Here is a 112,768-nt window from a genome sequence, read left to right as displayed (position 1 = left end):
TCTGCAGCCACCCATTCAAGCCATAGCATCTCTGAGCTGAATCCGGGGCCAAGGGCAGTGAGCAATGCTTCTTCTCCTGGCTGCATCGGCTGTTCCATGAACTTTTTTAAGACATAGAGCACTGTGGGTGAAGACATATTGCCATATTCGGATAGCACGCTGCGGGAAATAGCTGTTTGTGAAGAAGGAAGCGCCAATGACCGTTCATATGCGCTCAAGACTTTTTTACCGCCTGGATGCGCAATGAAATGACGTATATCCGTTTGCGACTTTCCCAGTGTTTCCAAAAATTCGGTAACGCTCGGTTTAAGCCAATCCTCGATAATTCCAGGAATGCTTCGTGAAAAAACAACATGTAATCCGGAGTTTTGTATGTCCCACCCCATTACATCTTCTGATTGCGGCATTAACTGGGAGCGATTTGCATGAATTTTAAAGCCATTTCCGCAAGCAGCATGGTCACCTGTCACCAGTACACAGGCAGAGCCGTCCGCAAAAAGTGAAGTGCCAATCAAATTGCTTTTCGATTTATCTCCCCTAACAAAAGTGAGGCTGCACAATTCCAGACAAAGCACCAAGACCTTTGCGTTCGGGTAAGCCCGGCAATAGTCATCCGCCCTGCTGAGACCTGCCGCCCCGCCCGCGCATCCCAGCCCCCAAATCGGCAAACGTTTAATATTTGCAGGCATTTCCAGTTCATTCATGATCCGGGCATCGATTGTTGGTGTCGAGAGGCCAGAACTGGAGACAAAGATAATCGCTTCAATTTCAGCCGCTTCAACTCCGGACTGTTCCAGGCATTTCTTTACAGCTTCACTGCCCATCCGCACGGCTTCTTTAATGTAAAGCCTGTTTTTTTCTTCAAACGTCCTATCTTTTTCAAACCACTCCAAAGGCGCTGCAAAATAACGGCTCTCTATTTGCCCATTATTGAATACTTTGAGCAATCTTTCGATGTCTTGATAATCACTTCCAAATAAGTTTCTGACAACGCCGACGAGATCATGCTGGTTCACACGGTACGGCGCATTTTCAGTTACCACTGTTTGGATGAATGACATAACCTTCCCCCTTCCGTTTTTTCAACCCACTTTTCTTGCCGGTTGCGGTTGATGTCCTCAATCAGAGTAACGCTCTGCGAGTTTAAGCAATTCTCGCATCTTTTCTCCGACGCCGGATGCAGATGCCGGGTTTTGCCCGGTGATCAAACGACCCGATTCAATGACGCATGCTTCAAGCGGCAGTTGGGCGATTTGGACAAGTGCGCCACGCTCTTTGAGTTCATGCTGCAAGGAAAATGGAATCTCTTTATACAGGCCAAGCAGTTTTTCTTCAAGATCCGAAAAGCCGGTAGCGAGATGCCCAGCTAATAACGGACTGCCATCGGACAGGCGGACATTCAATAAACCGCTCGGGCCGTGGCAGACCGCTGCTACAATGCCGCCCTTTTCGTAAATGCTCGCTGTCATGCGCTGCAATTCCTTATCGTCCGGGAAATCCCACATGGTCCCGTGCCCGCCGGTAAAGTAAATGCCCGCATATTCGTCAGCTTTCACTTCGGCGGGTGTCAACGGCCGGTCCAATTGCTGCTGGATGTTTTTGTCCAAGTAGTAATGGCGCGTCCGGCCATTGATCACTGCCGCCGGAAGGCTTCTTGGGTCAATCGGTACTTTTTCACCTTTTGTGCTGATGATGTCCACTTCAAAATCATCTTTTACCTCGTGGTAGAAATCCGTCAATTCCCGCAACCATAATCCCGTCTTTTTCCCTCGACTCCCTAAGTCTTTATGATTTGTCACAATGACTGCTATTTTCTTCATCGTATCTTCCTCCCATCCGTTTGTTCATATTCCTATATATTCCCTGTAGTCCAGAAATTACTCGTAAGCTGTGTTTTTGATTTTGCCCGGCCACTACTATCCACTCTTTTAAAAAAAGATCCGCATGGCTGCGGATCTTTCACGTTTCCAATATATGCGTCAAGCTGTCACGAAACTTGTCGTTGTCGGCTTGCTGGCGTTTTTTCGGCCCTTTCATGCGCCCTCCGCTTTGGCGGATTTTCTTGGCGACGTGGCGGCCATGGAGCAATTGTTCGATATTGCCTTCATTATAGATGCGCCCGTTTTGGTCGATCGGGACGCCGCGTTTTGCGAGCACCATCGCGGCAAGCCCATAATCCTGTGTGATGACGATATCGCCCGGTTGCACACGGTTCACCAACACAAAATCGACCGCATCCGCTCCCTTCGATACCGTCAGCGTCTCCGCTCCTTCCCGGTGCATTTCATGGGACGTGTCGCAAATGAGCAGCACCGGCCAACTGAAACGCTTAGCGAGTTCGATCGTCAAATCGACCACCGGGCAGCCGTCTGCATCAATAAGGATTTTTGCCATCGGCTTCCTCCCTCACCAGTTCATCCGCCAGTTTTTCAGCGGCTCTCCGGTACAGATTGCTCTTATGGACAAGCGATGCAATGAACAGCACTTTTGAAAGCTCTCCGCCTTCCTCGCTTTGGGTGTGTGCTACGGCCTCCGCCTGCCGCTCCAGTTCTTCTTTGAAGGCGGCATGGTTGTCCTGTTGAAGCGCCAAGTAGGTTTCATAGAATTCGGATAGATCCAATTCCCGCTCCTGCGCTTTTTCATTCACCTTTTCCAGCACTTTCTTTACGTCGTTGATGGATAGCGTACTTTTCATTTGGTAAATCAAGCTGATGAGCATAATATGGTCGGGCGTATATTTTTTATGCTGCACCGGATAGAACAATTTCCCTTTAGCATAATTATTGATCATCGTTTTCGTCAATATTTTATCGTCCGGATACCTTTTCGTATCATGAAAGGCCGTCTCGAATAATTGGATGACTTGATCCACGTATAAATCGATTTTCGGGATATCGCTTGTTCGGATTTGGCTGTCGAGCGCCAATTGGCTAACGAGCCGATTGATATTTTCCATTCGCTTCACCTCAACTTCTATTCCTTCATTTTACCCTATGATGGAAAAGCCGACAAACTTGACCTGTAATATCAATACATATATTATTGTAAGTAGTTTCAATAACTACGTATCAGGAGGTAAAGATCCATGACTGCATTTATCCGAGAGCCTTTCAACGCTTTGTCCCATTTGGCCGGAGCTCTTTTGTCCTTTACCGCTTTGCTCGCCATGGCTATCAAAGCTGCCTATTCGCAAGCACCTGCGGCACATATTACAGCGGTTGTCATTTTCGGCATCAGCTTGATCCTGCTTTACACCGCTTCGACGGTTTACCATTCCGTAAAAGCACGCCCCGGGGTCATCGCCTTTTTCCGCAAACTGGACCATTCCATGATTTTCTTGCTGATTGCCGGTTCCTATGCGCCGTTTTGCTTGATTGCGCTTGAAGGCACGCTCGGCTGGTCAATTTTCGCTGTTGTGGCCGCGCTGGGCATCAGCGGCATCTTTTTCAAGATGATTTGGTTCCATTCCCCGCGCTGGCTGTCGACCGCTATCTATATCTTGATGGGTTGGATCATCATCTTCGCAGTGGGCCCGCTTGCCTCCAGCCTGCCCGCTGCCGGGTTATGGCTGCTCGTTGCCGGGGGCCTTTTGTATACGGTCGGCGGTGTCATCTATTGGCTCAAACCGGAGTTCCTGTCTTCTCGTTATTTAGGATTCCATGAGATCTTCCATATCTTCATCTTGCTCGGAAGCACATGCCACTTCCTGGCCGTTTACTTATACGTGCTGTAATGCAAAAAGAGCCGCTCTCAAAGAGAACGGCTCTTTCTTAATGTTCGAGTGCATCAAGCGCCTGCATCAGGTTGGCGTAAACTTTGATGTTCTTGAAATCGATGCCGAGGGTCACGGCGGTTTGTGCGATTTCAGGTCGGATGCCCGATAGGACCGATTCCACGCCGATGATTCTCAGCGAATCCATCAGCTGGAACAATTGATGCGCTACCATCGTATCGACGATCGGCACCGCCGACAGATCGATGTACAAGGTCGTCAATTGCTGCTTGGCGCTTTCTTCGAGCGCCGTCTCCAAAATCACTTTGGCGCGGTATGTATCAATTCCGCCGACCAATGGCAAGATGCCGACACCTTTACGGATTGGAATGACAGGACTGCTCAACTCGTCGATCACTTCCTGCTGGCTCGCAAGCAAGCGCTGGTGGGCTTCATGATGATGGCGCGCGAAGCTTTCGATAATGAAGTCAAACATATCGTTTAACATTTCGCTCCAGCGCAGCGCATCCCGGCTGTCCGCTCTTTCGACTTCCTCAAAAAACTTGCGGACACAATTCCAATAGATTCTGCGCAATTGCCCAAGATGCTCCATTACTTCATAAAGCGGAACGGATTGCTGGGCCCGTTCTTTTGCAATCGTCGATGACCAATCTTCAACGTAAGCAAGTGATTCTTCTTTGTCGTGGATAAAAATTGCCGTGACGGCCTCGATAAAGCCTAGCGATTCTTTTCTCAGTTTCTCTACCGTATCGTCGGATGCACGGGCGGAATATACGGTATTTGCATGATTGCTGCGTGTGGAAAGCCATTCATCGACCATGGCATTTTTGTTTTTTAGAATGAAATCATGTAGCTCTCTGCTAATTTCTCCCATGATATATGCCGCTCCTTTTTCTAACTTGTCCCTACCATCTTATAAGATATGCCAATCGAAAAGCAAATTTCCCTTCTCTGCCTGCCAACACCATATGTAAAATGATAAGATAAAACCAAGGAAAGGAGACTGAATAATGGCACCATTAAACTTAGAGAACCAGGAATACGCGACACGCCTTTACAGCGCATATGAAAACCGGCAAGCTTTCGGGAAAGACCGGATTCCACAATCGATCCATCCCCGCCTCGCCTATGAGGTGCAGCAGGCAGTGACAGCAAAAAAAGCACAGAACGGGGAACCGCTGGCAGGCTATAAAATCAGTTTGACAAGCCCCGAGACCCAGCAATTGTTCAGCTCCGAAAAGCCATTGTACGGCGCATTGACCGCTCCCTCCATTTCGGGCAACACCATTGAGCTCTCAAGCATGCTGTCACCATTGATCGAAATCGAATTGATGTTCCTCGTCCAAGAAGATATCGACGCCAATGATTCCACAACAGCGATTCTTGAAAAAACCTTGGTCGCCCCGGGCATCGAAGTTCCAGACTCGCGATTCACCGAGTGGTTCCCGAATATCACACTCGGACAAGTCATCGCAGACAGCGCAGTCGCTGGCCGCATCGTCGTCGGGGAACCCGCAAAAAGCCGTTCATACGATCAACTCGATCAAGTCCACGGCGAATTATTCCTCGACGGCGAACCGATTGCTTCCGGAAGCTCATCTGAAGTACTGGGGCACCCGGTGAACGCTATCAAATGGCTGGCCGCAGAACTTGAAGCGCATGGCCTAAAGCTAAAGCGCGGCCTGACCGTTTCATCCGGCACGTTCATCTTGCCAAAGCCGCTTGAAAAAGGGCGTTACGAAGCGAAATACGAAGGCATCGGCAGTGTCGAACTGACCGTCCATTAAAAAATCCCCGGCTGCTTTTGCAGCTGGGGATTTTGGTGTTCATATCAAACAACACATTTTACAGCAAGAAGCCGTTCTTTTTCGCATCAAACGTCAGCTCTTCACGGAACTTTGGATGCGCGATATTGATAAGGCGCTTTGCACGCTCGGCAAGAGACACGCCGTGCAGGCGCGCAATGCCGTATTCCGTGACGATGTTGTCGACATCGTTTTTGCCTGTCGTCACGACCGATTGAGGCGCCAAGTTCAGCTTGATGCGCGACAAGCTCTCGCTTTTGGCAGTCGACGGCATGCAGATATAGCCTTTGCCGTTTTCTGCGAAGCGGACGCCTCGCGCGAAATCGACTTGGCCGCCGCTGGATGAATAATATTTTCCGCCGACCGTTTCCGAAGCGCATTGGCCGTACAAATCAACTTCTGTCGTCGCATTGATGGAGACGATATTTTTCTCTTTGGCGATTTCCCGCGGATCGTTGACAACACTCACCGGCAGCATCTCCACGGCCGGGTTGCCATCAATGAAATCGTACAAATTCTTTGAACCGTAGGCGAACGTCGCGACAATCTTGCCAGGGTTCGTAAATTTGCGCGTGCCGTCGATTGCTCCCGAATTGACGAGGTCCGCCACGCCGTCCGGCAGCATTTCCGTATGGATCCCCAAATGGCGATGGTCTTTCAGCATGCTAATGACGGCGTTCGGCACAGAACCGATGCCGATCTGAAGCGTATCGCCGTTTTCGATGTCGCCGATGATCGATGAGGCAATCTGGATGTCCATCTCGCTGATTTCACCGGCCTTCTCTTCTGCAAGCGGCGCGTGATGCTCCACGTAGCCTGCAATTTGGCTAATGTGGATTTGGTTGCGGCCGAATGTACGCGGCATGTGTTCGTTCACTTCCAAGATAAACGGCACTTTTCCAACGAATTCAGCGACGTAATCGGCTTGTGTGCCGAATGTGAAGTAGCCGTGTTCGTCCATCGGCGAAGCGACTGTCATGATCATCGACATCTTCGTCGCTTTTTGCAACAGGCGCGGCATCTCGTGGAAATTATTCGGCACCAGGTCCATCTTCGCTTGCTGGTACACTTTGCGGGTCGCGCCGCTCAGGAAATACGACACATGGCGAAGCTGCTCGAGTTCTCCGCGGATGTAAGCACGTTCGCGCAAGGCGAGCATTTGGTGAATCTTGACCCCCTCCAGTTCCTGGGCGTGTTGTTCCAGGATATCGAGCAGCCGGACCGGCTCCCCATTCGCAATCGGCACGATGATATCCGCTTGCGCTTCGATTAAATCGACCACTTGCTTCGGGCTAAGTTGTTTGGACATCTGCATTCACTCCTGATTTCTAATATTGTTTCCACTTTATCATAGAATTTGCGCTTGATTGAGTTGCCAAACTTTCATCGCTATTCTGCCTTTTCAGTCAAAAGAGCCACCGCAGAACCAAGATGGGTTCTGCGGTGGCTCCCTCGCTATTTATTGCTGCGTTTTTTCACCGCAAAGCTCGCGATGATGCCGCCAATGCCGAATGCGGCCATTACACCCCATAAAATAAGCAAGATGATCGAGCCAATGCCGGTGCTACCGTCCATGACTGATGACAGCTGCAGGAGAAAGAAGCCAAGACTGAAAAGTACTATCGCTCCGAAATAAATCAGTCTGGCATTGAAACTGAAATTTTTCATCGTCAAAACCCCTTTGCCAATCTGCTTGCCTGCTGAAAAGACTCTTTTTGAAAACAAGCTTTGCTCTTATCATTCACGTTCCAGCCACATTGTAAACGTTTCGCATCACTTCAATTGGAAACGTGTCCGGCTGATGCCTTCTTTCGTCTTTTCCACTTCCAAAATCGCCGGAATCGCCGCTTTCAGTTCCTGCACATGGGAAATGACGCCGATCATCCGTCCCGATTTCTGTAAGTCCACCAATGTCTCGATCGCTTTGTTCAAGGATTCTTCATCCAGCGAGCCGAAGCCTTCATCGATAAACATGGTTTCAATCGATACATTTCCTTCAAAACTTTGGATGACATCGGCCATCCCGAGCGCCAGGCACAAAGAGGCATTGAACTTCTCTCCGCCTGACATCGTTTTGACGTCGCGCGTCTGTCCGGTATAGGCATCGTATACATCCAGGCCGAGGCCGCTTTGTTTCCCGCGCGCTTCCTGCCGGTCGCTTCTCGTCAAATGGAATTGCCCGTTCGATAAATGCTTCAGCCGTTCATTGGCCGCTTCCAAAATCTGTTCCAAATACTCGATCTGCAAATAGCGTTCAAAGGACAACTTCACATCGTTCTGGCCCCGGATGGTATCGTACAGGTCAACGATGCGCGCAAATTCCGCTTCAGCTGCCGCTTCTTTTGCCGACGCCTCAGAGACTTCGTCAAAGAACGCTTGGGCTTTTTTCTGATATTCTTTGAATCGATTCAATTCAGACAGCGCCTGTTCGTAATCGGCTTTCAATTCGGCAAGCGCTTGTTCCGCATCCGACACGTCAATACGGCCACGGCCATCAAGCGCGCTTTCAAGTTCCGCCGTTTGCCGCTCTGTCGTGTGGCGGTCTTGCTTGTACTGCTCAATTCGCGTTTTCAATTCTTCGTAACGGGATGCTTCCAGTTTGGCCTGTTGATAAGCTTCCTTCGTAGCGAACGCAGATTTCACGAGCGCTTCCTCGAAACGGCTTTCGGCATGGCCGCGCTTCTCTTGCAATTCTTGCACGGACTGCTTGCTGTGGCGAAGCGACACTGCCGCTTCCGACACTTGCCGTTCAGCTTTTTGCAAAGCCTCCTGCGCTTGTTGCCAAGCAGCATCCAAGCGGTCTTTTGATTCTTGCGCTTTTGCGGTCTCCGCTTGAAGCGCCCCCAGATCACGCAGCGCTTCCGGAATCGCCGTCAGTTTGCTTTCCAATACCGCTTGTGCCGATTCATATGCGCTGCGTTTTTCTTGTGCGCTGCGCTGGGCTTCCGCCTGTTGTTTTTTTAAGCTCGATAACTGCTCTTCCATCTCCCCAAACGCCAACTTGCGCTTGCGCAGCTGCTCCTTATCGGACTGCAATTGTTCGAGTTCTCCAGTTAATGAATGTTGCTCAGCCCGCGACGCCTCCAATTGTTCGCCAGCTTGTTCCGCAATGAGCGACATGGCGTCCAGTTCCTCCCGCTTCACTGCCGCCTGTTCACGAACTGCGGATTGTTCCGCTTCCGTTTTCCGGAATTTCTGCTCGCTTTGCGCCAACACTTGTTTGGCCTGTTCTATTGCGTGCTGGTTCACTGCTGCAGAACTGCCTGGCTGTTTTGCAGGGTGGTCGAGGCTGCCGCAAACGGGGCACGCTTCCCCGTCGTGCAGATTCGATGCGAGCAGCGCTGCCTGGTTGGCGAACCAATCCTGTTCCATCAATTGATAGGTTTTTTGCGCTTGTTCAAACTCTGCCTGATTTCCCGCTGATTGTTCGGCCAAACCTTCAAGCTTTTGTGCCAAGCGCAGGTATTCCGCCAAGACGCGTTGTTGTTCCATCAACCGGTTCTGGCGGTCCCGCTTATCGTCGAAATGCTCGAGTCTTTCTTCCAGTTGTTGTATCAATGATTTCGTTTGTGCCAACTTTTGCTCGGCACTTATTATTTGTTCATCGGTCCTTTGCAATGCCGTGCTGGCGTGGATAGCCGCTTTCTCCAATTGCCGGACAGCTGTACGCTGTCGCTCCAGTTCCTTTACGCCTGCTTCCATATCAACCAAGCGGATCAGCGCTTGCTGTGCAGTTTGACGCTGTTCATGACGGTTTTCTTCTTCATCTTTCACTTGCTGCGCCTGTTGCTTCATTTCTTGGGCTTTCTGTTCAGCCGTCTCCGCACGAAGCAATTCTTCTTGTTTTTGGTGTTCATCGGCCACCAGTTCCAGCAGTTGTTCTTCCAAGCCCGTAATCATGCCCGCTTGATCGGCTGCCGTGACTTGCCGCTCCCATTCCTTGACCGCCGGAAGTTGCTGTTCGAGTTCTTGCAAATGACGCTGTTTCGTCTCCAATTCGTCGAAGCGCCCGTTCCAGCCTTTTGCTTCGTGGAACTCGGCCATCTTTTTATTGTGGAAATCATAGGATTTCTGATAGCGCTCTTGCAAGCCGATGCTTTCCGATTCATAATGGCGGATCTCCCCTTCAAGCCCTGTGAGCAGTTGGCTGCGCTGGAAATCGCCTTGTGCGAACACTTCAAAAAGAGCCGATTCCCGTTGCGGCAAAGAACCCGCGATCGCCTGCACTTGCTCTTTGTAAAGCAGCTGCTGCGCTTTGAATCGTTCCTGCGCCTCGTCTTTTTTCTGTTTGAGCCGTTCGGCCACCAAACGGTATGGTTCGGTACGGAAAATCTTCCTTAAAATCGCTTCCTTATTATCGGTTTCAGACGTCAAGAGCTTGCGGAATTCCCCTTGCGGCAGCATGACGATCTGGTTGAATTGGGGAAAAGTCAGCCCGAGGATTTCTTCGATGCGGCGATTGAGTTCCGAGACGATTTGCCGCTCGACGCAAGGCTTTTCACCCGCATCGGTCACTTCGAAAAATTCATAGCGTTCACCGGTCGCGCTTTTATTGCCTGTTTTCACATGGCTCATCTGCCGCAGGATGCGGTAAGTCGTGCCGTGCACTTCAAAGGTCAATTCAGCTGAAGTATGGACCGAATCCTTGGCAAAATCGCTGCGCAGGTTTTTCGGTTCGCTGCGGTCCGAGCCGCTTGCAGATCCGTAAAGCGCGAAACAAATACCGTCGAAAATGCTCGTTTTGCCAGAACCGGTGCTGCCGGAAATGACAAATAAACGATTGCCTTCCAAGTCTTCAAAATTGATTTCCTCACTGTCGCGGTACGGGCCGAATGCCGTCAGTTTCAATTTCACCGGTCTCATGATTTCACCTCTTCCCGTTCAGAATCTGCCTGCAGGAATTCCTGCAGCACGTCACCGAACAGTTCAGCTGTTTCCGCAGATGGTACATCGCCTTTTACTTCTTCATAAAACGCGTTGAATAATTGCATCGGGTCCATTTTCCGGCGGTTGCCGAGAGTCGATTCGCCGGCTTCTTTTGCGAAAGTTTTGCGCTGCACATGCATCGCATTCGGATACACGGAGCGCACTTTTTCCATCGGATACAAAACGGGCGTCTCGTCGAGCAAGGTGACGAAAACATAATCCTCGCTTCTCTCATGCCCCATGATGTCCGCGATGGTCCCTTCGACTGAACGCATATCGCGCTTCGCTTCGAACAAACGCTTTTCGACCGTGACGGCACCGTCCGCCGCCAAGTCGACAATATGGAAGCCTTTTTGATGATGCTCTTCTGAAATCGAATACTTTAACGGCGACCCTGAATAGCGGATCGTTTCATTCAATACATAATGTGCTTTATGCAAATGGCCGAGCGCTGTGTAATGGAACGGCTGGAAATGCTGCGCGCTGACATGTTCCGCCCCGCCGATCGCAAGCGGCCGTTCGGAATCGCTTGTGTTGTCTTCCTGTTCCCCCCGCGGCGTCACAAATGCATGGCCGACGAACACATGGCGTACAGACGGATTCATTTCCGCGGAAATGCGCGCAGAGATTGCTTTCATCGCATCGTCATGGGTTTTGATGTCCGGATCTTCAAAAACATGGCGCACCATCGACGGGTCCGTGTACGGCACTAGATGGAAATGCACTTCTCCCGCTTCATCGTTCAAAACGACCGGCTCGAATTCAGGACGGATCGGTCCCGCGATATGGAGGCCGTTGCTTTTCAATGCGCGGCTTCCAAAATCCAAGCGGCTTGGACTGTCATGGTTGCCCGCCACAGCAATCACCGGCACTTTCATGTCCAACACGATTCTTGCGAGTAGATCATCCAGCAAACGCACCGCTTCTGTCGGCGGCACGGCACGGTCATATAAATCGCCCGCAATAACCAGTGCATCGGGGCGCTCCTGTTCAATCGCTTCGATTAATTGATCCAGCACAAATCGCTGGTCTTCTGTCATATGTACGCCCTGCACCAATTTTCCGAGATGCCAGTCAGCGGTATGGATGAATTTCATAAAAAGATCCCCTTTCTTCTATATAAAAGAATATACGTTCGTTCCATTATACACGATTCATTTCACTTGTTTCATTCCCCCGGCCCGTATATAATGAGAACAAACGTTCTTATCCGAGGAGGGTTATCATGAAAGCGCAACTTCTGAAAGCATTCAAATACCGGCAATTGATCGACATGATGTACATTGCAAACGACGGCACCATCAGCAAACGCCGCGTGAAAATCCTGAAAGTCAGCGGGGATTCGTTCCAAGCTTATTGTTTTTTACGCCGCGAGAAGCGCCATTTTAAAATCAGCCATGTGCTTTCATGCATGCCCGTCCGAACAAGAGAACGCCAAATTGTCTGAATCCTTTTCCCGCCCCTCTTTCTTTATGCTACACTAAGAGGAAATGGAAAATGGAGGTTGAGAATTATGAGATTAACCGTTTATCTTGCAGGCGAAATTCACAGTTCGTGGCGCGAAGAAATCAAAAAGAAAGCCTTGGCGCTTAATTTGCCGGTCGATTTCGTCGGCCCGATGGAAGACCACGACCGCTCCGATAATATTGGCGAAGAAATCCTCGGCGAACAGCCGAACGCCATCTTCAAGGACGCTGCGGCATCCAGCTTCAATAATTTGCGCACGAGCGTCTTGATGGAAAAGTCGGACCTTGTCATCGCCTTGTTCGGCGAGCAGTACAAGCAGTGGAATACCGCGATGGACGCAAGCGCCGCTTTGGCGAGCCATAAACCGCTCATCGTCATCCGCCCTGAAAAACTCCATCACCCGCTAAAAGAACTTTCCCAAAAAGCGAACGCCACCGTCGAAACGTGCGACCAGGCGATCAAAGCTTTGTCTTATATTTTTGAATAACAAAAAGTGCAGCGGCTGAGTCGCTGCACTTTTTTATTGGTGAATTTGAATGATGGAAAATTAAAAGATGTGTCATTCATTGTTGGGTGCTTCTCTGAATAGTAGCTTCCCGGATCGAGCATTAACAAAGATAGCTAGAGTTTTTGTGTGTAAATGTTTGGGTGTTTGATTTAAGCTTCATCTTACTATTCGCCGCCCGGCTTTGGGTTGGCCTTTGGCAATAAGCCAGAAAGAGCGCCTGTCTTATTGCGTCGGCTCACCCTTGACGCTCGGCAGCTTGGAGATTCCTTTATGTGAAGAATATTTAATCAGATCTGCTTCTGTATTCAGTTGCCGGCTAGCGGGGGAATCGCTTCCTGAGATGGTGCGTCTGACAAGCCGCTGTTTGAACAGATCAAATTTGCTAGTATTTTTAATGGATGGAGACATGTGACACTTCATTCTTCGACCTGCCTGAAGCAAGCTATATAATAAGCTGATTTTCTACATTTCATTTTAAAGGAGCTGAAGAAATGATTTTCCCCTTTAAAGCTAGAGACGGAGTGGAAGGGGGATGACTCCTGAGGGACCGCGCGGGCTGGCGAGACAAATGTGCCGCGCTCTTCGGCACATTGGCTCAACACCCGCCCCTCGGAAAGCAGCCCCCTGTAACGCAGTCGAAAAGCGGAAGCTTTTCTACTCACTTTCCTATACTATACTCTCCACGTAGTCCGAGCTATATGGAGTGTTCGATTGGAGCGCAATCCCCCCATATAAAAATTACTACTTCCCTCTCTTGTACTTCACATACTTGATTCCATACAAAAACCGGCCGAAAAATATTCTCGGCCGGTTTTGCAAAGCTGATTTCATTCCATTATTGGTACCATGCTCCAACGACCGGGTAATCGTACGGCTCGTTGTTCAAGGCTTTGATGATTGCGATGATCGGCACGATGATACCAATGGCGCCGAACAACAGCAAGAGCGGGAATCCGATTAAAACCACTGTCAGTAAGCTTGATACAAAAATCAATGCACTCATGACCAATTGGAACAATAAAGCTTGAATCGATAGTTTCTTCACTTCCTGATCGGCCGAAAGAATAAAGACAATCACCGGGACAAGAAACGGAAGGAAAAACGCACTGGCGTGGACGAGTATTTTCATTCCTGTGTTCTCCATTAGGTTGACCTCCAGTCAAATTGCTTTCTTACCCTTATATACGGCCGATGATCAAAAAAGTTTCATTTTTTTACTCGGAAGCACGCAAAACCACTTTGCCGAACTGCTTGCCTTCCGCCAAATAATCAAACGCTTCTTGCGCTTCGTCCAAAGAGAAGACGCGGTCGACGACAGGATGGGTACCGTGTTGTTCGATATGCTGGAGCATGTCGCGCAATTCCTCGCGGCTGCCCATCGTCGAACCGAACAATTGGTATTGCCCATAGAAGAAGCTGCGCAAATTGAAATCGACATTATCAGCGGTCGTCGCACCGAAAATGACGATGCGCCCGCCTTTTTTCAATACGTCGAGTGAACGGTTGAATGTCGCGCCGCCAACGCTGTCGATGACGAGGTCAATCGTCTGGCCTTCGAGTTCCTTGACCCAATCGCTGTCGGTCGGGATGGCGATATCCGCGCCGATTTCTTTTGCGCGGGCCAGTTTCTCTTCACTTCTTGAGGTGACGATTACCGTCGCGCCGGCATTTTTCGCGAACTGGATCAAAAACGTCGCAACGCCGCTTCCTGCGCCTGGAATGAACAAGGTATCGCCTTTTTTCACTTGCCCTTTCGTAAACAAGGCACGGTAGCCAGTCAAAGCAGGAAGCGCGAGCCCGCCTGCTTCTTCCCATGACAGGTGCACTGGCTTTTTCTCCAGTTGCTGGGCGGAAATGGAAATTTTCTCGGCGAACGTCCCGTGGTCCGGCATGCCGAGAATATCAAAGCCTTCCGGCGGCGCGTCGCTGTTTTGTTCCCAGCGCAGCCCCGGATTAATGATGACTTCATCGCCTACTTCAAAATCGGTCACGCCTTCGCCGAGCGATTCGACAACGCCTGCCCCGTCCGACCCGATGATCAGTGCTTCCGGATTATCCCCGTAGCGTTTCAATAGGCCGAGGTCGCGGCGGTTGACGCCTGCGTCGCGAATTTTCACGACCACTTCTCCTTGTTGCGCTGTTGGTTCCGGCATGTCTTTTAATTTATATTGTCCTGCTTCCATTACAAATGCTTTCAAACTGCGTCACCCTCCTGAAAATGTTGGCTGAATTGTTCGAGCTGCTGCTTGCTGATGATGTCTTGCGAAAACAGCGGAATGTACAATAGCTGCTGTTTCGGGAATGTTTCTTTGATCATGTCCATATATTTCGTTTCGTGCTTTTTGCGTTCCTGGAAAAATGCGCCTTCCACTTGTTTCGGAAGCACTTTATTGATGATCAAGGTTTTCACATGGAGATGGTATTTATCCAATAGCTCCAATGCTTTTTTCGTCTCCAAGATCGGCAGGCGCTCCGGGTTCAAGACGAAAACAAAACCGGTTTGCTTGGCGTCGAGTAAAATATCACGCGCTTTCGAGAAGCGTTCCTGGCGCTCGCGCAAGACATCGTAGATCGGATCTTCGCGTGGTTCGCCGTCGTTCAACAGCGCCGTATAGTTCTCATTGGTTTTCCGGCGCTTATCAAGCAAGCCTTCAATCCACACCCCCATCAGTTCCGGCAGCGACAACAGCCGGATCGTGTGCCCGGTCGGTGCCGTGTCGAACACGAGCTTGTCGAAATGCTGGCGCTCTTCCAAGATAATGTGGATCAGTTTGTCAAAAAGCGCTGCCTCATCCGCGCCTGGAGAGGCTTTTGCCGTATCGAGCTGGCGGTTCACTTCTTCCATCATGCTCGTGTGGACCGTTCCGCGAATATTGTTTTTGACGCCTTTGATGTAATTTTCGGTCTCGATTTCAGGGTCGATTTCAAGCGCGTATAAATTGTCGGCGATTTCTTTTGTGCGGCCGCCGATTTGTTCGTTGAAAATGTCCCCGACATTATGCGCGGGGTCTGTAGAGACCAGCAACGTCCTGTAGCCCGCTTTAGCGGATTGCCAGGCGATCGCTGCAGCGGATGTCGATTTGCCGACACCGCCTTTGCCTCCGACAAAAATAATGCTTTTCGATAATACATCCATGATAGTCCCTCGTTTCGTTAAATGTCAGCAGCAACGGATTCCAGACAGCGGCGATTTCTCCATGCCCATGCGCAAATGCCAGTCGTGGAATTCCTCGATCATGTACGGGTAAAGCTCGAGCGTATAGTAATAGACCGGATTCGGGATGCCGAGCATTTCCGAATACAGCATCAGCAGGAACAAATCATCTTCACTGCGGAGCTCCCGGGCGATTTCCGTTCGGTGCGGATGTTCCAAGACAGCCTCATACCAGTCAATTAGTTTTTTCAGTTTTTCGCTGATCGGCATAGCGCACCTCTTCCTGAAAAAAGTACAAGGGATCACATGAATATGATCCCTTGGCATTTCTTCCTATAATAGTGAACAGCCTTCTGGCAGCAGTTCTATTTCCCGTTGCATTCTTTACCGCTATTATTTCAAATCTTCATCTGAAAAGCCAGGATTTGATTTGCTCATGAGTGCCTGTGCGGCAGTCAAGATGATCCACAGGGTAAAGACGAAAATGATGGCCCCGAAGACAAACAGCAATGTATTCGACCCTTCATTGTACCAAGCCCATTGCAGGAACACTTGCTGGAACATCGCCCACAGCGTCATGAACATCAAGAACGCCATCGGAATAATGGTGATCATGTAATTTCTTCCGAGCTTGCGAAGCCAGATCGAAATCAACAGCAAGCTGATACCGGCAAGCAACTGGTTGGATGTGCCAAACAACGGCCATAATAAGTAGCCGCCTGAACCGAATCCATTTGGCCCTTCCGGCAAGATGACGAGCGCCGCGCTCGAAAGCACCGCAATCGAAGTCGCGACATGCTTTTTCTCAAGCTGAGGCACTTTGTATTCAACACCCAGCTCAGAGATGATATAGCGCATGAGGCGGACAGATGTATCAAGTGTGGTGGCAGCGAACGAAACGACGATGATCGAAACGATCGTCGAAGCGACTGATCCCGGAATCATCAATCCGGAAGCAAGAATTGTCGCGCCTTCGATGAAGTTTCCAAGGCCGGCACCGCTTGCTTCAGCGAAGCTGCTGTAAGAAGCGCTGAATGCTTCCCGATTAGGAAATAGCGTGATGACGGCAATAATCGAGATCAACGCGAGTACGCCTTCACCGACAGCTCCCAAGTATCCGACAAAGCGGGCATCTGTTTCTTTATCCAGCTGCTTCGATGAAGTGCCTGAGGAAACGAGCCCGTGGAAGCCGGAAATCGCCCCACAAGCGATGGTGATGAAGAGCAGTGGGAACCAAGAAACATCGGCACCCGGATTTGTGGCAGGAGCCGTGATTTCAGGATTCGTGAACAATAGGCCAAGATACAAAATCGCAAGGCCCACAATCAATTGATGGGAGTTAATGAAATCACGCGGCTGGAGCAGTTTCCAGACCGGCAGTGTGGATGCGATATAGACGTAAACCATCAACACGACAATCCAGATGAAGAATGCGCTGGAAATCGCGCCAAGGCCGAACAATCCGGCGCCTTCTTCCCCGCCCATATAGCGAACAAGGTCGATTTGCAGGAATTCCACTTGGCTGGAAATAACCGCCACACCGTACATGACAGCCAGTGCGATTAAGGAAGGAACAAGCATCTTCATATTGCGTTTGTAAGCAGCATAACCGATCCAAATCGCGAGCGGAATCTGGATGAACACCGGAATGACGCTGGCCGGATACGAGATGAATAAATTCGCGATGACCCAGGCGAATACCGCATTGACCATGAGCACCAAAATCAAGATGATGAACAAGAACAAGATTTTTCCACGCTGCCCGATCAAACGGTGAGCGAGCGTCCCGACGGATTGCCCTTTGTTGCGGACCGAAAGCGCGAGTGTTCCAAAATCATGGACACCGGCTGCAAAAACCGTACCCAAAACGACCCAAAGGACCGCTGGCAGCCAGCCCCAATAGACGGCAATGGCCGGCCCGAGAATCGGCGCTGCCCCCGCAACGGAAGTGAAATGATGTCCCCATAAGACGAATTTATTGGTCGGGACAAAGTCGACGCCATCTTTATAACGGTGGGCCGGTGTTACGTAATTCGGATCAAGCTTGAAGATCTTTTCTGCTACGAACTTGGAATAAAACCGGTATCCGAGAACGAATATAAACAGTCCAATAGCAGCTAAAACAATTGCATTCACATTCCCCAACTCCCTTTTGTCATTTTTGAAATTTCTGCATATCTTGTTTAATCATAGAGGAGTATTTTAATATTGTAAATGTTCTGTTTTTTTATTTCTCTTTAATGTTGTTTTCTTCGTATAATTTCAGCTTCGTATAGACGGTCTCAAGCACCGGAACCGGAACTTCGGCTTGCTGGGCTTTTTCGATGAGATGCCCTTGCAGATGATCGGCTTCGATGCCTTGGCCTTTTTCCATATCCCGCTGCATCGATGATTTCATGCTGTCGTCCATGCTGTTGACTTTGTCGAGCTGGATGGCGGCGATCCCTTTTTTGATTGGCGCATCGATCGCCGTCATGACTGCTTCTAGTTCTTCGAGCAGCGATTGGATGGCAGATTGGCCGGACGGCAGCTTGCGGATCGGGCCGATGGGGGATTCCATGAGGGAAGTGATGCCGGACATCGCCGTGATGAACATATATTTATGCCACATGTCCTGATCGATATCCTCACTCAACACGAATTCCGCCTTCGTCCCATCGAAATGCGCTTTCAATTTGTCGATGCGCGCTGTCCGCTCGCCGCCCCGTTCCCCGTAAACCAATTGATGGATCGGGCTCGTCTGGACAATCGACCCGTCTTCGCCGATGGTCGTCTCGATAAAGCATAAGCCGCCGATCACCGCTTCTTCTCCGAACGCAGATACGAGTTGGTCGACATGTGCAATGCCGTTCAGCAGCGGCAAGACCATTGTCTGCTCGCCAACGAACGGACGGATGTCTTCGATAGCTTGTTCAAGCTGATACGCTTTTGTCGATAGGAGAATAACATCGAACGGCTCGGCTTTCATCGTTTTCGTCAAAAGAGCCGGCTGGAGATGGAGATCTCCGTGCCGGCTATTGACGCGCAAGCCTTCTTCTTCAATCTTTTTTTTGCGCCCTTCCCTGACTAGAAATGTTACGTCTTCGCCTTTTTCCAGCAAACGCGCACCGAAGTATCCCCCGATGCCGCCTGCACCTACCATCAACATTCTCATCGTGACACATCCTTTTTTAATTTTGTTTATAGATCCAGCGCTCCGCTTCCATGACCCGTTCGCATCTGCCCTCAGCGCGCAAATATTCAAGGTGGGCCAAAGTTTCCCCAACCGCAAAACGCATTTCGTGGACTGTCAACGGCCGGTCGAACAGGCGCTCGCGCACTTCAAAAATCGTTAGCGGCTGTTCAAGCATCTGCCACGTCGCCTCCAAGCGTTCTTCGTGATGGGCAAGCAATTCATCGATCCGTTTGTTTGCGCCTTGGAACGGCTGGCCATGCGATGGGATGACCCAGTCCACATCCAGTTTGCGGATTTTCCCCAAAGAATCCATATACGTCAGAAGCGGATTCGGGTCGCCGTGAAACCAATAGGAAATATTCGGCGTGATGCGCGGCAAAATATGGTCTGCCGCTAATAACGCATCGTGCTCCCGTTGGTAAAAACACACCATGCCATCCGAATGCCCTGGCACGAACAGCACTTCATAGTCAAAGCGGCCGATGCGGATTTTCTCCCCTTCTTCGAAATGATGATCCACTTCCGGAAGCGGGGACACGAGCGGCTGAAAGGCTCTCGTGTTGTCCGCCATTTCCTGGGCTGCCTCTTCCGGGATGCCTGCCGCTTTGTAATGGCCGGGTAAGGCATCCAAAAACGCATCATCCCAGGAGTTCATTCCTGCATCCGCGTCGATTTTGCTCATCGACAGCCGCGCTCCGGTCTTCTGCTGCAAGCCGCCCGAATAGCCGAAATGATCGGGATGGTAGTGGGTCAAGAGAATTTGCTCTACGTTTTTGTCCCCGATTTCCCACTCCCACAACTCTCTAGATGCGTCATTGTTCAATCCGGCATCGATAATTGTCCAGCCTTCCCCCCCCTTTGCCATAAAGCAATTGACATGGTTCAGTCTAAACGGCAAAGGATGCCTTACTAGTTTCAATCCAAGTTCGTCCAGCACTTCTTGGGAATTGGTTTGCCGGGTTTTATTCATGGCTTCAGCACCAGCTTGCCGATTGTTTTGCGGCTTTGCAGTAGTTCGTGCACATCAGCTGCTTGTTCGAGGGGATACGTGCCGCCGATCGTTAATTTCAATTGTCCGCTATCCATATATCCGAGCAATTCCTGAAAGCTTTTTTGGAACAACTCAGGTTTACGCATGATCTGTGGCAGGAAAAAACCGATGACCGATTGATTGCGCTTCATCAATTGACCTGGTGCGAATGTGGATTGCTCTCCGCTTGCCGCACCGAAGATGACCAATCGCCCAAACGGCGCCAAGGTTTTCAGCGTATCGTTGAAGACGCTCCCCCCGACCATTTCAAGCGCCAGGTCGACCCCTTTCCCTTCAGTGATTTCTTTGACGCGCTGCACCCAATCATCTTCGCTGTAGTTCACCAAATGAGTCGCACCCATTTTCTCGGCATGGAACAGTTTTTCTTCCGTGCTCGCTGTAGCGATGATTTTACCTGCCCCGAAAAGTTTCGCAAGCTGCACGGCAATCGTCCCGACACCTCCTGCGGCAGCATGGATCAACACCGTTTCACCGGGTTCCAAACGGCCCATCGTTTTTAGAATATGGTAAGCGCTCAAGCCTTGCAGCGGCAACGCGACGGCTTCTTCGAAACTGACGCCTTCCGGTACCGGCGTCAAGACCTGTTCTGGAATCGCCGCATATTCAGCGTAGCCAGATGACTCGATCAAGGCGACAACACGGTCACCGGATTTGAAACGCGTGACGCCTTCTCCTGTTTCAACGACCACGCCCGCCACTTCGGAACCTGGGATATAAGGCAATTCGGTCGGCACCACGTATTTCCCTTCACGTCTTGCCGTATCTGCGTAATTGACACCAGCCGCTTTCACTTCCATCAGCACTTCATGATTTTTCGGCTTTGGCCGCTCCAAATCTGTATATTGAAGCACTTCCGGCCCGCCGTATTCCTCGAATTTCACCACTTTCATCTCTTTTCCCCCTTAGCCGATATACTGCCCTGCCTGGTAAACCGTTTGTGCCAATTGACGTTTCGCTGCAACTGTGCCCCCGCGCTGCAGGCGGCTCAGTTCGGCTGTCGCCATCGCCGTCAAGCGCGCCAGTTCTTCTCCTTCTGTGATGCCCTGGATTAGTTGACGCACCGTCATCTCGGTTTCAAGCAAAGCATCATCGATGAACACTTGTGTCATTTCCACTTTACGCTGTGCTTTTTTCTCGTCCTGTTCGAGCGCTTGTACCGTCCGTGCGACCGCAGATTCAGCGGCATACAAGGTGATGGCGATATCTGCAAGCTTTAACAGCGCTTCTTGCTGCTCGCCGATTCCAGTGTCGTAGGATTTTGCAGCAAGACCGAGCGCGCTGAGGAACACGCGGCGCATCGCCCGAACAGCTTCCGTTTCACGGGCAAGCGTTCCGATATATGGCACTTCCGGCGTCTGCATTTCCTCAACAGCTTGGATCGCTGCCGCTTCCAGATCGAATGCGCCTTTTGCGGCAGCTTTTAATACATTGCCTGGAATGAGCAGGCGGTTGACTTCATTCGTGCCTTCGAAAATCCGGTTGATGCGTGAATCCCTGTATACTTGCTCGATTTTGTATTCTTGGATATAGCCGTAGCCGCCGAATAGCTGCAGGCTCTCATCCGCAACAACATCCAAGGTTTCAGAGCCGTATACTTTGCAGATGGCGCATTCGGCAGCATATTCCATCATTCGTTTGGCGATCAATCCGTGATCTTGCGACTCGTATAATCCGCCAAGGGCTTCTTCGAGATAGCCGGCGGTCCGGTATTGCAGCGATTCCAAAGCAAAAATGCGCACAGCCATCGCCGCCACTTTCTCTTTTGTCGCCGCAAACTCCGAAATCGCACGATTAAACTGCTTGCGCTCCTGCGTGTAGCCAAGTGCCAGCGACAAGCTAAACTTGGCAGCGCCCATGCAAGCGGAGCCCAAATTAAAGCGCCCGAGGTTCAGGACGTTCAATGCCACAAGATGGCCTTTTCCGACCTCGCCAAGCACATTTTCTATCGGCACTTCACAATCTTCGAAAATGACCGGGCGCGTCGATGATCCTTTGATGCCCATTTTCTTCTCTTCAGGCCCAAGCGATAAGCCGGGATGTTTCTTTTCGACGATAAATGCCGTGAACGCTTTGCCGTCGACTTTTGCATAGGTAATGAAAGTATCGGAAAACGCGGCGTTGGTGATGTACATCTTGCTGCCATTCAATATATAATGCGTCCCTTGTTCATTGAGCACCGCAGTCGTTTGGGCGGCTAGGGCATCCGAGCCCGCTTCCGGTTCCGTCAGGCAATACGCGCCGATAAATTCGCCACTTGCGAGTTTCGGCAAATAATATGCTTTCTGCTCCGGCGTCCCGAAGTACGTAATCGGCAAGGTCGCGATGCATGTATGGTTGGAATGCGCCACGCCGTAGCCGCCTGCCGGGCCCAGCGATTCACCGACCAACCCTTTGCTGATTTTATCGAGCCCGAGGCCGCCATATGCTTCCGGAATGCTGTGTGCAAGCAAGCCGAGTTCTCCCGCTTTGTGAAAGAGCTCCTGAACGAGTTCAAAATCCTGCCCTTCCAACCGTTCATTGTGGGGATGCACTTCTTTCTCCAAAAATTGCTTCGCTGTTTTCGCAATCATTTTATGTTCATCGGTAAACTGTTCAGGTGTAAAGATCGGACCCGCGGCTTTCATCAGGAAGTCAGCGCCCCGGTATACATTCGCCTCAGCTTTCATTGTCTCCGTCCCCTTTTTTGTTCAAATATGCACTGGATCGCGCAGCTTTTCTTCACTTACATGGCGTGCATGCCGCCGTCGACCATCACGACATCGCCTGTCACATAATCCGATGCTTTCGCTGCCAGGAATAAAGCAGCGCCTTTCAGGTCTTCGTCTGTACCGAAACGGTTCAACGGTGTTCTCGCAAGTAAGCCTTCCTCGCCATGCTTCATCACGTCTTTCGACATCTTCGTCGGGAAGAAGCCAGGCGCGATGGCGTTAACATTGATATTATGGTGCCCCCATTTCGCTGCCAAGTCTTTCGTGAAAGTGATGACCGCGCCTTTGCTTGTATTGTAGCCGATCGCATCCATCAATTTCGGGTCGATCCCTCCAAGGCCCGCGACCGAAGCGATGTTGATGACTTTGCCGCTGTTTTGAGGAATCATCACTTCTCCCACGGCTTGGCTCATGAGAAATGTTCCCGTGACATTAACCGCCATCACTTTATTCCATGCTTCAAGCGGCATCTCAGTTACCGGCGCTCCCCAGGAAGCCCCTGAATTGTTTACGAGAATGTCAATCGTCCCGAATGTCTCGACGGTCTTCTCGACAACGTTTTTGACGTCTTGCGGATTGGTGACATCGCATGCCAGTGCCAAGGTTTTCACGCCCTTCGCCTCGAGCTTCTCAGCGACTTCTTCGCACGCTTCCACTTTGCGCGAACACAACACGATATTTGCGCCGGCTTCTGCGAATCCTTCCGCGATCTGTGCGCCAAGCCCTCGGCCACCTCCCGTCACAATTGCTGTCTTGCCTGATAAATCGAATAAATCCATCACTGGCATATTGCTTCCCCCTTCATTATAAATACCGACTAGTCGGTATGTTCAGAATACTTAAACTTTATGTTACCGTTTTCACCAATAATATGCAATCGCCTTGCAATCCAAAAAAAGAGCCCAATCATGAATGTGGGCTCGGCTCAAAGCAACTCGATCTATTCATTTCCTGTAGCGCTCAGCAACGCGGCGAAACGCGGGAGGTCGACATTGCCGCCCGAGATCACCGCAACGATCGTTTGATCCGGCGCGCCTGCTTTACCCGACATGACGGCCGCTGCAGCAACTGCTCCGGAAGGCTCCACCAGCTGCTTTGTACGTACGGCGATATCACGCATCGCTTCGATGATTTCCTCTTCCTCCACCAGCACCAGTCCATCGAGCAGCTCGCTCAAAATCGGGAATGTCAGGTCTCCCGGCTGCGAGGTCCGCAAGCCGTCAGCAATTGTTGCGGTCGGGCCGATCGCTGTAATCTTCCCCCGCCCCAAAGATAAGGCCGTGTCACTCGCAAGCGCCGGTTCCGCCCCGATCACCAACACATCCGGACGTTTTGCTTTTACAGCCGTCAAGATGCCCGAAATCAACCCCCCGCCCCCGACAGGCACGACAATCGCATCAACATCCGTCATTTGTTCGATGATTTCCAAGCCGGCCGTCCCTTGCCCGGCGATGATGTCGCGATGGTCATACGGAGGGATATAGACGCCGCCCTGTTGTTTGGCGAGCGCCTTTGCGTGCGGTATCCGTTCCGCGGAAGTCGTGCCGCAATATTCTACTTGCCCGCCATACGCTTTGATCGCTGCGACTTTTGCCGGGCTAGCATCCGTCGGCACGACGATGACAGAAGAGATGCCGAGCTCGGCAGCCACATAAGCGACTGCTTGCCCGTGATTGCCGGACGAGGCGGCTGTCACGAGCGTTGCCCCGTCCGACGCTGCATTCGTCACCGCATTCGCCGCCCCGCGAATCTTGAACGACCCTGTCTTCTGCAAATGCTCCGCCTTAAAGAACACGCGGCGCCCCCATTTTTCCTGTAGCGACTGTGAATGTATGATCGGCGTTTTATGGATGATGTCTTGAATGCTATTTCTCGCCTGTTCCACCTCTTCAATTTTGGCCACTGGCCTCACTCCTTTTTTCGTCTAGCTTAACATAAGAGTGAATATTCAGTTACCTAAAAACGGGCGAAGCAAACGATCCGCGCATTCTCCATAATGTAAGAAAATGCGTTAAACTGGTAACACCGATTTGTATAAAGGAGGAGACGATATGCTCAAACGCTTAGTCATCACCGGCTATAAACCGCACGAGCTTGGCATATTCGACGATAAGCACGAAGGCGTCCGCTTTATCAAGAAAGCGCTCGAAAATCGACTGCGCACATTGGTCGACGAAGGGCTTGAATGGGTGATCCTGAGCGGCCAGCTCGGCGTCGAAACTTGGGCTGCTGAAGTGGTGATCGAACTGCAGGAGGAATTTCCGCAACTGCATTTTGCCATTCTCACGCCTTTCGAAGACCAGGAGAAAAACTGGAATGAAGCCAAACAGGAAAAATACGAATTTCTGTTATCCCAAGCCGATTTCCACCGCAGCCTGACGAATAAGCCTTATGAGGCACCGTGGCAATTTGTCGAAAAAAATAAGTTCTTTCTCAGAAATTCCGATGGCATCCTGCTCATTTACGACGAGGAAACGGAAGGTTCACCGAAGTTCATCAAACAAGAAGCCGAGCGCTATGCTGAGAAGAACGACTACGACATCCTCATCATCTCCGCCGACGACTTGCGCATCGTCGCGGAAGAGGAACAACAAAACGAATGGAACGGCTGGTAAACCGATGCCCCGCATATTTTGTGCAGGGCATTATTTCATATACCGTTCAGATAGAAACAATGAATTTCCCAAAATATATAATTATAGAATTTTTTATAAGCCAAGGGATGCGTTTGACTATTTATCCACCTTCCTATAACCTTAATAGTTATGTTAAAAAAACATCATAGGAGGAAACATGAACAAAGCAACCAAAGTTTTCTATATTGCATTCGCACTCGTCATTTTGACTGTCGGTTTTGGGGTTATCGCACCTGAAGTTTTCGAACAGGCGACAGGCACAATCCGCACTTATATCAATACAGCTTTCGGCTGGTATTACTTGATGATCATGGCGCTTCTTTTGATTTTCGTCATCGTCATCATTGTCAGCCCTTACGGCAAAATCCGCCTCGGCCGCGACTCGGATCGTCCGGAATTTTCCACCTTCACGTGGCTCGCCATGCTGTTCTCGGCCGGCATGGGCATCGGGCTCGTCTTTTACGGCGCTTCCGAACCGCTTTCGCATTTTGCCATACAGCCAGCGACGGCCGAAATCGGCACGGATGAAGCTTTTAAGGAAGCTTTGCAACGCACTTATTACCATTGGGGCATCCATGTATGGGCCATGTACGGAATGGTCGCGCTGTCCTTGGCGTTCTTCCAATTCCGCAAAGGGCAGCCGGCTCTGATCTCGACTACTTTGAAGCCATTGTTCGGCGACCGCATGGACGGACCGCTCGGCACCTTGGTGGATGTATTGGCGGTATTCGCAACCGTATTCGGCGTGGCCACATCGCTCGGTTTCGGCGCAGCGCAGATCAACGGCGGTATCGCTTATCTGTTCGGCGCCCCGCAGGAATATTGGGTACAGATGGTCATCATCGGTGTCGTTACTTTGCTGTTCATCATCTCGGCTTGGTCGGGACTGAACAAAGGGATCAAGTATCTGTCGAATACCAATATGGTGCTCGCCATTACTTTACTTGTCTTGATCCTCATTCTCGGGCCGACGATTTTGATCCTTAATCTCTTCACGGAAACTTTCGGGGCTTATGTCCAGAATTTGATTAGCTTAAGTTTCCAATCTGCGCCGCTGGATGCGGAAAATCGCAGCTGGCTTGATGGTTGGACGATCTTCTACTGGGCATGGTGGATTTCCTGGGCGCCATTCGTCAGTATGTTCATCGCTCGCGTTTCCAAAGGCCGGACGATCCGCGAGTTTTTGATCGGTGTTGTCCTGGCACCAACCATCTTCGGTTCGTTATGGTTCGGCGCTTTCGGAACCACTGCGATCGACATCCAAAAAAGCGGTGTCGACTTGACCGCCTTCCCGACCGAACAAACCTTGTTTGCGACATTCAGCCAATTGCCGCTCGGGATCATCATGTCGATTATCGCGATCTTGCTCGTCAGCACATTCTTCATCACATCTGCAGACTCGGCGACTTTCGTCCTCGGCATGCAATCGACAAAAGGCTCGTTGCTTCCGAGTAACCAGATCAAGATCCTCTGGGGCATCGCCCAGTCGCTCGTCGCTGCGATCCTGCTTTCTGTCGGCGGCTTGACAGCGGTGCAAAACACCATCATCATTGCGGCTTTGCCGTTTTCGTTCGTCATGATCCTGATGGTCATCGCGCTGTTCAAAGCTTTAAACACGGAACATCAATTGATGCAGCGCAAAAAATAAATTCCCGGCCGCCGTTAAAATAACGGCGGTTTTTTTTTAGCTTACCGCCGCACCCAAGGGGTATAGGGAAGTATGAATATCTTGGAGGTGCTCGCATTGGAAGAAGAAACGAAGAAAATTATCCAGGAGTCACTCGATGCTTTATACGAGAAACAGGAATTTCTTCCCGACCTGACAAATGGCGAACGGGCGCAAGCGTTCAAGTCCTTGAGCGCAATCATTTCCACGCCGAATAATATCCATAAATCGTTCTTGCGCGTCCCGCGGGAAGACGGCACAATCGAACGGATTCCCGCTTACCGGGTTCAGCATAACGATAGCCTCGGGCCCTATAAAGGCGGCATCCGCTTTTATGAAGGGGTCAACGAAGAAGAAGTCGTCAACTTGGCCTTTTTGATGACTTTGAAAAACGCTTTGCACCAAGTGCCTTTCGGGGGCGGCAAGGGCGGCATCGTCATCAACCCGCGCGATTACAGCGAAAAGGAATTGAATATCGTCTCGCGCAAATATGTCCGCTATTTTGCCGAGGTCATCGGCCCGGATAAAGATATCCCAGCACCCGATATGGGATCTGGTGAACGCGAAATGGACTGGATGATGGCGGAGTATAAAAAGATCCACCACGGCCAACCCTATCTCGGCAGTTTCACCGGGAAAAGTGTCGTCAACGGTGGTTCGCTCGGACGCCGGGAAGCGACCGGCAAAGGGGTCTATTTCACTTTCCGCTATTTGATCCATGATTATGTACTGGCGCATAAAGACCAACTGAAGAATTCAGGGAATCTATTTGCCCAGACCGCATTGGAGCATGCAGAACGCCCCTTGAAGATGGCCGTCCAAGGATTCGGAAACGTCGGTTCTGTCGCTGCGCTTGAAGCTTATCAATGCCGCTCCTTGAACAATCAAGTAATCGCCGTCAGCGACCGCAACGTCACGCTCTATAACGAAGATGGCCTCGATATCCCAAGTTTGATCGCTTACACTTCACGCAACCGGGGAGATTTGCCGAAAGATGCAACTCAACTTAGCCAGTCGGGCATAAAAGCAGAAATCCGGGGGCGCGATGAATTATTGACTTTGCCTGTCGATGTACTCTTTTTGGCTGCGCTCGAAGACCAGATCCACAAAGACAATATGGAACACATCCAAGCCAAGATCATCGTAGAAGGGGCAAACGCACCGACGACGCGTGTTGCCGATGAGTATTTGGACAATCAAGGGGTTATCATCATCCCGGACATCTTGGCCAATGCCGGCGGCGTCATCGTCTCGTATCTCGAATGGCTGCAAGGCCGCGAGACTCAATACCACGAAGAATCGGAAGTGTTCCGCCTGCTATTGGAGAAAATGCAGGAAACGATGGATACGATCCTCCCCCAATATTTCGGAGACCCATACCCACTCCGTGAAAATTGCTTTATCCATGCCGTGCAGCGCCTATCGACCGTGCTTCACAAACAAGGAAAGCTCTATTAAAAAGACAGCCCGCTAAAAAATCAGCGGGCTGTCTTTTTATTTTGGAAGGCGAATTTCCAGCAACTTTTTGCATGTCTGCGCCTCGTTCATTCATTTTCGGCTATGCGTTTTTCGTAGGAATGCCGGTAGGCCCCCCTGCGGAACTGAAGAATCGGGTCGTCCGTACAGCTGATGCCTGCCGTCATTACGGTCGGATCGTACAGCGCTTGTTCGGCTTTATCGTCGGGCGCTTCGATCACCAATTGCCCGAGGCAGATGCGTTCGCGGTCTTTCGGCCAATCGCGCGTCGGGTCGTCCGTCGGGTCGCCTGCTTCACCGATGATGGCATACAGCTTGAAAGACACTGGGCTTCGTGCGGTTCGCTCAGCCAACTCCTGTTCGTAATAGCCGAAAGGCACGTCTTTCATATCCTTTAAGGAACGTTTGTCTTGTCCAGCATCCGGCTCGAATAGGTATTTGACCGCTTGCCTTTTCCCTTTCTTCTCAAAATAGAAAGCATGGATGGAATGATACCTGCCCGTCGCGAAACTTTCCGGCACGGTCATTTTCTTCACGCTCGAGAACATCGCCCTCACTTCCGGAAAATCCGTCAGCAGCTCTGCCAGCTCCCCCAATTTTGGGCGGCCCTTTTGGAAAGACCTGGATACTTCGAGCATCTCCATGAAACGCTCCGGCGAGCGGGTGAAGAATACTGGTGATGTTACCGACACGATGTTCGTCACCTCCTCAGGCCCGATTTCGAATTGGACGGCCATTCCTTTGACCGGCGACATGGCGTCTGCCCAAGTGGGATCCGGCGAGAAATGGGAAAAGCGCACGAGCACCGGAACCGTTGCTTGTTGAAAATGCGCGGCATCGGTCAATTCGGCGGCTTCCCCGCTTCCTTCAAATACCCCTTTATACCCTGCCCCTCTTGCGTGCGCACGCCGGTAGCCTTTATGCTCGCCAAAAATCTCTTCGATTTGGCCGACTGCCTGTTGTTCTTTTCGATTGGCTTCCATGCCATCCCTCCTTCACTCTTTCATACCCCTTATGCATATAATTGAACAGAACGGGAATACCTTTTAAGTAGAATGCTTTTCAAAAAGGAGGAAATTGGAATGGACTTTCAACATCAAGACAACCGGATCGCCATGTTCGACGGCTCTGAGGAAGTCGGCTTTGTCAGCTACATCGAAAACGGCGACGTGCTGACGGTTGACCATACCGAAGTGGCGCCCAAGCTTAGCGGTCAGGGCATGGGCAAAGAACTGGTCGGCAAAATGGTCGAGCATGCAAGAAACGAAGGCAAATCAGTGGACCCGCAATGCCCATACGCAAAAAAAGTGATCGACCGCACCGAAGAATTCCAGGATGTCCTGGTGAAATAAAATAATAAGCAAATAAAAAAGACAACCATATGGCTGTCTTTTTTATTTGCGAGAAGCTTGGTTTTTCATTAACGGAAATCGCCGTCGGCTACGTTGTAGAGGTAGCTCCAGTTGTCCGCTTTGTGCAAGTCGTGGAACGTCAGCTTATCGCCTGTGCCGAGTGTCACTTCTTCGCCCATGATGGCGACGACCATGGCCGTTCCGGTGTTGTCCAGGTTCAAATAGACATCGCCGATTGACGGGCGGATCGAGCTTCTGTCGCGCAGATCGTCAGCAAGCTGTTTGTCCTGCTGCTGCTGTTCTTCCGACACTTTTCCTTTGTCGAAATACGCAATGTCGTTGCTGCCTTGCTCTTCTCCTGGAACCATCACGAAGAATTCTCTCGACTTGACCGTGTTTTGTCTTGTCGTAATGACGTTCTTGCCTTCGACCGTCTCGACTTTCTCGAACTCGTTCAAGGAATAATGATCCATATAGTCCGGATCCGGTTTGGCGATCAGGATATAGCCGCCTTCTTCTGCCGATACGTCTTCGCGCAATGTGTAGCGCTCCCCGAAGAACATGAACGAATCCATATGTTTCGGCTTGTAGAGCGATACTTCGTCAGCGCGGCTTGCTACTTGCTCCATGTCCTTGACACGGAACATCAAGACTGATTTTTTAGCGAGCGGCTTGACGGAATAAACTTTGTGCAATTCGTTGTTGTAGTAGACGAATTGGCCTTTACGTACTTGAAGTAATTTCATTCTTTCCCCTCCGATACTATCAGTGCTATGGACCATTTTAGAGCAAACAATGCAGGAAGTCCATGCAACTGAATGATTTATCTGCTATTGTGAAAACATCCCAAGATTCTGTAAAAGGAGTGACCCGCATGGAATACGAAAGCCGTGAAGAGTTCATCATCAAGAAATACCAGCAAGACGAAGAAACGATGGTGCGCGTGTTTGTCCAGTGGTGCGTCAACCATAAAATCGACCCGCTCGCACTTTATACAGCAGCATATCCCGGACAGGCTGAAAACCAGCTGCTGAAGACTGCAATGGAAGAAACCGAAGCGTTCGAATACGACATCGGCGGCGACGTCCTGCTCGAAGTGCTTCAATCATTCGGCAATGACGACCTGGCGTTTGAAGTCGCAAATGCCATGGAGAAATTGCCGCGCGAGGAATAGTTTAGCGGTGTCTTTTGCGCGCCAATTCTTTCGCCTTGTTTTCGATATGGGTCGTACGCAAGTTTTCCAGGCGGTTCGACGAGACACGGCTATAGACGCCGTCGAATTTCGACGCCGTTTTTAATTCCTTGCTTTCCACATCCGCCACATCTTCCGGTTCCGAAGGCGTCCGCTCTTCCACTTCCTTAGTTTCTTTATCCATCGCGAGTTCACTCCTTTCCGCAAACAAATCCCTTTTTTCAACCGTTCCCTTGAATGGCGGGAGGTAAACGTCCAGCTTCGGGCACGAAAAAAGAACGGCCGGATCTGCATCCGGCCGTTCTTTTGCTTGTTTATCTCCATTACTTCGCGAAAGTCGTGAGGGTTTGCCGCTGATGTTCCAAATACTTCGCCAGTTCCAGCATGCCGTGTTTGCCAGCCATAGCCTCCGCATCGGCATTGTAATTTGTGTTGGTGTTGACGTCGTAAGTGAACAACTCGCCATCCGCATCTTGGATAAATTCGATGCCTGCCACTTCGATGGCGTTCTCTTTCAGAAAGCGTTCGTACTTGGCGATAATTGGATTTTCAAAACCTTCGATGACCTGGAATTTCGGGCGTGTTTCCGATGCGCCGTCTGCCGGGCAGGAAATGTCTTCAAGACGGCAGGCATCGGCTGGGCATAATTCAAACCCTTCCGATGTATCCACGCGCACCGCGTAGAGGAATTTGCCGCCGACGAATTCACAGCGCGTGATGAACGGCTCGGGCGCTTGGATGTATTGCTGCAATAAAGTGATGCCGTCGACGGATTCGTCGAATTCGCCGCCGTCCACATATTCCTCCAGCGCTTCTAATGAATGAAACAACCGGACACCGAGTCCTTTCCCAGCGCGGTTATGTTTCGTGATAAACGATTCGCCTTCAAAAGCGGACGCCGCAGCAAGAAGCTGTTCTTTGCCGCTCACCGCAACTGTTTTCGGCGTCTTTATGCCCGCTGCATCAAGCGCCATGTACTGGTTCACTTTGCTCACTTCAAGCCGGAGTGCGCGGCTGCCATTGACGACGCGCCGGTTGTGGCGTTCGAGCCAGGCAATTTTCGCTTCGGCCATTTCAGGAGCAAACCGGTGCCCTCTCGTATGCGATGAAGCGCTCATCCGATTATAAAACACCCCTTGCGGAGGCTCATTCGTCAAATCGACCGATCCTGCATCGGTAAACCAATCTTCATAGGGCACCCCAAGTTCTTCCAAGCGCCGGAATAAATGGATCGTCCATTCTTCGTTTTCATGAATTACATAAACTTTCTCCGTCATTTGGGTTCCTCCTCAGAAATAGAGCTTTGAATACATTGAGCATACAGTATCCTTTTAATCCCTACAAGCCTTATAGACTTTAAAGAATAAACCGCATAAAAAAACGCCGGATGCCCCGGCGCCCATTTCAAGAAGTAAACGTCGAGGGCATCAAGACGGCAACCACTTCGCCGTTTGCGACTTTCACATCCCCCGCAAACACTTCCACGTCCACTTTGAATTTTTTAGGATGGAGCTTTTCCACTTTCCCTACCGCTTTTAAAGTCTTTCCTTGCGGTGTCGGTTTCAGGAAATCGACATGCAAGGAGCCGGTCACAAAACGGGGCGGTTCTTCCCCACTGCCAAGCTCATGCCCATTTTCGCGGTGAAGGGCGAGCGACGCTGAACCTGTGCCGTGGCAATCCACAAGCGACGCCAATAAGCCTCCGTAAACAAAACCTGGAATCGCCGTATGTTCTTTTCGCGGTTCATAGAAAGTCACGGTTTCCGCACCGTCCCATCCCGTGCGGAGATGAAGCCCATCTTCGTTTAGCCGGCCGCACCCGTAGCACCAGGCGAAATCTTTTCCATACTCATCTTGGATTGCATGTTTTACCGTTTCACTCAATCTCATCCACTCCTTTTGCTAAAGTCATCCTATGCTCTATTCCACATCATTTCGAAAGATGCCTGCCAAAAAACTTCCTGAATGCCAGAAGACATAGAAAAAGCATGACCCGATAAACTCAGGCCATGCTCTTCCTTACCTTATCCTCCGATTCGTCCTTGGAGGATTTTCGCACGCGGAAAATTTTATTCAATTCTTCTACAAACTTACATGTTGGCGAATCAAACTCCCGCCTATGCAGTTTAATGGCGCTGGCCGTCTTTGGATTTCTCACATGTACCTCTCAGTGATCAATAGACTTTGCAGCCAGGCGTTCAGTTGCACTTACACAAAAAACCTACCTGTTACTGTTGAAACTTCTTAGGCTGAACCATTTTCATCTGGTTCCCGACAAGAGCTATATCGCCAGTAAAGCAAATTTTCCGCCAAGGCTGTGCATATTCTCGTCAAAAGGCGATTCCGGTAAAAACCGCTCGTGTCTTCTGACGGTCATTCCGCCTTGTACTGATCTATACCCGCACTATTTATCGCTTAAACCTATTTTTCGTAATTTTCTTATTAATTTTAAAACTTTTTTACTTTTCTCGATTTGCACATTATACTTAGAATTAGTTCGAAATCCGGAATATAAGGGAGAGAAAATCATTGGTTAAAAGTTTACCGCCACGTTCAGAAATATCTATAGAAGAAACATGGAATTTAGAAAGTTTGATGGCAAGTCCCGAAGCGTTCGACGCCGCTTTAGAAGAACTTGACCAGGAAACAGCAGCCTATGCCGAGGAGTTCCAAGGCCAGATTACCGATGCCGAATCGGCTCTTGAAGCACTCAAGTCGTATCTGGCAATTGCCGAAAAACTGGTCGCTCCGGGCACTTATGCAAGCCTGTCCTACAGCACAGACCAAACCGATACGAAAGCCCAGATGCGCGCCGGAAAATACAGCGCCTTTTCCGCAAAGATCGGCAGCCGTCTCGCTTTTGTGACGAGCGAACTGCTGGAATTGCCGGAAGACACCCTCAAACAGGCGATGTCGCAGTCCAAAGAGTTTGAAGGCTATTTGAAGAAATTGCTGCGCAAAAAACCGCATCAATTGCATCCAGCTGCCGAAAAAGCATTGGCTTCCTACTCCTCTGTCTTCCAAGCGCCTTACGAGCTGTACAATACGACGAAAATGGTCGACATGGATTTTCCGGATTTTGAAGCCGGCGGCAAATCCCACCCACTCAGCTACGTATCGTTCGAAGGCGACTGGGAAGCGGAGACCGATACCGAACTGCGGCGCGCTGCGTTCAAGGCGTTTTCCGATAAGCTGCGCGATTACCAGCACACGACCGCTAAAACCTACGATATGCAATTGCAGACCGAGAAAACGACTGCCGATTTGCGCGGCTATGGGGACATTTTTGAGTACCTGCTGTTCAACCAGGAAGTCGACCGTGCGCTTTATGACCGCCAAATCGATTTGATTCAGACGGAACTGGCGCCGCATATGCGCAAATACGCACGATTGCTTCAAAAAGCGCACGGTTTGGACAAAATGACCTTTGCCGATTTGAAGATTTCCCTGGATCCCGAATACGACCCGGAAATCACGGTCGAGGAATCAAAACAGTATATCAATGATGCACTCGGCATCATGGGAACGGATTATTTGCATATGGTGGAACGGTCGTACGATGAACGTTGGATCGATTTTGCACAGAACAAAGGCAAGTCGACCGGAGCGTTCTGTGCAAGCCCCTACGGCGATCATCCGTATATCCTGATTTCCTGGACCGGCCGCATGAACGAAGTCTTTGTCCTCGCGCACGAACTGGGCCATGCAGGGCATTTCTATCACGCGAACCGCGAACAAAACCTGTTCAACGCGCGCCCTTCGCTGTACTTTATCGAAGCGCCTTCGACGATGAACGAGATGCTTGTGGCAAATCATTTGCTGAAGAATTCCGAAGACCCGAAGTTCAAGCGCTGGGTCATTTCATCGATTGTTGCGAGAACCTATTACCATAACTTTGTCACTCACTTGCTCGAAGCGGCCTACCAGCGCGAAGTGTACAAAAGAGTCGACGCCGGAGAAAATGTCAACGCCGGCACGCTTAATGCACTAAAACGCGGTGTGCTCGAAGATTTCTGGGGAGACGATGTGGAAGTCACCGAAGGCGCGGAATTGACGTGGATGCGCCAGCCGCATTATTATATGGGCCTTTACCCATACACTTACAGCGCCGGGCTGACCATCTCCACACAAGTGTCGAAGCGCATCTTGTCGGAAGGCCAGCCAGCCGTCGATGAATGGATTGGCGTATTGAACGCAGGCGGAACGAAAACCCCGGTGGAATTGTCCAAAATGGCCGGCGTCGACATTACGACCGAACAGCCACTCCGTGACACGATCGCCTATATCGGCGAATTGATCGACGAGCTCGAACGCTTGACCGAAGAAATCGAACAGCAAAATTGATACAAAACAGGCGGCATAAAGGATTTCCCTTTATGCCGCCTGTTTTTATTTCACGCGCATGAACCGAGTCATTACTTGTTCGATAATGATGGCGATGATGGTGCCTGAAATCAAGCCATTGGATAGAATGGCCGCGACAGCTGACGGCAGCCCGGCCATGCTTTCTGTCGGGATGAACATCAAACCGACACCTGTCATCAAGCCAAACGCCGCCACTTTATAAGATCGTTTGCGGTTCGGTTCCGCTTCAAGCTCGTTGAACGCCATCTCTACCATTTTGGAGAAAATCGCAAAGATAACAGCGTACGCGACCGGAGCCGGCAAGGAAGCGAGCACGGCCATCACTTGCGGAAACAAGCTGATTCCCGCAACAATGACCCCTCCGACGATGAACGGCCGGAGCCCTGGCGTCTTGGTCGCGCTGACAAACCCCGCTGCACCGGAGATCGGCACAGGGCCGACGGAAGAAAACAAGCCTGCAAGCAAGTGGTTCAAACCGGATGCAACAGAAGCTTGTTTCATGCGGTCTTCTGACTGGATGGAAAAAGCGTTTTTCAATAAACTCTCCATGACACGGACCGAAGCCATCATATTGGCGATGAGCAAGACGGTCAAAAAAAGCGTTGTGACAAGCATGCCCCCGTCAAAGACGAGCGGGCCAAAGACCAGCATGTCCGGAAATGTCATCCATGCCCCGTCAGTTTTGGGGATGCTCGGCGCTTTGCCGACCGCCCAAAACAGCAGCCAGCCAAAAGCAATCGACAGCAGCACGGAATAACGGCTGATGAACGCTGATCGGTGGACCATGAAATAAAAAGTAACCAGGATGACGGCAATTGCTGCCAGCAGCACCCGCACATCCAATAAATCCCCTTCCGACGCAATGCCGAACAAACCTTTCATGATCGATTCGCTGATCTGCAGCACGAGCAGCAGCAAATAGACAAAGGTGACCGTTGGGGTGAAAAACTGTTTCAGCTTATCGACCACTCCCGTCACTGCGAACACAATGAATAAAATACCGCTATAGAACAAGCCGCTTTGCAGCACTTGCAAGGATTCCTCGGCAGTTGAATATAAGACGCCGACAAGTCCGGCGTAGACGATAAACACGCCCCACCATAAGCCAGCCGGCCCTTCATTGATCGGCAAACGGTGGCCGATAAAGGCCTGGATCAGGCAGGCGATGCCGAGGACGAAAATAGTGCGCTGCAAGAACAGCGCGGTGTCGGCAGTGTCCATACCGAAAATGCTTGCGATGGCGATGGGAGCCGCAATGGATGACGCGATGAGAAAAATCGCCCATTGCAAGCCGCCCGCTAAATTTTTTGTCATGATGGCAACTCTTTTCATTTAAAGTATTGTTTCAGTATACACGCCCCACTAACTAGAAAAAGCCCTGAAGCGTCAGGGCTTTTTGGTCGGCGGGCCGTTTGTGTCTTTCGGCTCTTCCGGTGTATTCGGATTTGCTGACTTTTCTGTTGGGGCTTGTTCATCAGAATCTTTCCGCATCTCGCCGCGATCGTAAATGACTGGATAGCCTTGCTCGTTCAATTTTTTGACTTGCTTCCGTGATGCTTTCATCAAAAGGCGGACGATCAGGATCGATAGGATGAAAATAATGACGACCGAGATGATTCCCGGAATATATTCTGATTTATCTTCAGGAAAATAGAGAAAGTCCATAAAATTACTACCACCTTTAAACTTCAAGTTTCCCTAGTATTATACATGAAGCCGAGCGGCTGCTGTGGCCGGTCAGGTGAACATTTCATGGCAATCGGACAGCATTCGACACCGCTTGTTTCAGGATTTCGTAAGAACGCACCCGCTTGTCCTGGTCATAAACATAGGAAACGGCCATCAATTCATCGATTGGCAATTCACCGGCGAAACGGCCGATTTGTTCTCCCAACTGCTCGGCATTCCCCTTGAATGTATAACGCGCCATCGATTTGACCATCGCTTCTTCTGCATAGCTCCAGCGACCATCCAACGTCTCGACGGGCGGCATCAACGGGTTTTTCGTGCCGCGGACGACGTTCAAGTAAAACTGGTCACTCGATGTCGAAAGCTGCTCTGCTTCTTCCGCACTGTCCGCGCCAACCACATTGACGCAAGCAATGACGTACGGCTCTGCCAATTTATCGGAAGGCTCAAAGCGGCTGCGGTAAATGGCGACTGCCGACTCCAGCTGTTGAGGGGCGAAATGCGCCGCAAACGCATACGGCAATCCGAGTTTCGCCGCGAGCACCGCACTCGATGTGCTCGAGCCAAGAATGAATAACGGCACTTCCGTCTCCACACCCGGATAGGCTTTCACGGATTCCTGCGCCTCAAGCGGCCCCAGGTAGCGCTGCAATTCTTCCACATCTTCAGGAAATTGGAACGCGGTTTCCTGCGTTGTACGGCGAAGTGCGCGGGCGGTCTGCATATCCGTGCCTGGGGCGCGGCCAAGGCCGAGATTCACGCGTCCGGGATGCATCGTCTCGAGTGTGCCGAATTGTTCGGCAACGACGAGCGGCGTGTGGTTCGGCAGCATGATGCCCCCGGAGCCGACTTCGATCGTGTCGGTCGCTTCAAGCACTTTGGAAATGAGAATCGACGTCGCGGAACTCGCGAGCGTCGGTGTATTGTGATGCTCGGACAGCCAGAACCGTTTATAGTTTAACTTTTCGGCATGGCGCGCTAGGTTTTTCATATCTTCGAACGCTTGCGCCATCGGATAGCCTTGACGCACCGGCACCAGGTCCAAGATGGATACTGCAAGCTCTTTTGTTTGTTGTGTCATGTGTCAACTTCCTTTCATCCACTTCGGATGATATAAGGATAGGAGGAAATTCCTTCAAATTCAAACTATCTGCTCTGCCTATAATTGATAGCTTTTGCCAATTTCTGCGAAAGATACATCGCCGCTATAAGTTTTCTTCGCTTCCGTGAGGATTTCCGATAATTCCCCGTACTGCGGCAAATGGGTCAGCAGCAGCTGTTTGGCCGAAGCTTCTGAGGCGAGTTTCCCTGCCTGGCTGCCGCTCATATGCCCTTGGATAATGCCGAGGTATTTCTCGTATAAATTCGATTCTGCGATGAGCAGGTCAGCTGATTCGGCGAATGGCACAAGTCCATCTTTCCATGCCGTGTCTGCAGTGAAGACCGCTGTCCGCTTCCCATTCGTAAAGCGCATCGCCAGGCAGTAGACAGGATGATCCGTCTCGCAGAAGGTCACTCGAAATGGCCCGAGTTCAAGCGTGTCGCCTACCTCTATCGCACGCCCTTCCGTCACGCCTTTATAGGACAACGCAGCGAATCCCTCTTGGTCTTTGTCATGCGCATAGATCGGCAAAGGCACATCCCATTCCTTCAATTGCATCCCGACCATCGCGGCATGCTGCAAGACGCCGATATCCGCCACATGGTCTGGGTGGTAATGGCTGATGACGACCGCATCGATGTCTTTCAGCTTCGTATAGTTCTGCACCGCTGCGACCACCCCGCTGCCGCAGTCGAGCAGGCAGCGGTAGCCGTCCTGTTCGATCAAGTAAGCGCAGGTCGCTTCGTTTTTATTCGGGTAGCCGCCCCAAATCCCGATTGGCGTAATCTTCATTGTCCCCACTCCTCCAGTTTTTCCCCAGTATATCATTTCAATAGACGCCACGTAGTTTAAGAGTTTTGGCACGTGGTATATAGGAAGCAAGAAGAAAATATTGGAGGGATTCGTTTTGGTAATTAAACTATCAGTCGAAAACGCAGTACAAGCAAAAGCAGAAATTGAAAAGCTTGAGACGCAAGGGTTTACGCATGACGACATCTACATTTTCGCCCATGACCCGAAACGCACAAAAGACATCACAAAAGCGCTTGATACAGAGTCAGTCGGCATGAAAGAACAAGGCTTTCTCGACAGCATGAAAAACATGACTTCTTCCCGCGGCGATGAATTGCGCGCGAAACTGGAAGCGGCCGGTCTCACAAAACAAGAAGCAGACGAGTACGAAGAAGTGCTCGACACAGGCAAATTGGTCATTGTGGCCAATAAAGACCATTCATAATTGACCAAACCCCACGCGGCCTTATGCCACGTGGGGTTTTATCTTTTCGGCCTTCCCTTTCCAAAAAATGTTATACCACAAATATTAATTAGCTACCTAATCCTCCTTGAACAACTAGTAAAATACTCTTGTTTTCCCGAATAAGTTTGTGAAAACGTTTTAATTTTGCTATATTTGAAAAAGGTTAATTTTCAAATAAGTAAATTCGCACGCTTAACGAGGGGGAGCAAGATGTTTAAAAGTATTAAAATGGGAAGCGCCTTCATTGGGATCATTGTCGGTGCCGGTTTCGCTTCGGGACAGGAAATCCTGCAGTATTTTACCAGTTTTGGAATTATGGGGACCGTGGCGGCGGTAATCGCCACCGCATTTTTCGCTTATCTCGGGATGAGCTTGACGCGCCTTGGCAGCCGCATGCGCACCACCTCCCATAAAGAGGCCATTTTCGGCATCAGCGGCCGATTAATCGGCACCATCGTCGATTACATCATCATACTAACCTTGTTCGGCGTAGGCGTCGTCATGATTGCCGGAGCTGGATCGATTTTCTCACAGCAGTTTGGGTGGTCGGCCGTTCTTGGCAGCACCATCATGGCTGCTTTGATCATCTTGACGATCATGCTGAATGTCCAAAAAGTCATCAATATCATCGGGAGCATCACGCCGTTTCTGATTCTTTCAGTCATCGCGCTTGCTGCCTACAGCTTGGTGACGATGGACGGTTCGTTTTCGGCACTTGAATCCATAGCCAAAGAACAGGAATCCGCTGTTGGAAACTGGTGGCTGTCTGCCATCAACTACGTCTCCTTCAACATCGCGGTCGGCGCTTCGATGGCCATCGTTATGGGCGGTACCGAAAAAGATGAAAAAATCGCAGCACGCGGCGGGTTGATCGGCGGGCTTGGACTCGGTATCCTGATCATCTTGAGCCATTTGGCGATTTTCTCGAAAGTCGACGTCGTCGGCACGGCAGAAATGCCGATGCTGCAAATTGCGGATGATTTGTCGCCTGCACTTGGCGTCTTCATGTCGGTTATTTTGTTCGGCATGATCTACAACACCGGTGTCAGTATGCTGTTCTCCTTCTCCGCACGCTTCGTCGAAATGGGGACAGCGAAATTCCGCATCTTCGTCATCATCGTCGGAGTCGTTGCATACATCTTAAGCTTTGTCGGGTTCACGAAACTCGTCAGCATGTTCTATCCGATTGTCGGATACTTAGGTTTGTTCCTCGTCGGCGCATTGATCTACGCCGACATCAAAAAGCCGAAACGACAAGAAACACGCGCAGAAAAAATCAGACACCAAAGCACATGATTGTGCTTTGGTGTTTTTTTCATGGTACCGTTACTATAATGTTTTTCAGCAAACGGAACGGAGGAATAAATAATGAGCGAAACCATTCAATTGAACGGCCGCCAAATCGAAACGGACCAGCTTGAACTCCATCAATTAGAGGATGGCCGCAGACAACTTTTGTGCGATTTCAAGGTAACAAGCGAGGCTTACCATGACATCGCCGTACTGCTGTATGAAATGAATTTCCGCGTCGCCTTGCCGGCTAAAGGCTTGGAATTCGACGCTGCCATTTCCAATTACTTCACCGATACGACCAATCTCTATAAAGGCAATGAAGTCGCGGATTATCATTTGGAATTGACCGAACTTCCGTTCACTCAAAAATAAGCGCAAAAAAAAACGTATGGAGAAAAAGTCTCCATACGTTTTTTCATTTGCGTTTGAACCGGCTGCCTGCGCTTTTGCTGCGCAAACGCGCCATCAGCTCTTCAGCTTTTTCAGTGCGCTCATTCGTCTGCGCGAGATCCGCTTCGACGTCCACGACGAGCCCCGATTCGATGCTCAGCTTAAACCACATGCCCTGCCTGCTGCCCTCCGGCAAATAACGCAGCGGCACATGGAACTCGCGCCCGGCTTGTTCTGCGATGATGACGGCCACGCCGCCGTCTTCAAAACGATCCAATACCCCTCTCATCTGCTCACTCCCCTACACAGGCTAATCCCTGTTCTTTTAATCCAGCCAGTTTTCCTTTGCCGATGCCGTTGACGCGCGTTAAATCATCTAAGGTTTCAAACGGACGCTCATCGATGATCGCTTTTGCCAATGCTTCACCGATTCCCTTCAGCTCCGTCAGCTCCGCAGTAGAGGCTCCGTTGATGTCCACACAGCGATTGCTGCCTTCTTTCGCGACGCCTTCCCGTTCGGTTTCGACGCTGTATTCCTGGCCGTCCGTCTCGACAACGATGGTGCCATTGACATCAGTGCCGTACACTTCCGCCCCTTCGTTTTCTACAGACGCCAGCACTTCAGCATAAGGATGGCCATAAGGGTTATCAAGGCCTGCACTGTAAATCGCCACGTCAGGCTCGACTGCCTGCAAAAATTCCCGGCTCGTGGATGTATTGGAGCCATGATGGCCCATCAGTAAAATATCCGCTTCGAGCGGCAAGCCGCTAGAAACCATTTCCTGCTCTGCCTGGATATCGGCGTCACCCGTAAAGATGAATGCGGTCTCCCCGTAGCTGATCCGGAATGACAGCGAATCGCTATTTGTATCGCCGCTCAATTCTTCGGGGTGGAGCACTTCAACTTCCAGCGAACCGATCTCGTATTCGCCCCCGCGCCGCGGTTCTTCATATGGAATTTCGGCTTCATCGACCGCTTCCAGCGTCCGGATAAATGTATTGGAAGAACTCGTGTTGCCTGACATCCACACCTCCCCGACTTCATAAGTTTCGATGACGCGCGCCAATTGGCCGATGTGGTCGGCATCCGGATGGGTGCCGACAGCGATATCGATTTTTTCGACTTGCAGTTTATCCAAATACACCAGCACATCACTGGCGTTCCAATCGCCCGCATCAATCAGCATCGAATAGCCGTCCCATTCCAGATAGGCAGCGGACCCTTGGCCGACGTCGATATAATGGACAGCAAGCCCGCCTGGCTGTTCTGGCGTTGCTTGTTGTCCCGGCTGTTCCGGTTCCGCCGGTTTCGGGTTAGCCGGTTCACCGAGCGGGACACAACCCGCTAACCCCAGCAGCAAAACGGCGAGCCACAGTAGCTTTTTCATGTTTTCCACCTCTTAGCCGAATTTTACCACAGCTCACGGAAAACACGGCAATTCCATATAAAAAAGCACGGGAGGCCCCGTGCTTTCATGTCGACATATAGTCGCCGCCGTTCATATGCAAGAATTGCCCAGTCATATAGGAATTTTGCGGATCCGCTAAAAACACGTACGCTTTCACGAGTTCGTACGGCTGTCCAGGACGCCCCGCCGGCACATCTTCGCCGAAATCAGATCCGACGTCCGGATTCAAATCCCCGAAGGTTTTCGTGATGAGCGGCGTCCAGATCGGGCCTGGCGCGATGCCATTGACCGCAATTTCCTCACGGACGAGCCGCCTTGCCAAGGAGCGTGTCATGGCGACCATCGCCCCGTTTGCACCCGAATAATCGATGAGATCCGAATGGCCCCGGTAAGCATTGATGGAAGCGGTGTTGATGATGCGCGAACCCTTTTTTAAATGAGGCAACGCCGCGCGCACTAAATAAAACATCGCAAACGCCTTAATCTCGAAAGTTTTCAACATTTGCTCATCGCTGATATCGAGCGGCGAAGTTTGCGGATATTGGAACCCGGCGTTGTTGACAACAATGTCCAACGCGCCGAACTCTTCGAGCGCAAAGTTCACGAGTGCATCGCAATTTTCGGATTTCCCGAGATCCCCATCCAAAGAACGGGCTACGCCGCCATAAGATCGGATGATTTCCAAGGTTTTTTCGGCGCCTTCGTCGTCATCGAGATAACCGATGACCACACGCGCCCCTTCTTTTGCATAGGCGATCGCGACCGCCTGCCCGATGCCGCTGCTTGCACCGGTGACAATCGCCACTTTGTCTTCCAAAGCACCGCTCGCTTTGTAATCAGCCAGATCGGTATTATCGAAACTTGCTTGTGCCATTGCTCATCCTCCTGCCGGTTTCAGTTAGTCGGAACTTTCGACAATCCCCAGACTTCTTCCGAATACTGCTGGATCGTCCGGTCACTTGAGAAAATGCCGGAAGCAGCGATATTCCTCACACACATGCTCGCCCATGTAACAGGATGGGCATATGCATCCAGCACCTGGGCATGTGTCCGGGCGTAATCCCGCAAGTCTTTCAAGACAAAAAATGGATCCCCGTCCGTTGTTAATTGCCGCACGATAAAATCGGAATTATGCGGACCGTCCGTCCATTCCCCGCGCGCCAGTTCTTCAATCGCCTCACGGATAGACGGGTCTTGTTCGATGATGTCTTTCGGGTTATAGCTTCCGTCGTGTTCGAAACGCATAACTTCTTCTGAACTCATGCCGAAGACAAAGGCATTTTGTTCGCCGACGGCATCGAATATTTCCACATTTGCGCCATCATCGGTCCCGATGGTCAATGCACCGTTCATCATGAATTTCATGTTGCCGGTTCCTGACGCTTCTTTCGAGGCAGTGGAAATCTGCTCGCTGATGTCCGCTGCCGGAATCAGGAATTCCGCATGGCTGACATCATAATCCTCCACAAACACAACGTGCAGGTGGCGTCTTGTGACCGGATCATTATTGACTCGGTGTGCCACCGTATTGATCAGCTTGATGACTTGTTTAGCAAAATGGTAGCTTGGGGCGGATTTCCCACCGAACAGGAAGGTCCTTGGATACGGCCGATAATCCGGATCGCTTTTGATGCGCTTGTATAATTGCTGAACGTGTAAAATGTTCATCAACTGGCGCTTATAACCGTGGATTCGTTTGATGTGGATATCAAAGATCGAATCGGGGTCAACGATGGTATTGTGTTCTCGCTCGAGGTGGTGGATCAAATGCTCTTTTTTCAGCCTTTTGATGGCCTGTAAAGCCTCTAGAAACGGCCGGCTTTCTGCCAAATACCCAAGTTCACTCAATTGTTCGGGCCGCTGGATCCACTCAGGACCGATGTGTTCGGTAATGAGTGCACTCAATTCCGGATTTGCCGCAAGCAGCCAGCGGCGATGAGTTATGCCGTTGGTTTTGTTGTGGAATTTATGCGGGAAGTATTCATTCAGTTCTTTCATTTCGCGTTTCTTGAGGATTTCCGTATGGAGCTTTGCCACCCCGTTCACTTTATAGCTGCCCACGACGGCCAAGACGGCCATTTTCACAACGCCCCCATCGATGATCGACAGCTTGTGTACGGCCTGTTCATCCAGTTCCTTCGATTCCCATTCGGCCCTGAAGCGCCGGTCGATTTCTTCGATGATCTGGTAAACGCGCGGCAATAGCTGGCGCAGCAGGCGGCTTTCCCATTTTTCCATCGCTTCTTCCAAAATCGTGTGATTCGTATAGGAAATGGTCCGCGTCGTCAGCGACCAAGCTGTATCCCAATCCAGCTCATAGTCATCCATCAGTATCCGCATCAATTCCGGAACCGATAAAGCGGGGTGCGTGTCGTTGATTTGAATCGCCACTTTTTCAGGCAATTCTTCGATAGCGAAGTTGCGCGTCGAAAGGATCGTGCGGATGGAAGCGCTGCACAAGAAGTATTGCTGTTTCAACCGCAACAGTTTTCCGCTATCGAGTGCATCATCCGGATAAAGCCGGTCGGATATTTTGGCCGTCTCGAGTTCATTCACCAAATACCCGAGCCCATAAGGAAGCGGACGGTCGGACGTTTCCGCCTGCCAGAGCCTGAGCGTGTTGATCGTCCCGCCCTCTGCCCCGACAATCGGCATGTCATACGGCACGGCCTTGACCCATACCGCATTTTCCAGTTCCGTCCGGACGCCTTGATCTTCAACAGTCATGCTGGCTTCCCCATAAAACGGGATATCGAGCGCGAGGTCCTCACGGCGCACTTCGAGACTTTGTCCTTCTTTAATCCAATCAGTCGGCAATTCCACCTGGAAGCCTTTGATGAAATGCTGGGTGAACAAACCGCCGCGGTAGCGGATCCCGCAGCCGTGCCCTGGCAAGCCAAGCGAAGCGAGTGAATCCAGGAAACATGCCGCCAAACGCCCGAGCCCCCCGTTTCCAAGTCCCGGTTCCTGTTCAAGCTCTTCGATTTCCGATAGTTGATAGCCGAGTTCGCCAAGCGCTTCTTCTACCAGATCGTAAGCACCCAAATTGTGCAGGTTCTGCCCAAGCAAACGGCCCAACAGGAATTCGATCGACAAGTAGTACAATTGCTTATCGCCGCTGTCCCGGTTGGCGGCCTGCTGCTTGTCCCATTCCAGCATGACTTCTTCGCACACCATCTTGCCTAACACGTTATAGGCTGTGCCTTCTGTTTTATCCCCATTTTCCAATGCTAATCGCCGGTTGAATTCTTCCTTGAATTGCTCCTTGGAGTAAAACATCCTCAACACACCCTTCAGTTTAAGCTTGTATATAATTTCTCGTATTCTTTTGCCGAACGCGACCATGACGAATCTCTCGCCATGCCATTATGGATCAAAGCAGTCCAATGGTCCGGCTTGTAATAGAAAGACAAAGCGCGCGATAACGCTTCAGCGAAATGGATGCCTGCCTTGAAATCGCTTAAAAAGCCCGTTCCTGTCTTATCGTCTTCATTGTATTCATCTACCGTATCGCGCAAGCCACCTGTCCGGTTCGCCACCGGAATCGTTCCATAGCGCATGGAAATCAATTGGCTCAATCCGCACGGTTCAAAATGCGAAGGCATCAGGAAGATGTCCGCGCCTGCGTATAATTGATGGGCAAACGATTCATCAAACCCAAGATGGACGGAGACCTTCCCCGCATAATCCACTTCGAGGCGCTGGAAAAACTCTTCGTAATGCGCTTCTCCTGAACCGAGCAGCACAAACTGGATATCCCCTTCCAGAAATTCAGGCAAGCTTTGTTCGAGCACATCGATCCCTTTCTGTCCCGAAAGCCGCGATACCATCGTCAATAATGGGACATCCGGCTGTTCCGGCAAGCCGCAGCGCTTTTGGATGGCGCGTTTGTTTGCCTGTTTCCCCTCCAACTGGCCTACATTGAAAGTTTGCGCAATGTGTTCATCGGTTTCCGGGTTATAAGCTTCCGTATCGATGCCATTCAATATGCCATGCAAATCCGCTTGACGTTCAATGAGCAGGTTTTCCAAATGTTCCCCGTAAGCTTCCGTCAAGATTTCATCGCGGTAGTTCGGGCTGACAGTCGTCAATTTATCGGCATACAGAATGCCGGTTTTTAAAGAGTTGAAATTTTCGAGCCATGCAACTTGGCCATTTTCGTAAAATCTCTCATCCATGCGGTACTGCTCCAAAAATACGTCTTTCGAAAAATTGCCCTGGAACTGGATATTGTGGATCGTCAGGACGGTTTTCACGTGGCCGGACAACTGCCGGTATTGCGGGTCTTCTTTCAATAGAAACGGCAAAACGGCAGTATGCCAGTCATGGACATGCAGAACATCCGGAACTGTTTCGGAATGCATCAGAAAATCCAACACAGCCCGGCTGAAAAAAGCGTAACGTTCGGCATCATCCGGCCCGTAAATGCTGTCCCGTTCAAAATAAGCATCATTTTCCAAGAACAGGAATTTCACACCCTGTTTAGTGAGTACATGAATTGCATAGGTTTTCTCTTCGCCTTTGAAATGAAAGGAACGCTCATCCACTTTACGGAATTGCTGCTGGTAGCGTTCGTGGATCAAACTGTATTTCGGGATGATGACCTGCACCTCGTGTCCGAGTCGGGCCAATTCCTGCGGCAATGCACCGATTACATCGGCCAAGCCTCCCGCTTTGGCAAAAGGGGCGCATTCCGCAGCGGCCATCACAATCTTCATTGGGAATCCTCCTTCGTGACCCGTTCGCCTTTTCTAAGGACAATCGGCCGGTCAGCTGTGCCGATCAACTTCACGCCTTTTTCGATATAGACTTCTTTGTCAGCGATGACATAAGCGAGTTCGCAATTTTCTTCGATGGTGCATTTCTGCATAATGATGCAACTGTCCAAACTCGCATTAATGCCGACGGTGACTGCCCGGCTGACAATGCTGTTTTTGACCTTCCCCAGAATGGTGCTGCCGTTTGCCATCATCGAGTTCGACACTTTCGACCCGTCAAGGTAACGCGTTGGCGGTTCATCTTTCACTTTTGTATAAATCGGTTCTTTGGGTAAAAATAACAGTCGGCGGTTGTTCTCATCCAATAACCCAAGCGACTCTTTAAAATATTGCTGAATCGAGTCAATGATAGCGAAATACCCCTTGTATTCATAAATACCATACGAATAAGGCGCTTTTTTCAAATTCACTAAATCTTCGATGCTGAGAATGCGCTTTTGTCTATACGAGCGGATTAATTCAAGCATCAACCTGCGCGACAAAATATACGATTTCAAGGACCCACCGGCGCCGACGGCTTCTGTAATGTCTTTGCCGGATGCCAGATGGTGGGCCAGCATTTCTTTATAATCCAATTGCCCGACGACAAAGCTGCTTGTGACCACCACATGGGTTTGACGGCTTTTTTCAAAAAATTGGATGTGCTCTTCAAAATCATGGAATGATCCAACTGTCGCAATTCCGCCGTTTTGATGACTGGTTGGCAGGAAGAATAAGCCTTCTTTACGACGGTCTAAATCCCAGCTTTTCCCAACTCCAATGTGATCAATCAGCGAACCAAAGGGCTGCGAAGCGAAAATGCCGACCGAGTTGATATCCGCGTTCACTATATTCGATAAAGCGAAATCGATCAGGCGGTATCTTCCCGCGAATGGAATCGAAGAGACCGATCGATGAATGGTCAGGTCTTGGAGCCCTGCTACTTTTACAGAAGCGTCCACTGCGGCCATCAAAGTCATTGCTGTCCACTCTCCTTCCATGAATCGACTAAGTCTTGCGTCAATAACGTGATGCCTTCTGCCGGTTCGAGCAGCCGGTAATTTTCTGGAATCGTGATATCCGGCGGAACGATGACCCGGTTCAAATGGGCCCCGCGGCCGATTTTCGTCCCGCTCATCACGACGCTGTCTTCCACGACCGCTTCTTTTTCGACCAGGACATTTTGGAAAATGACCGAATGCCTGACCGTCCCGCTGATGACACAGCCTTCATTGACCATCGAGCCTTGCACACGCCCGGTTTCCGTGATGACTTGCGGCGGCAGCTGGGGATTCGACGAATAGATTCGCCAGGCCGGATCATGCAAGACGAGCCCTGCTGACGGGTCAAGCAGGTCCATATTCGCCTCCCACAAACTGTCGACCGTCCCCACATCTTTCCAGTAGCCCTTGAACGGATACGCCACCATCTTCTTTTGCTCCGACAGCATTTTTGGCAAAATGTCTTTTCCGAAGTCGTGGCTCGATTCCTCATTGCTATTATCCTCTTCCAAGTAATGCTCCAACTTTTTCCAATCAAATACATAAACACCCATGGAGGCGAGATTGCTTTTCGGCTTTTCGGGTTTTTCGTCAAACTCCACGATGTTCATGTCTTCATCCGTGTTGACGATGCCGAAGCGGCTTGCCTCTTCCCATGGCACTTCCAAAACAGAAACGGTGACGTCCGCCTGTTTTTCTTTATGGTATTCCACGAGTTTTTCATAATCCATCTTATAAATATGGTCGCCCGATAAAATCAGGACGTAATCTGGTTCGCAGCTGCTCAAGAAATTGATGTTCTGGTAAATTGCGCTAGCCGTTCCGGCATACCATTTGATGCCGTCGATTTCGGCGTAAGGCGGCAGCATGGTCACCCCGCCTTGATGGCGATCCAAATCCCAGGGCGTGCCGAGCCCGATATAGCGGTGAAGTGCATGCGGCTGGTACTGCGTCAGTACACCGACCGTAGAGATTCCGGAATTGGTACAATTCGATAAAGGGAAATCAATGATCCGGTATTTCCCACCGTATGGAATGGCGGGTTTCGCAATGTCGTATGTCAATGATTTCAAGCGGCTTCCTTGCCCGCCTGCGAGAAGCATAGCAACTACTTTTTCATTCACAACAAGTCACTCCCATCTTTTCTTTTTTTCCAGATGCTCATCGTGAACGGCGGCAAATCAAGCTCTAATGAGAAAGGCTGATTGTCGCACGCAACATCGAGTGTTTCTGCCGCCTGCTGCAAGTGTGCAGCCGTGCCGCCGAATTTTGCTGAATTGGTGGAGAAGACCTCTTCATAGAAGCCTTTTTGCGGAGCGCCGACATGAAAGCGTCCATAACGATGCTCAGAGAAATTGCACAGCACGAGGCATTCGTCTTCCGGCAAAAATCCCCTGCGGATAAAGCTCGCTACGCTTTGTTCATGGTTATCGGCATCGAGCCACATAAAGCCGTCGCGTTCATCGTCGAGTTCAAAAAACGCTTTTTCGCTGCGGTAGAATGCCAGCAATTCTTTCATGAATTCGGCGATCCTTTTATGCTGGGGATCTTCGAGCGACGCCCAGTCGAGTTCCGGCTGGAATTCCCACTCCTCAAAATGGCCGAACTCTTGTCCCATGAACAATAATTTCTTGCCGGGATGCGCCATCCAAAACCCGAACAGCAAGCGCAATTGGAGAAAACGCTCTTCCCTTGTACCCGGCAGCTTATTGAGCAAGGATTTTCGCCCATCCGCTACAGTATCGTGGGAAAAAATGACTTGATAGCGCTCTTCGTATTGATACACCATCGAAAAGTTCATTTTCCCATGCGCTTTCGACCGCTCTGCCGGCGGTGTTTTCATGTATTCGAGCGTGTCATGCATCCAGCCGAAATTCCATTTGTAGTCGTAGCCGACACCGCCGGATTCGACCGGGTGCGTCACTTTCGGATAATGCCAGGCGTCTTCTGCAATCAGCAACTTCTCCGGGTAATGGAGCTTCAAGCTGGCCGTCAGTTTCCTGAGAAAATCCGCCCCTTCCGCGTTATGCGGGCGTTCCTTGATGTTTGGGATGAACAATAGATTAACGAGTGCATCCATGCGGTAGCCGTCGAACTTGAATTCCTCCAGCCAATAATGGGCGCTCGACAAGATGAAACTCACCACTTCGCCTTTATTGATATCAAAATTCAACGTGCCCCAATCCGGGTTCATGCGGCGCGCTTCCCGCGCTTCTTCGTAAAGCAGCCGGCCGTTGAAATTCGCCAAACCGTGCTGGTCCATGCAGAAATGGCCGGGTACCCAATCCAAGATCAATCCGAGGCCATGCTGTGTGCATGCTGAGACGAAATACTTTAAATCATCAGGCGTCCCGTAGCGGCCCGTCGGCGAGAAAAAACCAGTCGTCTGATAGCCCCAGGATTCGTCTAGCGGATGCTCGGTAATCGGCAAAATCTGGATATGCGTGAAGCCCATGTCGATGACGTACGGAATCAACTGATCTGCAATTTCGCGGTACGTATAAAATTCTCCGTTTTCCTTGCGCCGCCACGTGCCGATATGCACTTCGTAAATGGCCATCGCGCGTTCCAGATGCTTGTCGTTGATTGTCTGCTTGCGCTTCAGGACCTCCAGCGGCCAAGCATACTCTCCTGGACCCGAGACGATCGATTTGGTGAACGGCCGTTTCTCGCTTTGCCTTGCATAAGGGTCCGATTTCCACAGCACTTCGCCCCTTGGCGTCCGGAGTGCATATTCATAAAGCTGGCCTTCCAAATTCTCCGGGATGCTCACTCCCCAAATGCTCGTGTCATGCGGATGCCGCTCCAACGGATAAGTCGAGGTGTCTTCCGTATCCGGATTCACGCAGACGACATCGATGCCTTCAATGTCCGGAGCCCAAACCGAAAATGTCGTTTCTTTTCCAAATGCATGTGCGCCGAAATACAAATAGCCATCCACCATCTGTCCTTCATGAAAAGCTTGCAGCCGTTCTTTCGTCCATGTATTCAACAAAAATTCCATGCAGCGCCTCCTTTTGGCCAAAACCAAGTTTAGTTTCTATTCTACATTTGAAATGTAAAGTCCTTGTTAAGATGCCGGCCGCTGCCAAGAAATTCCACAATCCACTTGAATGTCGCAATGTCTTCATATTTTTCGCTGCCTAACGGCTTGTCGTAAGCCGCGGTTTGGAATAGGCTAAAGAAAGACCAGCTTCAACATAGAAAGGACGCGAAATTTTTGCGAGCCCAAACTTATTTACTAAGCTTTTTGCTGATTGGCATCTTGTTTTTAGCTGCCTGCGGACAAGGCATAGACGACCCATTGAATTGGGAAACAGAAGAATTTACTTTCACTGACCATAATAATGAAGATTTCGGATCCAGCGACCTCGAAGGAAAAGTCTGGCTGGCCGATTTTGTCTTCACCAATTGCACGACTGTCTGCCTGCCGATGATGGCGAATATGAAAGGCGTCCAGGAAGAACTTCAGGCACAAGGGCTGGACGTGGAAATCGTTTCATTCAGCGTAGACCCGACCGTCGACACGCCCGAAACTTTGAAATCCTATGCGGAAAGCTACGAGGTCGATTTGACCAGCTGGCATATGCTCACGGGCTACTCCCAGGAAGAAATCGCCGACTTTGCGCTTGAGAACTTCAAAGCGATTGCCCAAAAGCCACAAGATGACGATCAAGTCATCCATGGCACTTCGTTTTATTTGATCGACCACGAAGGCGTCATCATGAAAGATTATGATGGACTGAATCCGCCGGTTGAAGACATCGTCCGCGATGCGGAGATCCTCGTCGAGGAGGCGGAAGGATGAAACGCAAACCGTTAGTCATCGCTGCCGCATTCGTGCTCGTTGCTGTTGCAGCTGCCTGGTTTTTCATGCCCCAAGAAAACGAACCTTCCGCACAAAGCCGGATCGTGCTCGAACATACACATCGTACGTTTATTGCACCGTCTTGCTTCGAACAATCCGACCCGACGAATTTCCTGGAAGAGTCGACGCTCGGCCATGCACAGGAATTGAATTACCCGCCGCATTCCGAATGTACGGAAAAAGCGTTCGAAAGCAACCAGGACAGCCCTGCAGTCCGGTTGTTGAAAGAACTTGGGCTGATGGAAAAAACACAAACCGATTGGTAATTGACAGGGCTGCGGCTCTGTCTTTTGTTATTTCAGCAAGCGCACGCAGACGGGCGTGACCGTGTCGGCCACATCAACCGTCTCGCCCGGCATGCCGTCTTTCCCGATGTTTTTGACGGCGATCGTTCCCGATTTTTCATGCGCGATAACGATCCACGGGCTGTTAGGCACGAGCAGGAAATGACGCGGCCCCGCCCCGCCGGCATCCGCATAGCCAATCGATTCCAATAAGCCTTCTGCGACCCGAAATACCGCTATGCTGTCATGGCCTCGATTTGAAACATAGACAAAGCGCCCGTCTCCCGATACGGCAATTTCAGCGGAAGTGTTGGTTCCTGTAAAATGTTCCGGCAGTGCTGAAATGTTCTGCACTTCTTTCAAGCCCTTGCCTTCTAGCGCATAAACGGAAACGGTCGAATCGAGTTCATTCACCCCGTAAGCGAAAGCTTGGGAGGGATGAAACGCGAGATGCCTTGGCCCTGCACCGGGTGCCGTCTTGGTCACGGCTTCCTGTTCAAGCATTCCTGAATGCAGATCGAGACGGTAGCGGACAATTGCGTCCATTCCAAGGTCGGAGACGAAAAAGCGATTCGTTCCCGGCAATTGAAAGGCCGAGTGCGGATGGGCGGCGTCTTGCCGATCCGCATTGGCCCCGCTTCCTTTATGGCGCTTGGAATCGGTCATTTCGCCGATCGACCCGTCTGCAGAAAGTGGATGAACCGTGACGTGCGCCCCGGAATACGTGACGGAAACCGCCCACTGCCCGTCTTCATCGATTGCAATATGGGCAGGATGGTCGCCTCCCGCTTTTTGTCGATTCAGTTCTTGAATCAAGCCTTTTTGAGGGTTCAGCCAATAGGCGACCACTTCTCCGTCACCCGTTTCGCTGACAGCCACAAAGCTGGTGCCGTTTGGATGGACCGCCAGGAATGAAGGGCGCTCCACTCCCGACACCTCTGCTCGTTTTGTCAATTTCCCTGTAGCGGGCTCTAATTCCCACAGCGTGATGCCCGCCTGTTCAGCGGCCGCATAGGATCCGCTCAATATGTATGTGCTGCTCATCCTATTCCCCCTTTTATCGTCTTCGGCTTTTTGCTTTCTCCATTGACTCCCAAAGCCGCACTTGAAGATTTCCTTTACTTTTTCATTACCCCTTCCAATTCACCGATGCAATGCGGTAAAGTGATGAAGTGAAAACTTATATTATTCTAATCAGAAAGAGAGTGGTCGCGTTGAATTTCCCTTTGTCCGTCCGTGAGAAAAGCATTGTCTGCACAGGTTTTATGGGAGCCGGAAAAACGACAGTCGGCAAATTATTGGCACGCCGGCTGTACCGCGATTTTATTGATATCGATGAAGAAATCGAAAAAGCTTTCGGCTTGCCGATTCCCGAAATCTTCAGCGCCCATGGCGAAAAGGTCTTCCGCGACAAAGAGCGGGAACTGATCCAGGCTTTTGGCAGCCAGCCCTTGCTTGTCATCTCGGTCGGCGGAGGCGCTTTTCTCCAGGAAGAAAACCGCAATCATTGCCTCGCCAATTGCACGGTCCTGTATTTCGATATCTCCTGGGATTCCTGGAAAGAACGCATTCATGTGTTGACAGAAACGCGGCCGCTCCTGAAAAATAAGACCTTACAGGAAATGGAGCAGCTTTTTCGCGAGCGCCAATCGATTTATGCAGCCAACCACTCCCAGTTTCAAGTCGATGAGTTCGAAGCCACGGAAGCTGCCGAGTATTTGGCCGATTCGTTGAAAATGTCCTGGGATATCCATGCGCCGCAAGCTTGACAGATGCACAAAAACCCGCCATTCAGCACTTGAATGGCGGGTTTCCTATTATCCATATTGCGCTTTCGCAAGGTCGAATAAGCCCGCTTTTTTCAAATAGCTTTCCGGCGCCAAAAACGTCACGGTGACCACCCCTGGATGGCGGCCGATCTCGATCGAGCCGGTCACTGTGGCACGGTTCATGATTTCCGGTACTGTGACGCCGAACAAATCCGCCGCGCGCTGCATGCCGTTTTCCGTCGCATCATTCAAGGTCGGCCCGGACCCGACAAATGAAACCGGCCATGAATCTTCCAGTTTTTCAACGCCGAAGCGCTCAGCGAGTTTTTGGGCCGATGCTTTTTCAGCTTCCGTGAACGGCTTTGCGGTATAGGGCAAATCTTCAACGTTCGGAAACAAAATCGGCCCCGCATTCCCAAGCCCTTTCAACACATGCACTTGCAAATGGCTGATGCCCGATACATCGGAAGTATGCCCGGCAATTTCACCGTCGCCTTGCATGGCATGCATATCGCCCAAATAGACACCGCCGCCTTTTGTTTTGACCGGGCATACGAGCACTGCGCCGGCGCGTACACGGCTGATATCCATATGGCCGTCGGTCCGGTGCGTTTCGAGCTCTTCCTGTGTGCTCGTGTATTCGTGCGGCGCCCCGACAAGAAACGACCCAAAATCACCCGCATTGTGCGAGTCGGGCGTCGGGCGGGACGGTGTCGTGCCGAGCTGTCCGAGAAATGGGCGCATGCGCGCGATCGTGCCGACCAAATCATGCGGCGCGAATGTGACCACGGGGTTCTGCACCGAATGTTCAGGTGTTTTCATGTATTCTTTGCCGTCTTGCGCAATGGTTTCTGCTGCTTGTTTCGATACCGTAATGCCGACATCGCCTTTGTCGCTGAAGGTCATCGTGTAGCCATGCGTAAATTCGAACGGGCTGACGTCTTCACCGCAATTGGCGCAGCGAATCGCTCCGCTGCCGACGCCTTTGATGACCGTTTCCGGGTACAATGTCCCGCAGCCTGGGCATTTCACAGCCACAAACGGATCGCCCAGGAAGCGCCCTTCAATCGGCTTGTCATTTCCAGAAGCCGTAGCAAGCGAGGTCACTTCAATCGACTTGATGCGGATGACGATCGCATCGCCCGGTTCCGCACCTTCGACGTAAACCGGCTGCGTCACTTCGTGGCCGCCCCGGATACACGGCGTGATCATCGGCCCCCAACATCCCGGGGCAGTGTGCGCGATAATATGCCCACCGTCTTTCACGGGGCCGAGCATTTCCTTATCAGGGTCGAGGACTCCATTGACATAACGGTTGACCAGCAGGGTATCGACAGCATTCTCAAGCATTGGACAGCCTCCCTTTTCTATATTTTCTAAATTATATGACAAAAGGACTCCATTTTCAATGAAGATCCAAAAACGCCCGAAGAACCGGCAGGCTCTTCGGGCGTTTTTTTCAACTCCAGAAATACAATAAAGACTGGACGAATAGTTGGATCATGACATAGAAAGCAATGGCAAACTTCAAATTGAAACGCAAGCCATTGCGGACGCCGCTCAAGCCGTTGACGCTGCTCAAGATGATCACCGGCATGACGAACGGCGACAGAATAATCGAGATGACGCTGCCTGAGGTCACCGCAAGCACAATCAGCTCCGGCGGAAACGGCAGCACTGCCGATTCCAACACACCCGTTACCAGAACGATGACCGGCAGCGGCCCGAGACCGATAAAGCCCAAAAAGATGACGATGAACGGAATCAGGAACAGCAAATTCAAGAACGGCACATGGCCGGTCAAATAATTCATCGCACCGATGACGTAATCGCCGACTGCCGATTGATTGAGCGCATAGATGAGCAAGCCTGCCGCAAGCAGGATGCTGAACTGCTGGGCTTGCTTCGAGACGCCTTCCTTGTAATAAATCGCCGCTTCCCGCGCATAACTTCCTGTCCGCCTTTTGAGCAGGAAATACAGGAAGGTCCAGACCAGGATGACCAGCGGTATGACGACGAGAAAGTCAGTGCCCGTCCATTCGTGAAGGATGAAAATCGTGCCGAACAGCGAGATGAACAGAAAAGCGAATTCAGCGACGTCTTTGTTCCAACTGCCCGCATTCCGCGAGTTCGCCACTGCTTTATCGATTTCATTCGTCAGCACGGCCGAGAAATCCTTGCCGTAGCGTTTCTCATCCGCCGTCGCAAAGGCCACCGACAGCATAGTCCCGGCGATGGCTGCGCCGAGGCCGAGCAGCATCGACTTCCATAACACCGCATCCATCGCGCCGACTGCAAAGATAAAGCTCGGGATGCTGATAACCCACATGGTCGACAAGGCGAAGCCGCGCAAAATCGCCGTGCCCTTGTAATTTTCCCACGCTTCGTCTTTATGATCTTTCAAAAACGAATCGATGAACCTGTACATCATCGGCACGACCCCGAACAACAGGAAATGCGAGATGATTTGCGTCATTCCCATCAGCCCTGCGTAAAAGGTTTGGCTCTTGTTCAGCCATTTATTGCCGAAGCTCATGATTTCTTCTATGTAAGGCTCTTCCCTCAGCACCCAGCTGATCATCGGCACGATCAGCAACAAGGCGATCAAGCTTTCCATCTGGACCAGCGCCATAGCTAGATCCTGCCAGAAATTCGGGCTCGTCGCCCACAGCACAGCGATCGCCGTAACAGCCAAAAAAGTTTGCAACTGCAATTTGCGGAGAGGCAGGACGCCAAAAGCAAACGCCAAACTCAAAAACCCGGCAATCGGCAAGAATGACTCTGTCCATGGGTTGGCCTGAAAATAATGGATGAAATGAAGAACGGCATAAACAAGCACAGATAAAGTGAATCCTTTTTTTGCCAATGCCTTCATCTGCAAGCCCTCCTTCCGTATATAGAAAATAGTTTTAAACACATACCGACTATTCTACACCTTTTGCTTTCCCACTGCGGCTCTAGAGGCTTTCTATTCTTCAGAAACTCCAGATTTTCATTTTCTAGAAAAACTTTTTTGAATAATTTGTTTACTGAAACCCAATAAGTGGAAGGTAAAGAGTAAGAAATATAATTATTTTGATAGTAGTTTTTATTTTCAGTCATTTCTATGATATGCTCTAGCCACACGGAGAACGCCCCTTACCAGACACTCAGCATTTGCGGGTTCTAAAGGGTTGATTCACGCTTAGATCCGCCATTTCCAACGGGTGGATTGCCATCGATATTTAATTCTACTGGAGGGCTAGCAATGGGAATCACAAGAAGTTTTTTTATCGCATTATCCAATAACCGGCTATTGAACAGCGGAGCCAAAAAATGGGGATTTCAGCTAGGCGCCGCAAAAGTCGTTGCTGGAACTGATATTCCAAATATGATGGCGTCCGTCCGCGATTTGAACAAAGACGGGATTTCTGCGACGATTGACCGGCTCGGGGAATTCGTCACCAGCCGCGAAGAAGCGGTACAAGCAAAAAACGAAATCATCCAGACGACTGAAACCATCACCGAAGCAGGCGTAGATGCCCATTTATCCGTTAAATTGACGCAAATCGGGCTCGATATCGACGAACAGTTCTGTTTGGAGAATATCAGGGAAATTGCGGCTGAAGCCGAGCAACGCGGAATTTACGTTAACTTAGATATGGAAAATTATGAGCATCTTCAGCCCACACTCGATATATTGCATACCTTAAGAAAAGAGTTCGACAGTGTCGGCACAGTCATCCAGGCTTATCTATTTCGCTCGGAGCAAGACTTGGATGCACTTCAAGATGTCAGGCTGCGCCTCGTGAAAGGGGCTTATCAGGAAAGTGAGCAAGTGGCGTACCAGTCCGCAGAGGAAGTTGACGCCAATTTCCTCAAGCTCATCAAGTTGCGGCTTGACCAGCCCGTGTTCACATCGATTGCCACCCACGACCACCATATCATCAATGCGGCGATCGACTATATTAAAGAACAAGGCATTCCAAAAGACCGCTTCGAATTTCAGATGCTCTACGGTTTCCGTACGGATTTGTTGAAGGAGCTGTCGGAAGAATACCAGGTGACGTCCTATGTCCCGTTCGGCAAAGACTGGTACGGCTACTTCATGAGGCGGCTTGCCGAACGCCCGCAGAACATTCAATTGGTGTTAAAAGGCGCGCTCTCCAAATCTTCATAACACCAAAAAGCAGCCCGGGTTTTTAATCCGGGCTGCTTTTTCTTTGCTATTCAAGCGGTCGCGCATAGACTGGCGGCAACTCCGCCAATAAGCGTTTCCGGTACTGCTCGTATTGCTTCGGCAATTTCAGTTCCTCACCAAGCGCGTCCGGGCTTTCGTCGATCGTGAAGCCTGGCGGGTCGGTCGCAATTTCAAACAGCAGATCGCCGTATTCACGGAAATAAATCGACCGGAAATAATTGCGGTCCTGGACTGGCGTGACTCCCAGCCCGTATGCTTCGATCCGGTTTTTCCATTCCAGTTGATCGACGTCATCGTCTGCACGGAATGCGATGTGATGGACAGTGCCGACACCCATCTGGCCAGTGCCGACACGGGTCTGTTTAATATCCAATATGTTCCCAAGCTCGCCGTCCGAGACAAAACGGGCATAATCGCCTTGCTCTTCTTGGCGGACAAAGCCGATCACTTCTTCCAATAACTCAGCAGTTTTGGCCGCATTGGCCGTAAACAATACAGCCCCGGCAAAGCCTTTGATGGCATTGTCTGGTGTAATGCCGCCTCCAGTCCATTCGCTCGCTTCGCCTGTTTTGCGTTCGACCAATTCCAGCTGAAGGCCGTGCGGGTCTTCAAAACGCAAATACGACTCGCCAAAGCGCATTTGCTCTTCAAACGAAACATCATGGCTTTCCAGGCGGCTGCGCCAAAATGCGAGAGCGCCTTCAGGGACAGCGAAAGCCGTGATGCCGACTTGGCCGTCCCCCACTTTCCCTTGATAAGCTTTGCCCCACGGGAAAAAGGTCATGATGGTACCAGGCGATCCCTGGTCGTTTCCGAAATACAAATGGTACGTACCCGGATCGTCGAAGTTCACCGTTTTCTTGACAAGGCGCATGCCGAGCACCCCAGCGTAAAAATCGGTGTTTTCCTGCGCTTCCCCGACGATAGCTGTAATGTGATGAATGCCTTGCGTTCTTTCGCCCATGTATATTCTCTCCCTCTTTTTCGACATGACTATCATATCATGACAAGCGATATTGCATGCAACCTTCAATCAGTGCGCTCTTCTTTTGCTTCGTGGCGCTGTTTAATCGTTAGTTTTTTCGCTTTTTCCAATTCCTCTTTCTGCCTCTCCTTGCTTTCTTCGATGTCCTCTTTCTCGCGGCGCTCTTTTTCCTGCTGCTCTGGAGAGTAATCTTCATCATCTTCGACAATGTCCTTCTGGTTTTCCTTCATTTCTTCGACTTTTTCCATTTCTTCTTCGTACTGCTCCTCGACTTCCGTCGTCGAAGGCAAGAACGGCTCCTCATTATAATCGGTGCGTTTTCCGTAGCGCAGCATCTCATAGATGATCATGCCGTTATTTGGCATGCCGTTCGCCGTTTTCATCGGCACTGCGTCAAACAGCACGAAATAGAAACCGTAGAACACAAACCGGTTCCAGAATGTCTCGTATTGGTCCAACACCCCGTTGGCGACTAGCGCGTTGATAACGAATGCCACAATCACATTCGCTAAAATCGGCCCAGCATACAGCATGATATATGCGAATTTGCTTTGCCTTCTCAAATCATCATAGGCAAACCAACTGTATAAGTGATAATATTTTCTCACGTCAAACATGCCGATCTTGAAGACTCGGGGACCTGAACCGATTGTTAAACGCGGATTCTTCGCGCCAAGCAAGGCACTGACGATTAAATAGCCCGCTTCTCGGATAAAGACAACGACCGGTAATATGATGAATGCAGATATGACCAGTGCTATCAAATCACTCAATCCGAACATGAAAACCCCTCCTTCAACTCTTAAAATGACCCATCGGCCTCTCATCTAAATACCCGATTTGGCCGGCGGCGAACCTCCAAAACCTTACAGTTCCGTTTCAATTTCATGACAGTTAATCTTTTGAGGAGCAGGTGGGCACGTGATAGGATGACAATAAGCTTGATTGAAATTTCGGTGTAATTGCCGCATAGAGGATGGAATTCATGAAACGCAACCAATCCATTTCAAAAAAAATACTCGCCCTTCTTGCAGCGGTGTTTTTAGCCTCTGCCGGATTCGTGCTGGCCAGTCGTTTAACGGAAGAGCCAACAGCCGCTCCGATTATCGGCTCAGCGATTTACAGCCCGCCTCCGAATTTCGCGGAAGTCGCTTCCCATGTCGAGGTCGTCAAAGACATCCGTTACCATGCGTCCGACAATGCCTTGATGGACTTTTACTACCCAGCAGACGCCACTGGCCCCTTGCCGGTGATTTTATGGGTCCACGGCGGCGGCTTTATCGGCGGCTCCAAAGACAGCCGCCAGGATTATGGCATGACGCTGGCGAATGCGGGCTATCTGGTCGCCAATATTGACTATGCACTGGCGCCTGGCCAATTGTACCCGGGACCTGTCATCCAGGCGAATGAAGCCTTGAAGTTTTTGAGCGGATCCGCCGCACAATATGGCGGCGATATGGAAAGGATTTTTGTCGGCGGTGATTCCGCCGGCGCGCAGATCGCCAGCCAACTGGCCGCCCTGCAGACCAATCCGGATCTTGCTGAAACGATGGGCTTATCGCCAGCCGTTTCTTCGGCACAAATGCGCGGGGCCTTACTATTCTGCGGGTTGTATGATATGGCAACTGTCCGTGAATCTGGCTTCCCGAACATCGACTTCTTCCTGAATGCCTATACGGGAACGGAAAGTTTTGAGACATTCGGAAACATCCACGAAATGTCGACCATCCAGCACGTAACGCCTGCTTACCCGGACGTCTTCATTTCAGCTGGAGATGCCGATCCCCTTGAGCCGCAATCAGTTGCACTCGCCGATAGCCTGCGCCTCAAAGGGGTCGATGTCACCGATGTCTTCTTCCGCGGCACCGATAAGAACTTGAAGCATGAATATCAATACGCCTTGGACACGAACGACGGCCAGGAAACCCTCCAGAAAACATTGGATTTCCTGCTCGAAAAAAGCCGGGCGCAAAAATAAAAGCTGTCCTCTCGCGTTATGCGAAGGGACAGCTTTTTTCTATTCATCCATGCGGAGTGACTGCTTGATTGGATTGTACCGCTTGCGCCTCGCGTTTACGTTTGCGGGACGGCAGCATATGGAAGACGATGTTCAAGCCGATCGCCGTCAAGCTCCCGGCCACGATGCCGTTGCTCGTCAAGATCTGGACGCCTGCCGGCAATAGCGCGAACAATTCCGGAACGACCGTGACGCCAAGACCGATGCCAACAGAACATGCGACGATCATGGAGTTTTCCTGAGACTCCGAAATGACGCCGCTCAGCATTTTGATGCCTTGTGCGATGACCATGCCGAACATCGCGATCATCGCGCCGCCAAGAACCGGCGTCGGAATGATCGTTGTCATGGCGCCGATTTTCGGGACGAACCCGAGGACGATTAACATAATCGCCGCGATGAAAATGATCTTGCGCGACTTGACGCCAGACATTTGGATCAACCCGACGTTTTGCGAGTAGGCTGTATAGGGGAAAGCATTGAAAATCCCGCCGAGGAAAATCGCCAAACCTTCAGAGCGGTAGCCTTTTGCCAAATCTTTTTCTTTGATTTCTTTTTTCGTGATGTCGCTGAGCGCGAAATAGACCCCTGTCGATTCGACGAGCGACACAAGTGCCACCAAGATCATGGTGAGGATCGCGGACCATTCAAATGTCGGCATCCCGAAATAGAACGGCTCCACCATATGGAAATACGATGCCTCTGCAATGGGCGTGAAATCAACTTTGCCCATGAAGCCGGCGGCGACCGTTCCGGCAATCAAGCCGATGAGAATCGACACGGCGCGCATAAAGCCCCGGGAGAATTTATAAAGGAAAATGATAAAGCCCAGTGTCCCGAAAGCTAGGACGATATTGGACAGCGAACCGAAATCCGCCGCACCTTGCCCACCGCCCATATTATTGATGGCGACCGGAATGAGCGTGATACCGATAATCGTGACGACAGATCCTGTGACAACCGGCGGGAAAAAGCGCACGAGGCTGCCGAAAAATCCAGAAACGAGAATAACGAATAGACCGGAAACAAGAATCGAGCCATAAATCGCCGAAATGCCATATTGGCCGCCAATGGCAATCATCGGCCCGACCGCCGTAAAGGTACATCCCAATACGACCGGCAAGCCAATGCCGAAATAGCGGGAATTGAATACTTGAAGCAAGGTCGCAACACCGCACAATAAAATATCGATCGATACGAGATACGTCAATTGTTCCGACGTCAACCCAAGAGCCGCGCCGACGATCAAGGGAACGAGAATCGCTCCGGCGTACATCGCCAATACGTGTTGAAGGCCGAGTGCCGCTTCTCCGAACGCTTTCTTCATCGGTTCGGCACCTCCCCGTAAAACTCGACGTGGCCTGGTTCCATCCATTTGATATTCGCCAAGGTCTCGACACGGATCCCTTTATCGCGCAGCAATTTACCGCCTGGCTGGAAGCCTTTTTCAATGACGATGCCAATGCCTGCGCATGCTGCCCCGGCCTGTTCGACGATATCGAGCAAGCCCAGTGCCGCCTGGCCGTTCGCCAGAAAATCATCGATGATCATCACGACATCGTCTTTCCCGAGAAAATCACGGGACACGGAGATGTCGTTCGTTTCATTCTTCGTAAAGGAATGGACAGGCGCCGTGTAAAGGCCATCCGTCAAGGTCAGCGATTTACGCTTTCTCGCGAAGACGACCGGCACGCCGAGCAACAGCCCGGTCATGACCGCCGGCGCGATTCCTGACGATTCGATTGTCAAAATCTTTGTAACGCCTGCATCTTTAAAACGTTTAGCGAATTCCTGCCCGACGGCCTGCATCAAGGCAGGATCGATTTGATGGTTCAAAAATGAATCGACTTTCAAGACGGCTTCGGACAAAACTTTTCCGTCCGCTAAAATCTTCTCTTCCAACTGCTTCATGTTTTCCGCTCCTTTTCCCGCATCCCCTGCAAAAAAGCCCGGAGGACGCGCATCCAATCATAACCATGAGTGGAGCAAGGTCCTCCGGGCTTTCCCGAAAGGAAACGCAAAAGGAAGCCGCTCTAAAAATAGGCGGGTTCTTTTCGTTCCATTGCTTCTCATAGTCAGTCCGTTTACGGCGGACCGGTAGAAACTTGCGGGCCATATCCCCGCTATTATATGAGTGAATATTCTTTTGAATGGACCTATTATAGCATGTCCAAATGGCCTTTCAAGAGCCACATCAATTAAAAAACTATTCAGAATCCGCAAAGCATCAGTAAAGTTCAATCAGACCAAGTTTACTATAATAGGTTAAATTAAAAGTTGATGATACCTAAAGAGATTGGTGAAATCGCTCCAGGCGGACGCTTTCGGGCCCACAGGATGTGGGTCATGCAGCTGGCGCGACAGGACGTCGCGACGCCAGCTGCCAGGGCATGGCTACAGCCACCCCTTGTTCGCTAAGGGCTGAGTTCAAAATTCAGCTGCTCCCATATCTGCGAGGCAGATGCGTCGCAAATGAACAAGCTCAAGTGCCTTTCGCTTATTCATTAGTCGCCACCTTCCACTCCTTCATCAAGTAGACAAACAATAAAATAGGGGAGGTTTCAACTTCACCTGCTAATGAACAAATAGGATGTGATTTGATGATTTCCATTATTTTTTGAAATATCGTTTCGTGTAGGTAATGATTTAACTTATATAGTTTAGTGTTCGTTTGCCTCACGCAGATGCTTGTTCAGTTCAGCGCGGATTTGGTCCGGAATCGGCTCACTGTGCTGCTGTGCCAGATTGAAATTGACATAAACGGCACGGTTTTTGGCGCATAGGCGCCCTTCCTGATGCAGCTCCTCGTACAACTCGAGGCTGCTGTTGCCAATGCGTTCGACCCAGGTATGGACTTCGGCGTCTTTTCCGAAATACACTTGCCCGGTGAATTCGAGCGTTGTTTTGACGATGACCATTTTCCAGTTGGCGAAATCATGGTCGGGCGTAAACAATTCAAAGAGCGGGTTGCGGCCGGCTTCGAACCAGACCGGCAAAGTCGTATTATTGATATGCCCGACCGCATCCGTTTCGGATACACGTGGCGTTATGGTCGTTTTGTACATACTTTCACTCCTCAAGTTGTCTAAAATCAGAAAAAGGCGCCTCTTGAAGAGACGCCTTTTCTTACTTGCGCTTTTTGGTGGCGCGGCCCAGGATAAATGCGCCAGCCAGTGCCCCGATGGCGATATTGTTCTTTTTCGTGAATACTTGTTTGAATACCAAATTCAAGTTTTGCGGGCGCTCTGCCAGGCGGCGCATGAAATATGCGTACCAATCATCGCCGAACGGCACGTATGTGCAGAAGTTATAGCCTTTATTCGCGAGCTCGCGCTGCAGTTCTTTGCGGAATCCGTAAAGCATCTGGAATTCAAATTTATCGTATGAAATATCATGTTCTTTGATGAACGCTTCGACATGATTGATGATGTTATGGTCGTGTGTCGCGATCGACGTGAATTTGCCGTTCAGCAAATGGTACTCAATCAGCTTGATGAAGTTTTCGTCAATTTCTTCACGCGTCTGGTACGCTACATCCGCCGGCTCTTTGTAAGCGCCTTTGACGATGCGCAGGCGGAAGTCTTTGTGTTCTTGCAAATCGTCCATCGCACGGAAGAAATACGCTTGGATGACAGTCCCGATATTATCGTAGTCTTTCGAAAGCGCATTCAAAAGATCGTACGACGGCTGAACATGGCCATAATCTTCCATATCGATATTGATGTGCATATGGTAATTATGGGCAAGTGCGACAATGTCTTTCAAGTTTTCCAGACAGAAATCATAATCGATATCCAAGCCGAGCTGAGTCGGTTTCAAGGAAATATGGGCATCGACCTTGTTCTTATGGATCGCTTCGATCATATCCATGATGTTCTCTTTCGCTTCGAGCGCTGCTTCCTTTTCGAACACGAATTCCCCCAGGTTGTCGACCGTCGCGCTGATTCCTTGCGCATTTAAACTGCGGATACTTTTAATGGTCTCTTCGATATTGGTCCCAGCCACTACGGTTTGGGCCCCCAATTTCAAGCCGTACTTTTTGGCCGCAGCCGTAAGGAGACGGTTTTGAGACAAGCCGATAAACACATCTTTTAACATTGATTTCCCTCCTGATACCATTTCAACTGCGTTGATTTCAACAGTCCCAAAAAGGCCATGCCTCGAACGTTGTCAACTTCCTTCATTGTAGTCGTTTTCCTACCACTATGCATTATAATTTTTTAACAGTTTGCAGTGTTTGAAATACTTTTTTAAAACCAGGTCAAAAAATGGACAAAAGTGCCGAAACCACTGGGGATTTCGACACTTCGCGCAATCATTTATTCAGCTGCCAGAATGAATAATTCAAGCCGAGCGCAAATGCCACCCAGGCGATATACGGCACCATCAATCCGCCGGCTAGTTTGTCAACTTGATAAAACTCATATGCTGCCCAAATAATGGTACCGAGCAATGCCGCCATTTCGACGAGCGCTGTTCCCCGCAGCCCCCATTTAAAGAACAAAAACGACCACAGGAAATTCAAGCCCAGTTGGAATTCATACGGCGCCAGCACTTGCCGCTCCCGCCCGAGCGGTTTGGCCGCTTCTTGCGCGCGGTACTTCGCGATGCCCATCATTTTATAAAGCGCTGTCCAAACGACCGGGAACACCCAGCCCGGCGGCGCAAACGAAGGGTTTTCCAGCCGCTCGTATTGCTCGCGGGTGCCTCTATTGGCAAGCGCCCCGACAATCGACCCGCCGATGACCGGAACGAGTATGCTTGTGGCCAAGTTTCTCACATGTATGCGCCCATTGACTGATGCGACTTCCATGATGCTCTCCTCCTGTTCTAATAACTTTGCCCTTCTCGCCGTTTATCGGCTTTGTACGTAAACTCCAATTCCACAGTGGTTTCAGGCTGGATCCGCACGACGAATTCCACTTTCGAACTGCTTTTCCGTTCGTAATCGTGGCTGGACGATTCCATTTCCCAAATGGGCTCGAAAATAACGTGTTCGACCAATAACCGGATGCTTTCCGCCTTTTTGTTTTCGAGTTTGTAGGCATAGGTGATGTATTCATGGACGCCATGCTTTTCACGCAGCTTTTCCTGGCTGTCGCTTGTAATGTCCAGCGCTTTTCCGATATGGATGCGCAGGTTTTTCCCAGGCGCTGTATGTTCGATTCGATCTTCGCCCGCGAAAAACACTTCACCTGAATCCCCGGACTCGTATACTTTCACCACGCCTTCCGGAAGCGGCATGCCGAGCCCATTTTCACTCGAGTTGGGAAATTCAAGTTGGATGTCGGCATGTATATCGCCTGCCCTCACTTGATAAGCCCGTTTGAACTCTGCGCCATGTGCCGAGAATAACGATAATTGCTTGAGCTGCTCGTTCATGACAGTGACCGGACGGTTGACCCTGTAGACAAAACGCTCCGGCAACATTTCCGCTGTAATGGCCGTCTCCTGCAAGCGCGAATACAAGATCGGCGAATCGCCATTGTTCATTTCCAGTTCCCGGTGAACATCCCCCGCCACCAAAGCAAGCTCAGCTTTTTCGTAATGCGCGCCACTATGGTTCAGGATTTTCACCCAGCCGTCAAATTGAAACTTGTTACCTTTGATTTCCAGTGTGTAATGGGCATGCCATTCCAAGCTTTTCGTCAAATACGAGACACTGATTTCCTGGTCCACCAGTGCCGGCGCTATTTTCCACACCAGTGCCGGCTTCAGCAATAAACCTTCCGGCAATGCCGGAAGAATCAGTTCGCCGGCCGGATCGATGACGATTTCTTTCGTATCGGCACGTTCGCCGATGATGCATTCCGATACGCTGAGCAGCCTCATCTCCAGTTCTTCCCCGGTTTCGTTGTTGCGCACGTGGACATGGCGGTTGATGTAGCGTTCCAATAATTTCCCTTTGCTGACCAGGTCATAATCGTAATTCTGCTCCAGGACATCGAGCCCTTTCACGATGATCGAATCCGTCTCCACCCGTTCGGCAACGTCCAAAAATTGCACTTCTTCCACCGGCCCGTCGGATTTCAAATGACGCCTCTCCCGGACAAGCGCAAACCCTCCGTTATACGCCGCCACCGATAAATGTTTCTGCTGGCTTCGTGTAGACTGCAGTTTCATGGCAACCGCTCCTTTTTGAATCGATTATTCATTCAGGCTATTCATTTCTTTCACCTTAGCACATCCGGCATGGAATCGACCATTATTAATTGAATATTCAGTCATAAAACCCAACGAAAAACCCACGCCGGAAATCATCTTCCGAAGTGGGTTTTCAAATAAGCGATGGTTTCCATGCGCGCCGTGTCCGTCAGCGGCGATTTCTTTTCGTGGATCAATTCCCCGTAAAGCAACTCCCCCAGAAAACGGACCTCGCCTTCCACTGCCGTTGCAGCTTCCGCATCGACCACTTTCAATTGAATGTAGATGGATTGGCCTTGTTCGACGTAATCCACAATTTGGACGCTGGCTTTCATTAGAACAATCCGAGCGCTTGACCGTCTTCTGCCACATCCATATTCAGTGCGGCAGGGGATTTCGGCAGGCCAGGCATGGTCATGATATCCCCTGTCAGGCAGACGATGAAGCCTGCGCCAAGTTTCGGGATCAATTCGCGAATCGTCACCGTGAAGCCTTCCGGGCGCCCAAGCAGTTTCGGCTGATCCGATAAGGAATACTGCGTCTTCGCCATGCAGATCGGCAACGCGTCCCAGCCGTATTTTTTCAGTTCGGCCAATTGCTTGTGCGCTTTATCCGTCAATTGGACATCCGCGCCGCCGTATACTTTCTGTACGATTGTCCGCAGCTTTTCTTCAACGGCGTCTTCTTCTGCATACAAATAGCCAAAATCAGCGCCTTTACCGAGTTGGCGTTTGACGAGTTCTGCAAGTTCAAGGCCGCCCGCGCCGCCTTTGCCCCATACTTCCGTCAGCGCAATCGCGACTTCTTCCGCTTCCGCCCAGTCCATCACTTGCGAAAGTTCCGCATCGCTGTCGCCCGTGAAACGATTGAGTGCTACGACCGGCTCGATGCCAAACTCCCGGATCGTTTCCACGTGTTTTGCCAAGTTAACAATACCCCGGCGCACTGCATCGGCATCTTCCGCACCGAGCTCTTTCTTATCCACGCCGCCGTGCATTTTCAATGCGCGCACCGTCGCCACGATGACGACCGCATCCGGATGAAAGCCGCCTTTTCGTGATTTGATGTGCATGAACTTCTCGGCGCCCAGGTCCGCACCAAATCCTGCTTCTGTGACGACGACATCCGCAAGGCTTCTTGCCGTATTGGTCGCCATCAAGGAATTGCAGCCATGGGCGATGTTCGCGAACGGGCCGCCGTGAATAATCGCCGGCGTCCCTTCGATCGTCTGCACCAAATTCGGCTTGAAGGCTTCTTTCAAGAGAAGCGCGAGCGCGCCTTGTGCTTCCAAATCTCTCACTGTCACCGGCTCGCGGTCATATGTATAACCGATGACCATGCGTGCGAGGCGTTCTTTCAAGTCTTCGCGCGAAGTCGCGAGGCACAGCACCGCCATGATTTCCGATGCGACCGTGATATCAAAGCCATCTTCACGCGGCACGCCTTGTCCAGGGCCGCCGAGACCGATCGTCACGTGGCGCAGCGCCCGGTCGTTCATGTCCAGCGCACGCTTCCATATAATGCGCCGTGGATCGATGCGAAGCGCATTGCCCTGGTGCAAATGGTTATCGATCAACGCAGCGAGCGCGTTGTTTGCTGACGTGATGGCGTGGATATCGCCGGTGAAATGCAGGTTGATGTCTTCCATCGGCAAGACTTGTGCAAAGCCGCCGCCTGTTGCGCCGCCTTTGACGCCCATAACCGGCCCGAGAGAAGGCTCGCGGAGTGCCACCATGACCGACTCGCCGCTTTGTTTCAACGCATCCGCAAGCCCCACTGTCACCGTCGATTTCCCTTCGCCTGCCGGTGTCGGGCTGATTGCCGTTACAAGTACGACTTTCCCCTCCTTCGTGGTTTTTGGCAATTGATTCACATCAATTTTCGCTTTGTATTTCCCGTATAATTCCAAAGCGTCTTCCGCAATCCCGGCTTGCTGTGCTATCTCCTGGATCGGCCGGATAGCCGCTTCTTTTGCAATCGTCAAATCGGTCATCGCCATGCATAGTCCCAACTTTCAATTTTTCTTCCCATTATAAACGGGATGCCGGAAAACACAAGCCTGCCGGCGTCCAGGGAAACCCTCAGCCAATTAAAAAAACGCACCCCATTACGGGTGCGTTTGGTCAGAAGCGCATTTCTTCGATAAATAAAAGTTCCGGGAAATCCGCTTCAATTTGATCCTGCAAGTCATACTCTTCCAGCAAATCATAAAAGCCTTCATCGTCCAGTTTCAGAAAACGCGGGGAATCCGGTTCATCGTAATGATGGAATTCCACAATGTATTTTTTCCGGCTATTGCGGGAAATACTGAACACTTTAAAAGAGTCAAATTCCGTAGCTTCGCCAATCTCTTGGCAAGCAATGACCATCTCCGGATCCATCTTGTCCAAGTGCATATAAAGGAAAGCTTCAGAGCGCGGCTGTTCTGCAGAAATGGCTGCCATCTTATCGCTGTGCCGGTTGATGAACCGCTCTGACAATTCCTGATGAAACGACAGCGTCTCCCACTCCACTTGGCCTTTGTGTTTCTCGATAAACCGCTCCGTTAACAGTTGCCCGCGCGTCACAGCGAGCCAATCGACTTTATCTGCATGGCGGCCGATCAATGTCATCGGCAATTCCTGCTGTTCGCTGAGTATCTGCCAATCGACCCGGTCCTGATGTTTCTCGATGAACATCGGCGACAGGCGTTTGGCGGATACAAGCTTCCAATATTCCTGTTCGTCAAAAGTTTGGCCATGCGCCTCCAAGGATTTCAACTGCTTTGGGGATAGCTGATTTTCTTGAGGCTGCCATTTTTCAGGATTTGAAAATTCTTCCAGAAAGCACTCCGATACTTGCTGGTGGCGGAGGATTTCATCCCAGTAAAGAAAGCCGCTGTATTGGCCGATAAACCCTTCGGACAGTGATTGATGCTTGGAGATCAGGTGCCAATGGACATTGCGCGCATTATCGGCAAGAAATTTTTCCGACAACCGTTCCTCTTCGCTGATTTTCTTCCATGCGACCGAACGCTTGCTGTCTATTCCTTTTTCTTCCATCAATTGTTCAAGAGTATCAAACATGAAAACCACTCTTTCCTAAAAAAGTATTATGTACCATACTACCACGCTTGCACGTATAGTGAAAAAAGCCCGCCCACCGGATTTTCCGGTGCACGGGCTGGGTTTGGCGTATGCTTTATTTTTGCTGGTTCTCTGTATCGTTCATGCGGTTCTGTTCGTCGAGGTTTCTGGCACTGTCCTTAAAAGCCTGTTGTTCTTCACGCAATTCCTGCTCGCGGCGCTCTTCTTCCAGTCTTTCTTTATTCTTGTCTCTTGCCATGTAGATCCCTCCTTATGTCTTATCACTCGTATTCCCGTTCTTCATAAGCTCAAACAGGAAATCTGCTTGCTGAAAAATGTCTTGGCAGGGCGTATACTGAAACTAAAATAAGGAAGGGTGATCGCTATGGCACATACCATCCGTTGGGCTTACGCCGAACAACATGGATTTCGGCTGCTGCTCGCTAAAAGCGACGAAGGCCTTTGCTACGTCGGTTCGCCGGGTGAAGGCATTGTTGAAATGCAGCAGCATTGCGCAAAACGGTTTCCAAGCGCCGATTTCATCCAAGATGAAGAAGCGTTAAAGGAATATCAATACGCAATCGAAGCTTGGCTCACAGGTTCCCATGAAGAATTCCCGCTGCCTCTTGATGTGGAAGGCACCGTATTTCAACGCTCCATCTGGCAAGTCTTGCAGGAGATCCCTTACGGCCAAACCATTTCTTACTCCGAACTAGCTGAACGCATCGGCAAACCGAAAGCTGTCCGAGCAGCCGCTTCAGCAGTCGGCGCAAACCCTTTGCTCCTTTTCATCCCCTGCCACCGGGTCATCCGGAAAAGCGGCAATGTGACAGGATTCCGGGGCGGCATGGCACTCAAACATCATTTGCTGGAAACGGAACGAAAATGAAGAAGCAAAAGCCGTTATCCGCCGAGTCGGATAACGGCTTTTACTTGTGCGTCGGCATGATGCCATGGAGGATGAAATCGGTGTAAAGTTCGGCCAGTTCCCCAGTGGATAGCTCGCCGCCCGGCTGAAACCATTGATAGCTCCAATTGGTCACGCCGAGCACGGCGAAAGCGATCATTTTCGGATTCAACTCTTTGCGGAACTCGCCGCTTTCGATCCCTGCCAACAGGACCGATTCGATCTGTTCGCGGAATTCCGCCCGTTTCGAACGAATCGTTTTAGCATTCTCTTCTTTCAAATGACGCAGTTCGCGGAAATAGACATTGGCGATTGGCCCTTGTTTTTCCATATCGCCAATCAACAAACGGACAATCTCCGCCAGTTTTTCTGTTGCCGGCGCCGCGTCCTGCAGGATCGATTGCTGCCTGGCCAGCAATTCTTCGATGTATTGCTGGTGGATGTCCATCAGCAGCGCTTCTTTGCTTTTGTAATGATAGTAGAAAGAGCCTTTTGTTACGCCGAGGGCATCTACAATGTCCTGTATCGACGTTGCGCTGTAGCCTTTATCGACAAACAGCGCAATGCTTTGTTGCATAATTTCCCTTTTCAAAACCCGTCACTGCCTTTCTGTGCGCCCGCTTCCTTGTCTATCCATTATATCATGGCGACTGCGTTGCATTGATGGCTGAGTCCGCCAAAAAGGCCGGACCCCGTTGCGAGGTCCGGCCTTTCGCCATCATTCAGTTGGTTTTTGGACAATCGCCACCGTGCAGCGCGAAACGCAAATGAGCCGCTCTTCTTCATCCACGATTTTGATATCCCAAATCATCGTCGTGCGCCCTTTATGAAGCGGCGTGCCGATGGCTGTCACCGCCCCGTCTTTTTTTGCGCGGATGTGGTTGGCGTTGATTTCCAGCCCGACCGCAATTTCGTTTTGCTGGTCAATCGCATGCCAAGTACCGAAACTCGCCACCGTCTCTGCAAGAACCACCGACGCCCCGCCGTGCAATAAACCGAATGGCTGATGCGTCGCTGCATGCACGGGCATTGTCGCGACAATCCGTTCAGCGGACTGCTCCGTCAGCTCGATGCCGAGCACTCCCATGATCGTTTCTTCCACTGGCTTCATCTTCACCATGTTTGCCCCTCTTTTCTCATCGCCCGTTCAAGACGATAATTCTCGATATTGTTCACGCAGCAGGAATTTCTGGATCTTTCCGCTGGCATTGCGCGGCAGCTCATCGACAAAACGGTATGAGCGCGGCCGCTTATAGCGCGCGAGATTTTCGTGATTGACACAGTATTCTTCCAAATCCGCTTCAGTCAGCGATGGGTCTTTCGAAACGACAAAAGCCAATACCGACTCGCCCCATTTCTCATCCGGCACGCCGAGCACCGCCACGTCCTGTACTTTGTCATGGCCATGGAGCGCATCTTCCACTTCGCGCGGGTAGATATTTTCTCCGCCGCTGATGATCATGTCATCGACGCGGTCCGCGACGTATAGATACCCTTGTTCATCCATGTACCCCAAGTCACTCGAATGGTACCAGCCCTTATAAAGCGCTTTTTCCGTCGCATCTTCGCGCTGGAAATACCCCGCCATCATGCTCGGCCCCCGTACAATAATTTCCCCGACTTCAAACGGCGCAAGCACATCTTCCGGTTCCGACGGGCCGTCTTCATTCGGCCGGACGACACGGATTTCGTGATTATAGGCAGGCTGTCCGGCAGAGCCGGCTTTAGTCAACTGGTCTTCTTCCGATAGAAATGTAATGGCCGGGCCCATTTCCGTCTGTCCATAAGCCTGGATCAAATCGATGCCCAGCACTTCTTTGACGCGTTTTACGAGCACAGGTGCCATCGGGGCTGCGCCGTAAAGACCGCGCGTCAAGCTCTTCACTTTCTGCTGCGCACCGTCGATTTCGGCAACCATGCTCCACATCGTCGGCACCGCAAACATGACTGTCACTCGTTCTTTCTCGATCGTATCCAGCGCCAAAAATGGATCAAATTGATGCATGATGATGCTCGCTGCCCCCGCCTGGACGCGCGGAATGATATTGCAATGAAGCTCTGCGCAATGGAACATCGGTGCCGCGACCAAACCGATATCATGTTTGGTCGTCTTGAGCATCGCAATGCACATCATGCTCTGTTCAGCCATGCTCCGGTGCCGGTGGATGACGCCTTTCGGCCGCCCAGTCGTTCCGCTCGTATACATGATGGCGTATGTATCCGATTCGTCCATATCGACGCCTGGGTCTTCCGTTGATGCCCCCGCGATTTGTTCATGATAGTTTTTTGCAAATGACGGCGTCTTGTCGTCGATCGTCCAGAACTGGACCGCCGGAAACTGCGGCGCAATGGTTTGTACGACGCCTTCCAGTACTTCTTCGAACAGCACCACTTCAGGCTTGGCATCTTCTATGATGAAGGCCAGTTCTTCAGCTTTCAGGCGGAAATTGATGGGGTTGAAGATTGCGCCGATTTTGGCGCAGGCAAATAAGGCAGTCGCCAACTCTTGATTATTGAAAAGATACGTGGAAACGCGATCTCCTTTAGCGACGCCAGCTGCCGTCAGCGCATTCGCCAGTCGGTGCACGTCATCCCGCCACTGCGCATATGTCCAGCGCTTATTTCTTCTTAGGTCGACAAACGCTTCACGTTCCGGATGCAAGGAAACCGTATGGTCAAATATACTTCCAAGTGTCGCATACATGATTTTTTCCTCCCTCTACTGAATGCTGATTCACCAATAAACTACTTCCATAATGTCAGATTAGCAAAAATATTTCAACAATTGTTTTGTGATTCGCCTGTTATGATCCACATCTAATAGACTAGAAGAATTTTTTACCATTATTATTTTTATAGGCAAAATAAAACTGTAAATTAAGCCTTTAGATTTTTGTAACACAAATGTAATATAAAACTTATTGCCTATATTCATGAAACTGAATACACTTAAAGAAAATTACATACGCAAATTACGTTGCGGATACAAAAAGGGGAATGAGCATGAAGAAGCTGATCGGCATGGCCATCACGGCAGGAGTCCTATCTTTGGCACTAGGGGCTGCAGACACAGAAGCAAGTTCGTACAAAATTAAACCGGGCGACACATTATGGAAAGTGGCTTCAAGCAACGATGTGTCTGTCGCCAACTTGAAATCATGGAATCGCCTAAGCACGGATGCCATTTATCCGAACCAAGTGCTGCGCTTGACGTCGCCATCCACAACGAGCACTCCCGCCCCATCTGCCCCGGCCGCACCAGCTGCCGCCAAGACTAGCACTTACACTGTCAAAGCCGGAGATACGCTTTATAAAGTTGCCAACATGCACGCTACATCGGTCGCAAAAATCCAGCAATTGAACAATTTGAGCACTTCCACGATCCACGTCGGACAGAAGCTAAAAGTCAGCGGCACGGCATCAGCTGTCGTCGCATCGCCTTCACCAGCTCCGGCTGCGCCGCCAGCACAAGCCAATACGACTACATACCGCGTTGTCTCAGGCGACACGCTCAGCAAGATTTCCAGAAGCTATAAAGTTTCCGTTGCGCAATTGATGAGCTGGAACAATTTAAGCACGAGCAATATCCGCGTTGGCCAAGTGCTGAAAATCCAAGGAGGCGCGGCTCCTGCTCCTTCGCCTGTCCAAGTTTCCAATCCGGCTTCCTCTTCAAAAGCCGGACAAGTGCTCTCCATCGCACACACACAGCTCGGGGTGCCTTATGCATGGGGCGGCACGACTTCGAGCGGCTTTGACTGCAGCGGCTATCTGTACTATGTCTATAACCGCGCAGGCGTCACGATTCCACGCACGAACACAATCGGCTATTACGCGAGTTCATTTACGGTCAGTTCTCCGCAACCCGGGGACCTGGTGTTCTTCAAAAACACATATCGCCCGGGAATTTCCCACGTGGGCATCTATGTCGGCAATAATAGCTTCATCCACGCCGGCGGAGACCGCGTCCAAATCACTAGCCTGAACGACAGTTATTGGGGCAAGCATTTCGACAGCTACAAACGGCTTAACGCCATGAGATAATGCGGCATATAAAAAAAGCTCCGGAATTTTCCCGGAGCTTTTTTTGCGTGTTGATAACAGTACTTTTATTTTTCGCCCATCGCTTGTGCGATTTTCTGCGCCAGGTCTTTGCCGTTTTGGATGCAGGCGCCGATGCCGACCCCGTAATAGGAAGAGCCGGCTAGATAGACGCCCGGATAAGCGCCGGCTAGCCGCGCTTCAAGCGACATGACTGCCGTTTTATGGCCCATGTGATAGTTCGGCATGAGCTCATTCCACGGCGTGATTTCGATGACAGCGGGCGGTTCTTCGATGCCCAGGCTTTTTTGGATATCCGCTTTGGCTTTAGCCGCAATTTGTTCTTCGGAGCTGTTTTGCAGTTCGGTGAAAACCGGGTTTGTGCTCTTGTAGAATAAACGCACCAATAATTTTTGCTGCGCCGAAGTATGCGGCCATTTGCGGCTCGTCCAGGTGCAGGCATTACAGGCCAAATCGCTGCCTTCCGACACGATAAAGCCGGTGCCATCCGCCGGCAATTGCTCATCCGGCAAGTCATATCCCAAATACACGCTGATCAATGACGAATTGATCAATTGGCCAAATTCCTCATCAAGCGTATCGTCCTTCACCAATGCTTGGGCTTGCTGGTGCGGAATCGCCAGCACGATGAAATCCGCCTCGCTTGATGTGCCATCTGAAAAGCCGAGCTTGTAGCGCCCGTCGCGCTTCTCCAACGAGCTCGTCCCGACGCCTTTTCGGACGAGCGCCGTTTCCAGCTGTTCTTCGAGGCGGTCGATCAAAGCCGCCATCCCCCCATCGAAGGAGATGAATTTTTTATTCGCCGCACCTTGGAAAGTTTCCTTATGCGCTTCGAAGCCTTTGATGATGCTGCCATAGTCATTTTTATAATCGATCAAATACGGCAAAGTGGAAGCTAAGGTCAATTCCCGCAATGAACCTGAATAAACGCCGGATAAGACAGGGGCAATCTGGCGTTCCACCAACTCTTTGCCGAGAAACGCTTCCAGGAATTCCCCGATTGAGCTGTCTTTCGTAAAGCGGTCGTTCACGGTTTCAAAGTCTTGCATCGCCCGCTCTTTCCCCTGTTGTGACACAAGTGTCGAGCTGAACAGCGCTTCGCGGTCCATCGGGATGCCGAATACGGTATCTTTTGGAATGGCATGCAAATGATTGTCGGTATACAGATAGGAGATGCCCGTCCCGTTATAGACCATCTGTTCTTCGAGCCCAAGCTCTTCAATGAGCGGCAATACACTGGCATGGCGTGCGACGATGGAATCCGCGCCCACTTCCATCGTAAAGCCCTCTTTTTTCACCGTGCGAATCTTCCCGCCTAGCTCATCATCTTTTTCAACAAGCTCCAATTCCAACTCGAGCCCGTGCTGCTTTTTCATCCGCTCTAAATAATGCATGGCGGAAAGGCCCGTAATCCCCCCGCCGATGACCACGGCTTTCTTCATCCGAATCACTCCTTGCTTATATAATTTCCTGTTTTCTATAATGGTAATAATTTCAAAATATCTTAATCAACCTATTGCCTCTATTTATATTTTACCAAGAAGCTGCACAATTCAAATCAGGCAATATGTCATTTTCAACACGATTTTCACCATTCGTGGTAGGATTTAACTGAAAGCATTTAAAGGATAGGAGAGGTTCAAATTGATGAATCCGATTGATCAATTGATCATGGAAAGAAGATCGATCAAAAAGTTCAAACCAGACGCTGTCGATGTCGAAGAGATTATCGACTTGCTGAATATCGCGAAATGGGCACCTAACCATAAAGTGAACGAACCTTGGCGCTTCCAGCTATATGCCGGCGCCGGCAAAGAGAAATTCGTCCAAGCCTTCCTCGACTCAATGAAAACACCGGACGGCGACATTCCGCAAAAAGCACTCAATAAAGCCCAGTATTTCCGCGACATTCCGCTCCATCTTGTGGCAATCATGCCGGTCGACCCGCGCCAGCGACGCTTCGATGAAGATTACGGCGCGCTTAGTTCCATGCTGCAAAATTTCCAATTGGCTGCCTGGCAGCGCGGCATCGGCATGATCTGGCGCTCGAACGACTGGATTTATGATCCCGTCTTCCGTGAGTCCATCGGGGTCGCACCAGGCGAGAAAATCGTCGCGACAATGATGATGGGCTACCCTGCCCACGTGCCCGAAAAACAAGCCCGCACCGACATTCGCGAAAAACTGGAAATCATCGATCAATAACGAAAAAGAGCATCAAAGCTGATGCTCTTTTTTTAGTGTCGAAGAAGTCCGTGATCCACTATGAGTCAAAAAGCGTATTACCTTTTCCCCATTCAAAATTCAATGTTCTATCTGAGTATTTGGAGAAGCGTTCGCTCGACTCCTGCGGGAAAAGCGGGTTTGAGAGACCCCACAGGAACGAAGTGACGAGGAGGCTCGATTCCCGCCCTCGGAAAGCGAGCGATAAGCTTCGGAAAATGCGGTTTTCTAAGTTTCTCGACAGGCTGAGAAAAGAGCATCAAGGCTCGTGCTCTTTTTTATTTCAACACAGATAACGCACCGACTGCGCCGGAATATTCACCGTTATCCGGGAACAACGGCGTCGAGCCGCGCAGAATGGTGTAGCTGGTGACAACTTCTTTCAATAGGGCATTGTCGCTGAAGGAAGACCCGATATAGACAATCGTCGAGCTGCGGCATTGGCGCGCTGCATGTACACTGACCGTGCTGACCGTTTCACCGACAAGGCCGATGACCGTCGCCAGCAGTTCTTCTTTCGACAACTCATGGGAAATGGAGAACAAGTCCTGCCCAAAATTACTGGCAGTCAACTCACCTGAAATCGGCGGCTCTTTGCCCTCATAGATATGCTTCACTTTTAAATCGATGCGTTCACGCGATCCGCGCTTGGCGTGGTCAACGATTTCATCAAAGCTGGTGATCCCCGTCAGTAAATGGCTGAGTCCGATCAGCGTTCCGCCACCGATTCCCGTGCCGCCGAGACGCTCCTGCGTATTATCCTGCACGCAATGAATCGACGTGCCGGTTCCGACATTGGTGACCAAATAAGCTTCCTGGTGAAGGCCCATGCGTTCAAGCAATACTTGAACGCCTAAATGGGTCGCTTCAAACTCCACCATTTCTTCAACGGATTTTTCCAGCAAAGATGCCAGCACACCTGATTTTCCGCCGGTTACACATACTTCACTAGCCGAAAGCCCGTTGATCCACTCCGCCACCAAACCGATTTCAGCAATCGGGTATTTCGCAAAACGAATCGGGCCCCCGTCGGTATAGGCCACTTTGATCAGCGTCCCGCCCGCATCTATTCCGACTTTCATCTATCTGCACCTTCTCTTCTGAAAAGCACTTTTACTGCCTTACATAGTTTTTAACATATGGGGAAATTCTAACATATTCACGCACCGAGCGGGAGGAGTTTGCCCCCTTCTACTTTACGTATTCAAAAGATTTTTGATTTTGAGGGTTAGACATTCGAAAATATGGGAATAGAATCTTCAGCAACCTGTTTAATAACTCGGGCTGAACTTTCTTTGCTTCTGCAAGGAAGGTTTTGTGGGAGGTGATTAAATGGGTAAAATCCAGGGAATACCTAAATTGCTCGAATATCTGGAGCAGCGAAGTTGCCCCATGACAGAGGAGCAGATTCAGCAACTCCTGTCAGAACGAACAATTCCGCATGCCCGGCCTTATGGCGATATAATCCTGTTCGACGAAGACCACATTGAGTGGTGGATTGAAGAGCAGCGGAAAACGGATAAATTAGTGACGGATTAAATGCAAGAAAACCCCCAGACTTTGCGTCTGGGGGTTTTTGAATGGGTTCAGTTACCGGTCCATTCCATTGCCGTAGGAATTGCTGAGGATCTTGAACAATTGCTCGAATTTATTCAATATATCGAGCGCCAACAAGCCATTGCCTTCCGCTGTCTTCGGATAGCCAAGCGGAACGGTGCGCCGGACAAGCTGGGCGTACAATTCCGCCTCTGTCAGCTTTCGGTCGAAGTCACGCTCGGAAATATTGCGTATCAATGCCAAGGCTCCTGACACATGAGGCGTCGCCATCGAAGTGCCGGATAAACTTGCATATTCCCCATTCAAATAGGTGGAATAGATATTGATGCCCGGTGCTACAAGATCGATTTCGTTGTTGGTATTGCTGAACGGGGCGATGCGCCGGTCGAAATCGACAGCGCCGACTTGAATGACTTCGCCGTATGCGCCAGGGTAGGCAAATTCATCGGTATCGTGCGCATCGTCGCCTTCATTGCCAGCTGCACAGATGACCGGGATCCCGGCATCCACCGCCCGTTTCACGGCTTCATACAATTCGGGATGATCTTCAGGGCCGCCGAGCGACATCGAAATGACCGTTGTCTTTTCCCCTTCCGGCCCGCGCCAATCGATGGCGTAATGGATGCCGGCAATGATGCCTTCATAGCTGCCGCTGCCTTCTTTATCGAGCACTTTAACGACAAGCAAATCAGCAAGCGGCGCTACGCCGACCACGCCTTCCTCATCTCTCAAAGAAGCGGCAATCGTCCCCGCGACATGGGTGCCGTGCCCGTTATAATCCTCGACTCGTTCCGGGTCCCCTCCGTCATCATGCGTGAAGTTGCGGCCGCCCACAATCCGCGCTGCCAAATCGGGATGGTCGGTCTGGCAGCCTGTATCCAATACGGCCACCACATTGCCTTTTCCGTGTTCTGCACTCTCCCACACGTCAGGAGCCTGGATCATCCGTACGCCTTCCGGGATGTGAGGCGGTGCGGCCGTCACTTGTTCAACGCGGTATGGAATCAAATGAATATTTTTCATCGAAAATTCCTCCTTCGGATCATTTCCTTCATTCTACCTGACTGCCGCTGCTAAAATCAAACATTTGTTCGTATTTCGAAATGGAAAGTTGTTCTTATTAGTTTCAAGAAAGAGACAGGAATTTCCTGCTTATTGAAGAACACAAGAAAGATGCCAAATGACGAGGAGGCAAAAAACAATGACTACATGGCTATTGTACGGAGCGACAGGCTATACAGGAAAATTAATTGCACAAGAAGCAGTTGAACGCGGATTGCAGCCGGTCTTGGCTGGGCGCAGCAAGGAAAAGGTGCAGCCACTCGCCGAACAACTCGGCTTGGAATTCCGCATTTTCGAATTGAATAACCAAACATCAAGGCATTTGGAGGGCATCGATCTCGTCTTGCATTGCGCAGGGCCTTTCGAGAAGACCAGCAAACCGATGATCCACGCCTGCTTGGAAGCGGGCGCCCATTATCTCGACATCACTGGGGAAATCAGTGTTTTCGAACATACCCATTCTTTGCACGAAAAAGCACAAAAGAAAAATATCATCTTATGTTCCGGAGTTGGCTTTGACGTCATTCCGACTGACTGCACTGCTTTGAAGCTGAAACAAGCTTTACCCGACGCCACCGAGCTTGCGCTTGGTTTCGATTCGGATTCCGGCATTTCGCCCGGCACGATGAAGACGATGGTCGAAGGGCTCGGTGGAGGCAATACGATCCGCAAAGACGGGGAGCTGACTGCTGTCGCACTCGGCAAGCACAAGCGAATGATCGATTTCGGGCGCGGACGGAAATCCGCCATGGCGATTCCTTGGGGGGATGTGGCTACCGCCTATTACACCACCGGCATCCCCAATATCACGGCATGGATTCCGACACCGAAACCGGCAGCCAAAGCGGCCCAGCTCATGAATGCGGCACGCCCTTTGCTGTCTTCCGAAAAAGTGAAGCAGCCTTTGCTGAAGTGGATTGAGCGGCGCGTGACAGGGCCGGACCAGGAAGAGCGCGCCGGAAGCGCTGCATATATTTGGGGACAAGCAAAAAATGCAGACGGCGTTATCAAGACATGCCGAATCAACACCGCAAACGTCTATGACCTGACCGTCTATGGTGCACTCGAAGTGACACAGCGCTTACTGTCAGGCGACTACCCAGGAGGAAGCTGGACACCCGCCGCATTGTTCGGCCCGGATTTGCTCGAAAGCCTGCCCGGGTCGGGACACTTTGAAATCGACAGCTTTTATCCAGGAACCGCCAACTAGATCTGCGCAAAACAAAAAGGCTGACATAGCGTCAGCCTTTTAATAATTGCATGCGTTTATTGAATAAAGTCGGATAGGACAAGTATCCGAGAAACACGCTCGTTACAGCGGCTGTCGTCAATAACAGGAACATAATGAGCAACTGGAATTGCACCGCTTGTATCGGGTCTGCCCCCGCGATGATCTGCCCGCTCATCATGCCCGGCAATTGGACGAGCCCGACCGTCTTCTGGCTTTCGATCGTTGGGATCATGCTCGCCTTGATCGAATTGATCAATTGGCGGTGAATGGCCTGTTTCGGCGTTCCGCCAAGTGACAAGATCAATTCCGTCTGGTCCTGATGATCTTCGACTTCCGCCGTGAAACGGTTCAGGAACAAGATCGACAGCACCATCGAGTTCCCGATGACCATGCCGCTGATCGGGATGATGTATTGTGCCGTGGCCGGCGTGATGTTAAATCCGATCAAAATTCCTTGTGTCAACACTTCCACAAAAATTAGCGTGACGGCAATCTTCCAGGTGATGCCTTGAATGGCAGCGCCTTTTTTCTGCGCATTGTGGGTGGCCGCAACGATCATCAGCGCGACCATCAAGAAGATGTAAACCAAACTTTCGGAATCGAAGACGAATTTCAGAACGTATCCGACAGCGAGCAGCTGGATGATCGACCGGATGGTTGCAACCGTCATGTCGCGGCCTAGCCCCAAATTCAATGTTTTCGACAATAACAGCGGGATGAGGACGAAAATGAGCGTCAGCGATAAAGCCCAATAACTCATGACACCACCCCTTTCACGAACTCTTCAACACGGCCATTTTGAGGATCTTCAAGCAGGGAACTTTCGCCGGTCTCCACCACTTGCCCGTCCATCATGACCCATGTGTAATCACCGATTTCGAGTGCCTGCTGGAGATTATGGGTGATCCAAATGATTGTAGTCTTGTACTTCCGGTTGATTTTGCTGATCAATTCCTCGACTTCAAGCTTGGAAGCGCGGTCGAGCGAAGAAGTGATCTCATCCATCAATAAAATCTCCGGCTTGTTGACGAGCGTTCTCGCGATGGAAACTTTCTGGCGTTGACCACCTGACAGCTCTTTTACTTTGCGGTCCAGCAAGTCGCCTTTCAACCCGACATCTTCAAGCAGCTCAAGAGCCTCTTCTTTTGATAATTGCTGCCCTTGCAGCTCCAACGGCAAATTCAGGTTTTCGTAGACTGTGCCGTTGATCATCGGTGCGCTCTGCAACGCCATTCCGACCATCCGGCGCAATTCCACTGGATCGTATTCGCCGATCGCTTTATCTTTCACGAAAATTTCTCCATTTTCCGGGGATATGAGGCCGTTGCATAATTTAAGCAGCGTCGATTTTCCGGCACCTGAAGGCCCTACCAAAGTAGTGATGCGGCCTTGTGGAAATGAACCGGTAATATCGTTTAAGATTTCTATGTCTCCAATGCGGTAATCCACGTGCTGAAAGTGGATCGCCGGTTTGTACTGGGTGCTCATGTCCACACCTCCCAAATTCTTAAGTTTCTTATTTATAATTATTATAATGTAGATATCATAGCATAACTTTACAGACTAACCAAGTAATTGAGAATTGTTATTTTTAATTGATAATACATATCAATTAATGCGTTTTCAAGGCATTTCTAAACAATAATTATTATCATAAAAAAAGAGTTGAATCCTTTTTGGACTCAACTCTTTTTTACTTCATTAAGTTTCGAATTTTTTTTGCCGCTTTTCCCGGATTGTCTGAAGCTGTGATGGCACTGCCGATAATCAGCACATCTAAGCCCGCGCCTTTCAGCGTCGGGATCGAACTTGCAGTAATACCGCCCGCCAGCGCAAACTTCAATTCTGGGTTTGTGGACTGTCGAAGTTCTATCTGAAAGTCAGTATGCTTTCCAGCCGCTTGACCATCTTTTCCAATGTGCAGGGCAAAAAGCGTAGCACCCAAACTTTCCAACTCCTCCAACCGGCCACTCCCTTCCACCTGGAGCATATCGATCATGATTTGGCCATTGTGTTCTGCCGCCACCGACAAAGCGTCTTGTATGGTCTTGTCATGTGAAAATGCCATGACGGTCATAATGTCGGCTCCTGCACCGAAAGCTTGCAGAGCTTCAAATTGTCCGGCATCACATGTTTTCATGTCCGCCACCAGCACAATATCAGGGTAACGGAGCTTCATTTCCCTCACAATATCCATGCCATATTCTTTGATTACCCCAGTACCAATTTCAATCCAATCAATATACGGGAATGTCTCCTCTACCATAAGGAAACACTCTTCCTTTGATAATCTATCCAATGCCAATTGAAGCTTCACGCGCTCGCCTCCAATGTTTAGATCAATCGATCTTACACGCCTGAGTAAGCGAGGAATCCACCATCCACTGGAATCGTCACGCCTGTCACAAAGCCTGAATAGTTTTCGTCTATTAACCACAGCATCGTGCCCACCAGGTCTTCCGGTTTGCCGAAACGCTTCATTGGTGTACTCGCCATGATTTTGCCAGAACGCGGAGTCAATGAGCCATCTTTGTTCGTTAGCAAATCTTTATTTTGGGCAGTCAGGAAAAAGCCTGGAGCAATCGCATTTACCCGCAAATTCTGTTCAGCAAAGTGAACAGCCATCCACATGGTGAAGTTATTAATCGCCGATTTTGCTGCACTGTAAGCTGGAACTTTCGTCATCGGTGAGTATGCACTCATGGACGAAATATTTAAGATGACCGGCGACTCCTGCTTAAGAAGTTCTTTGCCGAACACTTGGCTCGCCAAAAATGAACCGGTGAAATTGCTGGCGAAGACGCGGGAGAAACCGTCTTCTTCCAAATCAAAAAATGTTTTTCCTTGGCCGTCTTCAGAGTGAAGCTCAACGTCCGTGATGGCATCGGGATGGTTTCCTCCAGCGCCGTTTATGAGGATGTCGATGTGGCCATAGGCATTTAATATTTCTTCTTTTGCCCGTTCCAATGATTGCCGGTCCAATACATCCGCAGCTACCGCGATAGCACTACCGCCGGCATGATTAATCTCATCAGCTACCGTCTGCCCTTTTTCAGCCGTTCTATTCAAAATGGCGACATTCACGTTTTGGGCGGCAAGCGCTCTGGCCATTTCAGAGCAAAGCACGCCGCTTCCGCCGGTAATGACTGCAGTTCTTCCTGCCAGTTTTTCATGTGAAGAAAACATTCTCCTACCCCCTATTTTGCTTGGTAGGCATCCCAAAGCCCAAGCAAATACATAATTCCAAGCGCACGGTCATACAACCCATATCCTGGCCGGCATTGTTCATTCCAGATATGGCGGCCATGATCTGGGCGTGCATACCCTTCGTAATTTTGCGAAGCGAATTCCCGGACTACCCCAGCTAAATCAATGGAACCATCCTGCGTATAATGGGAGGTTTCAATGAAATCGCCGTTTTCGAAAATCTTTACATTGCGCAAATGGGCGAATGGCGAATGCTTGGCATACTTCGCGGCCAATGCCACCATATCATTTTCTGGATTCGCCCCCATGGAGCCTGTGCAGAATGTAATGCCGTTGGACGGCGAATCGGAAATCGACAGCAGTTTTTCCCAGCTTTCCCCACTCGTCATGATGCGCGGCAAACCGAAAATCGACCAAGGTGGATCGTCCGGATGGATGGCCATTTTGATGCCGCTCGCTTCTGCCACTGGCAAAATCGCTTGAAGGAAGTAGCTCAAATTTTCCCAAAGCGTTTCTTCCGTCATTCCTTCATATTCCTCGAATAGTTCCTTAATGCGCGACATTTTTTCGGGTTCCCAGCCAGGAAGCGTTAAATCAGAAGCTGAGGCCACCGTTTCGATCAACTCTGCCGGATCCAGTGATTCGATTTTCTCCTTTTCGAAAAACAAAGCCGTCGATCCATCAGGCAATGGCTCGTAAAGGGCTGTTCTGGTCCAATCGAAGACTGGCATGAAGTTATAGCAAATCACCTTGACTCCAGCTTCCCCTAAATTGCGGATCGTTTCTTTATAGTTTTCGATATACCGCTCGCGGTCTGCGTTTCCGAGCTTGATCGATTCATGGACATTGACGCTTTCCACAACATCCGCGTGGAAGCCTTGCGACTTGATATAATCCACTTCTCGCTGAATTTCTTCTTTTTGCCAAACTTCACCGACCGGTTTTTGATGCAAAGCCCAAACGATCCCCTTTGTTCCAGGAATCTGTTTGATTTGCTCTAATTGGACGCTGTCATTATCCTGTCCATACCAACGAAATGTAATATTCATGATTGCCTCCTTTACCCTAATCGTGCCCGGTATTGTTTTGCCAAATCAGTTACTCGCCCTGGGCCGCCTGCTTGGTAGGCTTTCGTCAAATCACTCCCGATTCCTACGGCCACCGCGCCAGCATCCAGCCAAGCGTTCATATTGTCCATATTGATGCCGCCTGTCGGCATGATCCGCACTTTCGGAAGCGGCCCGTTCACAGCCTTGATAAATGAAGGCTCAAATCCATTAGCCGGAAACAGCTTCAAAATATCGCATCCCCATTCCGTTGCCTGCACCATTTCTTTAATGGTCATGCAGCCTGGGAGGTAAGGCACGTTATAGCGGTTGCAGACTTTGGCGATTTCCTCGTCAAAATGGGGGCTGACGACAAATTGCGCTCCGTGGAGCAATGCGTGGCGTGCTGTCTGTGCATCCAACACCGTGCCCGCTCCTATTAACGCATCGTCAGTTCCTTCCAATTGATCAAACGCTTTAGCGACGTTCGGAGTCGTATAAGTCAACTCGATAGCATTTACGCCCCCGGCAATCGCAGCTTTCGCTACTGCAACCGCTTCATCGGCATCTGCACCTCGTATGACGGCCACTACTTTGGCAGATAATAGCGTTTCATAGACTTTCATTTTCGGTACCATTTCACCGCTCCTCAGTCAAAGACAATTAATGCTTTTCGCACTTTGTCCGGATTGTTTTCTACAAAAGAAAATGCTTCTTTGACATCGTCCAATTTGAATTTATGGGTAATCAACCCGCCTGAAGCCAGTTCGCCGCTATTCAAATATTTTACGACCGGCCCGAACTGATTGGTCTGCAGACGTGAACCGACAATCGTCACTTCTTTTTTGGTGATCGGCAATTGCGGAATCGCAGACGGCTGTTCCGTAAAGCCAAGTACTACGACACTCCCTGCCGGAGAAACCACATCAATGCCCAGTTCAACTGTTGACGGAATGCACACAGCATCAATCACTACATTGACACCGATGCCGCCGGTGAGTTCGAGCACTTTCTCTTTTACTGATTCCACTCCTGCGTTGATGACTTGATCTGCACCATTTTCTTGTGCGAACTTAAGCCGCTCTTCGCTAAGATCGGACATATAAACCGTAGCTCCGGCAATCTTCGCCAATTTCAATATGCAAATGCCGATTGGGCCACAGCCCTGGATTAGGACGGTATCGCCTTTTTCCACCTGGCCGCGCCAAACTGCCTGGGCACCAATTGTATAAGGTTCCGCCAATACGATTTCGTCCCAGTCCAGCTGTTTGTCTACCGCATGAAGTTGCTTTTCAGGTAGCACGATGTATTCGCGCATTCCTCCGTCTTCATGGACCCCAAAGACAGAAAGTTTTTCGCAGACATTCGGGCGTCCCTTACGACAGGCATAGCATTCACCGCAATAATTAATCGGTTCGACCACCACGTGATCGCCTTCTTTCAGGGAGGTCACGGCTTCACCTGTTTCGACCACTTGCCCCGCGACTTCATGCCCCACTACCCGTGGATAAGTCGCAAGAGGGTTGCTGCCATGAAAAATATGCATGTCGGATCCGCAGATCCCGACCCGCTTTACTCGAACTAGGACATCCTTGGGTTTTTGAAGCTGCGGTCTATCTTGTTCAATGATTTTCATTTCATAAGCTTTAGGAACTTGAACTGCTTTCATTGATATAACCACCTATTCAAATAGACTTGGTAAGAACGTCGTGACGGAAGGAACAAATGCTACAAGCATGAGCACCGCTAGACTAACGCCGAGAAACGGCAACAATTCCCTGGCTGTTTTTCCGATGGATACTTTTCCGATTTGGGAGGCTACAAATAGACAGACCCCCACTGGCGGTGTAACCAATCCGATTACCAAGTTCAAGACCATCATGACGCCGAACTGGATTGGATCCATCCCTACAGTCACCGCTACAGGAAGCAGAACTGGGAACAAAATGACCAATGCGGCAATCGTCTCCATAAACGTACCGACGAACAACAGCAATAAATTAACTAACAAGATGACGATAATGGCATTTGTTGAAATGCCAAGGATGGATTCTGCCACAAGTTGCGGAATCTGTTCCCTGACCATGATCCAGCCGAATAAATTGGCAAACCCAACCAACAGCATGATAGAAGCAGTTGTCGTCATTGAGTCGAGCATGATTTTCGGTATTTTCTTCACCGGCAATTCGCGGTAAACAAAGATTCCAATCACGAAAGCGTATAGCACAGCTACAATAGAAGCTTCTGTCGGCGTGAAAAGACCGCCCAGTATGCCGTATAAAATGATGACCGTCATTAAAATCGCCCAGAAAGCACCAACAAAACTTTTTCCGATAGCTTTCAATGACTGACGCTCACCCTTCGGATAATTCCGCTTGACGGAGATCAAATAGGTAGGAATCATCAAACCGATTCCAAGCAACAAACCGGGAATCGCACCAGCAAGGAAAAGATCGCCAATTGACAGGGAAGCTAGCGTTCCAACGATGATTAATGGCAAAGAAGGCGGAATAATCGGCCCGACAGTCGATGATGATGCCGTTACGGCAGCAGAGAACCCAGCGCCATAGCCTTGCTTTTTCATCGAAGGGATCATAACCGACCCAATGCTTGCCGTATCTGCAAGCGCCGTACCCGAAATCCCGGCAAACCCCATGGAAGCGCCAACGTTCGCCAGCCCTAACCCACCGCGGATATGGCCAAAGAAATTATTGGCAAATCCGATGATCCGCTCTGTGATCCCGCCCGCGTTCATCAAATTCCCTGCGAGGATAAATCCTGGAATACAGAGAAGAACGAAAGAATTCAACCCGCCAAACATTCGTTGGGGAATGATATTCAAAGGAATGTCTGCGATGAATAGATATAGCAAAGAACTCAAACCGAGACTGAATGCCACGGGAACTCCAAGAAAAATCAACGCGATAAATGAAATGAAAAGCAGGGTTGCCATTATAAATCATCCCCCTCAAAATTCTGGCTGTAATCCTGTTTGTTTTTCAGTAGGTCGATGATTTTGATAATGGCGTAGAACACCAAAAATACACTCATGACTAAAAGTGAAGCATGCACCCATGATAATTGGAACGGCATGGTAGCAGAGTTCTGGTTATGGCCGAGCAGCGTGAAGTTGTATCCTTCGATTACCATGACCGAGCTCAACAGAATGATCGTCAAGTAGATCACCACTTCATAATATCTTCGGAAATTATCCGGCATTCTTGCCAGCAGAATATCTACGTTGATGAATTCATTGCGCAGCAAGGCCAGCGGTGCACCGAAAGCAATGGCGAAAAGAAACAGATAACGCGTTAACTCCTCTGTCCAAACATAGGAGAACGGTAAAAAACGCGAAAGAATTTGTACACTGACGATAATGATCACGCCTGCAAAACTCGCAATCGTCAAGAAGGCCAGCGTTCGGTCGATCAACTTCCGGAATAGGGACATCCGAGTTCATTCCTTTCATAGTGGAAAGGCACATTCGACCTAGTGGCCGAAAGTGCCTTATTCTTCTATATTATTCAACTGCCAAGATTTGCTCGTAAATCTCCAATTGTTCGGCAGACAGTGAATTTTCTACTGCCGGGGTCATTGCTTCGCGGAATGCATCCTGATCCACATCGACGAATTCCATTCCTGCATCCACTAATTCTTGTTCAATTTTATCAATTTCTTCAGTATACAATTCTTCTCCGTAAGTCTGTGCTTCAGCAGCTGCGTCTTGAACAACTTGCTTCAAGTCATCAGAAAGGGCGTTATACTGCTCGTTTCCGACAAGAATATAAATCCATGAGAAAACGTGTTCAGTGCGATTCACATAATCTTGCACCTCATAGAGACCGCCGCTTTGGATCAAGTCAACCGGATTTTCCTGGCCATCAATGACACCTTGTTGCAACCCTGTGAACACTTCATTAAAGTCCATGACTTGTGGTGCTGCCCCAGCTGCCTGCCAAGTGTCCAAGAACAATGGAACGTTTGGTACACGCATGCTGAAACCGTTCAAATCATCCGGCGACGTAATTGGCTCATTCGATGTCAAGTTACGCGGAGCGCGCGTATGGTAATAAAGCGCTGTAAGACCCGCTTCGTCGCTGATTTCTTGCTTGATTTGCTCACCGATGTCGCCTTCTACTACGCTTTGGACGTGCTCCAAGTCACGGAACGCATACGGAACAGCCATCAAAGCTGCATTCGGCGCCCAGTTTTGCAAAGTCTCTCCAGAAATGACCATGTCTGCTGACCCTGCTTGAATCGAGTTGATTGTATCCGTTTCCCCGCCAAGTGAGTTGTTCGGGTAAATCGTGATTTCCAGCTGGCCGTCTGCATTTTCTTCCACCAATTCTTCAAACTTCAATGCCGTTTTGTGCCAGATGTGATTTTCATCTGCCAAGTGGCCAAAACGCCATTCTGTTGTGCCGCCTGAAGATTCGCCGCCCTCGCTCGCATCATCTGAACCACATGCCCCTAAAACCAATGCTGATGCAAAAACTCCAACCATCCATTTTTTCTTCATTATAAAAACTCCCCTTTGTGTAATTTTTTATAAATGCTTATGCTTTTAAAAACCCATAAGTTGTTTCCGCGATTGTGATGCCGTGTTGGCGATTGCGCTCTTCGTTAGCCTGTTCGATTTCGCCGGGCACCATTACTTTTTCAAAGCCCTGAGCAGGTGGCACTTCCCTTACTTCCCAGATCATCCGGTCCATTTGCGCTAAGAACATATCCGCATCCGTGAAATATGAAGGATTGATGACGCAAATATAATGTCCGAGTTTCCGGTTTTTATCCAAGTCACCATACATTTTGTTGATATGCGGGCCGAAAGCCATTCCGGCCAGCAGCCCAGAGAAAATATCGACTACCATTGAAAGACCATAGCCTTTGGGGCCGCCGAAAGGCACTAGTGCGGAAACTTTCCCCGGGTCTGTCGTAGGTGCGCCCGCTTCATCGACACCCCACCCTTCAGGAATGGCGTTTCCTTCTTCTTTCTGCTGCAGGATTTTACCCAATGCAACATTAGAAGTCGCCATGTCAAGAATAAACGGCTTCTCTTCTTTTGCCGGAACTCCATAAGCAATCGGGTTGGTTCCAAGAAATGCTTCTTTGCCGCCGAACGGAACGACGATTTTATCCGTATGGGTCATTGCCACGCCAATCAAGCCGTGCTTCGTCGCTTCTTCTACAAAATAGCTGAGTGCGCCGCAATGGCTGCTATTCATCGCCGTGACCATTCCGACTCCGTTGTTTTTCGCCATATCGATTGCATGGGCTGTAGCGATATCAGCGACTACATGCCCGAATCCATCGTCTCCATCTACTGTTCCCGTAACGGGGCCTGTCGCTTGAAAAGCGATCTCAGGATCGGTATTGATGCCACCAGCATGGATTCTGCTGATGTAGTGCTCAGTCCTTAACGCTCCGTGCGAACTGACCCCTCGCAAGTCTGCGTGAATGAGTACTTCTGCAACTTTCCTTGCATGATCTTCACGCAAACCTGCTTTAATGAGCTTCTTTTGTATTAAAACCTTTACTTCTTCGAACGCTACTGTAACTGTTGTCATAGTTTTTCTCCTATTCGAGATTAGTATGCCGCTTCGTCAAGTTTTCCATGGAATCTTCACTATAAGGCCCGTCGATTATGGCTGCGTCCAATACTACATGCGCAGCTTGGTCAAATTGGTTGCCCAGTGGTTGAATCGTAGCGGGCTCCCATTCGCGCCTTTTTTTCGTAGCTGCGGGAATGGCTAAACCATATCGGCATTGGTGTTCTTGCAGTTTGGAAGCATCCGCGGTAAGCATGGCCACTTCAGCACCAAGTTCACGGGCTGTCTTGCAAAGCCCATTAAGTTGAATCGAACTTCCCGAACCGGAGACGATGAGTAAGATGTCTCCTTGGCCCATTGAAGGGGTGGTCGTTTCACCAATTACGTAGACCGTTTTTCCACAATGCATCAAGCGCATCGCAGCTGCTTTTGCCATCAAGCCCGATCTTCCTTCACCGAAGAAAAAGAATCGCCTGTCTTGTTTCAACAGATTTACAAAGTCATCATACTGGGTTTTATCCACCCGTTTGATTAACTCGTTTACTTCTTGCAATACGAGCAATGGTGTTTGCATTAAGCCACTCCCTCCTCAACGTTCGACAACTTTCCTGTCTTCGACGAAATCGGTTACATCTTCCAAATAAGGCAGTCCTTCATTATCACCGGTTACGGTGGTCACTAACGCTCCAACTCCATTGGCGAAGCGCAGAAGTTCTTCTGGCCTGTAACCTTTCAGCCATCCATAAATATATCCCGCATCAAAACCATCGCCAGCTCCCACTGTATCTACTGGGGTTACTGGAAAACTAGCAGCTTCTATCCAGCGGCTATCTCTCCACAGCCTGGATCCGTTTGACCCGTCCTTAATGACGAAATCGGAAATATTGAATTGTTGGATATAGGACAGCAATTCATCCAGCGATTGTTTCTGTGAAATCATTTGGATTTCATCAAGGCCAGTCAACAAGATGTCCACTTCAGGGAAGATGCTTTCATATACAGCTCTCGCCTCTTCAATACTCCATAGCTTTAAGCGAATATTCGGGTCAAATGAAATCGGGATGTTCAACTGTTTGGCGTATTGGATGATTGTATGGACAACTTCCCTATGCTTTTCCGCTATCGCCAAGTAAACACCGGTTAAGTGAACCAACTGAACATCGGCAAATAGTTCCTCCGTGATATCTACCGGCGTCAAGTCTGCCATTGGAGAAGGGCTTCGGTAGTAATACGTTTTACCGGCTCCGCTTTCATGGATTTCCTTAAAGTTGAGGGACGTTGGAATCCCGTCCACAAAGCGCACCGCCGACACGTCAATGCCTTCACCGCGTGCGAAGTTATAAATCACTTTACCGAAATCATCATTTCCTAAGCGGCTGATCCATTTACTGCCCAGCCCTAGGCGTGCACAGCCGATCGCAAAATTCATTTCTGCACCGCCGACTTTCCGGTCAAACTGTGTGACATAACGCAACGGGCCTGTGGTGACCGGGTTCATCGTGATCATAGCGTCACCGATTGTTAACACATTGAATTTATTCGACAATTAGGACACTCCTCGCTCACTCTTTTTAAGTAGATTCTCTTGCCACCAGTTCTGGGGCATATCGTTTTGCTTCATATATTTCGTCTAAGCTTGTGCTGTTGATCAAAGATTGCAAAGTTTGGGCTGCATCTTTTCCGATTGAAAAGGTCGGCTGCTTAATGACGCTGATCGGAGTCGTCGCAATCTCCAAAAATGGTGAGTCATCAATGGCAATCACTCCCACATCTTCAGGAATCGACAGCTTATTTTTGCGGATAAATTTCAATAACTCAATCAGCGCTAAATCATTTGTTGCAAAAAATGCCTCGGGATGATTGTTGGAATCCCATAATTGCTGTAACCGTTCCGCCAGCAATTGCCGCTCATCCGCTACAATCCATTCAGGATCGACAGCCAATGACTTTTCTGCCATGGCGTTTTTGAATCCGCTGATCCGCTCAAGGCGGGGCGTTACTCTTTTCGCAATCGATGTTGAAACTAAGGCGATTTTTTTATGTCCTTTTTTACTTAATTCTTCAACCGCTATACGTGAAGCGCTTTCATTGTCGAGCAAAAGCGTCGGGTACAAAGGCTGATCGATCAAGCGGTCGACAAAGACGATGGGAAACTGCGCATTTTTCAGTTGCTTATAATACTCCTGATTCCCATTGGTTGGAAAGATGATCAAGCCATCCACCTGCTTGGCAATCAACATGTCAATATAGGCCCGTTCTTTTTCAGGTTGGTCGTCTGCATTGCAGACGAACAAATGAAATCCATTGCGCTCGCATTCATCTTCGATGGCCCTGATTATTTCCGTCGAGAAGACGTGAAGGATATTGGCTACGATAACACCAATAGTGCCGGTTTTCTTTTGCTTTAAACTTTTTGCAACATAGTTCGGGATGTAGCCCAATTCTTTGATTGCCTCTTCGATCCTTGTTTTGGTAGCTGGCGCCATATACTCAAAACGATTGTTGATATACTGGGAAACCGTACTCTTGGAGACCCCAGATTTTTCCGCGACATCTTGCATAGTTACTTTTTTCATTCATGATCCCTCTCTACTAAACCGGTTTAGTAAATCGATTTAGTCAAAGTATATTTGAAAGCCCTTTCAAAATCAATAGGAGTTTTTAGAAAAATCAATTTTAATCCTTTTGACCTAATCACCAGGATTTCGGGATGCTTGGCGAATAGGGCAACAATTTATAAATGCAGGCACGGCAAATAAGACCCTCCCATAAATTCCAACTGGAACCGGTGGGAGGATCGTGGTTAATTTTCGTACATATCCGCATTGTTGCACTCAAAACTTCCCTTTACTCCACTTGATCGTTCTCGCTCAATCCACTTTCCCCGAAGGCTTCATCCAGCTCATCAAAGCGCCCGATGCGATGGATTTTCTTGTCGTCCATCTCAAAATAATTGAAGATATGGGATTCTCCCGGCTGGCCTTGTTTTTTGGCGAGCTGTTCGAAGATGACCCGATTGCCTTTGGCGAATTTATTGAGTGTCTCCAACTGTATTCCTGATTCTTTCACCCATTCTGCAAGGGTTTCATGGCCTGCAGCAGATTTCCCGGGACTGATCAACTCGACATTATGATCCGTCACGGACAACACTCCGTCTACATCTTGATCATTGACGTAATTGGTAAAGCGATCCGCTAGCTTGATTGGTTCAATCATCATGCGCGCTCCCTTCTTCCGGTAGTTTTTCAAGTATCACCAGTGCCAATGTTGCGATGGGGCCCAGAAGGAGCGATGCCAGGAACCACATTAGACCGCTCCGATTTTTGCCTTGGGCGAGGCCTGCATTGATCAGCGCAAGCGTTCCCCATCCGACTGCGTATTCGTTTCCCATATCCATTCCCCCTTTTCTGTTATTCTACTCGAAAAAAAAGAAGCCGGAAATTCCGGCTTCTCAATAATTGGCGTTTTTCAATTTTTTGAAGGTCTTGACGAAACGGTCAGGGTCCTTTGGCACTTTATAGGTCAAGACGCCGCGATGCGTATGCAAATATAATAGGTTGGCATCGTCGGAGAAAGTTTTATAGGAAATATCCCAAACATGCATCAAATTGAACTCATTTGTCGAAGCGGTTAATTTATCTTCGTAGAGGTGAATTTCGTATTCAGTGTGGATGATTTTCATCTGGCCGGCTACGATCGAGCGTTCCGTGTCGACATAAGTGATGGAAGACAGCAAACTTTTCGGATCCATTCGGTTCGCCTCCCGGCTGTTTTCCTAAAGTCTACTGTACCTGCGCGCGACTATGCAACTGATACGCAGCCTACATCTCGTCGAAATATTCGTTTATCAAATCCCCGCACACCCCAATGGCTGCGGCACTGCCTTCTCCCGCTGCAATGACGAGCTGGGACGGGACAATCAGCGAAGCGTCTCCTGCCGCATAGACATTCCACACATTCGTCCGCCCGTAATCATCTGTCAAGATTCCGCCGTGATTGTTTTGTTTGCAGCCAAGTTTTTCGGCAAAATTGGTCGCATGGCTCCATAAAGGCGTGACGAATCCGGCACTGCGGTCGATCAATGTGCCATCTTCCAGCCGGACACTTTGCAGCTTTCCGTTCTCCCCTTCCAGGCCAGAAATCGGATCTTCATAAACTTCGATGCCTTTGGCAAGCAGCTTCTGCTTTTCCTCTTCCTCCAGACGCCCTTCACCGTTCGTGAAGACCGCCAAGTCCCGGCTCCAGGTGTAGACTTCCTTCGCTAAAGTAAATACTTTTTTATCGGCAATGACCGCAAGCGGCTGGTCGCGCATTTCCCATCCATCGCAATATGGGCAGCTGAACAGGGTCGTGCCGTAAAAATTCTCGATATCCGGCACATTCGGCAGCTCTTCTTTCAATCCCGCCGCAATGATGATTTTAATGCTATGAAAAACCTGTCCGCTTTTGGTCGTCAATTCGTAATGGGTTTCAGAAATGCGGTCGATGTTGACGACGCGCTCGTTTTCCGTTTTGACGCTTCCGTATTTGCGGATCTCCTCGCGCCCAAGCTGTTTGAATTCTTCGGGGCAAATGCCGTCCCTTGTAATGAATCCGTGCGCTTCGCGGGTCACCAGATTGCGCCCATGGTCATCGTCAAACAACACGGCATTCTTTCTCGAACGGCCAAGCACCAGCGCAGCGTTCAAGCCTGCAGGGCCACCGCCGATAATGGCACAATCATATATCATAGCGTTCATCCTTTTCTATTTTCGTTTTCCTCCCCTCTTCCCCCTTCGCCTCTGCATTAAACAGGGGAACAGCCTAAAAAAAAACCGAGTGCCCCGAATTTCCCGGGTACTCGGTTTTTCGACGCCAGCTTCACGCGCCTGCTTTACTTTTGGATCAATTCACGCAATGCCTGGACGAAAAATTCGTTTTCTTCCTCGGTGCCGACCGAAACCCTTACGTATTCCGGAAGGCCCCAGCCTTTGCCGTAACGGACGATCACGCCTTTTTTCATCAGGTCTTGGTAAAGCGCTTCTCCTTCACTGCCCAGTTTGACCAATACGAAGTTCGCCATGCTCTTCGTATACGGAAGACCCAGTTCTTCAAACGCATTGTATAGGTATTCGCGTCCGTGGCTATTCGCCTCGCGGGATTGCGTCACGTGTTCGTGGTCTGTCACTGCCGCCGTCGCAGCGAGCTGCGCCAGCGTATTGACGTTGAACGGTTCTTTTACTTTCAGGATTGAGGTGATGATCGAATCCGCTGCAATGCCGAATCCAACGCGTACTCCGGCAATGCCATAGATTTTCGAGAAAGTTTTCAAGGTCAGCAACGGGTAGCCTTGGCGGATGAATTCGGTGCCGTCCGTATAATCTTCTGCGTCCGCGTAATGGCTATACGCGGCGTCAAAGACCACCAAGATATCTCCGACAGCGTCCAATAATTTTTGGACATCCTGTTTCTTCATATAGGTTCCGGTCGGGTTGTTCGGCGAGCAGATGTAAATGATTTTTGTCTTATCGGTCACTGCCGCAATCATGGCATCCACATCAAATGCGAAACCTTGTGCAAACGGAACTTTCACGACTTTCGCTCCCATGATATGCGCGCCGAAATCATATTCGCTGAACGATGGGTCCGGCACGACGATTTCATCGCCCTGTTCGAGAAACGCTTCCGAGATGAGCGTAATCAATTCGTCCGCGCCGTTTGTCGGGATGACTTGGTTTTTTTCGACGCCGTGTTCTTTCGCGATCGCCGTTTTCAGATCACTGGCATCAGCGTCCGGGTAACGGTTCAAGCCGAGTACGCCTTGTTCGATGGCTTCAACAGCCTTTTTCGACGGGCCAAGCGGGTTTTCATTGGACGCCAGCTTAATGACGCGCTCCAGGCCCAGTTCTTCCTGCACTTCCCAAATCGGCTTGCCTGGTGAGTAAGGCTGGATTTGATCCAAGGTTTTGCGTGCTTTGATATTCTCCAAATTCGCCATTATGTACGCCTCCGTCATCTATTTTTAATAATATCGAATGAATATGTACTGCCATCAATAATGATACCATTAAAGCTGGATTTCCTGCATATCCACCCTAGTTAAAGAAAAATAATAGTCTCTATTATTGCAGAAAAATCCGTTTCCTGAAAGGGACACGGCCTACAATTTGAAACCCTCACCTAAATGTGGTTTACTTTAACGAGACTGACGAAAGAGGAGTTTTCACATGATTAAAAAAATGACATTTATTTTTGCCCCATTCGTCCTCGCTTTAGTGCTCGGCGCATGTTCTGATAATGAAGAATCCACCGCAAACGAAGAAGCAGCGGCTCCTGAGACTGAACAAGCAGAAGGAACCGAGGAAGAAGCAGCAGGAACCGAAGAAGCTGCTCCCGCTGAATCGGCGCTCGAACTTCCTGAAGAAGACGCCGTCGTAGCAGTTGTCAACGGCGAAGAAATCCAAGGGAAAGTGTATAATAGCGTCGCCCGCCAGTTCGAATCGACATTGGCTTCACAAGGACAGGACCCGTCAACTGAAGAAAACCTTCAATTGATTCAGGATGAAGCGATGTCCGTCGTCATCGGCAACGCCGTTCTATTGCAGGACGCCAAGGAGAAAGGCCACGAAGCGGATGATGCCGTCGTCGAAGAGCGCATGGAAGAATTGAAAGCCAACTTCGAGGACGAAGAAGCCATGAACGAGGCACTGGCTGAAACAGGCTTCACAATGGAAGAAATGGAAGAGCAATTGCGTGAACAGCTCGTCTACGAAAGCTATATGGAAGAAGAAATCGATTCACCTGAAGTGACGGACGAAGAAGTTCAGGCGGCTTACGACCAATTCGTGGAAAGCTCGGAAGAAGAAGCACCGGCTTTTGAAGAGATGGAACCGACCATCCGCCAATCATTGCAAGAGCAAAAAGACCAGGAAGCTACTTTCGCGCGCGTCGAGGAATTGCGTGAAGAAGCTGACGTTGAAGTGAAACTTTAATTTTTAAAAACCCCTACCGCAATCGGTAGGGGTTTTTCGGTCTTATAGCCGTTATCTATTCAGCGAGACGCTCTTTGCAAAACGCCAAAATCTCTTGCTCTTCCTCTTCGTCCAACGCAAAGTCGAGCGGTTTCTCACTGTCATTATCGATAAAATGATAATCGGCTATGCGCGCATTGCCATCTTCCACCGCCAGGATCAGGCGCAAGTCCAGTCCGCCCGGGCGGTACAGTTCGTCTTCCTCGTCCACTTTGATTGCCATTGTGTACTCGTAGCGTTCACCTGTCAGGATGCCGGTCGGGTCTTGCAATTTTTCCACTTCGTAATTAATGATTTCCATTATTGCACCTCCATTGCTCTATTTTAGCTTTCATTCTTCCGTTTGGATAGCGCCACACGACGGCTTGGCGTTTAAGTGCACCGGATACGGGAAAACACCAAACAGACATAAAAAATTAGGAGTGGATTTTGATGAACGTATTAGTTATCGGCGCAAACGGCCAAGTGGGCCGCAATATTGTAGAAGAGTTAACCGAAAAAGGCCACGACGCGGTCGCGATGATCCGAAAAGAAGAGCAACGCGAAGAAATGGAAAAACGCGGCGCGAAGAAAATCGTCCTTGGCGACTTGGAAAAAGACTTCAGCCATGCATTTGACGATGTCGACGCGGTCATTTTCGCAGCAGGCTCAGGCCCGAAAACAGGGGCTGACAAAACCTTGACCATAGATCTATGGGGTTCTGTCAAAGCAGCGGACTACGCGAAGCAAAAAGGCGTCAAACGATTTGTCCAGCTCGGCTCGGTCGGGTCTGATGATCCGGATGCCGGCGGCGAGGAAATGAAACCTTACCTAGTAGCCAAGCGTACAGCGGATGACCTTCTTGAACAAAGCGGCCTCGACTATACGATTGTCCGTCCCGGCCCATTATCGGATGAGGAGAAAACTGGCCATATCGAAGCAACCGCACATTTCGAGTCTTTTGAAAACCGCTCGATTCCGCGTGCCGATGTCGCACGTACACTTGCTGAAGTGGTGGACCGTAAAAACACCTACGGCAAAGTCTTTGAGATCCTCCAAGGCGAAGCTGAAATCGCCCAGGAACTCGACCGCCTGTAAGCTTTGGGCGGATGGCGTTCACGGCATTTCTATGGTAGACTAGCTTTACGATAATAGAGGACGTGATAACATGATTAATATTCAAGCACCGAAAGCTGACATTACCATCACTCAGCGCAAACAGGAAATTCAAGGCGATGAAGCAGTCATCAAACCGCTATACGGGTTTATCGATTTGCATGAAATCCCGCGTGACAAAGGCGGCATCATCCAATTCTTCAACCACAGCGGCGAGCTATTGTTTGTCGGCAAGGCCCGCAAACTGCGCCAGCGTGTGAAGAAGCATTTCGAAGACAATGTCTCGCCATTGAAAAACCATCGCGATGAAGTCCATCGCATTGCGGTTTCCATTGTGGAAGACCCGATGGAACGCGAAATTTATGAAACTTACCTGATCAATACAGGAAAAGCGAAATACAACGTCGATAAAGTATTTTATCGCGACTAAGAAAAACGGGCGCTCCCGATAGAGCGCCCGTTTTTTCTATTAGCTGCTTTCTTTTCATTCAAGCATGAGCAAGAGTTTTCTAGGAGCTCCATCCTGCCAGATTCAAATAAACTTTTTTCCAGGTTTTATGAGACTCCGAAAAAGGAATAGTACTGTAAAATCATGCTCTTTGGAGGAACTCACTATGTCCACACACGCCAAGCCAGTCCCCGCGGCCGATTGCCGCAGCGAATACGACACATTGCGCCACGTGCTTTTATGTCCGCCGCATTTTATGGAAATTAAAGATGTTATCAACGATGTACAGAAACGATACAAAGATGAGAACATTGACGTTACGGAAGCTTTGCGCCAGCATGCCGCCTTTGTCGAGGCGTTGGCTGCAGAAGGCGTCGATACCGCTTTTCTGGAAGCCTCTGAAGAATATCCGGAGCAAGTGTTTACGCGCGACATCGGCTTCACGATTGGCGACACGGTCTTCATAAGTGAAATGGCCGCGGATGTCCGACAAGGAGAAGAACAGGTGCTGCAAAACTGGCTCGCTGAAAAAGGTGTCCGCTTCAAGCATTTACTCGGACACCGCATCGAGGGCGGCGACGTCCTGGTCGATCAGGATACGGTATTTATCGGCATCAGCAGCCGCACTTCTGAACAAGCAATTGAAGAATTGCAGCGGCATATGCCAAATTTCCGCGTCGTCCCGATCCGACTCAACGAAAAATACTTGCATCTTGATTGTGTCTTCAATATTCTATCGCCGACCGAAGCGCTGATTTTCCCTGAAGCATTGGAACAAGCGACGATTGAAATGCTGGGGGAGCGCTATACACTCATTCCCGTCGAAAAGGACGAACAATTCAAGCTCGGCACGAATGTGCTGTCGATTGGCGGCAGACGAGTCTTCAGCCAACCGCAAAACACCAAGGTCAATAAACAGCTGCGCGATCACGGCTTCCGCGTCATCGAAACCGACTTTTCGGAAATCATCAAATCCGGCGGCGCTTTCCGCTGCTGCACGATGCCTGTCGCCAGAGGCTAAAACAGAAAAAAGCTGCCCGCATCAGCGGGCAGCTTTCGTTGTATCCATGTCTTTATTCACGATCAGCGTGCTGCATATGCAGGCGGCTTTCGCGCGCAAGTTCCACAAACCTTGCCATCATATCGGTGCCTTCCGGCGTCCCGATCGATTCAGGATGGAACTGCAGCCCATAGACCGGATACTCTTTAAGCTTGATGGCCATGACAGTGCCGTCATCCAGCGCTTCCGCCTGTACGTCAAAACAATCAGGCATGGAGTCTTTTTCAATGGCCAGCGAATGATAACGCATGACCGGGACCCGCTCTTTCATGCCGTTGAATAAATCCGTTTCGCTATGGGACAGCTCGGAAACTTTTCCATGGCGAATGACCGGCGCTTCGGTCACACGTCCCCCGAAAGCTTCTCCAAGTAATTGCTGGCCGAGGCAGATGCCGAGGATCGGCACATCGCGGTGGAGCTCACGGATCAACTCGAGTGACTCAGGCACATCTCTCGGATGCCCCGGGCCTGGGGACAGGATGATCGCATCCGGAGTTTTTCCACGAATCTCGTCAAGGCTCAATTGACCGTATCGGACAACTTCCACCTCTTCGCCGAGAGCTGCAATCGCTTGATAGATATTGTAAGTAAAGGAATCATAGTGATCGATCAGGAGAATCATCCGAACACCTCCGTCAACGAACGCGCTTTATGGAGCGTTTCCTCGTATTCGGCTTGCGGTTCGGAATCGAAGACGATGCCCGCCCCCGCCTGGACGTGAACAGCGCCGTCTTTGACCACGAATGTCCGGATGGCGAGTGCCACATCGAGATTGCCGTTGAAGCCAAGGTACCCGACAGCGCCGCCGTAGACGCCGCGCCGCTCTTCCTCAAATTGCTGGATGAGCTGCAGCGCACGCACTTTCGGGGCACCTGAAACTGTTCCAGCTGGCAAGCAGGAGACGAGCGCATCAAGCGGATGCATTGTTCCTTCCAGTTTTCCGGTCACTTCCGACACGATATGCATGACATGCTGATATTTCTCGATGACCATGTATTTCGGGATTGCGACGGTGCCGACTTTTGCGACGCGGCCCACGTCATTGCGGCTGAGGTCGACGAGCATCTGGTGCTCTGCGCGTTCTTTTTCGTCCCCCAGCAATTCGTTCTCAAGCGCTGTATCTTCCGCTTCCGTCTTGCCGCGCTTTCTCGTGCCGGCGATAGGGTTTGTGACCATCTCCCCGCCGCGGATCGTCAATAAGCTTTCGGGCGAAGCGCCGACGACGGCGTAGTCGCCGAAGTCGATATAAAACTGATATGGCGACGGATTTTGCTTGCGGAGTTTTCTATATAAAGTGAACGCATCGCCCTGGTAATCCGCAGACAACCGCTGCGACAAGACCAACTGGAACACTTCCCCTTTACGGATTTCCTGTTTGGCCAGTTCAACTTGTTCGCGGAACCGTTCAGCGGTCGTTGCGGAATGGAAAGCCAGTGTTTCGGGCTGGTCGCCCGGCTCTTTCTCCGCTGCCCGTTCAAGCTGCTCTGCAATTTCATCTGCACGCCCTTCAAATGAGATCACCGTCACATCATGGCGGACATGGTCGAACACGACGATCGTTTCGTATAGCTGCAAATGGATGTCCGGCATGTTCAGGCTGTCTTTGCGGGCGCTCTCGACCGGCTCATACGCCGCGATGGCATCATAGCCGATATAGCCGATCGCCCCGCCGGTAAACGGCAAGCCTTCAATATCGCGATCGTCTGTCGGCATCAATTCCTTGATCCGCTCGAGCGGGCGCCCTTGTTCTGTTGAACGCTCGCCGCTGCGGTAATCAATCACTTCCAATTGGTCCTTCAATCCGATAAACGCTTTTGACGGATCCGCCGCAATAAATGAATACCGTCCGCTTGCGCTCGTTTTCAGTGAGCTCTCCAGCAGGCATTTGTATGGCCCTTGCAAGCGATGGAACACCATAATCGGCGTCAAGCTATCTCCTTCTACTTTCTTGATCTGTACATCTCTTCTCATCTCGGCTCAACTCCTCTTTCTTCTGGGCGCCGCCGGTTCAATACAAAAAGCCCCCTGCACGAAATAAGATCATTTCGTACAGAGGACGGATCGACCGCGGTGCCACCTCATCTTGAAGCTCTCAGCTTCCACTTGAACCCCAATAACGCGGGGCAGACGGGCCTTCTTTTCAGATGGCCACTCATAAGTCCATTCACACATGTGCCACACCGGTTTCCAGCTGTCCCCGGCTCTCTGTCAGAAGCTATCCATGCGCTACTTTTCTTATTCAACGATTTTTAATGTGGGGCTTTGTTTCCGCAGTCCTGTATGGTTGCCGCGCAATTAAAAGCTTGTGACCATCTTATGGAATTCGGGGCCGTCTGTCAACTGAAAGCAAACGCTTAATTTAGATAATTCTGTATTTATAAGGAGATTTGGGTTATAAATATAGTAGAAGAACGTTTCTAAACATGAAGGGGGTATCTGGAAATGAAAAACAGACTTTGGCTGGCAACAGGAACAGTAGGACTCGGGCTTATACTCGGCGCTTGTGCAGGCGAAAGCGGAGGCGGTGAATCTTCCTCTGAGAGCGGCGATGCGACACAGATCAGCTTCATGCACTGGCGCGGAGAAGACAAAGCGGTGCTCGACGAAATCATTGCCGATTTCGAAGAAGCGAACCCTGACATTCGCGTCGAACAGAACATCTATCCATCCGACCAGTACCAAGCGACGGCACAGCGCATGCTGCAGGAAGGTTCGACAGGAGACGTCTTCACGTCTTTCCCTGGCGCCCAATTTGAATCGATCGAAAGTGCCGGTTTTTTTGAAGACTTGAGCGGAGAAGACTTCGTCTCGAATTTTGACGAAAACCTGATCGCTGTCGGCCAGAAAGACGGTACGCAATATGCCCTCCCATATCAGCTGGTGTTCAATATGCCGGTCTATAACAAAGGCATGTTTGACGAACTCGGCCTCGAAGTGCCAAAAAGCTGGACGGAATTCCAGGAAATGGCCGATACTTTGCTCGAAAACGACATCACGCCGATCGCTTTCCCCGGCGCTGATATCGGGCCGAACCAATTCATGAACAGCATGATGATGAATAATGCGCCGGATGAAGACATTTTCGAAAAACTTCAGAACGGCGACGAATCCTTGACCAATGAATGGTGGGTCAAGACGCTTGAAGACTTTAAACTTCTCGCCGATAAAGGCTATATCCAGGACGATGCACTCGGCACCAACCAGGATTCCGCCATGGCGATGGTAGCGAATGAGGAAGCGGCCATGCTTGCGACCGGTTCTTACCACATGAATTCCCTGCTCGACTTAAACCCGGACCTTGAGCTCGATTTGCTCGCGCCGATTACAGTGGAAGAAAGCGAAGCCACTTATGAAGGCATCAATACGGCGACGTTCATGCTTGCCGTCAATAGCAATTCCGAGAAAAAAGACCAGGCCAAAGCGTTCATCGAGTATTTGAGCCAGCCGGAAGTGGCTTCCAAATACGCCAATGAAACCGGGCAGCACTTGACTGTCAACGATGTCGAATACGAGTCTGAAGCACTCCAGAACACCTCGTATTGGATCGACGAGCGCAATACGCGATTCCAGCCACGCTTTTTGATCACCAACGCCCAAATTGAAGATGCGGTCCTCAGTTCAATCGAAAACGTTCTTGGGGGCGAAGATCCAATGGCGGCGGCTGAAGCAGCCCAGCAAATCGTAGAAGAAAACAGGAATTAACAAGTCCATGAGAATCTCCAAATCCATCTACTTGTTCTTTCTTCCGGGGCTAGTCCTTTACAGCTTGTTCTTTCTGTATCCAACCATCAGCGCCCTGTTCTATTCGTTTACCGACTGGGACGGCTTAAGCACTGCCTTCCAGTTTGTCGGCATCGACAATTACACCCGCGCATTCACCGGGGATTCGATTTTCCAGAAAACAATCGGCAATAACTTGAAGTTCATGCTGACGGTCGTCGTGTTCCAGACGCTTGTCGCGCTTGCTTTCGCGCTAATCGTCATCAAGAACACGAAGACGAATGTGTTTTTGCGGGCACTTTACTTTTTCCCGACCATTCTTTCTTCGGTATCGGTCGCCTTTATCTGGGCGTTCATCTACGACCCGTCGATGGGCATCCTGAATCAAATTCTCGGCCTGCTCGGACTGGACTTCCTGGCGCAGAACTGGCTCGGCAACGCCAATATCGCCATTTACTCGCTGGCCATCACCCAAGTGTGGTTCCATGCCGGCCAGATGTTGATCATCTTCGTCGCTGGGCTCCAGGCCATTCCAGAGGAACTGTACGAAGTGGCAAAAATCGAAGGCGCCAGCAAGTGGCAGACGTTCAAAAGCGTCACTTGGCCGCTTCTTGCACCTTCCGCCACCATCGTTGTCGCCTATACGACGATCCAGTCGTTCAAAGCCTTCGATTTGGTGTTCGCGATGACCGGCGGCGGGCCGAATAACTCCACTGAAATCATCGCGACGTATATTTACGAAGTTGCGTTCAAGAGTTATCAATTCGGTTACGCTTCCGCGATTTCCATCATTTTCATGGTCATCATCGCGTTGATCACTTATTTGCAATTCAAGGCGTTGCGCTCAGATCGCGTATCTTACTAGAAAGGGGGCGGCAACTTTGCTGTTCAGAAAGTTCTCACTGCTCATCTACGCGCTGCTGATCCTGATTCCGTTAGTGGTCGTCCTGTTGACGTCCGTAAAAACACTTCAGGAAACATTCCGCGACCCGCTCGGCTTGCCGGATGGGGGCTTTAAATTCGACAATTACGTTGCGATTTTCCAGGAACAAACGATGGCGGGCTATTTTCTTAACAGCACCATCGTTACCTTGTTTTCCGTCTCGTTCACCCTGCTGCTCGCTGCGATGGTGGCATTCGGCATTACGCGCATGAATAATTGGATCGGGAATGTGCTGTTCGCCGTGTTCACGCTCGGCATGATGGTGCCGGCACAAGTCATCATGGTGCCGCTGTATTCACTCATGCTGGATCTGGGGCTGACGAATAGCCTTCTTGGGCTCATTCTCGTCAATATTTCCTCGACTTTGCCGATTGCTGTCTTCATCCTGACCGGCTTTATGAAAACTTTGCCGAAGGAGTTGTTTGAAGCGTCCACGATTGACGGGGCCGGCAATTGGAAGATGTTCACGAAAGTGGCGATTCCATTATCCTTGCCTTCCCTCTCGGCGACAGCGATTTTCCTGTTCGTCATGCACTGGAATGACCTTTTGTACCCGCTGCTGTTCATCACGGACAATGCTTACAAAACCTTGCCGCTCGCACTGCTTGAGTTTCAAGGGCAATATTCCACCAATTATCCGATGCTGTTCACAGGCGTCATCATTGCCTCAGCACCGATGGTTATCGCCTACGTCTTCCTGCAGCGCTACTTCGTCGCAGGCATCACAGCCGGCGCGGTCAAAGGATAAAAAAAGCCTCCGGAATTTTTCCGGAGGCTTTTTTCTGAGATATAAAACAAATGACAACTTTCTTGTCACGAGAATTCAAATTCTATTTTACATTCAAAATAACCAAATATTATAGTCATTTTAAATAAGTATCCTTTTATCACTAGTGAAGTGGAAGCCGGCGACTCCTGCGGGAGCAGTGACGGAGCGAAGCGAAGGAGCGACACGAGCCGAAGACCCTGCAGGAGCGTTAGCGACGAAGCGGCTGAGGCCGTGCCCGCGGAAAGCGTCCGGCTGAAACGAAACGCAAAAGCCTCCGGAATTTCCGGAGGCTTTTCTTATTATCTGGCAAAGACATGCTTGCCGATTTTCTTGATGGTCGAACGAGTAAAGATCCACTGGTCAGTTGCCGTGACCGGGTTGTAATAATATGTCGCGCCGGAAGATGGATCCCAGCCTTTCGCCGCTTCCCGCACAGCGCGGTAAGCGGAAGCGTTTGGCGTCAGCCAATACTGCCCGTCATTCACTGCTGTAAAGGCGTTGCGCTGGAAAATGACGCCATATGTACTGCTCGGAAACGCACGGGATTGCACACGGTTCATAATGACTGCCGCTACCGCGACTTTTCCTTCGAATATTTCGCCGCGGGCTTCACCGTGGACGGTGCGTGCCATCATATCGACTTGTTTCATCTTCTCGCGTGTCATCGGCCCCGTAAAGCCGGTCGCTTTGACGCCAAAATCACGTTGGAACTGGACCACGGCATCTTTCGTGATCGAACCGTAGTAACCCGTCGGTGCCACTTGGAAATAACCAAGCTTTTGAAGTTTTACTTGAAGCTCTGTCACTTCGCTTCCGGAGACGCCTTCGTGTAGATCCGGCGCATGAGCGGAAACTGCTGAATGTGAAAACGCGAGAAAGAAAATGGTTGCTAAACTGAATAAGAGCACTTTAATTGTTTTCATGTTTCCTCTCCTTTTCCTTTTTGACAAGAATCGACAATTGATTCCTTTTTAAAGTATATCTTTGGCAAATATCAAAAACAACATGACGGAGTTACTTTGTTTTCGAATTTTTCTATCAACTCGATAGGCCTTTCTATGTCCAGCAGTTCCTTTAGACCTAGAAAGCTCGCTTCCATTTCCGGGGAATTGAAAAAGGCGAGCTATTTGCCCGCCTTCTCCAAAACCTCATGGATTCAATTTCTTCGTCTCGTGTAATGCAATTGCGCGATTTGCCCGTCTTTCTCTATTTTCTCCAAAGTGAAATCGAGCCGGCGCTGCGCTTTTTGAAATAAAGGGATGCCGTCTCCAAGCGTCACTGGCGCGATGGAAATGATGAATTCATCCACCAGGTCTTCTTGCAGCAAACTCTCCAGCAGCAAGCTGCCGCCGACTGGCCAAATCGTGCCCCCGGGTTGCTGCTTGAGTTTTTTCACGACTCTTGCCGGCTCTTCCGATGTAAAGGTAATTTTGCCTTCATCTTCTTTTGGATGGCTTGTGAATACATAGGAACGCTGATCGGCATAAGGGAATTCCCCGCTTTCGTGGTCAATCACCCAGTCATAGGTGCGCCTGCCCAAAAGAATGGTGTCGACCGTTTCGATGAATCGCCCATACCCGGCGTCTCCATCCATTTCCACATTCAACAGCCAATCTAAAGTCTCTTCTTTATCGGCGATATAACCGTCCAAACTTTGCGCGATATAACAAATGACTTTCCGTTCACCCATCGCATTTGCCTCCTTCAGCGGTTCGTTTCCGCTGATTCTTCGTCATGCGCCCACTCATGATTCCAAGTCTTCCAATTGTTTTTTCGTTTGCGGGAATGCGTTCGCCTGCCATTCCGAACGGTACGCCGAATCCAATTGGGTCAGCCCTTGTTCCGCATGGTCGTATGGAGCGTTAACGCTTTCCTCATGGTCGATTTCGTAGCTATTGTGCATATCGCTGTCTTCGTATACCCACACATTGCGCTTTTTCCCATTATACGCCTTTAACAAGACCAACCCTGTGCCAAGTGCCGCGCCTGATGCGATAAACTTTTTCATGTCAATGCCCATAACGATCCCTCCAGTTTGTTCTTTCTATCTTGTCTTCCCCTTTTTCAATTCCCTTAACCTCTGCCGCTTTTAGACGTAAGCCCGAGAGTTTGGTAAAGTGGAACAAAATGATCCTGGAGGCGATTTGATGAAGAAAATAGTCATCGTATCTGATACGCATATCCCGAACCGGGCGAAAAAACTCCCTCAGCCGCTTGTCGATGCTTGCGACGGTGCCGATTTCATCATTCATGCCGGTGATTGGCAAGTACTCGATGTCTACCACGAACTATCAGCTTATGCTGAAACGGATGGTGTGGCAGGCAATGTCGACCCTTGGGACATCGTCGACCGTTTCGGGCGAAAAAAGATTTTCACGTTCGGCGATTTGAAAATCGGCGTCGTCCACGGAGATGGCATCCGCAAGACGACCGAACAGCGGGCTCTTGATAGTTTTGAAGGCGAAAATGTCGACATCATCGTTTTTGGCCATTCACATCAGCCACTCATGCGTGAAACGGGCGGGCTGGTTTTGTTCAATCCCGGCTCGCCGACCGATAAACGCCGCGAGCCGCAATACTCATTCGGGTTGCTTGAAATCAGCGATACCTGGGAGCTCAAGCACGTTTTTTTCGATAAAGAAGATTAACAAAAGGCCATTTCCTGTTTTAAAGGAAATGGCCTTTTTGAACGGATGCGAGATAAGCCGACTCGACAAATCAATGCGTTCAATTTTTTTCGAAGCTGAAACCGAGCCGCTTGAGGGCTGTCTCGAGATTCGCTTCGATCATCGTCCCTTTCAATGCCTCGGCAAAATGAGGGACTTTCAGCGCCATATAAGGCTGGATGCCTGTTACGACCGGCTGCACGCCGATCAAGCCCAAGACCCTCACAAGCTTCAGTAAATACTCGCCCACTTCTGAATTGATCTGCGACACACCCGACACATCGATTACCAGCACTTCGATGCCTTTTTCTGCACACCCGTGCATGACATGATCGATGATCGCCTGTGCCCTCGATGCCCTGACTTCGCCGATGATCGGCAGGATGGCCACCCTTCCGACAATCGGGACCATTGGCGCTGCCAGCGATTCAATCTCTCCGTACGCCCGTTCAAGCTCTAGGACATAAGTAAATAACGTGGCAAGCGTTTCAAAGATGAACGGCAAGTCCGCCGGCAGCTCGCACGGGCCATCGTCAAGCCCGCAAACCGTGCCATAGCTTGACCCGTCTTCATAAAAAATCGGCACGCCGATAAAACAACCTGTTTCGAATCCATCGGCAATCCCCAAAGAACGCGTCAATTCGTGTTCCCCAATCCGTTCGATGATCAAGGTCTCCGCCCCATGCTCGATGCTCAAAGCCGACAGCATGCATGGCAGCGGGGGTGCTTCCCCTTCTTCAATCAAATGATGCTTCGTGTTATGTACCTTGACGATTTTTTGGGCGCCGCCCTCTTGTTTAGAAATATAAAAACTGTTCATGCCTGCTTGCTTGCTGAGAATTTGGAGAATATAAGAAGCCGCTTCGTCGAAATCATTGAAATCCCTTATCTTTTCCAGATTTCCCCTCACCATTCACCCATCTCCCCTTCTCAACTTATTTTCGACCCGGAAATTCCACTCGTTCTTTTATCTACCTACATTATAACGCTCTTTATTATCTGAAATATTTAAATTGTGTAACAAAACCAGTTTTTTTAATATGTTCATGATTTCCAAATATCGGGTATACCATATCACAAGCGAAAAGGAGGCTCCTCAATGAACAAAGAATGGGACATTGAATTACTGGAACAAACCGATAGCATGATTTCCTTCACTTGGACCCCGACGGATGAAGTTTCACGAATAAAAAAAGACGGAGAAATCGTCTATACAGGCACTCAGGCGTCATTTCGCGATGAAGGCCTGAGCCCTGGCGAATTGTTCTGTTACACCATAGAACGCCAAACCGCACAAGGCAGCTGGGTGTCCGCCTTGAAACTGTTGACCGGCACCGAAAAGCGCGATCCCGAGAGCATCAATCAACTCGAACAGATTGTCCTCTCGACTATCGTTTCTCACAAGCGGGTGTCACTTGCGTGGGGAGCGATCGACGGCATCGATGAATACGTAATCTACCGCGACGGCGAGCAAGTCGCAAAGCTTGGAAATACCCAATTCACCGACCGGGATGTGCCACAAGATCGCGAAGTAATTTATTGGATACGCGCGAAACGCCCTGTCGAACGGACCGAAAGCCCATTACGAAAAATCAAATCACTCGCAGCCAATATATTCGGGGCATTAAATATCGGCTCATCACCAGAGCAAGCCGCGGTTGAAAAGTTCTGGCTGTCGAAAAAGATCGCGCCGCTCAATCAATTACTCGAAAACGGCCAGGGAAAGGCGCCGGAACTGAAATGGCATTTGCGCTACCTGACCTTTTTGCCGGATGATGTGTTGAAAAACCCTAATCTGACCTCTCCGAACCCTTACTTCCAAGGGGACAACCGGACATTCGACCCGGAATCAAAACATTACCGGTCACTCACCAATTGCATCGTCGACCTCACGGAAGAACAGGGCACATTCGACTTTGACAAAGATATCGGCACCAGCATCGCCTATAATTGGCGGCGCAAGTTCCGTAAAGCGGATGTGGCTTCGAGTGAAGGCATCGACGCCAAAATATCGGAAGAGACGGCCCAAAAAACCGGGATCCTGCTCACCCACAGCGTCGGGAATCCGTTGACGACTTCACCGAACATCGATTACGAAGTATCCGCGACCTTTTACCGCAACGGCGTATATGATTTCATCGGCGTCCATGATCAATCGCCGAATCATGAGATCTACTTGAAGCTCGGGGATAATGGAACATGGCAGCCGATCCACCAGACCGAAAGCGAAGGGCTCGCCTGGATGGCCGACCCGATCGCTGCCCATTATTGGCGCTTTTCCAACTTCCTTTAATCATGGTACGAAAGAATTTCTCCATATAAAAAGGGCAGTTCCAGGTTTTCTGGAACTGCCCTTTGACGTCTTTAATATTGATCCAAAAACCGCTTGCGGATATGCGGAGGCGGCAGCATGCAGCTGTCGAGCTTGCCGAATACTTTATAACGGTTTTTGGCGATGACATCATATGCCCCGTCGCGCAGTACGCGCGGAAATGGCTGAAGATGATACGCCAATTTCCAAAGGCCCGTCAAATGGTGTGAAATCTTGAGCGCGCCTTCCGATTTGACGTACGCTTCGCCGCCTTCGATCAACACAAGGCTGTCGACATCGTCCGGAATATTGTGCTTTTTGGAAAGCTCCTGTCCAATCTCGCTTTGCAGGGAAGCGAATTGAAAATAACCTGCCGGGTCATGATTGATGATGAACTGCACACTGGAATCGCAAAAATTGCAATCTCCATCGAATAACACAATCGCATGCTCCATAGATGATCCTCCTTTAAACTAATGCCTGTATTTCATGTTCCCTATTCCCATTTCTTGAAACCATCTGTCTTCGTTCCTTGGTGGAAGAACAGCTTCCAGCCGTCCTGGCGTTTTTTCCAGACCGAACTGCGATGGGTCCACACCCCTGTCGTCCGGTTTTCCAATACATACACCGTCAGAACCGACTCCGGGCCGAGCACTTTCGCTTCAAAGCGAAAAATGTGATAGTCGTCTTCTTGCAAATCATAGTCCCCGTTAAAATCGGAACGTTGGCACACCCCGCCGGACATGCCGAATTCAAAAAACTCGTCATCCAGTATGCCGGACATGTTCCAGTTCGATTCCCTGACCACCGGTGCCAAATGGCTGTTCTCCAATGCCAGGAATTGTTTACGCAAGCTGTCCATTCCGTTGCCTCCTCCATCCATATGTATTAAAAAAAGCCCCGGCGAGCGCCGGGACCAGATTATTTAAATTGTTCATCTTCTTCTGCTTCGTCGTCTTTGTAGAAATCTTCCTGATCTTCGCCCGGCTGGTCTTGAGGGCCGTCTGAAGAACCGAAATTCTCCACATCTTCAAAGCTGTTTTCATAATCGCGGATCCTGCCGTCGTCCGATCTTGCCGGGCGGTCAGTCGATGATCCAAGAACGTCTTCCTCTGAAGGCCGGCTTTCAAGGTCCAAGCTATGGTCGGCGTGATCGATGCAAGTCAGCGCGGTCGGCATGGCTTCCAGCCGTTCGTACGGAATGTCTTTTCCGCACACTGCGCACTTGCCGTAAGTTCCCTCTTCAATGGCTTTCAGCGCAGCGAGCACGTCTTCATGCTCTTCTTCCTTGAATTGCTCCATCGCCATTCCGCGTTCCTGATCATACAAATCAGTGGCGTTATCGCCTGGGTGATTATCGTAATTGGATAGTTCGCTGGTTTCGAATTCCTCGGTATGTTCCATCCGTTCCTCGAGCGATTTCAATTGCGCTTCGAGTTCTTGCTTCAAGTTCTTTTGCTGTTCGTCCGTCATTATGACT

At 50.2% G+C, this 112,768-nt stretch carries 119 protein-coding genes, 1 riboswitch and 1 other annotated feature (1 of these 121 only partly in view); of the genes, 32 read left to right on the top strand and 87 right to left on the bottom strand.

The features are described 5' to 3' along the window. The 4 genes from AB9R92_RS06960 to AB9R92_RS06945 all read right to left on the bottom strand — a co-directional run. Positions 1–1,061: the 5' portion of a type III polyketide synthase gene (locus tag AB9R92_RS06960; RefSeq protein WP_370668735.1), read on the bottom strand. It extends 4 nt beyond the left edge of the window; only the first 1,061 of its 1,065 coding nucleotides appear in the window; the start codon lies at positions 1,059–1,061; its stop codon lies off the left edge, out of view. A gap of 57 nt (positions 1,062–1,118) precedes the next feature. Continuing rightward, positions 1,119–1,820, bottom strand: coding sequence for a type 1 glutamine amidotransferase domain-containing protein (locus AB9R92_RS06955; protein WP_370668734.1), 702 nt, complete (start codon positions 1,818–1,820; stop codon positions 1,119–1,121). A 139-nt stretch (positions 1,821–1,959) separates the two neighbouring features. Next, a complete protein-coding gene (locus AB9R92_RS06950; RefSeq protein WP_370668733.1) occupies positions 1,960–2,394 on the bottom strand; it encodes a YaiI/YqxD family protein in 435 nt (144 codons plus the stop codon). Then, on the bottom strand, positions 2,375–2,956 hold the full coding sequence (locus AB9R92_RS06945; protein WP_370668732.1) for a DUF1836 domain-containing protein: 582 nt from the start codon (positions 2,954–2,956) through the stop codon (positions 2,375–2,377). Before AB9R92_RS06945 ends, AB9R92_RS06950 begins: the two co-directional genes overlap by 20 nt. 129 nt (positions 2,957–3,085) lie before the next feature. Here AB9R92_RS06945 and trhA point away from each other — a divergent pair, with 129 nt between their 5' ends. Then, entirely contained in the window at positions 3,086–3,733 is a 648-nt protein-coding gene (gene trhA, locus AB9R92_RS06940) for a PAQR family membrane homeostasis protein TrhA (RefSeq protein ID WP_370668731.1), read from the top strand. Between the two features lie 37 nt (positions 3,734–3,770). Here trhA and AB9R92_RS06935 read toward each other — a convergent pair whose 3' ends face one another. Continuing rightward, the gene (locus AB9R92_RS06935) at positions 3,771–4,607 is read right to left on the bottom strand and encodes an STAS domain-containing protein (protein ID WP_370668730.1); all 837 of its coding nucleotides are present in this window, start codon (positions 4,605–4,607) and stop codon (positions 3,771–3,773) included. Positions 4,608–4,743: 136 nt separating this feature from the next. Here AB9R92_RS06935 and AB9R92_RS06930 point away from each other — a divergent pair, with 136 nt between their 5' ends. After that, a complete protein-coding gene (locus AB9R92_RS06930; protein WP_370668729.1) occupies positions 4,744–5,520 on the top strand; it encodes a 2-keto-4-pentenoate hydratase in 777 nt (258 codons plus the stop codon). 58 nt (positions 5,521–5,578) lie between these two features. Here AB9R92_RS06930 and AB9R92_RS06925 read toward each other — a convergent pair whose 3' ends face one another. From AB9R92_RS06925 to AB9R92_RS06910, 4 genes are all read right to left on the bottom strand, one after another. Continuing rightward, on the bottom strand, positions 5,579–6,847 hold the full coding sequence (locus AB9R92_RS06925; protein WP_370668728.1) for an acetyl-CoA hydrolase/transferase family protein: 1,269 nt from the start codon (positions 6,845–6,847) through the stop codon (positions 5,579–5,581). A gap of 146 nt (positions 6,848–6,993) precedes the next feature. Next, on the bottom strand, positions 6,994–7,206 hold the full coding sequence (locus AB9R92_RS06920; protein ID WP_370668727.1) for a hypothetical protein: 213 nt from the start codon (positions 7,204–7,206) through the stop codon (positions 6,994–6,996). Positions 7,207–7,311: 105 nt separating this feature from the next. Further along, complete coding sequence (locus tag AB9R92_RS06915; RefSeq protein WP_370668726.1) at positions 7,312–10,401, bottom strand: SbcC/MukB-like Walker B domain-containing protein; 3,090 nt, start codon at positions 10,399–10,401, stop codon at positions 7,312–7,314. Beyond that, entirely contained in the window at positions 10,398–11,561 is a 1,164-nt protein-coding gene (locus AB9R92_RS06910; RefSeq protein WP_370668725.1) for an exonuclease SbcCD subunit D, read from the bottom strand. The genes AB9R92_RS06915 and AB9R92_RS06910 overlap by 4 nt, the downstream gene beginning before the upstream one ends. 128 nt (positions 11,562–11,689) lie before the next feature. On the opposite strand from AB9R92_RS06910, the gene AB9R92_RS06905 reads away from it, so the two are divergent. Both AB9R92_RS06905 and AB9R92_RS06900 read left to right on the top strand, forming a co-directional pair. Then, complete coding sequence (locus AB9R92_RS06905) at positions 11,690–11,911, top strand: transcriptional regulator (protein ID WP_216969444.1); 222 nt, start codon at positions 11,690–11,692, stop codon at positions 11,909–11,911. A 66-nt stretch (positions 11,912–11,977) separates the two neighbouring features. Then, positions 11,978–12,418: a YtoQ family protein gene (locus AB9R92_RS06900; RefSeq protein WP_370668724.1), complete on the top strand. Its 441-nt coding sequence runs from the start codon at positions 11,978–11,980 to the stop codon at positions 12,416–12,418. Between the two features lie 856 nt (positions 12,419–13,274). On the opposite strand, the gene AB9R92_RS06895 is transcribed toward AB9R92_RS06900, so the two are convergent. From AB9R92_RS06895 to AB9R92_RS06845, 11 genes are all read right to left on the bottom strand, one after another. After that, complete coding sequence (locus tag AB9R92_RS06895) at positions 13,275–13,583, bottom strand: DUF4870 domain-containing protein (RefSeq protein WP_121300825.1); 309 nt, start codon at positions 13,581–13,583, stop codon at positions 13,275–13,277. Positions 13,584–13,653: 70 nt separating this feature from the next. Beyond that, a complete protein-coding gene (locus AB9R92_RS06890; protein ID WP_370668723.1) occupies positions 13,654–14,637 on the bottom strand; it encodes a zinc-binding dehydrogenase in 984 nt (327 codons plus the stop codon). Then, the gene (locus AB9R92_RS06885) at positions 14,634–15,575 is read right to left on the bottom strand and encodes an ArsA family ATPase (RefSeq protein WP_370668722.1); all 942 of its coding nucleotides are present in this window, start codon (positions 15,573–15,575) and stop codon (positions 14,634–14,636) included. The genes AB9R92_RS06890 and AB9R92_RS06885 overlap by 4 nt, the downstream gene beginning before the upstream one ends. A gap of 24 nt (positions 15,576–15,599) precedes the next feature. Further along, entirely contained in the window at positions 15,600–15,863 is a 264-nt protein-coding gene (locus AB9R92_RS06880; RefSeq protein ID WP_370668721.1) for a cory-CC-star protein, read from the bottom strand. A gap of 123 nt (positions 15,864–15,986) precedes the next feature. Then, the gene (locus AB9R92_RS06875; RefSeq protein WP_370668720.1) at positions 15,987–17,729 is read right to left on the bottom strand and encodes a carbon starvation CstA family protein; all 1,743 of its coding nucleotides are present in this window, start codon (positions 17,727–17,729) and stop codon (positions 15,987–15,989) included. A gap of 91 nt (positions 17,730–17,820) precedes the next feature. Next, entirely contained in the window at positions 17,821–18,747 is a 927-nt protein-coding gene (locus AB9R92_RS06870; RefSeq protein ID WP_370668719.1) for a ketopantoate reductase family protein, read from the bottom strand. A gap of 16 nt (positions 18,748–18,763) precedes the next feature. After that, on the bottom strand, positions 18,764–19,738 hold the full coding sequence (locus AB9R92_RS06865; RefSeq protein ID WP_370668718.1) for an MBL fold metallo-hydrolase: 975 nt from the start codon (positions 19,736–19,738) through the stop codon (positions 18,764–18,766). Then, positions 19,735–20,709 carry a quinone oxidoreductase family protein gene (locus AB9R92_RS06860; protein ID WP_370668717.1) on the bottom strand — a complete coding sequence of 325 codons (975 nt, stop codon included), beginning with the start codon at positions 20,707–20,709 and terminating at the stop codon, positions 19,735–19,737. Before AB9R92_RS06860 ends, AB9R92_RS06865 begins: the two co-directional genes overlap by 4 nt. A 12-nt stretch (positions 20,710–20,721) precedes the next feature. After that, a complete protein-coding gene (locus AB9R92_RS06855) occupies positions 20,722–22,485 on the bottom strand; it encodes an acyl-CoA dehydrogenase family protein (RefSeq protein WP_370668716.1) in 1,764 nt (587 codons plus the stop codon). 56 nt (positions 22,486–22,541) lie between these two features. Continuing rightward, a complete protein-coding gene (locus AB9R92_RS06850) occupies positions 22,542–23,315 on the bottom strand; it encodes an SDR family oxidoreductase (protein WP_370668715.1) in 774 nt (257 codons plus the stop codon). A gap of 152 nt (positions 23,316–23,467) precedes the next feature. Further along, a complete protein-coding gene (locus AB9R92_RS06845; protein WP_370668714.1) occupies positions 23,468–24,430 on the bottom strand; it encodes a threonine ammonia-lyase in 963 nt (320 codons plus the stop codon). A 148-nt stretch (positions 24,431–24,578) separates the two neighbouring features. On the opposite strand from AB9R92_RS06845, the gene AB9R92_RS06840 reads away from it, so the two are divergent. The 3 genes from AB9R92_RS06840 (at position 24,579) to AB9R92_RS06830 (ending at position 28,287) form a co-directional block, all read left to right on the top strand. After that, positions 24,579–25,142, top strand: coding sequence for an SLOG family protein (locus AB9R92_RS06840; RefSeq protein ID WP_370668712.1), 564 nt, complete (start codon positions 24,579–24,581; stop codon positions 25,140–25,142). Between the two features lie 178 nt (positions 25,143–25,320). Next, complete coding sequence (locus AB9R92_RS06835) at positions 25,321–26,811, top strand: glycine betaine uptake BCCT transporter (protein ID WP_370668711.1); 1,491 nt, start codon at positions 25,321–25,323, stop codon at positions 26,809–26,811. A gap of 72 nt (positions 26,812–26,883) precedes the next feature. Beyond that, positions 26,884–28,287, top strand: coding sequence for a Glu/Leu/Phe/Val family dehydrogenase (locus AB9R92_RS06830; RefSeq protein ID WP_370668710.1), 1,404 nt, complete (start codon positions 26,884–26,886; stop codon positions 28,285–28,287). 86 nt (positions 28,288–28,373) lie between these two features. On the opposite strand, the gene AB9R92_RS06825 is transcribed toward AB9R92_RS06830, so the two are convergent. Next, entirely contained in the window at positions 28,374–29,288 is a 915-nt protein-coding gene (locus AB9R92_RS06825) for a catalase family peroxidase (protein WP_370668709.1), read from the bottom strand. A gap of 99 nt (positions 29,289–29,387) precedes the next feature. Between AB9R92_RS06825 and AB9R92_RS06820 the strand changes: the two genes are divergently transcribed. Next, a complete protein-coding gene (locus AB9R92_RS06820; protein ID WP_370668708.1) occupies positions 29,388–29,657 on the top strand; it encodes a GNAT family N-acetyltransferase in 270 nt (89 codons plus the stop codon). Between the two features lie 68 nt (positions 29,658–29,725). On the opposite strand, the gene AB9R92_RS06815 is transcribed toward AB9R92_RS06820, so the two are convergent. Beyond that, complete coding sequence (locus tag AB9R92_RS06815) at positions 29,726–30,403, bottom strand: hypothetical protein (RefSeq protein WP_370668707.1); 678 nt, start codon at positions 30,401–30,403, stop codon at positions 29,726–29,728. Between the two features lie 128 nt (positions 30,404–30,531). On the opposite strand from AB9R92_RS06815, the gene AB9R92_RS06810 reads away from it, so the two are divergent. Continuing rightward, the gene (locus tag AB9R92_RS06810) at positions 30,532–30,831 is read left to right on the top strand and encodes a hypothetical protein (protein WP_370668706.1); all 300 of its coding nucleotides are present in this window, start codon (positions 30,532–30,534) and stop codon (positions 30,829–30,831) included. Position 30,832: 1 nt separating this feature from the next. Here the strand turns inward: AB9R92_RS06810 and AB9R92_RS06805 are convergent, their stop codons facing one another. The 3 genes from AB9R92_RS06805 to AB9R92_RS06795 all read right to left on the bottom strand — a co-directional run bounded on the left by AB9R92_RS06805 (position 30,833) and on the right by AB9R92_RS06795 (position 32,733). Then, on the bottom strand, positions 30,833–31,033 hold the full coding sequence (locus AB9R92_RS06805) for a hypothetical protein (RefSeq protein ID WP_370668705.1): 201 nt from the start codon (positions 31,031–31,033) through the stop codon (positions 30,833–30,835). Positions 31,034–31,172: 139 nt separating this feature from the next. Beyond that, on the bottom strand, positions 31,173–32,126 hold the full coding sequence (locus tag AB9R92_RS06800) for an ATP-grasp domain-containing protein (protein WP_370668704.1): 954 nt from the start codon (positions 32,124–32,126) through the stop codon (positions 31,173–31,175). A 127-nt stretch (positions 32,127–32,253) separates the two neighbouring features. Next, positions 32,254–32,733, bottom strand: a complete 480-nt coding sequence (locus AB9R92_RS06795; protein ID WP_370668703.1) for a PaaI family thioesterase — start codon at positions 32,731–32,733, stop codon at positions 32,254–32,256. Between the two features lie 645 nt (positions 32,734–33,378). Here AB9R92_RS06795 and pepF point away from each other — a divergent pair. Then, complete coding sequence (gene pepF / locus AB9R92_RS06790; protein ID WP_370668702.1) at positions 33,379–35,193, top strand: oligoendopeptidase F; 1,815 nt, start codon at positions 33,379–33,381, stop codon at positions 35,191–35,193. A gap of 45 nt (positions 35,194–35,238) precedes the next feature. Here the strand turns inward: pepF and AB9R92_RS06785 are convergent, their stop codons facing one another. The 4 genes from AB9R92_RS06785 to AB9R92_RS06770 all read right to left on the bottom strand — a co-directional run bounded on the left by AB9R92_RS06785 (position 35,239) and on the right by AB9R92_RS06770 (position 38,797). Further along, complete coding sequence (locus AB9R92_RS06785) at positions 35,239–36,528, bottom strand: purine/pyrimidine permease (protein ID WP_370668701.1); 1,290 nt, start codon at positions 36,526–36,528, stop codon at positions 35,239–35,241. 72 nt (positions 36,529–36,600) lie between these two features. Beyond that, positions 36,601–36,879, bottom strand: coding sequence for a hypothetical protein (locus AB9R92_RS06780; RefSeq protein ID WP_370668700.1), 279 nt, complete (start codon positions 36,877–36,879; stop codon positions 36,601–36,603). 85 nt (positions 36,880–36,964) lie between these two features. Then, positions 36,965–37,984 (bottom strand): LLM class flavin-dependent oxidoreductase, encoded by a 1,020-nt coding sequence (locus tag AB9R92_RS06775; protein WP_370668699.1) that lies wholly within the window; start codon positions 37,982–37,984, stop codon positions 36,965–36,967. Positions 37,985–38,062: 78 nt separating this feature from the next. Continuing rightward, positions 38,063–38,797: an MBL fold metallo-hydrolase gene (locus AB9R92_RS06770; protein WP_370668698.1), complete on the bottom strand. Its 735-nt coding sequence runs from the start codon at positions 38,795–38,797 to the stop codon at positions 38,063–38,065. A gap of 115 nt (positions 38,798–38,912) precedes the next feature. On the opposite strand from AB9R92_RS06770, the gene AB9R92_RS06765 reads away from it, so the two are divergent. The 3 genes from AB9R92_RS06765 to AB9R92_RS06755 all read left to right on the top strand — a co-directional run bounded on the left by AB9R92_RS06765 (position 38,913) and on the right by AB9R92_RS06755 (position 40,928). Continuing rightward, complete coding sequence (locus AB9R92_RS06765) at positions 38,913–39,242, top strand: YflT domain-containing protein (RefSeq protein WP_370668697.1); 330 nt, start codon at positions 38,913–38,915, stop codon at positions 39,240–39,242. A gap of 231 nt (positions 39,243–39,473) precedes the next feature. Next, positions 39,474–40,559: a YkvI family membrane protein gene (locus AB9R92_RS06760; RefSeq protein ID WP_370668696.1), complete on the top strand. Its 1,086-nt coding sequence runs from the start codon at positions 39,474–39,476 to the stop codon at positions 40,557–40,559. A gap of 72 nt (positions 40,560–40,631) precedes the next feature. Beyond that, entirely contained in the window at positions 40,632–40,928 is a 297-nt protein-coding gene (locus AB9R92_RS06755; RefSeq protein ID WP_370668695.1) for a DUF3219 family protein, read from the top strand. A 43-nt stretch (positions 40,929–40,971) separates the two neighbouring features. On the opposite strand, the gene AB9R92_RS06750 is transcribed toward AB9R92_RS06755, so the two are convergent. From AB9R92_RS06750 to glgB, 8 genes are all read right to left on the bottom strand, one after another. Beyond that, entirely contained in the window at positions 40,972–41,235 is a 264-nt protein-coding gene (locus AB9R92_RS06750; RefSeq protein ID WP_370668694.1) for a DUF3006 domain-containing protein, read from the bottom strand. Positions 41,236–41,239: 4 nt separating this feature from the next. After that, positions 41,240–42,334 (bottom strand): MBL fold metallo-hydrolase, encoded by a 1,095-nt coding sequence (locus AB9R92_RS06745; protein ID WP_370668693.1) that lies wholly within the window; start codon positions 42,332–42,334, stop codon positions 41,240–41,242. Positions 42,335–42,419: 85 nt separating this feature from the next. After that, entirely contained in the window at positions 42,420–43,229 is an 810-nt protein-coding gene (locus AB9R92_RS06740) for an SDR family oxidoreductase (RefSeq protein WP_370668692.1), read from the bottom strand. Positions 43,230–43,249: 20 nt separating this feature from the next. Then, the gene (glgP, locus tag AB9R92_RS06735) at positions 43,250–45,634 is read right to left on the bottom strand and encodes a glycogen/starch/alpha-glucan family phosphorylase (protein ID WP_370668691.1); all 2,385 of its coding nucleotides are present in this window, start codon (positions 45,632–45,634) and stop codon (positions 43,250–43,252) included. 14 nt (positions 45,635–45,648) lie between these two features. Further along, positions 45,649–47,073, bottom strand: coding sequence for a glycogen synthase (locus AB9R92_RS06730; RefSeq protein WP_370668690.1), 1,425 nt, complete (start codon positions 47,071–47,073; stop codon positions 45,649–45,651). After that, positions 47,070–48,092 (bottom strand): GlgC family sugar phosphate nucleotidyltransferase, encoded by a 1,023-nt coding sequence (locus AB9R92_RS06725; RefSeq protein ID WP_370668689.1) that lies wholly within the window; start codon positions 48,090–48,092, stop codon positions 47,070–47,072. Before AB9R92_RS06725 ends, AB9R92_RS06730 begins: the two co-directional genes overlap by 4 nt. Further along, complete coding sequence (locus AB9R92_RS06720; RefSeq protein WP_370668688.1) at positions 48,089–49,237, bottom strand: glucose-1-phosphate adenylyltransferase; 1,149 nt, start codon at positions 49,235–49,237, stop codon at positions 48,089–48,091. The genes AB9R92_RS06725 and AB9R92_RS06720 overlap by 4 nt, the downstream gene beginning before the upstream one ends. Further along, on the bottom strand, positions 49,234–51,117 hold the full coding sequence (gene glgB, locus AB9R92_RS06715) for a 1,4-alpha-glucan branching protein GlgB (RefSeq protein ID WP_370668687.1): 1,884 nt from the start codon (positions 51,115–51,117) through the stop codon (positions 49,234–49,236). The genes AB9R92_RS06720 and glgB overlap by 4 nt, the downstream gene beginning before the upstream one ends. 216 nt (positions 51,118–51,333) lie before the next feature. Here glgB and AB9R92_RS06710 point away from each other — a divergent pair, with 216 nt between their 5' ends. Both AB9R92_RS06710 and AB9R92_RS06705 read left to right on the top strand, forming a co-directional pair. Next, positions 51,334–51,921 (top strand): SCO family protein, encoded by a 588-nt coding sequence (locus AB9R92_RS06710; RefSeq protein ID WP_370668686.1) that lies wholly within the window; start codon positions 51,334–51,336, stop codon positions 51,919–51,921. Beyond that, positions 51,918–52,247 (top strand): hypothetical protein, encoded by a 330-nt coding sequence (locus AB9R92_RS06705; protein ID WP_370668685.1) that lies wholly within the window; start codon positions 51,918–51,920, stop codon positions 52,245–52,247. Before AB9R92_RS06710 ends, AB9R92_RS06705 begins: the two co-directional genes overlap by 4 nt. A gap of 27 nt (positions 52,248–52,274) precedes the next feature. Here AB9R92_RS06705 and AB9R92_RS06700 read toward each other — a convergent pair whose 3' ends face one another. Next, entirely contained in the window at positions 52,275–53,309 is a 1,035-nt protein-coding gene (locus AB9R92_RS06700; protein WP_370668684.1) for a lactonase family protein, read from the bottom strand. 221 nt (positions 53,310–53,530) lie between these two features. On the opposite strand from AB9R92_RS06700, the gene AB9R92_RS06695 reads away from it, so the two are divergent. Further along, positions 53,531–54,034, top strand: coding sequence for a shikimate kinase (locus AB9R92_RS06695; RefSeq protein ID WP_370668768.1), 504 nt, complete (start codon positions 53,531–53,533; stop codon positions 54,032–54,034). A gap of 48 nt (positions 54,035–54,082) precedes the next feature. Here AB9R92_RS06695 and AB9R92_RS06690 read toward each other — a convergent pair whose 3' ends face one another. Further along, positions 54,083–55,384, bottom strand: a complete 1,302-nt coding sequence (locus tag AB9R92_RS06690; protein WP_370668683.1) for an acetamidase/formamidase family protein — start codon at positions 55,382–55,384, stop codon at positions 54,083–54,085. Positions 55,385–55,493: 109 nt separating this feature from the next. Further along, positions 55,494–56,909, bottom strand: coding sequence for a hypothetical protein (locus tag AB9R92_RS06685; protein WP_370668682.1), 1,416 nt, complete (start codon positions 56,907–56,909; stop codon positions 55,494–55,496). Positions 56,910–57,281: 372 nt separating this feature from the next. On the opposite strand from AB9R92_RS06685, the gene AB9R92_RS06680 reads away from it, so the two are divergent. Next, the gene (locus tag AB9R92_RS06680; RefSeq protein WP_370668681.1) at positions 57,282–58,193 is read left to right on the top strand and encodes a proline dehydrogenase family protein; all 912 of its coding nucleotides are present in this window, start codon (positions 57,282–57,284) and stop codon (positions 58,191–58,193) included. 46 nt (positions 58,194–58,239) lie between these two features. On the opposite strand, the gene AB9R92_RS06675 is transcribed toward AB9R92_RS06680, so the two are convergent. Next, entirely contained in the window at positions 58,240–59,178 is a 939-nt protein-coding gene (locus tag AB9R92_RS06675; RefSeq protein WP_370668680.1) for a ring-cleaving dioxygenase, read from the bottom strand. Between the two features lie 65 nt (positions 59,179–59,243). Further along, positions 59,244–59,981: a hypothetical protein gene (locus tag AB9R92_RS06670; protein ID WP_370668679.1), complete on the bottom strand. Its 738-nt coding sequence runs from the start codon at positions 59,979–59,981 to the stop codon at positions 59,244–59,246. Positions 59,982–60,184: 203 nt separating this feature from the next. Between AB9R92_RS06670 and AB9R92_RS06665 the strand changes: the two genes are divergently transcribed. Further along, positions 60,185–61,177 carry an alpha/beta hydrolase gene (locus AB9R92_RS06665; protein WP_370668678.1) on the top strand — a complete coding sequence of 331 codons (993 nt, stop codon included), beginning with the start codon at positions 60,185–60,187 and terminating at the stop codon, positions 61,175–61,177. Between the two features lie 43 nt (positions 61,178–61,220). Here AB9R92_RS06665 and AB9R92_RS06660 read toward each other — a convergent pair whose 3' ends face one another. The 10 genes from AB9R92_RS06660 to AB9R92_RS06615 all read right to left on the bottom strand — a co-directional run bounded on the left by AB9R92_RS06660 (position 61,221) and on the right by AB9R92_RS06615 (position 70,684). Next, a complete protein-coding gene (locus AB9R92_RS06660) occupies positions 61,221–62,543 on the bottom strand; it encodes a nucleobase:cation symporter-2 family protein (protein ID WP_370668677.1) in 1,323 nt (440 codons plus the stop codon). Beyond that, entirely contained in the window at positions 62,540–63,127 is a 588-nt protein-coding gene (locus AB9R92_RS06655; protein ID WP_370668676.1) for a xanthine phosphoribosyltransferase, read from the bottom strand. The genes AB9R92_RS06660 and AB9R92_RS06655 overlap by 4 nt, the downstream gene beginning before the upstream one ends. 141 nt (positions 63,128–63,268) lie before the next feature. Then, a riboswitch (purine riboswitch) is annotated at positions 63,269–63,370 on the bottom strand. Positions 63,371–63,876: 506 nt separating this feature from the next. Beyond that, positions 63,877–64,281, bottom strand: coding sequence for an acyl-CoA thioesterase (locus AB9R92_RS06650; RefSeq protein WP_370668675.1), 405 nt, complete (start codon positions 64,279–64,281; stop codon positions 63,877–63,879). Positions 64,282–64,342: 61 nt separating this feature from the next. Beyond that, positions 64,343–65,314 (bottom strand): proline dehydrogenase family protein, encoded by a 972-nt coding sequence (locus tag AB9R92_RS06645; protein ID WP_274624698.1) that lies wholly within the window; start codon positions 65,312–65,314, stop codon positions 64,343–64,345. Positions 65,315–65,531: 217 nt separating this feature from the next. Next, positions 65,532–66,029: a TspO/MBR family protein gene (locus tag AB9R92_RS06640; protein WP_370668674.1), complete on the bottom strand. Its 498-nt coding sequence runs from the start codon at positions 66,027–66,029 to the stop codon at positions 65,532–65,534. A 17-nt stretch (positions 66,030–66,046) separates the two neighbouring features. After that, positions 66,047–67,339 carry a DUF4139 domain-containing protein gene (locus tag AB9R92_RS06635; protein ID WP_370668673.1) on the bottom strand — a complete coding sequence of 431 codons (1,293 nt, stop codon included), beginning with the start codon at positions 67,337–67,339 and terminating at the stop codon, positions 66,047–66,049. A 134-nt stretch (positions 67,340–67,473) separates the two neighbouring features. Further along, positions 67,474–67,695, bottom strand: a complete 222-nt coding sequence (locus AB9R92_RS06630; protein ID WP_370668672.1) for a hypothetical protein — start codon at positions 67,693–67,695, stop codon at positions 67,474–67,476. Then, positions 67,695–69,359, bottom strand: coding sequence for a formate--tetrahydrofolate ligase (locus AB9R92_RS06625; protein WP_370668671.1), 1,665 nt, complete (start codon positions 69,357–69,359; stop codon positions 67,695–67,697). Before AB9R92_RS06625 ends, AB9R92_RS06630 begins: the two co-directional genes overlap by 1 nt. Positions 69,360–69,483: 124 nt before the next feature. Further along, positions 69,484–70,425: a hypothetical protein gene (locus tag AB9R92_RS06620; protein WP_370668670.1), complete on the bottom strand. Its 942-nt coding sequence runs from the start codon at positions 70,423–70,425 to the stop codon at positions 69,484–69,486. 115 nt (positions 70,426–70,540) lie between these two features. Further along, positions 70,541–70,684 carry a hypothetical protein gene (locus AB9R92_RS06615; protein WP_370668669.1) on the bottom strand — a complete coding sequence of 48 codons (144 nt, stop codon included), beginning with the start codon at positions 70,682–70,684 and terminating at the stop codon, positions 70,541–70,543. A 126-nt stretch (positions 70,685–70,810) separates the two neighbouring features. Between AB9R92_RS06615 and AB9R92_RS06610 the strand changes: the two genes are divergently transcribed. Further along, positions 70,811–71,314: a methylated-DNA--[protein]-cysteine S-methyltransferase gene (locus AB9R92_RS06610; RefSeq protein WP_370668668.1), complete on the top strand. Its 504-nt coding sequence runs from the start codon at positions 70,811–70,813 to the stop codon at positions 71,312–71,314. Positions 71,315–71,354: 40 nt separating this feature from the next. Here AB9R92_RS06610 and AB9R92_RS06605 read toward each other — a convergent pair whose 3' ends face one another. From AB9R92_RS06605 to AB9R92_RS06595, 3 genes are all read right to left on the bottom strand, one after another. Continuing rightward, complete coding sequence (locus AB9R92_RS06605) at positions 71,355–71,909, bottom strand: TetR-type transcription factor C-terminal domain-containing protein (protein WP_370668667.1); 555 nt, start codon at positions 71,907–71,909, stop codon at positions 71,355–71,357. A 141-nt stretch (positions 71,910–72,050) separates the two neighbouring features. After that, entirely contained in the window at positions 72,051–72,452 is a 402-nt protein-coding gene (locus AB9R92_RS06600; protein WP_370668666.1) for a hotdog fold thioesterase, read from the bottom strand. Between the two features lie 27 nt (positions 72,453–72,479). Beyond that, on the bottom strand, positions 72,480–74,036 hold the full coding sequence (locus tag AB9R92_RS06595; RefSeq protein WP_370668665.1) for a fatty acid--CoA ligase: 1,557 nt from the start codon (positions 74,034–74,036) through the stop codon (positions 72,480–72,482). 299 nt (positions 74,037–74,335) lie between these two features. Here AB9R92_RS06595 and AB9R92_RS06590 point away from each other — a divergent pair, with 299 nt between their 5' ends. Then, the gene (locus AB9R92_RS06590) at positions 74,336–75,373 is read left to right on the top strand and encodes a C40 family peptidase (protein WP_370668664.1); all 1,038 of its coding nucleotides are present in this window, start codon (positions 74,336–74,338) and stop codon (positions 75,371–75,373) included. Between the two features lie 65 nt (positions 75,374–75,438). Here AB9R92_RS06590 and AB9R92_RS06585 read toward each other — a convergent pair whose 3' ends face one another. Next, positions 75,439–76,833, bottom strand: coding sequence for a protoporphyrinogen oxidase (locus AB9R92_RS06585; RefSeq protein ID WP_370668663.1), 1,395 nt, complete (start codon positions 76,831–76,833; stop codon positions 75,439–75,441). Between the two features lie 205 nt (positions 76,834–77,038). Here AB9R92_RS06585 and AB9R92_RS06580 point away from each other — a divergent pair, with 205 nt between their 5' ends. Beyond that, entirely contained in the window at positions 77,039–77,596 is a 558-nt protein-coding gene (locus tag AB9R92_RS06580) for a nitroreductase family protein (protein ID WP_370668662.1), read from the top strand. Between the two features lie 296 nt (positions 77,597–77,892). Here the strand turns inward: AB9R92_RS06580 and coaW are convergent, their stop codons facing one another. Next, entirely contained in the window at positions 77,893–78,696 is an 804-nt protein-coding gene (gene coaW, locus AB9R92_RS06575) for a type II pantothenate kinase (RefSeq protein ID WP_370668661.1), read from the bottom strand. A gap of 250 nt (positions 78,697–78,946) precedes the next feature. On the opposite strand from coaW, the gene AB9R92_RS06570 reads away from it, so the two are divergent. Further along, entirely contained in the window at positions 78,947–79,153 is a 207-nt protein-coding gene (locus AB9R92_RS06570) for a hypothetical protein (RefSeq protein WP_370668660.1), read from the top strand. 51 nt (positions 79,154–79,204) lie between these two features. Here the strand turns inward: AB9R92_RS06570 and AB9R92_RS06565 are convergent, their stop codons facing one another. Next, complete coding sequence (locus tag AB9R92_RS06565) at positions 79,205–80,194, bottom strand: S8 family peptidase (protein ID WP_370668659.1); 990 nt, start codon at positions 80,192–80,194, stop codon at positions 79,205–79,207. A 178-nt stretch (positions 80,195–80,372) separates the two neighbouring features. Here AB9R92_RS06565 and AB9R92_RS06560 point away from each other — a divergent pair, with 178 nt between their 5' ends. After that, the gene (locus AB9R92_RS06560; protein WP_370668658.1) at positions 80,373–81,443 is read left to right on the top strand and encodes a saccharopine dehydrogenase family protein; all 1,071 of its coding nucleotides are present in this window, start codon (positions 80,373–80,375) and stop codon (positions 81,441–81,443) included. Between the two features lie 31 nt (positions 81,444–81,474). Here the strand turns inward: AB9R92_RS06560 and AB9R92_RS06555 are convergent, their stop codons facing one another. The 19 genes from AB9R92_RS06555 to hisC form a co-directional block, all read right to left on the bottom strand. Continuing rightward, positions 81,475–82,224: an ABC transporter permease gene (locus tag AB9R92_RS06555; protein WP_370668657.1), complete on the bottom strand. Its 750-nt coding sequence runs from the start codon at positions 82,222–82,224 to the stop codon at positions 81,475–81,477. Next, complete coding sequence (locus AB9R92_RS06550) at positions 82,221–82,952, bottom strand: ABC transporter ATP-binding protein (RefSeq protein WP_370668656.1); 732 nt, start codon at positions 82,950–82,952, stop codon at positions 82,221–82,223. The genes AB9R92_RS06555 and AB9R92_RS06550 overlap by 4 nt, the downstream gene beginning before the upstream one ends. A gap of 205 nt (positions 82,953–83,157) precedes the next feature. Continuing rightward, positions 83,158–83,781, bottom strand: coding sequence for a 3-hexulose-6-phosphate synthase (hxlA, locus tag AB9R92_RS06545; protein WP_370668655.1), 624 nt, complete (start codon positions 83,779–83,781; stop codon positions 83,158–83,160). Positions 83,782–83,813: 32 nt separating this feature from the next. Then, positions 83,814–84,650, bottom strand: coding sequence for an SDR family oxidoreductase (locus AB9R92_RS06540; protein ID WP_370668654.1), 837 nt, complete (start codon positions 84,648–84,650; stop codon positions 83,814–83,816). An 11-nt stretch (positions 84,651–84,661) separates the two neighbouring features. Beyond that, entirely contained in the window at positions 84,662–85,720 is a 1,059-nt protein-coding gene (gene uxuA / locus AB9R92_RS06535) for a mannonate dehydratase (protein WP_370668653.1), read from the bottom strand. Positions 85,721–85,731: 11 nt separating this feature from the next. Next, a complete protein-coding gene (locus tag AB9R92_RS06530; protein ID WP_370668652.1) occupies positions 85,732–86,355 on the bottom strand; it encodes a bifunctional 2-keto-4-hydroxyglutarate aldolase/2-keto-3-deoxy-6-phosphogluconate aldolase in 624 nt (207 codons plus the stop codon). A gap of 11 nt (positions 86,356–86,366) precedes the next feature. Then, positions 86,367–87,386, bottom strand: coding sequence for a zinc-binding alcohol dehydrogenase family protein (locus AB9R92_RS06525; protein ID WP_370668651.1), 1,020 nt, complete (start codon positions 87,384–87,386; stop codon positions 86,367–86,369). Positions 87,387–87,398: 12 nt separating this feature from the next. After that, entirely contained in the window at positions 87,399–88,673 is a 1,275-nt protein-coding gene (locus tag AB9R92_RS06520) for a TRAP transporter large permease (RefSeq protein WP_370668767.1), read from the bottom strand. After that, positions 88,670–89,167, bottom strand: a complete 498-nt coding sequence (locus AB9R92_RS06515; protein ID WP_370668650.1) for a TRAP transporter small permease — start codon at positions 89,165–89,167, stop codon at positions 88,670–88,672. Before AB9R92_RS06515 ends, AB9R92_RS06520 begins: the two co-directional genes overlap by 4 nt. A gap of 70 nt (positions 89,168–89,237) precedes the next feature. Beyond that, positions 89,238–90,236: a TRAP transporter substrate-binding protein gene (locus AB9R92_RS06510; protein ID WP_370668649.1), complete on the bottom strand. Its 999-nt coding sequence runs from the start codon at positions 90,234–90,236 to the stop codon at positions 89,238–89,240. Between the two features lie 37 nt (positions 90,237–90,273). Next, positions 90,274–91,284, bottom strand: a complete 1,011-nt coding sequence (gene allD, locus AB9R92_RS06505) for an ureidoglycolate dehydrogenase (RefSeq protein ID WP_370668648.1) — start codon at positions 91,282–91,284, stop codon at positions 90,274–90,276. A gap of 10 nt (positions 91,285–91,294) precedes the next feature. Then, a complete protein-coding gene (hxlB, locus tag AB9R92_RS06500; protein ID WP_370668647.1) occupies positions 91,295–91,840 on the bottom strand; it encodes a 6-phospho-3-hexuloisomerase in 546 nt (181 codons plus the stop codon). A 15-nt stretch (positions 91,841–91,855) separates the two neighbouring features. Then, a complete protein-coding gene (locus AB9R92_RS06495) occupies positions 91,856–92,812 on the bottom strand; it encodes a sugar kinase (protein WP_370668646.1) in 957 nt (318 codons plus the stop codon). A gap of 25 nt (positions 92,813–92,837) precedes the next feature. Continuing rightward, positions 92,838–93,842, bottom strand: a complete 1,005-nt coding sequence (locus AB9R92_RS06490) for a LacI family DNA-binding transcriptional regulator (RefSeq protein WP_370668645.1) — start codon at positions 93,840–93,842, stop codon at positions 92,838–92,840. A 271-nt stretch (positions 93,843–94,113) separates the two neighbouring features. After that, positions 94,114–94,485 (bottom strand): nuclear transport factor 2 family protein, encoded by a 372-nt coding sequence (locus AB9R92_RS06485; RefSeq protein WP_370668644.1) that lies wholly within the window; start codon positions 94,483–94,485, stop codon positions 94,114–94,116. Continuing rightward, positions 94,475–94,657 carry a hypothetical protein gene (locus tag AB9R92_RS06480; protein WP_370668643.1) on the bottom strand — a complete coding sequence of 61 codons (183 nt, stop codon included), beginning with the start codon at positions 94,655–94,657 and terminating at the stop codon, positions 94,475–94,477. Before AB9R92_RS06480 ends, AB9R92_RS06485 begins: the two co-directional genes overlap by 11 nt. 60 nt (positions 94,658–94,717) lie before the next feature. After that, the gene (locus AB9R92_RS06475; RefSeq protein WP_274842587.1) at positions 94,718–95,017 is read right to left on the bottom strand and encodes a hypothetical protein; all 300 of its coding nucleotides are present in this window, start codon (positions 95,015–95,017) and stop codon (positions 94,718–94,720) included. 70 nt (positions 95,018–95,087) lie between these two features. Continuing rightward, positions 95,088–95,996, bottom strand: coding sequence for an NAD(P)/FAD-dependent oxidoreductase (locus AB9R92_RS06470; RefSeq protein WP_370668642.1), 909 nt, complete (start codon positions 95,994–95,996; stop codon positions 95,088–95,090). A gap of 143 nt (positions 95,997–96,139) precedes the next feature. Next, positions 96,140–97,243, bottom strand: coding sequence for a histidinol-phosphate transaminase (gene hisC, locus AB9R92_RS06465; protein ID WP_370668641.1), 1,104 nt, complete (start codon positions 97,241–97,243; stop codon positions 96,140–96,142). Positions 97,244–97,472: 229 nt separating this feature from the next. On the opposite strand from hisC, the gene AB9R92_RS06460 reads away from it, so the two are divergent. Continuing rightward, positions 97,473–98,237: a SurA N-terminal domain-containing protein gene (locus tag AB9R92_RS06460; RefSeq protein ID WP_370668640.1), complete on the top strand. Its 765-nt coding sequence runs from the start codon at positions 97,473–97,475 to the stop codon at positions 98,235–98,237. A 55-nt stretch (positions 98,238–98,292) separates the two neighbouring features. Here AB9R92_RS06460 and AB9R92_RS06455 read toward each other — a convergent pair whose 3' ends face one another. Then, the gene (locus tag AB9R92_RS06455) at positions 98,293–98,577 is read right to left on the bottom strand and encodes a DUF6509 family protein (RefSeq protein ID WP_121300747.1); all 285 of its coding nucleotides are present in this window, start codon (positions 98,575–98,577) and stop codon (positions 98,293–98,295) included. Positions 98,578–98,708: 131 nt separating this feature from the next. Between AB9R92_RS06455 and AB9R92_RS06450 the strand changes: the two genes are divergently transcribed. The 3 genes from AB9R92_RS06450 (at position 98,709) to AB9R92_RS06440 (ending at position 100,840) form a co-directional block, all read left to right on the top strand. Next, positions 98,709–99,353, top strand: a complete 645-nt coding sequence (locus AB9R92_RS06450; RefSeq protein ID WP_370668639.1) for an SDR family oxidoreductase — start codon at positions 98,709–98,711, stop codon at positions 99,351–99,353. A 70-nt stretch (positions 99,354–99,423) separates the two neighbouring features. Beyond that, complete coding sequence (locus tag AB9R92_RS06445) at positions 99,424–99,801, top strand: nucleotide excision repair endonuclease (RefSeq protein WP_101189296.1); 378 nt, start codon at positions 99,424–99,426, stop codon at positions 99,799–99,801. A gap of 184 nt (positions 99,802–99,985) precedes the next feature. Beyond that, positions 99,986–100,840 (top strand): dimethylarginine dimethylaminohydrolase family protein, encoded by an 855-nt coding sequence (locus tag AB9R92_RS06440; RefSeq protein ID WP_370668638.1) that lies wholly within the window; start codon positions 99,986–99,988, stop codon positions 100,838–100,840. Between the two features lie 52 nt (positions 100,841–100,892). Here the strand turns inward: AB9R92_RS06440 and AB9R92_RS06435 are convergent, their stop codons facing one another. Both AB9R92_RS06435 and trpE read right to left on the bottom strand, forming a co-directional pair. After that, positions 100,893–101,501, bottom strand: a complete 609-nt coding sequence (locus AB9R92_RS06435; RefSeq protein WP_370668637.1) for an anthranilate synthase component II — start codon at positions 101,499–101,501, stop codon at positions 100,893–100,895. Continuing rightward, complete coding sequence (gene trpE, locus AB9R92_RS06430) at positions 101,498–102,850, bottom strand: anthranilate synthase component I (RefSeq protein WP_370668636.1); 1,353 nt, start codon at positions 102,848–102,850, stop codon at positions 101,498–101,500. Before trpE ends, AB9R92_RS06435 begins: the two co-directional genes overlap by 4 nt. A 78-nt stretch (positions 102,851–102,928) precedes the next feature. Next, positions 102,929–103,131, bottom strand: a binding site (T-box leader). A 190-nt stretch (positions 103,132–103,321) separates the two neighbouring features. Between trpE and AB9R92_RS06425 the strand changes: the two genes are divergently transcribed. From AB9R92_RS06425 to AB9R92_RS06415, 3 genes are read left to right on the top strand one after another with little or no spacing between them, the layout of a single operon-like run. Next, on the top strand, positions 103,322–104,581 hold the full coding sequence (locus AB9R92_RS06425) for an ABC transporter substrate-binding protein (RefSeq protein ID WP_370668635.1): 1,260 nt from the start codon (positions 103,322–103,324) through the stop codon (positions 104,579–104,581). A gap of 7 nt (positions 104,582–104,588) precedes the next feature. Further along, complete coding sequence (locus AB9R92_RS06420) at positions 104,589–105,464, top strand: carbohydrate ABC transporter permease (RefSeq protein WP_370668634.1); 876 nt, start codon at positions 104,589–104,591, stop codon at positions 105,462–105,464. 16 nt (positions 105,465–105,480) lie between these two features. Then, positions 105,481–106,290: a carbohydrate ABC transporter permease gene (locus tag AB9R92_RS06415; RefSeq protein ID WP_370668633.1), complete on the top strand. Its 810-nt coding sequence runs from the start codon at positions 105,481–105,483 to the stop codon at positions 106,288–106,290. 320 nt (positions 106,291–106,610) lie between these two features. On the opposite strand, the gene AB9R92_RS06410 is transcribed toward AB9R92_RS06415, so the two are convergent. The 3 genes from AB9R92_RS06410 to AB9R92_RS06400 form a co-directional block, all read right to left on the bottom strand. Then, complete coding sequence (locus AB9R92_RS06410) at positions 106,611–107,234, bottom strand: cell wall hydrolase (RefSeq protein WP_370668632.1); 624 nt, start codon at positions 107,232–107,234, stop codon at positions 106,611–106,613. A gap of 233 nt (positions 107,235–107,467) precedes the next feature. Next, on the bottom strand, positions 107,468–108,001 hold the full coding sequence (locus AB9R92_RS06405) for a dihydrofolate reductase family protein (RefSeq protein ID WP_370668631.1): 534 nt from the start codon (positions 107,999–108,001) through the stop codon (positions 107,468–107,470). A 54-nt stretch (positions 108,002–108,055) separates the two neighbouring features. Further along, positions 108,056–108,331, bottom strand: a complete 276-nt coding sequence (locus AB9R92_RS06400) for a hypothetical protein (protein WP_370668630.1) — start codon at positions 108,329–108,331, stop codon at positions 108,056–108,058. 127 nt (positions 108,332–108,458) lie between these two features. Here AB9R92_RS06400 and AB9R92_RS06395 point away from each other — a divergent pair, with 127 nt between their 5' ends. Next, a complete protein-coding gene (locus AB9R92_RS06395) occupies positions 108,459–108,959 on the top strand; it encodes a metallophosphoesterase family protein (RefSeq protein WP_370668629.1) in 501 nt (166 codons plus the stop codon). A gap of 79 nt (positions 108,960–109,038) precedes the next feature. On the opposite strand, the gene AB9R92_RS06390 is transcribed toward AB9R92_RS06395, so the two are convergent. Then, positions 109,039–109,890: an STAS domain-containing protein gene (locus tag AB9R92_RS06390; RefSeq protein WP_370668628.1), complete on the bottom strand. Its 852-nt coding sequence runs from the start codon at positions 109,888–109,890 to the stop codon at positions 109,039–109,041. Between the two features lie 186 nt (positions 109,891–110,076). Between AB9R92_RS06390 and AB9R92_RS06385 the strand changes: the two genes are divergently transcribed. Next, on the top strand, positions 110,077–111,270 hold the full coding sequence (locus tag AB9R92_RS06385) for a hypothetical protein (RefSeq protein ID WP_370668627.1): 1,194 nt from the start codon (positions 110,077–110,079) through the stop codon (positions 111,268–111,270). 71 nt (positions 111,271–111,341) lie between these two features. Here AB9R92_RS06385 and AB9R92_RS06380 read toward each other — a convergent pair whose 3' ends face one another. From AB9R92_RS06380 to AB9R92_RS06370, 3 genes are read right to left on the bottom strand one after another with little or no spacing between them, the layout of a single operon-like run. Next, positions 111,342–111,743 carry a thiol-disulfide oxidoreductase DCC family protein gene (locus AB9R92_RS06380; protein WP_370668626.1) on the bottom strand — a complete coding sequence of 134 codons (402 nt, stop codon included), beginning with the start codon at positions 111,741–111,743 and terminating at the stop codon, positions 111,342–111,344. Between the two features lie 41 nt (positions 111,744–111,784). Beyond that, positions 111,785–112,150: a nuclear transport factor 2 family protein gene (locus tag AB9R92_RS06375; protein WP_370668625.1), complete on the bottom strand. Its 366-nt coding sequence runs from the start codon at positions 112,148–112,150 to the stop codon at positions 111,785–111,787. 59 nt (positions 112,151–112,209) lie between these two features. Further along, the gene (locus tag AB9R92_RS06370; RefSeq protein ID WP_370668624.1) at positions 112,210–112,761 is read right to left on the bottom strand and encodes a TraR/DksA C4-type zinc finger protein; all 552 of its coding nucleotides are present in this window, start codon (positions 112,759–112,761) and stop codon (positions 112,210–112,212) included. Between the last annotated feature and the right edge of the window lie 7 nt (positions 112,762–112,768).

The organism is Planococcus sp. SSTMD024 (genome assembly GCF_041320495.1).
Lineage (GTDB): Bacteria > Bacillota > Bacilli > Bacillales_A > Planococcaceae > Planococcus.
The sequence above is the reverse complement of the archived record's forward strand: the minus strand, read 5'-3'. Positions and strand labels throughout refer to the sequence as shown.

Bases quoted from the DNA above. Each gene is read 5' to 3' on its own strand.
- AB9R92_RS06955 (WP_370668734.1), bottom strand. From the start codon at position 1,820: ATGAAGAAAATAGCAGTCATTGTGACAAATCATAAAGACTTAGGGAGT.
- AB9R92_RS06950 (WP_370668733.1), bottom strand. From the start codon at position 2,394: ATGGCAAAAATCCTTATTGATGCAGACGGCTGCCCGGTGGTCGATTTG.
- AB9R92_RS06945 (WP_370668732.1), bottom strand. From the start codon at position 2,956: ATGGAAAATATCAATCGGCTCGTTAGCCAATTGGCGCTCGACAGCCAA.
- trhA (WP_370668731.1), top strand. From the start codon at position 3,086: ATGACTGCATTTATCCGAGAGCCTTTCAACGCTTTGTCCCATTTGGCC.
- AB9R92_RS06935 (WP_370668730.1), bottom strand. From the start codon at position 4,607: ATGGGAGAAATTAGCAGAGAGCTACATGATTTCATTCTAAAAAACAAA.
- AB9R92_RS06930 (WP_370668729.1), top strand. From the start codon at position 4,744: ATGGCACCATTAAACTTAGAGAACCAGGAATACGCGACACGCCTTTAC.
- AB9R92_RS06925 (WP_370668728.1), bottom strand. From the start codon at position 6,847: ATGTCCAAACAACTTAGCCCGAAGCAAGTGGTCGATTTAATCGAAGCG.
- AB9R92_RS06920 (WP_370668727.1), bottom strand. From the start codon at position 7,206: ATGAAAAATTTCAGTTTCAATGCCAGACTGATTTATTTCGGAGCGATA.
- AB9R92_RS06915 (WP_370668726.1), bottom strand. From the start codon at position 10,401: ATGAGACCGGTGAAATTGAAACTGACGGCATTCGGCCCGTACCGCGAC.
- AB9R92_RS06910 (WP_370668725.1), bottom strand. From the start codon at position 11,561: ATGAAATTCATCCATACCGCTGACTGGCATCTCGGAAAATTGGTGCAG.
- AB9R92_RS06905 (WP_216969444.1), top strand. From the start codon at position 11,690: ATGAAAGCGCAACTTCTGAAAGCATTCAAATACCGGCAATTGATCGAC.
- AB9R92_RS06900 (WP_370668724.1), top strand. From the start codon at position 11,978: ATGAGATTAACCGTTTATCTTGCAGGCGAAATTCACAGTTCGTGGCGC.
- AB9R92_RS06895 (WP_121300825.1), bottom strand. From the start codon at position 13,583: ATGGAGAACACAGGAATGAAAATACTCGTCCACGCCAGTGCGTTTTTC.
- AB9R92_RS06885 (WP_370668722.1), bottom strand. From the start codon at position 15,575: ATGGATGTATTATCGAAAAGCATTATTTTTGTCGGAGGCAAAGGCGGT.
- AB9R92_RS06880 (WP_370668721.1), bottom strand. From the start codon at position 15,863: ATGCCGATCAGCGAAAAACTGAAAAAACTAATTGACTGGTATGAGGCT.
- AB9R92_RS06870 (WP_370668719.1), bottom strand. From the start codon at position 18,747: ATGAGAATGTTGATGGTAGGTGCAGGCGGCATCGGGGGATACTTCGGT.
- AB9R92_RS06865 (WP_370668718.1), bottom strand. From the start codon at position 19,738: ATGAATAAAACCCGGCAAACCAATTCCCAAGAAGTGCTGGACGAACTT.
- AB9R92_RS06860 (WP_370668717.1), bottom strand. From the start codon at position 20,709: ATGAAAGTGGTGAAATTCGAGGAATACGGCGGGCCGGAAGTGCTTCAA.
- AB9R92_RS06855 (WP_370668716.1), bottom strand. From the start codon at position 22,485: ATGAAAGCTGAGGCGAATGTATACCGGGGCGCTGACTTCCTGATGAAA.
- AB9R92_RS06850 (WP_370668715.1), bottom strand. From the start codon at position 23,315: ATGCCAGTGATGGATTTATTCGATTTATCAGGCAAGACAGCAATTGTG.
- AB9R92_RS06840 (WP_370668712.1), top strand. From the start codon at position 24,579: ATGCTCAAACGCTTAGTCATCACCGGCTATAAACCGCACGAGCTTGGC.
- AB9R92_RS06835 (WP_370668711.1), top strand. From the start codon at position 25,321: ATGAACAAAGCAACCAAAGTTTTCTATATTGCATTCGCACTCGTCATT.
- AB9R92_RS06830 (WP_370668710.1), top strand. From the start codon at position 26,884: ATGAATATCTTGGAGGTGCTCGCATTGGAAGAAGAAACGAAGAAAATT.
- AB9R92_RS06825 (WP_370668709.1), bottom strand. From the start codon at position 29,288: ATGGAAGCCAATCGAAAAGAACAACAGGCAGTCGGCCAAATCGAAGAG.
- AB9R92_RS06820 (WP_370668708.1), top strand. From the start codon at position 29,388: ATGGACTTTCAACATCAAGACAACCGGATCGCCATGTTCGACGGCTCT.
- AB9R92_RS06815 (WP_370668707.1), bottom strand. From the start codon at position 30,403: ATGAAATTACTTCAAGTACGTAAAGGCCAATTCGTCTACTACAACAAC.
- AB9R92_RS06810 (WP_370668706.1), top strand. From the start codon at position 30,532: ATGGAATACGAAAGCCGTGAAGAGTTCATCATCAAGAAATACCAGCAA.
- AB9R92_RS06805 (WP_370668705.1), bottom strand. From the start codon at position 31,033: ATGGATAAAGAAACTAAGGAAGTGGAAGAGCGGACGCCTTCGGAACCG.
- AB9R92_RS06800 (WP_370668704.1), bottom strand. From the start codon at position 32,126: ATGACGGAGAAAGTTTATGTAATTCATGAAAACGAAGAATGGACGATC.
- AB9R92_RS06785 (WP_370668701.1), bottom strand. From the start codon at position 36,528: ATGACAAAAAATTTAGCGGGCGGCTTGCAATGGGCGATTTTTCTCATC.
- AB9R92_RS06780 (WP_370668700.1), bottom strand. From the start codon at position 36,879: ATGGACTTTCTCTATTTTCCTGAAGATAAATCAGAATATATTCCGGGA.
- AB9R92_RS06775 (WP_370668699.1), bottom strand. From the start codon at position 37,984: ATGACACAACAAACAAAAGAGCTTGCAGTATCCATCTTGGACCTGGTG.
- AB9R92_RS06770 (WP_370668698.1), bottom strand. From the start codon at position 38,797: ATGAAGATTACGCCAATCGGGATTTGGGGCGGCTACCCGAATAAAAAC.
- AB9R92_RS06760 (WP_370668696.1), top strand. From the start codon at position 39,474: ATGTTTAAAAGTATTAAAATGGGAAGCGCCTTCATTGGGATCATTGTC.
- AB9R92_RS06755 (WP_370668695.1), top strand. From the start codon at position 40,632: ATGAGCGAAACCATTCAATTGAACGGCCGCCAAATCGAAACGGACCAG.
- AB9R92_RS06750 (WP_370668694.1), bottom strand. From the start codon at position 41,235: ATGAGAGGGGTATTGGATCGTTTTGAAGACGGCGGCGTGGCCGTCATC.
- AB9R92_RS06745 (WP_370668693.1), bottom strand. From the start codon at position 42,334: ATGAAAAAGCTACTGTGGCTCGCCGTTTTGCTGCTGGGGTTAGCGGGT.
- AB9R92_RS06740 (WP_370668692.1), bottom strand. From the start codon at position 43,229: ATGGCACAAGCAAGTTTCGATAATACCGATCTGGCTGATTACAAAGCG.
- glgP (WP_370668691.1), bottom strand. From the start codon at position 45,634: ATGTTTTACTCCAAGGAGCAATTCAAGGAAGAATTCAACCGGCGATTA.
- AB9R92_RS06730 (WP_370668690.1), bottom strand. From the start codon at position 47,073: ATGAAGATTGTGATGGCCGCTGCGGAATGCGCCCCTTTTGCCAAAGCG.
- AB9R92_RS06725 (WP_370668689.1), bottom strand. From the start codon at position 48,092: ATGACTTTGATGGCCGCAGTGGACGCTTCTGTAAAAGTAGCAGGGCTC.
- glgB (WP_370668687.1), bottom strand. From the start codon at position 51,117: ATGGAATTTTTGTTGAATACATGGACGAAAGAACGGCTGCAAGCTTTT.
- AB9R92_RS06705 (WP_370668685.1), top strand. From the start codon at position 51,918: ATGAAACGCAAACCGTTAGTCATCGCTGCCGCATTCGTGCTCGTTGCT.
- AB9R92_RS06700 (WP_370668684.1), bottom strand. From the start codon at position 53,309: ATGAGCAGCACATACATATTGAGCGGATCCTATGCGGCCGCTGAACAG.
- AB9R92_RS06695 (WP_370668768.1), top strand. From the start codon at position 53,531: ATGGGAGCCGGAAAAACGACAGTCGGCAAATTATTGGCACGCCGGCTG.
- AB9R92_RS06690 (WP_370668683.1), bottom strand. From the start codon at position 55,384: ATGCTTGAGAATGCTGTCGATACCCTGCTGGTCAACCGTTATGTCAAT.
- AB9R92_RS06685 (WP_370668682.1), bottom strand. From the start codon at position 56,909: ATGAAGGCATTGGCAAAAAAAGGATTCACTTTATCTGTGCTTGTTTAT.
- AB9R92_RS06680 (WP_370668681.1), top strand. From the start codon at position 57,282: ATGGGAATCACAAGAAGTTTTTTTATCGCATTATCCAATAACCGGCTA.
- AB9R92_RS06675 (WP_370668680.1), bottom strand. From the start codon at position 59,178: ATGGGCGAAAGAACGCAAGGCATTCATCACATTACAGCTATCGTCGGG.
- AB9R92_RS06670 (WP_370668679.1), bottom strand. From the start codon at position 59,981: ATGTTCGGATTGAGTGATTTGATAGCACTGGTCATATCTGCATTCATC.
- AB9R92_RS06665 (WP_370668678.1), top strand. From the start codon at position 60,185: ATGAAACGCAACCAATCCATTTCAAAAAAAATACTCGCCCTTCTTGCA.
- AB9R92_RS06660 (WP_370668677.1), bottom strand. From the start codon at position 62,543: ATGAAGAAAGCGTTCGGAGAAGCGGCACTCGGCCTTCAACACGTATTG.
- AB9R92_RS06655 (WP_370668676.1), bottom strand. From the start codon at position 63,127: ATGAAGCAGTTGGAAGAGAAGATTTTAGCGGACGGAAAAGTTTTGTCC.
- AB9R92_RS06650 (WP_370668675.1), bottom strand. From the start codon at position 64,281: ATGTACAAAACGACCATAACGCCACGTGTATCCGAAACGGATGCGGTC.
- AB9R92_RS06645 (WP_274624698.1), bottom strand. From the start codon at position 65,314: ATGTTAAAAGATGTGTTTATCGGCTTGTCTCAAAACCGTCTCCTTACG.
- AB9R92_RS06640 (WP_370668674.1), bottom strand. From the start codon at position 66,029: ATGGAAGTCGCATCAGTCAATGGGCGCATACATGTGAGAAACTTGGCC.
- AB9R92_RS06635 (WP_370668673.1), bottom strand. From the start codon at position 67,339: ATGAAACTGCAGTCTACACGAAGCCAGCAGAAACATTTATCGGTGGCG.
- AB9R92_RS06630 (WP_370668672.1), bottom strand. From the start codon at position 67,695: ATGAAAGCCAGCGTCCAAATTGTGGATTACGTCGAACAAGGCCAATCC.
- AB9R92_RS06625 (WP_370668671.1), bottom strand. From the start codon at position 69,359: ATGGCGATGACCGATTTGACGATTGCAAAAGAAGCGGCTATCCGGCCG.
- AB9R92_RS06620 (WP_370668670.1), bottom strand. From the start codon at position 70,425: ATGTTTGATACTCTTGAACAATTGATGGAAGAAAAAGGAATAGACAGC.
- AB9R92_RS06615 (WP_370668669.1), bottom strand. From the start codon at position 70,684: ATGGCAAGAGACAAGAATAAAGAAAGACTGGAAGAAGAGCGCCGCGAG.
- AB9R92_RS06610 (WP_370668668.1), top strand. From the start codon at position 70,811: ATGGCACATACCATCCGTTGGGCTTACGCCGAACAACATGGATTTCGG.
- AB9R92_RS06605 (WP_370668667.1), bottom strand. From the start codon at position 71,909: ATGCAACAAAGCATTGCGCTGTTTGTCGATAAAGGCTACAGCGCAACG.
- AB9R92_RS06600 (WP_370668666.1), bottom strand. From the start codon at position 72,452: ATGGTGAAGATGAAGCCAGTGGAAGAAACGATCATGGGAGTGCTCGGC.
- AB9R92_RS06595 (WP_370668665.1), bottom strand. From the start codon at position 74,036: ATGTATGCGACACTTGGAAGTATATTTGACCATACGGTTTCCTTGCAT.
- AB9R92_RS06590 (WP_370668664.1), top strand. From the start codon at position 74,336: ATGAAGAAGCTGATCGGCATGGCCATCACGGCAGGAGTCCTATCTTTG.
- AB9R92_RS06585 (WP_370668663.1), bottom strand. From the start codon at position 76,833: ATGAAGAAAGCCGTGGTCATCGGCGGGGGGATTACGGGCCTTTCCGCC.
- AB9R92_RS06580 (WP_370668662.1), top strand. From the start codon at position 77,039: ATGAATCCGATTGATCAATTGATCATGGAAAGAAGATCGATCAAAAAG.
- coaW (WP_370668661.1), bottom strand. From the start codon at position 78,696: ATGAAAGTCGGAATAGATGCGGGCGGGACGCTGATCAAAGTGGCCTAT.
- AB9R92_RS06570 (WP_370668660.1), top strand. From the start codon at position 78,947: ATGGGTAAAATCCAGGGAATACCTAAATTGCTCGAATATCTGGAGCAG.
- AB9R92_RS06565 (WP_370668659.1), bottom strand. From the start codon at position 80,194: ATGAAAAATATTCATTTGATTCCATACCGCGTTGAACAAGTGACGGCC.
- AB9R92_RS06560 (WP_370668658.1), top strand. From the start codon at position 80,373: ATGACTACATGGCTATTGTACGGAGCGACAGGCTATACAGGAAAATTA.
- AB9R92_RS06555 (WP_370668657.1), bottom strand. From the start codon at position 82,224: ATGAGTTATTGGGCTTTATCGCTGACGCTCATTTTCGTCCTCATCCCG.
- AB9R92_RS06550 (WP_370668656.1), bottom strand. From the start codon at position 82,952: ATGAGCACCCAGTACAAACCGGCGATCCACTTTCAGCACGTGGATTAC.
- AB9R92_RS06540 (WP_370668654.1), bottom strand. From the start codon at position 84,650: ATGTTTTCTTCACATGAAAAACTGGCAGGAAGAACTGCAGTCATTACC.
- uxuA (WP_370668653.1), bottom strand. From the start codon at position 85,720: ATGAATATTACATTTCGTTGGTATGGACAGGATAATGACAGCGTCCAA.
- AB9R92_RS06530 (WP_370668652.1), bottom strand. From the start codon at position 86,355: ATGGTACCGAAAATGAAAGTCTATGAAACGCTATTATCTGCCAAAGTA.
- AB9R92_RS06525 (WP_370668651.1), bottom strand. From the start codon at position 87,386: ATGAAAGCAGTTCAAGTTCCTAAAGCTTATGAAATGAAAATCATTGAA.
- AB9R92_RS06515 (WP_370668650.1), bottom strand. From the start codon at position 89,167: ATGTCCCTATTCCGGAAGTTGATCGACCGAACGCTGGCCTTCTTGACG.
- AB9R92_RS06510 (WP_370668649.1), bottom strand. From the start codon at position 90,236: ATGAAGAAAAAATGGATGGTTGGAGTTTTTGCATCAGCATTGGTTTTA.
- allD (WP_370668648.1), bottom strand. From the start codon at position 91,284: ATGACAACAGTTACAGTAGCGTTCGAAGAAGTAAAGGTTTTAATACAA.
- hxlB (WP_370668647.1), bottom strand. From the start codon at position 91,840: ATGCAAACACCATTGCTCGTATTGCAAGAAGTAAACGAGTTAATCAAA.
- AB9R92_RS06490 (WP_370668645.1), bottom strand. From the start codon at position 93,842: ATGAAAAAAGTAACTATGCAAGATGTCGCGGAAAAATCTGGGGTCTCC.
- AB9R92_RS06485 (WP_370668644.1), bottom strand. From the start codon at position 94,485: ATGATGATTGAACCAATCAAGCTAGCGGATCGCTTTACCAATTACGTC.
- AB9R92_RS06480 (WP_370668643.1), bottom strand. From the start codon at position 94,657: ATGGGAAACGAATACGCAGTCGGATGGGGAACGCTTGCGCTGATCAAT.
- AB9R92_RS06475 (WP_274842587.1), bottom strand. From the start codon at position 95,017: ATGGATCCGAAAAGTTTGCTGTCTTCCATCACTTATGTCGACACGGAA.
- AB9R92_RS06470 (WP_370668642.1), bottom strand. From the start codon at position 95,996: ATGATATATGATTGTGCCATTATCGGCGGTGGCCCTGCAGGCTTGAAC.
- hisC (WP_370668641.1), bottom strand. From the start codon at position 97,243: ATGGCGAATTTGGAGAATATCAAAGCACGCAAAACCTTGGATCAAATC.
- AB9R92_RS06460 (WP_370668640.1), top strand. From the start codon at position 97,473: ATGATTAAAAAAATGACATTTATTTTTGCCCCATTCGTCCTCGCTTTA.
- AB9R92_RS06455 (WP_121300747.1), bottom strand. From the start codon at position 98,577: ATGGAAATCATTAATTACGAAGTGGAAAAATTGCAAGACCCGACCGGC.
- AB9R92_RS06450 (WP_370668639.1), top strand. From the start codon at position 98,709: ATGAACGTATTAGTTATCGGCGCAAACGGCCAAGTGGGCCGCAATATT.
- AB9R92_RS06445 (WP_101189296.1), top strand. From the start codon at position 99,424: ATGATTAATATTCAAGCACCGAAAGCTGACATTACCATCACTCAGCGC.
- AB9R92_RS06440 (WP_370668638.1), top strand. From the start codon at position 99,986: ATGTCCACACACGCCAAGCCAGTCCCCGCGGCCGATTGCCGCAGCGAA.
- AB9R92_RS06435 (WP_370668637.1), bottom strand. From the start codon at position 101,501: ATGATTCTCCTGATCGATCACTATGATTCCTTTACTTACAATATCTAT.
- trpE (WP_370668636.1), bottom strand. From the start codon at position 102,850: ATGAGAAGAGATGTACAGATCAAGAAAGTAGAAGGAGATAGCTTGACG.
- AB9R92_RS06425 (WP_370668635.1), top strand. From the start codon at position 103,322: ATGAAAAACAGACTTTGGCTGGCAACAGGAACAGTAGGACTCGGGCTT.
- AB9R92_RS06420 (WP_370668634.1), top strand. From the start codon at position 104,589: ATGAGAATCTCCAAATCCATCTACTTGTTCTTTCTTCCGGGGCTAGTC.
- AB9R92_RS06410 (WP_370668632.1), bottom strand. From the start codon at position 107,234: ATGAAAACAATTAAAGTGCTCTTATTCAGTTTAGCAACCATTTTCTTT.
- AB9R92_RS06405 (WP_370668631.1), bottom strand. From the start codon at position 108,001: ATGGGTGAACGGAAAGTCATTTGTTATATCGCGCAAAGTTTGGACGGT.
- AB9R92_RS06400 (WP_370668630.1), bottom strand. From the start codon at position 108,331: ATGGGCATTGACATGAAAAAGTTTATCGCATCAGGCGCGGCACTTGGC.
- AB9R92_RS06395 (WP_370668629.1), top strand. From the start codon at position 108,459: ATGAAGAAAATAGTCATCGTATCTGATACGCATATCCCGAACCGGGCG.
- AB9R92_RS06390 (WP_370668628.1), bottom strand. From the start codon at position 109,890: ATGGTGAGGGGAAATCTGGAAAAGATAAGGGATTTCAATGATTTCGAC.
- AB9R92_RS06385 (WP_370668627.1), top strand. From the start codon at position 110,077: ATGAACAAAGAATGGGACATTGAATTACTGGAACAAACCGATAGCATG.
- AB9R92_RS06380 (WP_370668626.1), bottom strand. From the start codon at position 111,743: ATGGAGCATGCGATTGTGTTATTCGATGGAGATTGCAATTTTTGCGAT.
- AB9R92_RS06375 (WP_370668625.1), bottom strand. From the start codon at position 112,150: ATGGACAGCTTGCGTAAACAATTCCTGGCATTGGAGAACAGCCATTTG.
- AB9R92_RS06370 (WP_370668624.1), bottom strand. From the start codon at position 112,761: ATGACGGACGAACAGCAAAAGAACTTGAAGCAAGAACTCGAAGCGCAA.